The organism is Sphaerochaeta pleomorpha str. Grapes (assembly GCF_000236685.1).
GTDB lineage: Bacteria > Spirochaetota > Spirochaetia > Sphaerochaetales > Sphaerochaetaceae > Sphaerochaeta > Sphaerochaeta pleomorpha.
In genome coordinates, this window is sequence record NC_016633.1 from 1,380,663 (window position 1) to 1,491,655 (window position 110,993).

General features: G+C 46.8%; 116 protein-coding genes, 1 tRNA gene and 1 riboswitch (2 of these 118 cut by a window edge). Of the genes, 61 read left to right on the forward strand and 56 right to left on the reverse strand.

All coding sequences use genetic code 11. The features are described 5' to 3' along the window. The 6 genes from SPIGRAPES_RS06280 to SPIGRAPES_RS06300 form a co-directional block, all read left to right on the forward strand. Window positions 1-298 carry the end of a hypothetical protein gene (locus SPIGRAPES_RS06280; RefSeq protein ID WP_014269925.1) on the forward strand. 488 nt of this gene lie to the left of the window's left edge, so the window shows 298 of its 786 coding nt (coding positions 489-786); its start codon lies beyond the left edge, outside the window; its stop codon occupies window positions 296-298. Further along, window positions 288-674 carry a GntR family transcriptional regulator gene (locus SPIGRAPES_RS06285; RefSeq protein ID WP_014269926.1) on the forward strand — a complete coding sequence of 129 codons (387 nt, stop codon included), beginning with the start codon at window positions 288-290 and terminating at the stop codon, window positions 672-674. The genes SPIGRAPES_RS06280 and SPIGRAPES_RS06285 overlap by 11 nt, the downstream gene beginning before the upstream one ends. After that, window positions 658-828 (forward strand): hypothetical protein, encoded by a 171-nt coding sequence (locus tag SPIGRAPES_RS17130; protein ID WP_014269927.1) that lies wholly within the window; start codon window positions 658-660, stop codon window positions 826-828. Before SPIGRAPES_RS06285 ends, SPIGRAPES_RS17130 begins: the two co-directional genes overlap by 17 nt. A 409-nt stretch (window positions 829-1,237) precedes the next feature. Beyond that, window positions 1,238-2,401, forward strand: a complete 1,164-nt coding sequence (locus tag SPIGRAPES_RS06290) for a COG1470 family protein (RefSeq protein ID WP_014269928.1) — start codon at window positions 1,238-1,240, stop codon at window positions 2,399-2,401. Between the two features lie 14 nt (window positions 2,402-2,415). Further along, on the forward strand, window positions 2,416-3,369 hold the full coding sequence (locus SPIGRAPES_RS06295; RefSeq protein ID WP_014269929.1) for an ABC transporter ATP-binding protein: 954 nt from the start codon (window positions 2,416-2,418) through the stop codon (window positions 3,367-3,369). Next, window positions 3,356-4,294: an ABC transporter permease gene (locus SPIGRAPES_RS06300; RefSeq protein WP_014269930.1), complete on the forward strand. Its 939-nt coding sequence runs from the start codon at window positions 3,356-3,358 to the stop codon at window positions 4,292-4,294. The genes SPIGRAPES_RS06295 and SPIGRAPES_RS06300 overlap by 14 nt, the downstream gene beginning before the upstream one ends. Window positions 4,295-4,313: 19 nt before the next feature. Here the strand turns inward: SPIGRAPES_RS06300 and SPIGRAPES_RS06305 are convergent, their stop codons facing one another. From SPIGRAPES_RS06305 to SPIGRAPES_RS06345, 9 genes are all read right to left on the reverse strand, one after another. Continuing rightward, complete coding sequence (locus SPIGRAPES_RS06305) at window positions 4,314-5,024, reverse strand: sulfate/molybdate ABC transporter ATP-binding protein (RefSeq protein ID WP_014269931.1); 711 nt, start codon at window positions 5,022-5,024, stop codon at window positions 4,314-4,316. Beyond that, window positions 5,021-5,677, reverse strand: coding sequence for a molybdate ABC transporter permease subunit (modB, locus tag SPIGRAPES_RS06310; protein WP_014269932.1), 657 nt, complete (start codon window positions 5,675-5,677; stop codon window positions 5,021-5,023). The genes SPIGRAPES_RS06305 and modB overlap by 4 nt, the downstream gene beginning before the upstream one ends. Then, window positions 5,670-6,449, reverse strand: a complete 780-nt coding sequence (gene modA / locus SPIGRAPES_RS06315; protein WP_014269933.1) for a molybdate ABC transporter substrate-binding protein — start codon at window positions 6,447-6,449, stop codon at window positions 5,670-5,672. The genes modB and modA overlap by 8 nt, the downstream gene beginning before the upstream one ends. Before the next feature lie 40 nt (window positions 6,450-6,489). Continuing rightward, on the reverse strand, window positions 6,490-7,440 hold the full coding sequence (locus tag SPIGRAPES_RS17310) for a molybdenum cofactor synthesis domain-containing protein (protein ID WP_014269934.1): 951 nt from the start codon (window positions 7,438-7,440) through the stop codon (window positions 6,490-6,492). 3 nt (window positions 7,441-7,443) lie between these two features. Next, the gene (locus SPIGRAPES_RS06325; protein WP_014269935.1) at window positions 7,444-8,421 is read right to left on the reverse strand and encodes a GTP 3',8-cyclase MoaA; all 978 of its coding nucleotides are present in this window, start codon (window positions 8,419-8,421) and stop codon (window positions 7,444-7,446) included. After that, window positions 8,408-8,884, reverse strand: coding sequence for a cyclic pyranopterin monophosphate synthase MoaC (gene moaC / locus SPIGRAPES_RS06330; RefSeq protein WP_014269936.1), 477 nt, complete (start codon window positions 8,882-8,884; stop codon window positions 8,408-8,410). Before moaC ends, SPIGRAPES_RS06325 begins: the two co-directional genes overlap by 14 nt. Further along, window positions 8,884-9,912, reverse strand: a complete 1,029-nt coding sequence (locus SPIGRAPES_RS06335; RefSeq protein WP_014269937.1) for a molybdopterin-binding protein — start codon at window positions 9,910-9,912, stop codon at window positions 8,884-8,886. The genes moaC and SPIGRAPES_RS06335 overlap by 1 nt, the downstream gene beginning before the upstream one ends. Next, window positions 9,909-10,253 carry a winged helix-turn-helix domain-containing protein gene (locus tag SPIGRAPES_RS06340; RefSeq protein ID WP_014269938.1) on the reverse strand — a complete coding sequence of 115 codons (345 nt, stop codon included), beginning with the start codon at window positions 10,251-10,253 and terminating at the stop codon, window positions 9,909-9,911. Before SPIGRAPES_RS06340 ends, SPIGRAPES_RS06335 begins: the two co-directional genes overlap by 4 nt. A gap of 267 nt (window positions 10,254-10,520) precedes the next feature. Then, window positions 10,521-11,063 carry a hypothetical protein gene (locus SPIGRAPES_RS06345; protein WP_014269939.1) on the reverse strand — a complete coding sequence of 181 codons (543 nt, stop codon included), beginning with the start codon at window positions 11,061-11,063 and terminating at the stop codon, window positions 10,521-10,523. 291 nt (window positions 11,064-11,354) lie between these two features. Here SPIGRAPES_RS06345 and SPIGRAPES_RS06350 point away from each other — a divergent pair, with 291 nt between their 5' ends. The 4 genes from SPIGRAPES_RS06350 to SPIGRAPES_RS06365 all read left to right on the forward strand — a co-directional run bounded on the left by SPIGRAPES_RS06350 (window position 11,355) and on the right by SPIGRAPES_RS06365 (window position 15,589). Beyond that, window positions 11,355-13,028 carry a hypothetical protein gene (locus tag SPIGRAPES_RS06350; RefSeq protein ID WP_014269940.1) on the forward strand — a complete coding sequence of 558 codons (1,674 nt, stop codon included), beginning with the start codon at window positions 11,355-11,357 and terminating at the stop codon, window positions 13,026-13,028. A 171-nt stretch (window positions 13,029-13,199) separates the two neighbouring features. Further along, window positions 13,200-13,958, forward strand: a complete 759-nt coding sequence (locus SPIGRAPES_RS06355; RefSeq protein WP_014269941.1) for a hypothetical protein — start codon at window positions 13,200-13,202, stop codon at window positions 13,956-13,958. 97 nt (window positions 13,959-14,055) lie between these two features. Then, a complete protein-coding gene (locus tag SPIGRAPES_RS06360) occupies window positions 14,056-14,964 on the forward strand; it encodes an ROK family protein (RefSeq protein ID WP_014269942.1) in 909 nt (302 codons plus the stop codon). Then, window positions 14,957-15,589 (forward strand): D-sedoheptulose-7-phosphate isomerase, encoded by a 633-nt coding sequence (locus tag SPIGRAPES_RS06365; protein ID WP_014269943.1) that lies wholly within the window; start codon window positions 14,957-14,959, stop codon window positions 15,587-15,589. Before SPIGRAPES_RS06360 ends, SPIGRAPES_RS06365 begins: the two co-directional genes overlap by 8 nt. Here the strand turns inward: SPIGRAPES_RS06365 and SPIGRAPES_RS06370 are convergent. Further along, window positions 15,586-16,029, reverse strand: a complete 444-nt coding sequence (locus SPIGRAPES_RS06370) for a MarR family winged helix-turn-helix transcriptional regulator (protein WP_014269944.1) — start codon at window positions 16,027-16,029, stop codon at window positions 15,586-15,588. The two genes, SPIGRAPES_RS06365 and SPIGRAPES_RS06370, sit on opposite strands and share 4 nt — an antisense overlap. A 271-nt stretch (window positions 16,030-16,300) precedes the next feature. Here SPIGRAPES_RS06370 and SPIGRAPES_RS06375 point away from each other — a divergent pair, with 271 nt between their 5' ends. Genes SPIGRAPES_RS06375 through SPIGRAPES_RS06385 form a run of 3 tightly spaced genes read left to right on the forward strand, consistent with a single transcriptional unit; the run spans window position 16,301 to window position 19,291 of the window. After that, window positions 16,301-17,146, forward strand: coding sequence for a carbohydrate ABC transporter permease (locus SPIGRAPES_RS06375; protein WP_245535475.1), 846 nt, complete (start codon window positions 16,301-16,303; stop codon window positions 17,144-17,146). After that, window positions 17,143-17,949 carry a carbohydrate ABC transporter permease gene (locus SPIGRAPES_RS06380; RefSeq protein WP_014269946.1) on the forward strand — a complete coding sequence of 269 codons (807 nt, stop codon included), beginning with the start codon at window positions 17,143-17,145 and terminating at the stop codon, window positions 17,947-17,949. Before SPIGRAPES_RS06375 ends, SPIGRAPES_RS06380 begins: the two co-directional genes overlap by 4 nt. 1 nt (window position 17,950) lies before the next feature. Next, the gene (locus tag SPIGRAPES_RS06385; RefSeq protein WP_014269947.1) at window positions 17,951-19,291 is read left to right on the forward strand and encodes an ABC transporter substrate-binding protein; all 1,341 of its coding nucleotides are present in this window, start codon (window positions 17,951-17,953) and stop codon (window positions 19,289-19,291) included. A gap of 49 nt (window positions 19,292-19,340) precedes the next feature. Here SPIGRAPES_RS06385 and SPIGRAPES_RS06390 read toward each other — a convergent pair whose 3' ends face one another. Beyond that, entirely contained in the window at window positions 19,341-19,787 is a 447-nt protein-coding gene (locus SPIGRAPES_RS06390) for a MerR family transcriptional regulator (RefSeq protein ID WP_014269948.1), read from the reverse strand. A 97-nt stretch (window positions 19,788-19,884) separates the two neighbouring features. On the opposite strand from SPIGRAPES_RS06390, the gene radC reads away from it, so the two are divergent. After that, window positions 19,885-20,580: a RadC family protein gene (gene radC / locus SPIGRAPES_RS06395; protein WP_014269949.1), complete on the forward strand. Its 696-nt coding sequence runs from the start codon at window positions 19,885-19,887 to the stop codon at window positions 20,578-20,580. A gap of 509 nt (window positions 20,581-21,089) precedes the next feature. Here the strand turns inward: radC and SPIGRAPES_RS06400 are convergent. The 4 genes from SPIGRAPES_RS06400 to SPIGRAPES_RS06415 all read right to left on the reverse strand — a co-directional run bounded on the left by SPIGRAPES_RS06400 (window position 21,090) and on the right by SPIGRAPES_RS06415 (window position 23,541). Further along, entirely contained in the window at window positions 21,090-21,515 is a 426-nt protein-coding gene (locus tag SPIGRAPES_RS06400) for an SHOCT-like domain-containing protein (protein WP_014269950.1), read from the reverse strand. 18 nt (window positions 21,516-21,533) lie between these two features. Further along, on the reverse strand, window positions 21,534-21,809 hold the full coding sequence (locus tag SPIGRAPES_RS06405) for a hypothetical protein (protein ID WP_014269951.1): 276 nt from the start codon (window positions 21,807-21,809) through the stop codon (window positions 21,534-21,536). Then, the gene (locus SPIGRAPES_RS06410; RefSeq protein WP_014269952.1) at window positions 21,806-22,171 is read right to left on the reverse strand and encodes a DUF2089 domain-containing protein; all 366 of its coding nucleotides are present in this window, start codon (window positions 22,169-22,171) and stop codon (window positions 21,806-21,808) included. Before SPIGRAPES_RS06410 ends, SPIGRAPES_RS06405 begins: the two co-directional genes overlap by 4 nt. Window positions 22,172-22,551: 380 nt before the next feature. After that, complete coding sequence (locus tag SPIGRAPES_RS06415) at window positions 22,552-23,541, reverse strand: helix-turn-helix transcriptional regulator (RefSeq protein ID WP_342626414.1); 990 nt, start codon at window positions 23,539-23,541, stop codon at window positions 22,552-22,554. A 66-nt stretch (window positions 23,542-23,607) separates the two neighbouring features. Here SPIGRAPES_RS06415 and SPIGRAPES_RS06420 point away from each other — a divergent pair, with 66 nt between their 5' ends. Then, window positions 23,608-24,111 carry a cysteine hydrolase family protein gene (locus SPIGRAPES_RS06420; protein ID WP_014269955.1) on the forward strand — a complete coding sequence of 168 codons (504 nt, stop codon included), beginning with the start codon at window positions 23,608-23,610 and terminating at the stop codon, window positions 24,109-24,111. Between the two features lie 155 nt (window positions 24,112-24,266). Here the strand turns inward: SPIGRAPES_RS06420 and SPIGRAPES_RS06425 are convergent, their stop codons facing one another. After that, window positions 24,267-26,282, reverse strand: a complete 2,016-nt coding sequence (locus SPIGRAPES_RS06425; RefSeq protein ID WP_014269956.1) for an FAD-dependent oxidoreductase — start codon at window positions 26,280-26,282, stop codon at window positions 24,267-24,269. 261 nt (window positions 26,283-26,543) lie between these two features. On the opposite strand from SPIGRAPES_RS06425, the gene SPIGRAPES_RS06430 reads away from it, so the two are divergent. Continuing rightward, on the forward strand, window positions 26,544-26,984 hold the full coding sequence (locus SPIGRAPES_RS06430; protein WP_014269957.1) for a nuclear transport factor 2 family protein: 441 nt from the start codon (window positions 26,544-26,546) through the stop codon (window positions 26,982-26,984). Window positions 26,985-26,997: 13 nt separating this feature from the next. Further along, window positions 26,998-27,936, forward strand: coding sequence for an SDR family NAD(P)-dependent oxidoreductase (locus tag SPIGRAPES_RS06435; protein WP_014269958.1), 939 nt, complete (start codon window positions 26,998-27,000; stop codon window positions 27,934-27,936). Between the two features lie 157 nt (window positions 27,937-28,093). Here SPIGRAPES_RS06435 and hisIE read toward each other — a convergent pair whose 3' ends face one another. From hisIE to hisG, 8 genes are read right to left on the reverse strand one after another with little or no spacing between them, the layout of a single operon-like run. After that, window positions 28,094-28,702, reverse strand: coding sequence for a bifunctional phosphoribosyl-AMP cyclohydrolase/phosphoribosyl-ATP diphosphatase HisIE (gene hisIE, locus SPIGRAPES_RS06440; protein WP_014269959.1), 609 nt, complete (start codon window positions 28,700-28,702; stop codon window positions 28,094-28,096). A 12-nt stretch (window positions 28,703-28,714) separates the two neighbouring features. Further along, the gene (hisF, locus tag SPIGRAPES_RS06445) at window positions 28,715-29,497 is read right to left on the reverse strand and encodes an imidazole glycerol phosphate synthase subunit HisF (protein WP_014269960.1); all 783 of its coding nucleotides are present in this window, start codon (window positions 29,495-29,497) and stop codon (window positions 28,715-28,717) included. Beyond that, window positions 29,487-30,224: a 1-(5-phosphoribosyl)-5-[(5-phosphoribosylamino)methylideneamino]imidazole-4-carboxamide isomerase gene (gene hisA / locus SPIGRAPES_RS06450; protein WP_041384498.1), complete on the reverse strand. Its 738-nt coding sequence runs from the start codon at window positions 30,222-30,224 to the stop codon at window positions 29,487-29,489. Before hisA ends, hisF begins: the two co-directional genes overlap by 11 nt. After that, on the reverse strand, window positions 30,221-30,814 hold the full coding sequence (gene hisH / locus SPIGRAPES_RS06455; protein WP_014269962.1) for an imidazole glycerol phosphate synthase subunit HisH: 594 nt from the start codon (window positions 30,812-30,814) through the stop codon (window positions 30,221-30,223). Before hisH ends, hisA begins: the two co-directional genes overlap by 4 nt. Next, window positions 30,811-31,968, reverse strand: a complete 1,158-nt coding sequence (hisB, locus tag SPIGRAPES_RS06460) for a bifunctional histidinol-phosphatase/imidazoleglycerol-phosphate dehydratase HisB (RefSeq protein ID WP_014269963.1) — start codon at window positions 31,966-31,968, stop codon at window positions 30,811-30,813. Before hisB ends, hisH begins: the two co-directional genes overlap by 4 nt. Further along, window positions 31,958-33,040, reverse strand: a complete 1,083-nt coding sequence (gene hisC / locus SPIGRAPES_RS06465; protein ID WP_014269964.1) for a histidinol-phosphate transaminase — start codon at window positions 33,038-33,040, stop codon at window positions 31,958-31,960. Before hisC ends, hisB begins: the two co-directional genes overlap by 11 nt. Then, window positions 33,037-34,344 (reverse strand): histidinol dehydrogenase, encoded by a 1,308-nt coding sequence (gene hisD / locus SPIGRAPES_RS06470; RefSeq protein ID WP_014269965.1) that lies wholly within the window; start codon window positions 34,342-34,344, stop codon window positions 33,037-33,039. Before hisD ends, hisC begins: the two co-directional genes overlap by 4 nt. A gap of 12 nt (window positions 34,345-34,356) precedes the next feature. Continuing rightward, the gene (gene hisG, locus SPIGRAPES_RS06475; protein WP_014269966.1) at window positions 34,357-35,220 is read right to left on the reverse strand and encodes an ATP phosphoribosyltransferase; all 864 of its coding nucleotides are present in this window, start codon (window positions 35,218-35,220) and stop codon (window positions 34,357-34,359) included. A gap of 221 nt (window positions 35,221-35,441) precedes the next feature. On the opposite strand from hisG, the gene SPIGRAPES_RS06480 reads away from it, so the two are divergent. The 11 genes from SPIGRAPES_RS06480 (at window position 35,442) to SPIGRAPES_RS06530 (ending at window position 44,012) form a co-directional block, all read left to right on the forward strand. Continuing rightward, the gene (locus SPIGRAPES_RS06480) at window positions 35,442-35,726 is read left to right on the forward strand and encodes a type II toxin-antitoxin system RelB/DinJ family antitoxin (RefSeq protein ID WP_014269967.1); all 285 of its coding nucleotides are present in this window, start codon (window positions 35,442-35,444) and stop codon (window positions 35,724-35,726) included. Between the two features lie 93 nt (window positions 35,727-35,819). Beyond that, window positions 35,820-36,167 (forward strand): P-II family nitrogen regulator, encoded by a 348-nt coding sequence (locus SPIGRAPES_RS06485; protein WP_014269968.1) that lies wholly within the window; start codon window positions 35,820-35,822, stop codon window positions 36,165-36,167. A gap of 2 nt (window positions 36,168-36,169) precedes the next feature. After that, entirely contained in the window at window positions 36,170-36,628 is a 459-nt protein-coding gene (locus SPIGRAPES_RS16500; RefSeq protein WP_014269969.1) for a PTS sugar transporter subunit IIA, read from the forward strand. Beyond that, the gene (locus tag SPIGRAPES_RS06495; protein ID WP_014269970.1) at window positions 36,628-37,140 is read left to right on the forward strand and encodes a Na+/H+ antiporter subunit E; all 513 of its coding nucleotides are present in this window, start codon (window positions 36,628-36,630) and stop codon (window positions 37,138-37,140) included. The genes SPIGRAPES_RS16500 and SPIGRAPES_RS06495 overlap by 1 nt, the downstream gene beginning before the upstream one ends. Next, window positions 37,137-37,427: an MrpF/PhaF family protein gene (locus SPIGRAPES_RS06500; RefSeq protein ID WP_014269971.1), complete on the forward strand. Its 291-nt coding sequence runs from the start codon at window positions 37,137-37,139 to the stop codon at window positions 37,425-37,427. Before SPIGRAPES_RS06495 ends, SPIGRAPES_RS06500 begins: the two co-directional genes overlap by 4 nt. After that, window positions 37,424-37,762: a cation:proton antiporter gene (locus SPIGRAPES_RS06505; protein WP_014269972.1), complete on the forward strand. Its 339-nt coding sequence runs from the start codon at window positions 37,424-37,426 to the stop codon at window positions 37,760-37,762. The genes SPIGRAPES_RS06500 and SPIGRAPES_RS06505 overlap by 4 nt, the downstream gene beginning before the upstream one ends. Next, window positions 37,759-37,998, forward strand: coding sequence for a Na(+)/H(+) antiporter subunit B (locus SPIGRAPES_RS06510; protein WP_014269973.1), 240 nt, complete (start codon window positions 37,759-37,761; stop codon window positions 37,996-37,998). The genes SPIGRAPES_RS06505 and SPIGRAPES_RS06510 overlap by 4 nt, the downstream gene beginning before the upstream one ends. Further along, window positions 37,995-38,729 (forward strand): hydrogen gas-evolving membrane-bound hydrogenase subunit E, encoded by a 735-nt coding sequence (gene mbhE / locus SPIGRAPES_RS16505; RefSeq protein WP_014269974.1) that lies wholly within the window; start codon window positions 37,995-37,997, stop codon window positions 38,727-38,729. Before SPIGRAPES_RS06510 ends, mbhE begins: the two co-directional genes overlap by 4 nt. Then, window positions 38,722-39,063 carry a Na+/H+ antiporter subunit C gene (locus SPIGRAPES_RS06520; RefSeq protein ID WP_014269975.1) on the forward strand — a complete coding sequence of 114 codons (342 nt, stop codon included), beginning with the start codon at window positions 38,722-38,724 and terminating at the stop codon, window positions 39,061-39,063. The genes mbhE and SPIGRAPES_RS06520 overlap by 8 nt, the downstream gene beginning before the upstream one ends. Then, entirely contained in the window at window positions 39,053-40,777 is a 1,725-nt protein-coding gene (locus tag SPIGRAPES_RS06525; protein WP_014269976.1) for a complex I subunit 5 family protein, read from the forward strand. The genes SPIGRAPES_RS06520 and SPIGRAPES_RS06525 overlap by 11 nt, the downstream gene beginning before the upstream one ends. Before the next feature lie 265 nt (window positions 40,778-41,042). Beyond that, entirely contained in the window at window positions 41,043-44,012 is a 2,970-nt protein-coding gene (locus SPIGRAPES_RS06530; protein WP_014269977.1) for a zinc dependent phospholipase C family protein, read from the forward strand. A 63-nt stretch (window positions 44,013-44,075) separates the two neighbouring features. Here the strand turns inward: SPIGRAPES_RS06530 and SPIGRAPES_RS06535 are convergent, their stop codons facing one another. The 6 genes from SPIGRAPES_RS06535 to SPIGRAPES_RS06560 all read right to left on the reverse strand — a co-directional run bounded on the left by SPIGRAPES_RS06535 (window position 44,076) and on the right by SPIGRAPES_RS06560 (window position 49,575). Continuing rightward, window positions 44,076-44,645 (reverse strand): hypothetical protein, encoded by a 570-nt coding sequence (locus SPIGRAPES_RS06535; protein WP_155816671.1) that lies wholly within the window; start codon window positions 44,643-44,645, stop codon window positions 44,076-44,078. Between the two features lie 265 nt (window positions 44,646-44,910). After that, window positions 44,911-45,798 (reverse strand): dihydrodipicolinate synthase family protein, encoded by an 888-nt coding sequence (locus tag SPIGRAPES_RS06540; RefSeq protein ID WP_014269979.1) that lies wholly within the window; start codon window positions 45,796-45,798, stop codon window positions 44,911-44,913. Beyond that, window positions 45,792-46,622 (reverse strand): SDR family oxidoreductase, encoded by an 831-nt coding sequence (locus tag SPIGRAPES_RS06545; RefSeq protein WP_014269980.1) that lies wholly within the window; start codon window positions 46,620-46,622, stop codon window positions 45,792-45,794. The genes SPIGRAPES_RS06540 and SPIGRAPES_RS06545 overlap by 7 nt, the downstream gene beginning before the upstream one ends. Before the next feature lie 75 nt (window positions 46,623-46,697). Then, the gene (locus SPIGRAPES_RS06550) at window positions 46,698-47,969 is read right to left on the reverse strand and encodes a TRAP transporter large permease (RefSeq protein WP_014269981.1); all 1,272 of its coding nucleotides are present in this window, start codon (window positions 47,967-47,969) and stop codon (window positions 46,698-46,700) included. Further along, the gene (locus SPIGRAPES_RS06555; protein ID WP_014269982.1) at window positions 47,966-48,478 is read right to left on the reverse strand and encodes a TRAP transporter small permease; all 513 of its coding nucleotides are present in this window, start codon (window positions 48,476-48,478) and stop codon (window positions 47,966-47,968) included. Before SPIGRAPES_RS06555 ends, SPIGRAPES_RS06550 begins: the two co-directional genes overlap by 4 nt. A gap of 80 nt (window positions 48,479-48,558) precedes the next feature. After that, on the reverse strand, window positions 48,559-49,575 hold the full coding sequence (locus SPIGRAPES_RS06560; RefSeq protein WP_014269983.1) for a TRAP transporter substrate-binding protein: 1,017 nt from the start codon (window positions 49,573-49,575) through the stop codon (window positions 48,559-48,561). Window positions 49,576-49,732: 157 nt separating this feature from the next. Here SPIGRAPES_RS06560 and SPIGRAPES_RS06565 point away from each other — a divergent pair, with 157 nt between their 5' ends. Further along, complete coding sequence (locus SPIGRAPES_RS06565) at window positions 49,733-50,434, forward strand: FadR/GntR family transcriptional regulator (protein WP_014269984.1); 702 nt, start codon at window positions 49,733-49,735, stop codon at window positions 50,432-50,434. Between the two features lie 429 nt (window positions 50,435-50,863). Continuing rightward, the gene (locus tag SPIGRAPES_RS06570) at window positions 50,864-51,403 is read left to right on the forward strand and encodes a hypothetical protein (RefSeq protein ID WP_014269985.1); all 540 of its coding nucleotides are present in this window, start codon (window positions 50,864-50,866) and stop codon (window positions 51,401-51,403) included. Window positions 51,404-51,502: 99 nt separating this feature from the next. Here the strand turns inward: SPIGRAPES_RS06570 and pheT are convergent, their stop codons facing one another. The 4 genes from pheT to SPIGRAPES_RS06590 form a co-directional block, all read right to left on the reverse strand. Next, window positions 51,503-53,200: a phenylalanine--tRNA ligase subunit beta gene (gene pheT, locus SPIGRAPES_RS06575; protein ID WP_014269986.1), complete on the reverse strand. Its 1,698-nt coding sequence runs from the start codon at window positions 53,198-53,200 to the stop codon at window positions 51,503-51,505. Beyond that, window positions 53,200-54,738, reverse strand: coding sequence for a phenylalanine--tRNA ligase subunit alpha (gene pheS / locus SPIGRAPES_RS06580; RefSeq protein WP_014269987.1), 1,539 nt, complete (start codon window positions 54,736-54,738; stop codon window positions 53,200-53,202). Before pheS ends, pheT begins: the two co-directional genes overlap by 1 nt. Window positions 54,739-54,834: 96 nt before the next feature. Beyond that, the gene (locus SPIGRAPES_RS06585) at window positions 54,835-56,814 is read right to left on the reverse strand and encodes an alpha-ketoacid dehydrogenase subunit alpha/beta (protein ID WP_014269988.1); all 1,980 of its coding nucleotides are present in this window, start codon (window positions 56,812-56,814) and stop codon (window positions 54,835-54,837) included. A gap of 77 nt (window positions 56,815-56,891) precedes the next feature. Next, entirely contained in the window at window positions 56,892-57,407 is a 516-nt protein-coding gene (locus SPIGRAPES_RS06590; protein WP_014269989.1) for a flavin reductase, read from the reverse strand. Between the two features lie 199 nt (window positions 57,408-57,606). Between SPIGRAPES_RS06590 and hpt the strand changes: the two genes are divergently transcribed. The 3 genes from hpt to SPIGRAPES_RS06605 are packed head-to-tail and all read left to right on the forward strand — an operon-like array spanning window position 57,607 to window position 60,008. Continuing rightward, on the forward strand, window positions 57,607-58,164 hold the full coding sequence (gene hpt / locus SPIGRAPES_RS06595) for a hypoxanthine phosphoribosyltransferase (RefSeq protein ID WP_014269990.1): 558 nt from the start codon (window positions 57,607-57,609) through the stop codon (window positions 58,162-58,164). A gap of 15 nt (window positions 58,165-58,179) precedes the next feature. Continuing rightward, entirely contained in the window at window positions 58,180-58,740 is a 561-nt protein-coding gene (locus SPIGRAPES_RS06600; RefSeq protein ID WP_014269991.1) for a phosphoribosyltransferase, read from the forward strand. Beyond that, window positions 58,737-60,008, forward strand: coding sequence for an adenylosuccinate synthase (locus SPIGRAPES_RS06605; protein ID WP_014269992.1), 1,272 nt, complete (start codon window positions 58,737-58,739; stop codon window positions 60,006-60,008). Before SPIGRAPES_RS06600 ends, SPIGRAPES_RS06605 begins: the two co-directional genes overlap by 4 nt. Before the next feature lie 176 nt (window positions 60,009-60,184). Here the strand turns inward: SPIGRAPES_RS06605 and SPIGRAPES_RS06610 are convergent, their stop codons facing one another. The 4 genes from SPIGRAPES_RS06610 to SPIGRAPES_RS06625 form a co-directional block, all read right to left on the reverse strand. After that, window positions 60,185-60,922, reverse strand: coding sequence for an amino acid ABC transporter ATP-binding protein (locus SPIGRAPES_RS06610; protein ID WP_014269993.1), 738 nt, complete (start codon window positions 60,920-60,922; stop codon window positions 60,185-60,187). Next, complete coding sequence (locus tag SPIGRAPES_RS06615; protein ID WP_014269994.1) at window positions 60,922-61,722, reverse strand: amino acid ABC transporter permease; 801 nt, start codon at window positions 61,720-61,722, stop codon at window positions 60,922-60,924. The genes SPIGRAPES_RS06610 and SPIGRAPES_RS06615 overlap by 1 nt, the downstream gene beginning before the upstream one ends. Window positions 61,723-61,734: 12 nt before the next feature. Beyond that, window positions 61,735-62,580 carry a transporter substrate-binding domain-containing protein gene (locus SPIGRAPES_RS06620; RefSeq protein WP_014269995.1) on the reverse strand — a complete coding sequence of 282 codons (846 nt, stop codon included), beginning with the start codon at window positions 62,578-62,580 and terminating at the stop codon, window positions 61,735-61,737. Window positions 62,581-63,048: 468 nt separating this feature from the next. Next, complete coding sequence (locus tag SPIGRAPES_RS06625) at window positions 63,049-63,756, reverse strand: FadR/GntR family transcriptional regulator (RefSeq protein WP_014269996.1); 708 nt, start codon at window positions 63,754-63,756, stop codon at window positions 63,049-63,051. A gap of 239 nt (window positions 63,757-63,995) precedes the next feature. On the opposite strand from SPIGRAPES_RS06625, the gene SPIGRAPES_RS06630 reads away from it, so the two are divergent. The 5 genes from SPIGRAPES_RS06630 to SPIGRAPES_RS06650 are packed head-to-tail and all read left to right on the forward strand — an operon-like array spanning window position 63,996 to window position 69,255. After that, a complete protein-coding gene (locus SPIGRAPES_RS06630) occupies window positions 63,996-64,922 on the forward strand; it encodes a DUF5692 family protein (RefSeq protein ID WP_014269997.1) in 927 nt (308 codons plus the stop codon). A gap of 20 nt (window positions 64,923-64,942) precedes the next feature. Further along, complete coding sequence (hypB, locus tag SPIGRAPES_RS06635) at window positions 64,943-65,611, forward strand: hydrogenase nickel incorporation protein HypB (RefSeq protein WP_014269998.1); 669 nt, start codon at window positions 64,943-64,945, stop codon at window positions 65,609-65,611. A 10-nt stretch (window positions 65,612-65,621) separates the two neighbouring features. Beyond that, a complete protein-coding gene (locus SPIGRAPES_RS06640) occupies window positions 65,622-68,306 on the forward strand; it encodes an FAD-dependent oxidoreductase (RefSeq protein WP_014269999.1) in 2,685 nt (894 codons plus the stop codon). 11 nt (window positions 68,307-68,317) lie between these two features. Next, window positions 68,318-68,659, forward strand: a complete 342-nt coding sequence (locus tag SPIGRAPES_RS06645) for a hydrogenase maturation nickel metallochaperone HypA/HybF (protein ID WP_014270000.1) — start codon at window positions 68,318-68,320, stop codon at window positions 68,657-68,659. Beyond that, complete coding sequence (locus SPIGRAPES_RS06650; RefSeq protein WP_014270001.1) at window positions 68,653-69,255, forward strand: class I SAM-dependent methyltransferase; 603 nt, start codon at window positions 68,653-68,655, stop codon at window positions 69,253-69,255. The genes SPIGRAPES_RS06645 and SPIGRAPES_RS06650 overlap by 7 nt, the downstream gene beginning before the upstream one ends. 62 nt (window positions 69,256-69,317) lie before the next feature. Here SPIGRAPES_RS06650 and SPIGRAPES_RS06655 read toward each other — a convergent pair whose 3' ends face one another. After that, window positions 69,318-70,709 carry an MATE family efflux transporter gene (locus tag SPIGRAPES_RS06655; RefSeq protein WP_014270002.1) on the reverse strand — a complete coding sequence of 464 codons (1,392 nt, stop codon included), beginning with the start codon at window positions 70,707-70,709 and terminating at the stop codon, window positions 69,318-69,320. A gap of 311 nt (window positions 70,710-71,020) precedes the next feature. Here SPIGRAPES_RS06655 and SPIGRAPES_RS16990 point away from each other — a divergent pair, with 311 nt between their 5' ends. From SPIGRAPES_RS16990 to SPIGRAPES_RS06685, 7 genes are read left to right on the forward strand one after another with little or no spacing between them, the layout of a single operon-like run. Next, window positions 71,021-71,257, forward strand: a complete 237-nt coding sequence (locus SPIGRAPES_RS16990) for a DUF5320 domain-containing protein (protein WP_014270003.1) — start codon at window positions 71,021-71,023, stop codon at window positions 71,255-71,257. Window positions 71,258-71,291: 34 nt separating this feature from the next. Beyond that, window positions 71,292-71,666, forward strand: coding sequence for a DUF134 domain-containing protein (locus tag SPIGRAPES_RS06660; protein ID WP_014270004.1), 375 nt, complete (start codon window positions 71,292-71,294; stop codon window positions 71,664-71,666). A 25-nt stretch (window positions 71,667-71,691) separates the two neighbouring features. After that, complete coding sequence (locus SPIGRAPES_RS06665; protein ID WP_014270005.1) at window positions 71,692-72,054, forward strand: NifB/NifX family molybdenum-iron cluster-binding protein; 363 nt, start codon at window positions 71,692-71,694, stop codon at window positions 72,052-72,054. Beyond that, window positions 71,999-72,916 carry a 4Fe-4S binding protein gene (locus tag SPIGRAPES_RS06670; protein ID WP_245535476.1) on the forward strand — a complete coding sequence of 306 codons (918 nt, stop codon included), beginning with the start codon at window positions 71,999-72,001 and terminating at the stop codon, window positions 72,914-72,916. Before SPIGRAPES_RS06665 ends, SPIGRAPES_RS06670 begins: the two co-directional genes overlap by 56 nt. Next, window positions 72,888-73,760 carry an ATP-binding protein gene (locus SPIGRAPES_RS06675; protein WP_014270007.1) on the forward strand — a complete coding sequence of 291 codons (873 nt, stop codon included), beginning with the start codon at window positions 72,888-72,890 and terminating at the stop codon, window positions 73,758-73,760. Before SPIGRAPES_RS06670 ends, SPIGRAPES_RS06675 begins: the two co-directional genes overlap by 29 nt. After that, complete coding sequence (locus SPIGRAPES_RS06680; RefSeq protein ID WP_014270008.1) at window positions 73,757-74,602, forward strand: MBL fold metallo-hydrolase; 846 nt, start codon at window positions 73,757-73,759, stop codon at window positions 74,600-74,602. The genes SPIGRAPES_RS06675 and SPIGRAPES_RS06680 overlap by 4 nt, the downstream gene beginning before the upstream one ends. Further along, window positions 74,599-75,798, forward strand: a complete 1,200-nt coding sequence (locus SPIGRAPES_RS06685) for an iron-sulfur cluster carrier protein MrpORP (RefSeq protein WP_014270009.1) — start codon at window positions 74,599-74,601, stop codon at window positions 75,796-75,798. The genes SPIGRAPES_RS06680 and SPIGRAPES_RS06685 overlap by 4 nt, the downstream gene beginning before the upstream one ends. A 62-nt stretch (window positions 75,799-75,860) precedes the next feature. Here the strand turns inward: SPIGRAPES_RS06685 and SPIGRAPES_RS06690 are convergent, their stop codons facing one another. Both SPIGRAPES_RS06690 and SPIGRAPES_RS06695 read right to left on the reverse strand, forming a co-directional pair. Continuing rightward, the gene (locus tag SPIGRAPES_RS06690) at window positions 75,861-76,706 is read right to left on the reverse strand and encodes a histidinol-phosphatase (protein WP_014270010.1); all 846 of its coding nucleotides are present in this window, start codon (window positions 76,704-76,706) and stop codon (window positions 75,861-75,863) included. Then, window positions 76,703-77,638, reverse strand: a complete 936-nt coding sequence (locus SPIGRAPES_RS06695) for a tripartite tricarboxylate transporter substrate binding protein (protein ID WP_215904772.1) — start codon at window positions 77,636-77,638, stop codon at window positions 76,703-76,705. Before SPIGRAPES_RS06695 ends, SPIGRAPES_RS06690 begins: the two co-directional genes overlap by 4 nt. A 282-nt stretch (window positions 77,639-77,920) precedes the next feature. On the opposite strand from SPIGRAPES_RS06695, the gene SPIGRAPES_RS06700 reads away from it, so the two are divergent. The 4 genes from SPIGRAPES_RS06700 (at window position 77,921) to SPIGRAPES_RS06715 (ending at window position 82,885) form a co-directional block, all read left to right on the forward strand. Then, on the forward strand, window positions 77,921-78,937 hold the full coding sequence (locus SPIGRAPES_RS06700) for an ABC transporter substrate-binding protein (RefSeq protein WP_014270012.1): 1,017 nt from the start codon (window positions 77,921-77,923) through the stop codon (window positions 78,935-78,937). Window positions 78,938-79,001: 64 nt separating this feature from the next. Then, window positions 79,002-80,105, forward strand: a complete 1,104-nt coding sequence (locus tag SPIGRAPES_RS06705) for an ABC transporter ATP-binding protein (RefSeq protein ID WP_014270013.1) — start codon at window positions 79,002-79,004, stop codon at window positions 80,103-80,105. Further along, window positions 80,102-81,805 carry an ABC transporter permease gene (locus SPIGRAPES_RS06710; RefSeq protein ID WP_014270014.1) on the forward strand — a complete coding sequence of 568 codons (1,704 nt, stop codon included), beginning with the start codon at window positions 80,102-80,104 and terminating at the stop codon, window positions 81,803-81,805. The genes SPIGRAPES_RS06705 and SPIGRAPES_RS06710 overlap by 4 nt, the downstream gene beginning before the upstream one ends. A gap of 3 nt (window positions 81,806-81,808) precedes the next feature. Further along, complete coding sequence (locus tag SPIGRAPES_RS06715) at window positions 81,809-82,885, forward strand: ABC transporter ATP-binding protein (protein WP_014270015.1); 1,077 nt, start codon at window positions 81,809-81,811, stop codon at window positions 82,883-82,885. Between the two features lie 56 nt (window positions 82,886-82,941). Here SPIGRAPES_RS06715 and SPIGRAPES_RS06720 read toward each other — a convergent pair whose 3' ends face one another. Both SPIGRAPES_RS06720 and SPIGRAPES_RS06725 read right to left on the reverse strand, forming a co-directional pair. Next, window positions 82,942-83,961: an extracellular solute-binding protein gene (locus tag SPIGRAPES_RS06720; RefSeq protein ID WP_014270016.1), complete on the reverse strand. Its 1,020-nt coding sequence runs from the start codon at window positions 83,959-83,961 to the stop codon at window positions 82,942-82,944. Next, window positions 83,955-85,961, reverse strand: a complete 2,007-nt coding sequence (locus SPIGRAPES_RS06725; RefSeq protein ID WP_172635068.1) for a helix-turn-helix domain-containing protein — start codon at window positions 85,959-85,961, stop codon at window positions 83,955-83,957. Before SPIGRAPES_RS06725 ends, SPIGRAPES_RS06720 begins: the two co-directional genes overlap by 7 nt. 806 nt (window positions 85,962-86,767) lie before the next feature. Here SPIGRAPES_RS06725 and SPIGRAPES_RS06730 point away from each other — a divergent pair. The 3 genes from SPIGRAPES_RS06730 (at window position 86,768) to SPIGRAPES_RS06740 (ending at window position 90,194) form a co-directional block, all read left to right on the forward strand. After that, on the forward strand, window positions 86,768-87,853 hold the full coding sequence (locus tag SPIGRAPES_RS06730; protein ID WP_014270018.1) for an extracellular solute-binding protein: 1,086 nt from the start codon (window positions 86,768-86,770) through the stop codon (window positions 87,851-87,853). 22 nt (window positions 87,854-87,875) lie between these two features. Beyond that, on the forward strand, window positions 87,876-89,312 hold the full coding sequence (purB, locus tag SPIGRAPES_RS06735) for an adenylosuccinate lyase (protein ID WP_245535477.1): 1,437 nt from the start codon (window positions 87,876-87,878) through the stop codon (window positions 89,310-89,312). Between the two features lie 141 nt (window positions 89,313-89,453). Further along, window positions 89,454-90,194 (forward strand): SDR family oxidoreductase, encoded by a 741-nt coding sequence (locus tag SPIGRAPES_RS06740; protein ID WP_014270020.1) that lies wholly within the window; start codon window positions 89,454-89,456, stop codon window positions 90,192-90,194. A 13-nt stretch (window positions 90,195-90,207) separates the two neighbouring features. On the opposite strand, the gene SPIGRAPES_RS06745 is transcribed toward SPIGRAPES_RS06740, so the two are convergent. From SPIGRAPES_RS06745 to SPIGRAPES_RS06755, 3 genes are read right to left on the reverse strand one after another with little or no spacing between them, the layout of a single operon-like run. Next, complete coding sequence (locus SPIGRAPES_RS06745; RefSeq protein ID WP_014270021.1) at window positions 90,208-90,828, reverse strand: YqaA family protein; 621 nt, start codon at window positions 90,826-90,828, stop codon at window positions 90,208-90,210. After that, window positions 90,825-92,009: an alanyl-tRNA editing protein gene (locus tag SPIGRAPES_RS06750; protein WP_014270022.1), complete on the reverse strand. Its 1,185-nt coding sequence runs from the start codon at window positions 92,007-92,009 to the stop codon at window positions 90,825-90,827. Before SPIGRAPES_RS06750 ends, SPIGRAPES_RS06745 begins: the two co-directional genes overlap by 4 nt. Window positions 92,010-92,024: 15 nt before the next feature. Beyond that, window positions 92,025-92,717, reverse strand: coding sequence for a trimeric intracellular cation channel family protein (locus SPIGRAPES_RS06755; protein ID WP_245535478.1), 693 nt, complete (start codon window positions 92,715-92,717; stop codon window positions 92,025-92,027). Between the two features lie 46 nt (window positions 92,718-92,763). On the opposite strand from SPIGRAPES_RS06755, the gene SPIGRAPES_RS06760 reads away from it, so the two are divergent. Next, window positions 92,764-93,363 carry a DUF6657 family protein gene (locus tag SPIGRAPES_RS06760; RefSeq protein WP_014270024.1) on the forward strand — a complete coding sequence of 200 codons (600 nt, stop codon included), beginning with the start codon at window positions 92,764-92,766 and terminating at the stop codon, window positions 93,361-93,363. Window positions 93,364-93,480: 117 nt separating this feature from the next. Here SPIGRAPES_RS06760 and SPIGRAPES_RS06765 read toward each other — a convergent pair whose 3' ends face one another. From SPIGRAPES_RS06765 to SPIGRAPES_RS06780, 4 genes are all read right to left on the reverse strand, one after another. Beyond that, on the reverse strand, window positions 93,481-94,770 hold the full coding sequence (locus SPIGRAPES_RS06765; RefSeq protein WP_014270025.1) for a malic enzyme-like NAD(P)-binding protein: 1,290 nt from the start codon (window positions 94,768-94,770) through the stop codon (window positions 93,481-93,483). Between the two features lie 26 nt (window positions 94,771-94,796). Further along, the gene (locus SPIGRAPES_RS06770; RefSeq protein ID WP_014270026.1) at window positions 94,797-95,939 is read right to left on the reverse strand and encodes an Ldh family oxidoreductase; all 1,143 of its coding nucleotides are present in this window, start codon (window positions 95,937-95,939) and stop codon (window positions 94,797-94,799) included. A 9-nt stretch (window positions 95,940-95,948) separates the two neighbouring features. Further along, entirely contained in the window at window positions 95,949-96,734 is a 786-nt protein-coding gene (locus tag SPIGRAPES_RS06775) for a DeoR/GlpR family DNA-binding transcription regulator (RefSeq protein ID WP_014270027.1), read from the reverse strand. 142 nt (window positions 96,735-96,876) lie between these two features. Then, entirely contained in the window at window positions 96,877-97,509 is a 633-nt protein-coding gene (locus tag SPIGRAPES_RS06780; protein WP_014270028.1) for a hypothetical protein, read from the reverse strand. Window positions 97,510-97,606: 97 nt separating this feature from the next. Between SPIGRAPES_RS06780 and SPIGRAPES_RS06785 the strand changes: the two genes are divergently transcribed. Then, window positions 97,607-97,678, forward strand: a tRNA-Cys gene (locus SPIGRAPES_RS06785). Between the two features lie 440 nt (window positions 97,679-98,118). Beyond that, on the forward strand, window positions 98,119-98,700 hold the full coding sequence (locus tag SPIGRAPES_RS06795) for a hypothetical protein (protein WP_014270029.1): 582 nt from the start codon (window positions 98,119-98,121) through the stop codon (window positions 98,698-98,700). Window positions 98,701-98,888: 188 nt separating this feature from the next. Here SPIGRAPES_RS06795 and SPIGRAPES_RS06800 read toward each other — a convergent pair whose 3' ends face one another. The 5 genes from SPIGRAPES_RS06800 to SPIGRAPES_RS06820 form a co-directional block, all read right to left on the reverse strand. Next, window positions 98,889-99,602: an ABC transporter ATP-binding protein gene (locus SPIGRAPES_RS06800; protein WP_014270030.1), complete on the reverse strand. Its 714-nt coding sequence runs from the start codon at window positions 99,600-99,602 to the stop codon at window positions 98,889-98,891. After that, window positions 99,599-100,438 carry an ABC transporter ATP-binding protein gene (locus SPIGRAPES_RS06805; RefSeq protein WP_014270031.1) on the reverse strand — a complete coding sequence of 280 codons (840 nt, stop codon included), beginning with the start codon at window positions 100,436-100,438 and terminating at the stop codon, window positions 99,599-99,601. Before SPIGRAPES_RS06805 ends, SPIGRAPES_RS06800 begins: the two co-directional genes overlap by 4 nt. Continuing rightward, the gene (locus SPIGRAPES_RS06810) at window positions 100,435-101,568 is read right to left on the reverse strand and encodes a branched-chain amino acid ABC transporter permease (protein WP_014270032.1); all 1,134 of its coding nucleotides are present in this window, start codon (window positions 101,566-101,568) and stop codon (window positions 100,435-100,437) included. Before SPIGRAPES_RS06810 ends, SPIGRAPES_RS06805 begins: the two co-directional genes overlap by 4 nt. 2 nt (window positions 101,569-101,570) lie before the next feature. After that, window positions 101,571-102,452: a branched-chain amino acid ABC transporter permease gene (locus SPIGRAPES_RS06815; RefSeq protein ID WP_014270033.1), complete on the reverse strand. Its 882-nt coding sequence runs from the start codon at window positions 102,450-102,452 to the stop codon at window positions 101,571-101,573. Between the two features lie 105 nt (window positions 102,453-102,557). Then, a complete protein-coding gene (locus SPIGRAPES_RS06820; RefSeq protein WP_014270034.1) occupies window positions 102,558-103,721 on the reverse strand; it encodes an ABC transporter substrate-binding protein in 1,164 nt (387 codons plus the stop codon). Between the two features lie 587 nt (window positions 103,722-104,308). Between SPIGRAPES_RS06820 and SPIGRAPES_RS06825 the strand changes: the two genes are divergently transcribed. Then, window positions 104,309-104,845: a hypothetical protein gene (locus tag SPIGRAPES_RS06825; protein WP_014270035.1), complete on the forward strand. Its 537-nt coding sequence runs from the start codon at window positions 104,309-104,311 to the stop codon at window positions 104,843-104,845. Window positions 104,846-105,366: 521 nt separating this feature from the next. Here the strand turns inward: SPIGRAPES_RS06825 and SPIGRAPES_RS16995 are convergent. Beyond that, window positions 105,367-105,504 (reverse strand): hypothetical protein, encoded by a 138-nt coding sequence (locus SPIGRAPES_RS16995; protein ID WP_155816674.1) that lies wholly within the window; start codon window positions 105,502-105,504, stop codon window positions 105,367-105,369. 308 nt (window positions 105,505-105,812) lie between these two features. Here SPIGRAPES_RS16995 and SPIGRAPES_RS06830 point away from each other — a divergent pair, with 308 nt between their 5' ends. The 5 genes from SPIGRAPES_RS06830 to SPIGRAPES_RS06850 all read left to right on the forward strand — a co-directional run. Beyond that, the gene (locus SPIGRAPES_RS06830; protein ID WP_014270036.1) at window positions 105,813-106,355 is read left to right on the forward strand and encodes a hypothetical protein; all 543 of its coding nucleotides are present in this window, start codon (window positions 105,813-105,815) and stop codon (window positions 106,353-106,355) included. Window positions 106,356-107,115: 760 nt separating this feature from the next. Further along, a complete protein-coding gene (locus tag SPIGRAPES_RS06835; RefSeq protein WP_014270037.1) occupies window positions 107,116-107,646 on the forward strand; it encodes a hypothetical protein in 531 nt (176 codons plus the stop codon). Between the two features lie 374 nt (window positions 107,647-108,020). Further along, entirely contained in the window at window positions 108,021-108,557 is a 537-nt protein-coding gene (locus SPIGRAPES_RS06840) for a hypothetical protein (protein ID WP_014270038.1), read from the forward strand. 374 nt (window positions 108,558-108,931) lie between these two features. Beyond that, window positions 108,932-109,516 (forward strand): hypothetical protein, encoded by a 585-nt coding sequence (locus SPIGRAPES_RS06845; RefSeq protein ID WP_014270039.1) that lies wholly within the window; start codon window positions 108,932-108,934, stop codon window positions 109,514-109,516. Window positions 109,517-109,585: 69 nt separating this feature from the next. Further along, a riboswitch (cobalamin riboswitch) is annotated at window positions 109,586-109,765 on the forward strand. Window positions 109,766-109,857: 92 nt separating this feature from the next. Then, window positions 109,858-110,993: the 5' portion of a TonB-dependent receptor plug domain-containing protein gene (locus SPIGRAPES_RS06850; RefSeq protein WP_014270040.1), read on the forward strand. The gene runs 772 nt beyond the window's last position; the window shows 1,136 of its 1,908 coding nt (coding positions 1-1,136); the start codon lies at window positions 109,858-109,860; the stop codon falls past the right edge of the window.

A 110,993-nucleotide genomic window follows, 5' to 3' on the forward strand; every position in this document is an offset into this window, starting at 1 on the left:
CTTGTTCCATAAAGCCCATTTCATCAAGACAGTTCTAGCCTTGTTTGTTTTGGCCATTGTGATGGGGCTGCTGGGAATGCTGTTCGCACGGATCTTTTTCCCGCTTATCACCGGCATTTCCCCCTTCTCCAGAACTATCTCTTTTTCATTCTCTTCCGTCCAGCGAATTGAGGATGTAGCAGGTTTACGAGTATTCATTACCCTGGGAAAGATCATCTACTATGCAGTGCTCCCACTCTTCTGCTGGGTTACCGCCTACTTTAAGGTTGAGGAGGTCCAAGCAACCGATGCAGTTTAATACACGATTACCTATATATATCCAGATTGCCGGATATATCCACGACCTGATCCTCAATGGGACCTGGGCCGATGGCGAGAGAATCCCCTCGGTGAGAGACCTGGCAGTGGAACTTGAGGTTAATCCAAACACTGTCATTCGTACCTATGCGATTCTCCAGGATGAAGGAACCTTGGACAACCAGCGGGGAATCGGGTACTTTACCTCCCCCCATGCCCGGGAGCTTGTCCTTCAGAAGAAACGGGAACAGTTCATCAAGTCGGAACTGCCTTCGCTATTTACCTCCTTGGACGTACTGGATATTCCGTTCAAGGAACTGGAAACCTATTATGAGACTTTCAAAAAGGAACAATCAAACCATGAAATCAAAAAATAAAACCAAAAAGAGCACAAAAATGCTTATCGGTGCGGGAATTTTTCTCACTGTCTACCTTTTGGTCTCCATACTCTTCGGGTCTACGGTAGTGAAGAAATATGGCGTTGCCTCAGTCTCCTCAAATCATTTCAGCTATTCGTTCACAAACTTCTAGACAGCCGATCGGTGAAGTACAGAAGGCTCCTTTGCAAGAGGTGGCTCCCTTTGAGTCACCTCTTTTTTTGTTCCTCCAAAAAAACTGATGGTTCTGAATCTTTTCCATACTATTTCATAGTAGTCCTTCAAGGATGCAAGATTGCCACATGTTTTTTATTTTCAAGGCATTTAGATCTGTATCCATGTCATTATTTTGCCATATGTGACAATTCTGGGAATTTTCCATGGCAATCGTGTTGGTTTGAGTACGTTCTTGATAAAAATAACAAAAAACTAAGCATTTTCCCTTTTTTCAAAAATCAATTTTGTTTTAGATATAGCATTATCATAACATATGTCGTTTGACGGATTTCTCCCCTCTCGCTATCGTTTTTCCAGATTGTTATTTCAGGAGGAACGTATAGAAAATGAATAAGCATTTAAAAACCTGCTGGATAGTCTTGGCGGTTCTTCTGCTTGGACTTACCCCTCTTACCGCGGCTTATGAAGGTCTTTCGGTTGCAACCTCATATCCTTCGCTGAACGTCAGTGACACTGATATGATTGTCTTTGACTTGACGGTTAAAAACTATAACTTGACTCCCCAGAGAGTAGATCTTGCAGTTCAGGGCCTTCCCGCAGGCTGGGAATACCAGTTTGTTGGCGGTGGTGCTTTGATCAACGCCGTATTCGCAGAGCCGGACCATACCGCTTCCGTCCAACTCTGGGTAATACCTACCAAATCGAACACAGCCTCTTCCCATGACTTCACTGTAGTGGCAAACGGCGAAAGCAACGCAACCTTCTCGCTTCCCCTTACCGTTACCCTAGGCCAAAAACTCCCCCAACGCCTGGCTCTCGATACTGAATTACCTACAATCAGGGGAAATGCTGACACCGATTTCACCTTTGAGGTAACCTTGCATAACAATAGTGCCGCAGAAACCCTTATCGACCTTGATGCCAATCTGCCCGAAGGGTTCTCTGCCAAATTTGCTGAGCAGTATGCATCAAAGAGTGAGAATACTCTCTCGGTAGCGGCAGGCGCCACAAAAACACTTAAAGTTACGGTAACCCCACCCCAAGGACTTGCAGAAGGAACCTATCCTGTCACCATCCTTGCCAAGGCGGCAAGCGCCAGTGCCAGCACCTCTGTAAATCTTGATGTCCAAGGCCAGGCAAGAATGAGTCTTAGCGGAGAAGGGGGCCTACTCAGTGGCAATGCAGTTGCAGGAAAAGAAACAGTCGTAACGTTGGAGCTGAAAAACTCCGGTACAGCAGATGCAAAGGATATAAAACTGTCAGCTTACAGCCCAACGAATTGGAATGTTACCTTTTCCCCTGAGAAAGTAGACCTTGTACAGGCTGGAAAAACCCAGACAGTAAAAGCAATTATCAAACCATCGGCACAAGCAATTACGGGGGACTACAATCTGACCCTCAAGGCTAATTCCAGTGCCTCGGGGACTGTTTCCACCCAATATCGTGTAACGGTAAAAACCTCTTCCCTCTGGGGAATCGTATCCATTTTGATTATCGCCGCGGCTGCAGTAATCCTGCTCCTATCTATCAGGAAATTCGGAAGACGATAAAACAGGAGGTTGACATGAACAGCGAACAAGTGCTGAGCATCTCCCATTTGAGAAAGCAATATGGAAAGGGAATGCTTGCAGTCGATGATATTTCCCTGACCCTGAACAAAGGGGAAATATTTGGGCTGCTCGGCCCCAATGGGTCAGGAAAGACTACCACCATCCTTATGTTGCTGGGTTTGCTTGAACCAACATCAGGATCAGTAGACATTCTTGGTTTCGACCCGCTGAGAACACCTTTGGAAGTAAAAAGAAGAGTCGGCTACCTGAGCGATACCGTAGGTTTCTACGACACAATGACTGCCTATGAGAATCTTGACTATACAGCCCGATTCTTGGGACTAAGTGCAAAAGAGCGGAGAGAACGAATTCTAGGAGCTTTGCAGAGAATGCGATTGGAGAACCGCAAGAATGACAAAGTCCATACATTCTCCCACGGGATGAAACAGCGCCTCGGACTTGCTGAGGTACTGGTTAAAAACTGCGAGATTGCTATCCTGGACGAGCCTACCCAAGGGCTCGACCCCGAGAGCGTAGCTGAATTCCTTTCTTTGATAACCTCTCTCAGGGATACGGAGCATATGACCATTCTGCTTTCCAGCCATCAACTGGAGGAAGTCCAATCGGTCTGTGACCGGGTTGGGTTGTTTTACAGGGGAAAACTCCTCAAAAACGGAACGGTTGCAGAACTGAGCGAGCAGCAGTTCGGGGGAAGGCAGATTATCGAGCTGAGGGTAGACTCAGAAAAAAACCTTGCAGAAACCTTTGCCGGTATCAGTGAGGTTACCAAGGTACTTCCTGCAGGTAGACAAACATGGAATCTTGAGTGTATGGAGGACGTCAGACCGGCAGTGGCAAATGCTGTCTTCAAGGAGGGAATCGGCCTTATCTCGATAGAAATGCAGATGCATTCTCTCTATGACATCTATAAGGCAAGTTTCAAGGAGGTAGCGGATGAAACAGCGTGAAGGGTCCGCCTTGACCGGGTTATCCGTGGTTTTCTACAAGGAACTGCAGGATTTTACCGGTAGTGTGAGAATGGTGGTCTTGACCATTCTTATCCTGTTGACTGCCGGGGCCAGTATGTATGTAGCAACAGAGACACTTCGTTCTCTGGTAGGGGAAGACTCTTTTCTGCTTCTGGGCTTGTTTACCATCGCAAAAGACCCCATTCCCTCATTCCTTTCCTTTATGTCGTTTCTGGTTCCCCTGACAGGTATTGCCTTGGGATTCGACACGATCAACGGGGAGTTCCAGAACAGAACCCTAGGAAGAGTATTATCCCAACCTATTTACCGTGACGTCCTGCTGTTCGGAAAGGCCTTGGGAGCATTGGTTGCGATGGCAATTATTTTGCTTGCCCTTTGGCTTCTGGTTATCGGCTCGGCTATGCTCTTTTTGGGCGTTCCTCCCTCTGGGGAGCAGATTGCAAGGGCTCTGGTGTTCTATCTGATAACAGTGCTCTATGGAACTCTCTGGTTTGTCATTTCCATGTTCTGTTCCATCATATGCAGACAGAACGCCACCTCGGCTTTGGTGGCAATAGCCATCTGGCTCTTCTCCTTGGTTTTCTGGCCCATGCTTTCCCAGTTACTTTCCCAGGCAATAGGGGGAAACGGGAGTCTCTTGGCGGCAAAACTCAACATTGTGCTCTCCAGGCTCTCTCCCTACACGCTCTATTGTGAATCGTCGATCGCAATTCTCAACCCTACGACAAGATCACTCGGGGTTGTGCTCTTCTCCCAGATCCAAGGGGCGATGCTAGGTTCACCGCTTCCCTTTGGACAAAGTCTGTTGCTTATATGGCCTCAGATGACGTCTTTCTTCGCAAGTATCCTGTTATTTTTCACCGGTGGTTACGTACTCTTCCAAAGACGGGAAATCAGGATGTAAGATTTATCTCCCAGCTGAGCTACGGGGTACACCGTGGCTCAGCGTATGGGTTCCCCAAGGCACCTTCACCGATACATATTGTACGGGAACAATACCGTTTGACTTCTTCTTGGTTATGCGAAACAAAGACCACTGGGCAGTGTGCAGACAACAAGGCAGGTTTGAGATCGGCATCAATGGCATCTTTCAATTCATTGTCCAAAGAAGAGAAGGGTTCATCCAAAAGTATTGCCAAGGGCTGGGAGGCGAGCAGCCGTGCAATTGCCACCCGTTGCTGTTGGCCACCTGATACCCTCAAGGGGTTCTGAGGGGCAAAAGCATCCATTTTTACCATTGAAAGGTATTCCATGGCAATCTGGTGTGCCCGTTTTTTCCATTGCCCATACGACTCAGCTCTGTCTCTGGCAATTCCACTCATTACGTTCTGCAAGATTGTCATATGGGGAAAGAGTGCATACGATTGAAACAGATACCCTACCCTACGCTCTCTGGTGGGCACATTGCGATGGGTGGAAGAATCGTATAAAACATTCCCGTAAAGGATAATGGAGCCTCTTTCAGGTTCCATAATCCCTGCGATGCTCTTGAGCGTCATGCTTTTCCCACTCCCGGAAGGACCAAGCAAACCAACAATTTCCCCAGGGGAAACAGTCATTTCCACTGCAAGGGAAAAAGGAGGACACCCTTTTGCAGCCGGGGCCCCCACGGTCATTGCAACTTGCAAACTCATTGCCGCCCCCTTGTGAAATTTGCCAAAGCAATCAAGGAAAGACCAGAAAGGGCAACAATGACCAGTACCCAGACCCAAGCGGTTTTCATATCACCACCTGCGGTGGCAAAATAGATTGCCATTGGAATCGTCTGGGTTTTCCCCGGAATATTACCTGCGATCATGAGTGTTGCCCCAAATTCCCCCAGAGCCCTGGAAAAGCTCAAGACAAGGCCTGCAGCAATGCCCGGCCAGGCCTCAGGAATCATAATCCGAAGGAAAATCATTGGCTCTTTCATCCCCAAAGTCCGTGCCGCCCAGATTCTCTCCTTGTCTACCTGTTCAAAGGCACCCCGTGCAGAGCGATACATCAAGGGAAAGGAAACTACCATTGCAGACAAGACTGTCGCATACCAGGTAAAGATAACGCTTCCCCCGAAAGCTCCCAGTAACGACCCTAACGGGCCATTCTTCCCGAATAACACCAACAGGAAAAAACCTAAAACCGTTGGGGGAAGCACCAAAGGAAGTGTCAGTACAGTGTCTACAAACGTGGCGATAGCACCTTTGAGACCCATGCTCCAACGTGCAACGATATTCCCCAGAATAAATACCAGGGTAGTTGCAAGGATTGCTGCCCGCAGGGAGATGACCAAGGGAGAATAATCAAACATGGCTCTCGATTACCGTAAAACCATAGCTTGCGAAGATTTCCACAGCCTCTTCGGTAGAAAGAAAATCAACGAACGCTTTTGCCTGGGTCGGATGTTTGCTATCCTTGACCACTCCTACAGGATAGATTATGGGTGTATGGCTCCCCTGTGGGGCCGTCGCACAGATTACCACGGCAGAACTTATCTTCGCATCCGTTTCATAGACGATTCCTGCCTGTACATTCTCTGTCTCCACCCAGTAAAGCACTTCCCGTACATCCTTGGCATACACAAGTCTGGAGGCAATTGCATCGGTAAGATTGAGACTTTTGAATACTTGGGCGGCATATTGGCCAGCCGGAACCGACTTTGGTTCGCCAACCCCGATCTTGGTTATGAAATCTTCATCAAGGGCTTCAAAGTTTGCAAGTCTTTTCCCATCCTTGGCAACAATGAGTACAACCTTATTCTCAAGGAGGTCCTTGACCGTATCTGTATCCATAAGCCCTTTTGCCTTGAGTGCCTCCATCTGTTTGCTACCTGCAGAAAAAAAGATATCGGCAGGGGCGCCCTGTTCGATCTGCATCTGCAAAGAACCGGAGGAACCATAGTTGCAATTGACGGTTATTGTGGGATTGTCCTGCATAAAGCGGACACTCAGTTCGCCCATACAGTTCGTAAGACTGGCAGCTGCACTCACCAAAATCTCCGTCTTTTCCTCTTGTACCCCCTGGGCCCCAACAGTAGCAATACACATACCTAAAACCAACAGAGCCAATAGTGTCTTTTTCATAAAACGCTCCAACTTCATATATTTTTCGAAAAGAAATACCTTATGCCTGGTGACTTTCTTCTGTTCGCAACGTTGCACACTCAGAGGATCTTCCACTGAGCATTAGCAATCCATGTTCCAAAGGGCTGAGTATAGCACTGAGGTTTTCCACAGCAGCCTTGGGACTTCCCGGAAGATTTACAATGAGCGTTCTCTCGCGGGTAGCACAGACACTCCGGCTCAACGAAGAACGGTCGGTAATCGGTAAACAGGAGGACCGCATCAACTCTGCTAGCCCGGGAACCTGTCGATGGGCAATGTCGAGAGTAGCTTCCGGGGTGATATCCCTGAGAGAAAGGCCGGTCCCTCCGGTGGTCAAAAGCAGGTCGGCCTGATACCTGTCACAGACCTCTGCCATTTTTTCTGACAGGAGCGTCCGATCGTCAGGAAGCAGGCAAGTCCCCACAATCTCATATCCAGACTCCTCGGCTAGGCGGCAAACCGCAGGGGTGCTTTCATCGACTCGCAAACTTGCATATCCCTTGTCACTGGCACACAGGACAAAGGCCCTCATCTTCACATAAGCTTTGAGAACCATTCCCGGTTGCAAGGTCCCTCCGTGCAGGACCCTGGTAAACACCCCCTGGGATGGCATAATACACTTTCCCATTTTCTTGAAGATATCGCACCCCGAATGGCATTCCTTTCCGATCTGGGTTAATTCCAAGACGACATCCCCTGCTACAAATACAGTACCAAGGGGCAACGTCGCAAAGTCAATTCCAGAAACGAGTAGGTTTTCACCGAAATCACCATCGGCGATCTCGGCCCCTTGGTTACGGAAGGCTTCTACTTTGTCATACGAAAGCAGACTTACCTGACGGTGCCATTTTCCACAGTGGGCATCACCGTCCAAACCCCATTGGGTCTTGGCGATGGCCATTTCTCTGGGTTCCTTGGCTGTTCCTTTCCCTGAACTGGTACAGACAGAGCGTATTGTTCCTTCAATCATGTTTCATCCTCCAAAAGAAGCAAGGGAACAGGAAGACATCCCCTGCAGTGCAAAATCGTGGTGTAATGGTTTCTTCGTTACAAACTGACGTATAGCCAGTTCAATTTGGGCGTCAGTCGCGTTTGCCTTAAGTAGGGGGAGTAGCTCAAGCGAATCGTCGTGATAGAGACAAGAACGGAGCAATCCGTTGCTGGTCAGTCTCAAACGATTGCAGGCCGAACAAAAACAAGCGGACAACGCTTCGATTGTACCAACAGCTACGTTGCCATAGTAGCTGTATCGGGCAGGGCCACTGCCTCCTACCCCTGCAGCTTCGAGTGGTTCGGGGTTTCCATAGTTCGAACGCAAAAAAGAACGTACGAGGGTAAAAGGAACTCCCTGGCAAAGACAGCCATTGCCAATCGGCATCAATTCAATGAACCGGACAGGAACACCAAGGCTGCGGGCAAGTTCCATAACCTGGGGAATCTGTTTTTGGTACGTATCGAGCAAGGGTACACAATTGAGTTTTACCTGCAACCCTGCCTCGAGGGCTTTTTCGATGCCCAGCAGAACCGGCTCAACCGAATACCCCCCACTGAGGGAAGCAAATAAGGATGGTTCTGTCGCATCAAGGCTGATATTCACCCCATTCAGGCCAGCGTGTGCCAAAGGAAGGGCATTTTCAGAGAGAAGGGAACCATTGGTAGTCATACCAATTCTAGAAAACCCTAGGCTTGCTATCGAAGCGACCAGAGAGGGCAGGTCTTTTCTCACCAAAGGTTCCCCTCCGGTGATACGGATGGTGTCGATACCGAGGTTCTTGAAAATCCTGCACAGTTGCATGATCTGGGAATCGTCAAATATCCCATGGGTTTGCTGGGGTCCGCAATAGAGGCATCGGTAATTGCAGGCATCGGTAACCGAAACCCGCAGGTAGGTCAAAACCCTTCCCTGTGCATCTACAAGCGGATCGGAGCGGCTTGGATTATCGCTTATCATAGGTCCCGCTTTTTCCACCTTGCTTGAACAACAGGCGGATATCGCTGATCTGCATGCCACGGTCGAGGGCCTTACAAAAATCATAGATGGTGAGCAAGGCAACTGACACGCCGGTAAGCGCTTCCATTTCAACCCCGGTCTTACCCTCTGTCTCTACCGTGCAGGTCGCTTCCAGGCCTACTTCATCATCGAGGAAACGGAAGTCTACCTTTGCGGAGGTCAACAGCAAGGAATGACAAAGCGGAATGAGATTCGGGGTCTGCTTGGTAGCCATGATACCTGCAATCCTTGCAGCGGCCAGCACATCGCCTTTCAGGACTGTCCCTCCACCAATGGCTTCAAAGGCTTTCCTGTTCATCAAGATCCGGCCTGAGGCGATTGCAGTCCGCATCGTATCGTGCTTGCTTGAAACATCGACCATGAGGGCTTTTCCCTCGGAGTCGAGATGGGTCAAGGTTTCCATCAGATACCTCCCATACCGAAATTGCAGTTCGGGAAATGGCAAACAGGGCACTGGAGGCAGAGCCCACCATTTCCCCATTTCGCAATATCGTCCCCAGACAGGGGAATCCTGGCGACAATGCGTGGGAGAGCCAAGTCAAAAACAGTTCGTTTTGCATACATGACACACCCAGGCAGGCCGAGAACCGGTACATCACCAAGATACGAGATCAAAAACATGGCGCCGGGAAGAACCGGAGCACCATAAGTCACTATGTTCGCCCCCGATTCCTTGATTGCACCAGGGGTACGGTCATCAGGGTCAACGCTCATTCCACCGGTACAGATAACCATCGAAGATCCTCCGGCTACTGCCTTTTTGATAGAAGTTGCAATGAACGCCTGATCATCACCGGTATAGATTTTTTCGGTGACCACAACGCCCAGTTCCTTGAGTTTTTGTTCGACTACAGGCGAAAACGTATCGGTTATCAAATTCTTGCTGACTTCACTGCCGGTTACCAACAGGGTGCAATCCTTGATCAAAAAAGGATGAATCGAGAGTAAAGGATTGGACGCATCGGCTATTGCCGATACTTTTTTCATCTGGCCGGCGTCAATCACCAGCGGGATTACCCGCATCCCAGCAAGTTTGTCATTGAGGCGTACGACAGAATGGTTTGCCCGTGTGGCAATCATGACATTGCCAAGGCTGTTTATGGCAAGCAACCTTTTGGTATCTACTTCCAAGACCCCTTCCTGGGTAGCCTTCAGTTCAATTTTCCCTTCCTTGACCGGCCCTTGCTCCATGGAGGAATTCATACAGGCCTGACAGAGGATTTCTGCTCCTTCGTTCTCATGGAGCATCCCCTCTTCAAATTCCCACACATAGAGATTTTCCTTTCCCATGGAAAGGAGAACAGGAATATCCTCCTCTCTCACGACATGTCCTTTGCGAAAGCGAGCGTCCTTGCTCACTCCTACGATAATCTGGGTAAGGTCGTGGCAGAGAACCTGACCGACTGCATCCACTGTTCTAACTAACTTCATTTCTTTGCCTCTGGAAAATATGTATTGAATTTGGCCTCAACTTCCTCGCTTGCATCAACCAGGAAGGAATCATAGCGCTCCATGAAGGAACGCCCTTCTTCTGTCAAAACAGACCCACCGCCTTCCACCCCTCCGATCGATTTCGAAGTCAAGGGATACCCAATCCTTTTTTCAGCCTCATTGAGTATCTTCCAGGCTTTGGAATAGGACATATGCATCGAGGCTGCGGCAGCAAAAAGAGATTTCTTATAATCGATTTGATGCAACAACTCGTTGACCCCAGGGCCAAAGAATGGCTCTTCTTGCAAGAGCCGTATTGTCAGGGAACAGGTAAAAGACATGGTAACACCACCGTTATATTTTCAAAAATATAATGCAGTATAGGAGCCACCATTATGTTTGTCAACATATATTGGAAATCAAAAACCTTCGCCCTTGCCAGCAGAGATACAGGCCCAAAGTAAATGTAATAGAATCTACACATCGAGATAAAAAGAGGGAGTTTCCAGTAGAAACTCCCCTAGCCAGGTATGTCATTGTTCTTTTTCAAAGAAACACACTCCACCGAGGGTATTTCTGCCCCCTTTCATGCAAAAAGACCCTAGGCTTTAGAACTTTGCCTTCACGGTAATGCCCACGTACAGGTTTTCCTCGATATATGCATAGTCGAATGCAACATCGTTATCAAGCAAATCTGTCAAGCTTGGTGCAACGAGAATTCCTTCAGCCCCAAGACTGAACATCCTGCCAAATTTGATATCGATCCCTGCGCGTGCCTGCACCCCATAGGTATCGGGAACGGAAGGAGTCTCGGGCAATACCAGCGAATACATTGGTCCTATTGCCACGAACGGTTCAAAGAAACCAATCGGAGCCCTCAGTACCATTTCCGCAGCCATTACCACACGATTCACATCATCCATACCTTCTACGAAGTCATACATGGCCCCCAAGGACACTCCAAACCAGGGCCTGATGTTTATCTGTACCCTAGCCCCAGGGACATACGACTGGTAGTTTATAGCCTTTGCATCATCCAGACGATAGGAATGGGACATGCTAATGTCAAATACACTTGCCTTTCGAGCTGCAAGTGAACCCGTGACCAGAACCAGAATAACGAGAACAACAATCAAGGTTTTCTTGTACATTAAACCTTCCTCCTATTTCTTTTATACGATATACACTTAGTGTATACCCACCCATTCATTTAGACAAACATTTTTGTATATTATTTTGTATACATTATTAAAACAAAGGGTTCACCCTTTTCGACTGACTTGCAAACAAGCTTGTTTTTCTCTTTTCCTAGAGGCTTTCTAATGCTTGCTTTCCTTCCTAGCCCTCGCACATAAGAAAGATAATTATGTCATATGGCTATAACAACAGCCTTTTGTAGGGTAGACTGTATTGTAGAATGCATTGGAGGATTTCTATCACGTATGAGAAGACATCCAGTTTTTTTTATTCAAAACCTTATTACTGTATCTCTATTACTGTTACTTACCTTTCCTGTATTTGCTTCCTTCTCGCCAAAAAGAATTTCCCTTTCCTCCCCTCTCTACGATCAAGTCGATGCACTATACCGTTTAGAAGGTTTGGCACGTCCCTCCGATGCACGACCATGGAGCAATGAAGAAGCTGCGCAGATTATCAAAAAGCTCCCTGACTCCCTAAAAACCCGGCACTTCAAAGAAAAGACCCTAAGTCTTCTGGAAAAGACGCTCAAATCTACTGCAGGGGATGACTTTTCCTACCGTATTTCTACAACGGTAGCTCTGGAAGCCTATGCACATACCAACATGGATGATTTCATCATCCTTGAAGACTGGATCTTCGGGGGAGACGAGCGTAAACCGCTTCTCAATTTCCGTATGGAAGCCCAGTTCGGAACTATTTTCTATTTTGGAACCAGTATCGAGGCTGGTATCGGGTTATATACCAGAAGCGATATAACAGAAGATATTGCAGATGAAAACATAGGAATTATTCTCCCTGCCTCTACTTCTGTAATCGGGCATGTCACTTGGTCGGAGCTTTACCACAGGCTTTTCTCCACCAATGCCATTACCGCCGATACCCAGTTCTATGCAAATTGGCCGAACAATTCCCAGATAACGCTCGGAAGCAATTGGTGGAATGTCTCAATGGCAAGGGGTGCAATACGATGGGGGAACGGTAAAAGCGGGGACTTGGTAATCGGTGGGCATATCAACTTACAGAATACCTTGCGCTTCGATTTTTTCAGCAATGGTTTCAAGATGGAGCTGCTCTATCTGTTTCTCGAAGACCACGAGGACGAAGTGAACCAGAGAATCTTTATGGGACGTCGCTTTGAGTTCGAGCCTTTTACACGGCTCAGGGCAACCATCACCGAGAATGTGATGTACAGAGGCCCTTCGCTTGAAATGAAATACCTCAATCCTACTTCTATATACCATAATTATTATAATTCGGAAAAATTCAACTCGATTGCGAGTCTGGAAATAAACTTCGCTCCCTGCAAGGGATTTTCACTCTATGGGCAGTTTGCACTCGACCAGTATCAAATGTCAAATGAGACCGATTCAGTGGCAAATGCCATGGGAAGACTCATCGGAGCCGAATATTCTTGGTTATCCAAGGAAGGGATTTTTTCCACCAGTATGGAATATGTATTGACCGACCCTTCGCTCTATAGGAGGGACAAAATAAACTTTCTGCTTTACCGGGGCCTAAAAAACAACGGTGACCCGTATGTCTTCGATTATCTGGGCTACCAATATGGTTCAGACAGCCAGGTCCTTCGCTTTGACCTCTCTTACCTTCGTGCGTGCACTTTCAAGACAAATTTTACTGCCACGGTTCTGCAACAGGGAGAAGTTGGTATGTACTACGCTATCGGAGATACGGATACTACCTATGCAAATATCCTTTCAAGCGCCCCAAGCGGCGATACTATACGTCAAAAACTGATTTTGGGTTTACAAGGAACCTGGTGGCCGGCCTTTGCCCCAGCAGCCCTGTACGGCCAGATAAACTGGATAGGAAAGCGAACCTTTACGCGTAGTACCGAACAAATAAGCGACCGGGAAAAAGACCTGCAATTAATACTGGGAGTTTCATTCACGTTCTGAAAATGATAATCAACAGTATTTCCCTAGGAATATAAGTATTTAAATTACCAATAGTTATATCAAAAAACCATGGGTCATGATATTTCTTCCATCAGCTAAGCATGCTATACATTACTATATACTTGAATTTGTTCTCCTTCGTTCGAAAGACCAACCTATCGGAGGCCCTCGATGAAAAAGAATATTCACCTTACCTATGCAGTGTGTCTGTTTATTGTCATGGCAGCCTTTTTGTTCGTGGGATGCCCCTTGGAATCGGAACAACATATACTAGAGAAAACACCGGATAATCTCTTGTTCGTTGAAGAAAGCACCCGTAACAATTATGGGTCGAGTGTAACTATGTGGTTTACTACCCCTGAGGAAATCGGGGCTACAAGCTATACTTTGCAATATTCAACAGATAATACAATATGGAATAATTTCCAGTCTTATGCTTCTGACTTGGTGACGACTCGTCTTGACCAGGACAACTTCAGTATCGATATTAATTACGATTGTTACCTGAGGATCCTTATCAGCGGGGGAACCTACGACGGGCAAACCTCCAACGAAACCTACTGCACGAGATGTACCACAGTTGGCTATTTCAGCAACAATGGACTTGGGGAAGAGGTGACAAACACCGGGGTAATTGCCCCAAACGTCGGGTATGGCTTACTTGCAAGTTTCCGTGTAGAGGATCCCACGGACAGTACGGAAATTGAGGATTGCCTCAACTACCAATGGTATCGCCTCGATCCGGAAGATTACGAAAACCAGATCCTCATACCTGGGGCAACCTCCCTTGCCTATACCACTACACAAGAGGATAGAGGATACCGCATGCTTATTAGGGCCACCGGCAAAGCATTAGATGTATCAGCTTCAGAGTATGATGGCAGATTCAATGGTTTTAAGCAGCTTAAGGCCATCTTTATTGTAAAATAAGGGAAAAACCAAGACGTTTATCCCTTGCTTCAGTTTCCAAACAAGCCCCTTTACAAGGTGTCCATACCATTGGATACTGAGAAAAAGGGGCTTACCTGTGGGAAAAGAACTGTTTCTGGGGATCGATATCGGGGGAACCAAGACCAGTGTCTCGCTTGGGTCTTCCGATGGGGTGATTTTGGCAAAGAATATGTTTGCCACTTCGAATGACCCACAAGAAGTCATTGAAGAAATCTGTATTGCCAGTATACAGGTCATGAAGGCCAACAAGGTAAGTGCCGGGGGAATTTCTTGCGGGGGTCCCCTTGATGCCGAGCAAGGTCTTATCCTATCCCCACCGAACCTCCCTTCCTGGGACAAAATCCCAATCTGCTCGATTCTCTCTTCCCGTCTTGGTATACCCTTCTTTTTGGAAAATGATGCTAATGCCTGTGCTCTTGCCGAATGGTATTGGGGAAACGGGAGAGGTACCCAGAACATGGTCTTTTTGACCTTCGGTACAGGGTTTGGTGCCGGTTTGATTCTTAATGGACGACTATATCGGGGGACTAACGGGCAAGCCGGGGAAATCGGGCATATCAGGTCAGATGAATCAGGACCCTTTTGCTATGGAAAAAACGGTTCCTTTGAAAGCTTTTGCAGTGGAACAGGAATCAGCCTGCTCTTTGAGCAAAACTTCAGGACAGCAAAGACAGCCAAGGAAATCTGCGCCCTTGCCGACAGCGGCGACGTCTTTGCCCTGACGGTAGTCCGGGAAAGCGCCTCGCATCTGGGACTGGCCCTCTCCTTGCTCATAGACCTGTTGAACCCTGAGAAAATTATCATCGGAAGCATTTACCAACGCAATGAGAAACTATTCAATTCAATAGCAAACACTATAATCGATAACGAAGCCTTGGAATTGAATAGGCAATGCTGCAAGATAGTCCCTTCCGCACTTGCAGAACAACTGGGAGACTTGGCTGCCCTTGGTATTGCCAAAGATCATTGGAGAACCCATGCATAAGGAAATTGAAGCATTAATTGAACGATATCCACAACTGAAGCCAATGGCACAGGATATAGAAAAGGCCTCCTCGATCCTAATCAAAAGCATCAAAGAAGGTGGCAAGGTGCTGGTCTGTGGGAATGGGGGAAGCAGTAGCGACGCCGATCATATTGTCGGGGAATTGATGAAGTCATTTGCCATCGAAAGACCCTTGGACAAGTCATTCAAGGAACAATTGGTCAAAGCTGACCTGAGCATGGGTTCAGTGCTGGCAAAGCACCTGCAGGGAGCTATCCCGGCGATCAATCTGGGATGCCATACGGCTCTCAGCTCGGCCTTCAACAATGATGTCGACCCTGCCTTGGTCTTCGCCCAGCAGGTCCATGGATATGGAAAAAGCGGGGACGTACTTCTGGGCCTGTCTACAAGCGGAAATGCAAAGAACGTTAACTATGCGGCAGTCACTGCTTTGGCCAAGGGTATGCACGTAATCGGCATGACCGGGGAAACCGGGGGTGCACTTGCGGGCCATTGCACGATCTGCCTCAAAGTACCCCAAAGGGAAACCTATAAGGTACAGGAGCTTCACCTGCCCCTATACCATACGCTTTGCCTTTTACTTGAGAATGAATTTTTTCTCTAGTCTTCAACCAAGACAGAGGAAACGATATGCAGTTCCTTGAGTAAATCCTTCATTTCTTCTTCTCCAAACCGATTGTCAGAGGTAATGGCACACCCCATTGCTTTTGGAATGGAAAGGGCACTCTCTTGGGTACGCTTTCCTTTTGCTGTCAAGGTTATGGTTACGCTACGCTCGTCGTCTTTGTTTCTGTTTCTCTCTACAAACCCGGAGGCTTCCAGTTTTTTGAGAACCGGGGTTAACGTCCCGGAGTCAAGGAAAAGCCTTTCCCCGAGTTCCTTGACGGTCAAACCATCCTTCTCCCAAAGCACAAGCATGGTAATATATCCTGTATAGGTGAGGCCAAACGGCTCAAGCAAAGGCTTATATTTCTTTATGATCTCCTTGGAACAGACATACAATGCAAAGCAAAGCTGGTTGTCAAGTTTTTGTATTTCTTCCATAGCGGGTACTCCTATTGATTGCGTACAATGATATTGTGCAATTTTATTTAAAAAGAATCAAGAGAATCGAGAAAGCCAGGGTAAAAGGAAAAACCTTCCCTTGAAATATCTACGTCAGATTTCATATACCGAAAACCTGACGCAGATTTTTCTACGTAAGCTATTTATATAGTAAAAAAGCAATTAATCTAATTTTGTCCTTGCAGGCAACCCAAAAAACGAAGTATTATCGCCACTGAAAAGGAAACCTATGCATACTCGTCTTCCCCATTTGGCAAAACCTTATCTCATGATTATCCCAGCCTTGGTGTTGGCTTATCTGTTCAGTTACCGACCCTTTCTGTTGACGGTGGCCAACAGCCTATTTTCAATTTCCCAAGCGGGGAAAAGAATTTCCTTTGTGGGCCTGGAGAATTACTTCAGACTGTTCTCAAGCGAATCGTTCCAAGACAGCCTTTCCAACACACTTCGTTTTACGCTCTATTTTGTTCCTATCAATATTGCTGTCACCCTTGGGGGAGCCTTTGCCTGCAACCGTAAGGGGAAACTGGCTCAGATTAATGGGATTCTGCTTTTTCTCCCCCTTGCCGTAGCAATGAGCAGTGCCATGATGATTTTTAAAATGTTGTTCAATCCGTCGATCGGCATAGTGAATTCCCTGCTCGGTTTAGATATCCAATGGTTTAATGATAGCAAGGCGGCCATGGCTTTATTGGTAATGGCTGGGGTTTGGCTCGATATCGGCTTTGATTTTCTACTCCTATCCTCGGCTTTGAAAAATGTCCCTCCTGCCCTGCAAGAGGCAATGCTGATCGATGGGGCCTCAAAAAGAACTATTTTCATGCATCTGCAGATTCCCTTCATTGCCCCGACCTTGCTCTTTGTCCTATGCAATAACATCAAGGATGCAATGCTCATCTGTTCCCCGGTTATCATCCTGACCGAGGGAGGCCCTTTTAGGTCTACCCAGACTTTGGTCTACCAGATGTACCTTGAAGGGTTCAAAAGCGGAAACTATTCCTTAGGTTCTGCACTTGCCACTGTAGTATTTACCTTGACGTTCGCCATTCTGCTTCTGCTGCTCAGTCTTGAGAAACGGAGGGTGTACTACCAATGAAAAAAGCCCTGCTTCCCTTGGCCACGCTTTTCTCGCTTGTCGTGGTGTTTCCCATTTTTTACACATTGAGCGGTTCCTTTTTCGCTCCTTCCGATTTCACGGATGTCCCCACCAGGCTCTTTCCTTCGGTTCTGAACCTGGGCAACTATGCAAAGGCCTTTGCTGGGTCACATCTTACCCGGTTTCTGGCAAATTCTTTGGCAAGTGCAACGTTTGGGACCTTGTTCAGGATGGTGATCAGCATCTTGGCAGCCTATGCCTTCTCTTTTTTCACCTTCAAGGGGAGAGATGCCCTGTTTGTCCTGGTTATTGCTACCATGTTACTACCTGGCGATGCCCTCTTGATCGAAAACTTCAAGACAATACGGCATCTCGGCTTGCTTGATACTTACCTTGGGATCATCAGCACTTCTTTGTTAGCCCCGGTACATATCTTCATGCTCAGACAGTATTTCAAAACCATAAGCAAGGAATACCAGGAAGCGGCCATCCTTGAAGGTTGCACGGATTTCCGGTTCATTGTCTCGCTTCTGCTCCCGTTGAGCAAAAGTGTCTTGATAATCTTGACCCTCCAATCGTTTACAGGGATCTTCAACGATTATCTCTGGCCCCTGCTTGTTACCAACAAGGAATCGATGAGAACGGTACAGGTAGGGATCACCATGCTTGGTTTTTCCGAAACCTTGGAATTTGGTCCTCAGTTTGCAGCCATTTCGGTCCTGACTAGCCCGATAGTCCTAGCGTTTATCATGTTAAGGAAAAAAATACAGGAAAGTGTAAACACTCGTTTTACAGGGAGATAAAATGAAAAAGAATCTATTGCTACTAGCTCTTGTTGCCATTTTGGCCTCATGTTCGCTTTTCGCTCAGGGACAGAAAGAACCAGTTCAGTCCATAAAAACCATTACCTGGTGGCACTCCAACAGTGGGTTGCTCCAGACAGCTGCAGAAAAGATGGTGCAAGAATTCAACACAACCGTGGGAAAAGAGAAAGGAATTGTCGTTGAGGCAGTCTATCAAGGCAAGTCGAATGATGTCCTGACCAAGACCAAGGCCCTGTTGCAAAAAGACAGCCATGGCAGTCTGCCGGACCTTGTCCAGCTCGATGCCTCGGGGGTCCTTGATGTACGCGACAGCGAGTATCTTATCGATATGGAAGATCTTGCCAAGGCAGATTCCTATGACTTGAACCAGATTCTTTCAGCCTGCAGGCTTTCGGTTACCTATAAGGGAAAGATGATTGCAATGCCCTTTAACAGTTCAACGATTCTCCTGTATTACAACAAGACCGCTTTTGATGAAGCAGGGATTTCCAGTGCACCAAAAACCCTTGATGAACTGGCAGTAGTTGCACAAAAACTAGTGGTACATGATGCCAAAGGAAAAGTCACTCGCTACGGCATTGCAAATGTCCCGACTACCTACGAATTGTGCGTATGGTTGGGCCAGCAGAACGGGCTGAGCTATATCACCGACGAACAAAACGGTCATACAGGGACTCCTTCCAAGGTCGTGTTCGATGAAAACGGTACAATGGAAACCTTTTTGAAGAAATGGAAGGCTCTGTATCAGACGGGAGCCTTGGAAAACCTCACCAGCGATGTCAACTCGGAATTTGCCAGTGGAAAAGTGGCGATGATGGCAGCCTCTACCAGCAAACTCACAACTGTCATGCAAATGGTAGGAGACAGGTTTGAACTGGGAGTGGCAAGCCTTCCCATGGTTAATGAACAGGCAACCGGGGGAGTAAATGTCGGAGGAGGGGCAATCTATGCCTTTGACAATGGAGCGGGCAACAGCGAAGCTGCCTGGGAATTCGTAAAGTTTGCAACCTCGGGCGAACAACAGCTTGCCTGGCATATTGCCACCGGATATTTCCCCGTCAATGCAAAGACCTATAGTGAAGAGGCTTTCCTCACTTACAACAAGGAAAACCCTTTGTTTGGAGTTGCGATCAAGCAGCTGCAGGACAGCAACCCTCTTGTTCAGGGAGTCTGGGTCCCTAGTGCCTACCAGATCTATTATGCGTTCCAGAGCGGAATATTGAAGATGCTCACAGAAGACAAGGGAGAGAGGGAAACCACTGAAGCCATCGCGAAAGAAATCAACGGATATCTAAGCGACTATGCAAGGGCGAACCCGTAATAGGTGAGAAACAAAGAACCCGTCCTTTTCATTGAAGGACGGGTTTTTTCTATTGTTCCTTGAACCGGCACCGGTCTTGGAAGGAGCAAGTGTGGCACCCAAGTCCCGGGCACTGCTGGAAGTCATCGTTGGTCTCCAACTGCCTGATGTGCCAGGACAGGTCGTCAACGCGTCTTTCCAACTTGGATTTGCGTTCCAGCGATTCACTTAGTTTGCCCCGATATTGCCTTAGCAGTTCATTGCGCCGCTTTTCACCGGTGGAATCAGTTTCACCCATCAAGACGATTGCCTTTATCTCAGTTAAGGTGAAATCCAATTCTTTCAGTTCCGTGATACGTTTCAGATAGACGGCATCGGCATCGGAATAATATCGCTGCCCTCCGTCAGAACGACTGCGTGTCTTGAGTAAACCCAATGACTCATAATACCGTATGGCCCTCACCGTTACGTTACATTTGCGAGCCAGATCCCCAATTCGATACTTTTCTTCCTGCATATCCACCTTTGTACCACAAACTCAAGCGAAAGGACAACTTCCTATCCTTAGGTGATACGAATTACCCGCAAGAGCCATGCAAAAGGAAGAGATGTAGATGAAATATTTTCAGAACACGATGTCATCGAAGAGAATCAAGGATATGAATGTCTGCGACCGTCCCCGCGAGCGCATGCAGGAAAAAGGAGCCGATGCCCTCAGCGATGAGGAGCTACTGGCAATCCTCATAGGTTCGGGAAGCAAGGAAAACCCGGTGGGCAATGTTGCCCATGACCTGCTCTCCCTCATCGACCAGAAACCAAACCTTGAATATGAGGACCTGAAGAGTATCAAGGGACTGGGACCTGCCAAGGGATCTTTGATTTTTGCAGCTTTGGAATTTGGCCGGCGCAGGCTTCCGCTCAAACGAAGGCAGATAAGCCAACCCGGCGATATCTACCCACTTATCCGACACTATGCAGACCGGCAGCAGGAACACTTCATTGTAACCTCCCTGAACGGGGCCCATGAGATTATCTCCATCTATGTAGCATCGGTAGGAACGATTAACCGAACGCTTGTCCACCCCCGTGAGGTCTTTGCCCCTGCCATCGAACAGAGGGCGGTGGCAATCCTGGTTGCCCATAACCATCCTTCGAACATGAACGGGGGTGAGATTACCCCGAGCTCGGAGGATATCGATGTAACCAGACGTTTGAAACAAGTAGGGGGAATTCTGGGGATTACCGTCATAGACCATATGATCATAGGGGGAGAAAGTTATTACAGCATGCTCGAGCATGAGGTTCTATAGGGATTCTCCTGCTTGGAATTGCATTAGGGCTCAGAAGTGGCCGAACCGGATGGCAAAATCCACACTGACAGGGAGGACTCGTAGCCATCCAAGTGGATTACGACGCCACCAGGGAGGAAGGCGTCGGCTGCTTTGCGCCCAACACCAGAGACAATCATTCGAACAGCTTTGAGATTACAATAAAATATCAGCCTCAAAGGGATGCAACCTCTAGAGCGTGCGTTGGATGTAGGCTGTGGATGAACCTTGACCGGCAGGTTCCTAGCTATACATCCTGCATCTACTCTTTTCCCCCATTATGCTGCAATGATTTCTCAAACGCTTTCCTGGCTTTTTGGACCAGAACTGAAGAATAACAAGAAAAACTGCAAAGGAATCATCCAAATGCAGTTTTCAGTAAAAATGACTGAATAGACTTGTCCTATGTAAACAATGCTTCTAATCAACATCCTACCCATGTCCAGCGGTCAGACAGAGCCTAGTCTTGGGGGCTCTTGTTCTCTCCATCTCTATCTGCAAAACACCTTCACTGTTGATTCATCGGTGTCCACATCGATGCTCATTTGTTCAAGCGCTTCAATGATCTCATCAAAGTTCTGTGCATCAATATCACTCAGCTTGAAAGGTATCCCGCTTTCCTGCATGGATGACTGGATTTTGTCCTGGGCTTCGACAGGAATCAATTTGGAAATGTTCAAACCTGCTTTTACCAAAGCGAGGGGGACTTTGACTGAGACCCGTTCGGAGGATTTTCCCTCCTTGGGTTCCACCTGCACATATAAGTACTTCCCTTTGACATCCATCGACTGTTTCCAAGGGTTGGTTTCAGATACTTTCGGCACACCCTCTAACGCCTGTAGCAGTTTCTCAGTCTCCTCGGCAGTGATTTTTCCCTCTGCAAGCATATGCAATACTCTCATTCTCTCTTCACTCATCTGGCAACTCCTTAAACTCTATGTGATGCGTACCACGACATCTGTTGTATCCGACTGGATGACTACTTCGGTTCCCACACTGGCGCTCAGCAAGGATGGCAAAGCCCAAGCCAGGTCAAGGTATTCCTGTGCCTGCCTGGTTGTCTGGGGAATGGCAAGGAGAATCAAGAAGGCAATCGCTCCCAAAACAAGGATAGGCAGAAACAAGATATAGACGAGAAGCATCGGCAGGCAGAACCCGAATGACCTTGCTTCGTCCCTCACTCTTACCCGTATCAACATCGGCAACATCATTTGATCTCCTCAATAGCTTGTGCAACGGACATAGCTCCTTGTTCCAGACGGTCGAGAATACTGGAGACCGGGTTGGAAACCTGTACGGAAACATCGAAGAGCTCCAGTCGGCTTGCAATCTGGTTGAGACGGTTCTTCACTGTTGGGTAGCTGATATTGAATATCGATTCCATCTGCTTGATCGACCCGTGTGTCTTGACAAATGCTGCAATGAAGAGCTGGTCTTCCATGCTGAGTTCTGCAAAAGCTGGCACTTGGAAGGAACCCTCAATTGAGATGTCATCTTCAGGTATGTATATTTTAGTAATGATGAACTTCTTTCCACCTGTCAATGCCATTAAACGTTGCCACCCGTGTTCCATGTAAACTCCTCTTGTATATACAATGCAGCTATTATATTAATTTTGTCAATATTTTTTTTAATTTTTATTGATTTTATTAATTTTATAATCCTTTTTAATAAATATTTGTATTTTTAGAAAGCATCTAACCCTAGAACTCGTTTGTTACAATTGAATGCAATCAAATACAACAAAAGAGCGAATTCGGCAAACGTTACCCAGCCATCATCCGCATAGGCAAGATCAAATTCGAAATCAAGCTCTGTGGCAAGCCATGGACAAGAGAGGAAAGACCTTTGCAGAAGGGATTCGCCTGATCAAGCCATACCATGGCAAGAATTGACAAGGCCTCCTCTTCGGGGGGCAAAAAACCTGGAAATTCAGGATATTGGCAGAGACCCCTAGCCCTGGTTTTCGTATAGGCTAGCTATAGCATGTATTCGGCGCTTCATTTCCGTGCGGATATGCAGCGGCCCCAAACACTCACAGGCATTCCCAAAACCGAACAGGATATTGTAGTAGAAATCATTTTCTATAAAAGGAAAATCAACAAGGTAATGCTCATCACCATCAGGAGAAAAGTGTTCAAACGAACAATAATCAAGCACCCTGTCCATGACAGACGTATGAATACGTATTTTGATTTGTGTTTGTAGGGTTTCCAAAATATCGGAAACATCCAACTGAGGTTTTGGATACTCTCGTGGGGTAAAAGATTCCTTCAGCATTTGCAGGTTTGCTATACGAGTCAGTTTAAACAAGCGAAAATCATTTCTTTTTTGGCAATACCCTTGCAAATACCAATGACTGCTTTTCAGTACAAGCTGGTAAGGCTCAACAGTCCGTGTGGTTCTAATTCCAGATTGGTTTGTATAGGCAAAAGCAAGAAGCTTGCTTTCCTGTAAAGCTGTTTTAATTATTTCCAAATAGGGTTGTATGTTCCTGTTGCCCATCCATGGACGTAAATCGATGTATATTTGATTGGCTTTTACGGTAATGTCTTTGGCTCTGTCAGCAGGGATAAAACTCTTTACTTTCGCAAGGGCGTTCACCAGTTCATCACCTCGTATCATATCGGAAAGGCTGGAAAGCCCCATCAAGATAGCGGAAAGGTCGGCAGTCGAAAAAACCTTTCTATCAATCTTGTATCCCGGCATGATTTCAAAGCCGCCGCCCACTCCCGATATTGACCGAACAGGAATACCTGCCCTGTTGATAGCGTCTAGGTCGCGGTAGATTGTGCGGTTTGAAACTTCGAACATATCTGCCAACTCCTGGGAACCTATACGCTTTTTATCAAGGAGTATCATAATAATGCTCACAAGCCTGTCAATTTTCATCCGACACCTGTCTTTGGGTAATTTTTCGCTCGTATGGTATATTGCTGCCATACTGTTGTCAACAATTACAAACTATACTGAAAAAGGAACCAAAGCAATCTATTAGGAGGAAGCACTATGCAGGAAAAAGCCTTAGTAGTAATCGATATTCAAAATGACATAACAAAACATTACAAGGATGTCATTGGCAATATCAATGCAGCCATTGACTGGGCAGTACAAACTGACACTCATGTTGTTTATATACGGCATGAAAATGTATCTGCAGGAACGAGGACTTTCAAACCCGGAACAAGGGGGGCTGAATTAGCTCCAGACTTGAACATAGTATCGGAGAATGTGTTTACGAAATACAAAGGAAACGCATTAAGCTGTGAAGAATTTGCTGACTTTATCAGTACACATGGAATAAAGGATTTCTACATAGCAGGGGCAGATGCTGTCGCTTGTGTTAAATCAACCTGTTACAACTTATGCAAAGCACACTATGGCGTTACGGTCCTAGCAGATTGCATTACCAGTTATGATAAAAGGAAAATTGATGAAATGCTACGTTACTATGAAAGTAAAGGCAGTACCATTATTTGCTTGCATGACTTGTTAGCTGAACACAGTCGGTGAAACCGGACGTTTGAAACAAGTGGGAGGGGAATACGGAAAATTGCCATCATCGACCATACCAAAAAATTACCGGCCCTTCTTTAAAAGGGTACCGGTAATTTCAGTAGATACTGGCAATGCTCTTTACAAGAGACATAGATACTTCTGCAGTTCTTCTATTGCCTTGCCATCATATTGTGTAGGCCACCACCGTTTTCAACATTGGTGAAACCCAATTGCTTGAGGATACGCATCCCATAACTTGAGCGGGCCCCTGAAGCACAATAGACGATAATCGCATGGTCTTTGTCTTCAAATTCCTGTGCCCACTGCTGTAGGTTGTCTAAATCTACATTGATGGCCCCCGGGTAGGCACCCATGGAAAATTCCATCGGGGTACGTACATCGATGATAATTGGACCATTAGATACAACACCGCTGGTCTCGTCTTCTGTTTCGGCAGTTGCAGTATCTGCATCTGCTTTCCCTAGCTTTTCGACAGACTTGCGTACAACAGGGAAGAGTCCGACACTCAGGTGTGTATACCCGACTGCGCGTGCAAAACGCTCCAGGCTGATATAGCCACCACTCAGGTTGAATACCTTGTCAAAACCATAGCCCTTGAGCATTCTGAGCGCCACATGCCCTTTCTGGCCATCATCACTGATTAGAAGAAGGGGATGATCCTGAGGGATCTGGTCCACATTTTCCCTGATTACATTCTGACTCAAATTGTTTGATCCTCTCAGGCTAGCCTTTGCAAAACTGATCGGGTCACGCAAGTCTATAGCAATAGGTTGGTTCTCCAATATGAATTGCTCCACATCCTGAGCCAGCACAGAGGGGCTGAAAGCGCTGAGGTGGTTTTCTGCGGTAAAGGCAGCCATATTGACAGGACCATTAGGCGAGTTGAAAGGCGGTGCATAGGCAAGGTCGAGCTCGGCAAGGTCATGTATGGTCAACCCTCCGGCTATGGCTGTTGCCATTACATCGATGCGTTTATCGACACCCACGCGCCCCCCAGCCTGTGCTCCGAGAATTTTTTCGCTTTTGCGGTCAAAGATCAACATAAGGCTTACTTTCTCGGAACCTGGGTAATAAGCGGTATGGCTGGCCTTGTGAACCACTACAGCATCGGCATCAAAACCGGCTTCTTTTGCTGCTTTCAGACTCATACCAGTCGACCCAGCCACAGAGCCAAAGATTTTCACGATTGAAGTTCCCGAGACACCTTTATAGGTGCGGGAACCGCCGAGAGCATTCTCCCCTACGATTCTTCCCTGTCGGTTGGCAGGTCCTGCAAGCGGCATGCGCACTGTTTTCCCCAGTACGTTATGTGCAATTTCGACCATATCGCCTGCGGCAAAGATGTTAGGGTCGCTGGTGCGCAGAGACTCGTCGACCTGTAGGCCGCCTGAAGCTCCAATAGTAAGGGCGGCATCTTTTGCCAACTGCAACGTGGGGCGAACACCGACGGAAAGCAAAACAAAATCGGTATCGATCGTAGTTCCGTCATTAAGCAGAACCCGTGTATCTTCTATTGCCTGCAAGGCCTTGCCCAGTTTGAGCTGCACCCCGTAGTCCAAAAGTTCTTTGGTAATGAGACCGGCAAACTCACCCTCAAGATTGGGCATAACCTGTGGTGCCATTTCCACCAATGTGACAGATATGCCTCGCTTGGTCAGAGCTTCGACCATCTCCAGGCCGATGAACCCTCCCCCTACGACGACTGCTTTCTTAGGCTCTTTGTCAGTGATAAAACGGTCAATCTTATCCATGTCAGAAAGTGTCCACAATTGGAAGACATGGTCTTTCTCAACACCGGGAAGCGGAGGGACAATCGGTTTTCCACCTTGGGCAAGGATAAGGGAATCATAGGAAAACGATTCTTCCTTTCCTGTCTTCGTGTTGCGTGCCTTCACTTTCTTTTGTGTCCGGTCGAGCTCGATTGCTTCGGTATGGGTATGAACTTTGACCTTATATTGCTCATCAAACGTCTCTTCACTCGCCAAGATCAACGATGAACGGTATTCAATGTCCCCGCCTATATAATAAGGAAGCCCACAATTGGCAAAGGAGACATCTGCTCCAGCCTCCAGCAATGTAATGTTTACTGTATTGTCAAGTCTACGAGCCCTAGCGGCTGCAGTTGCTCCTGCGGCAACGCCACCTATAATTAAAAGATCTTTCATCCAATTCTCCTCTCTGGTAACGAACTGAATATAATAATATTATTTGCTAGTGACAAGTATTTTTCAAGAAGTTCTTTCGCCTGTTTCCAGATAGGTTTTCAATCAGCTGACAAGCAGGCTTTCAGACATTTTTTATCAACCCAGAGTAGAAAACGCAACAGAGTAAGAGCCCTCTTGCCAGACCAATTGCTGCCAAAAATTGTATTGATAGTATGAAACCATGCTATAATTCCAAAATTATAAGGAGTACGGTACGGTAGCATGGAGCCATACATACATGACAAAGACCACCTGAAAGACCTCTGGACTAACATCTATAATACCGAGGGGAAACCCGACTGGTCCCATATCTTGCCCTACTATGACGATGACATATATTTTAGCGACAGTGTCCAGAAAATCCATGGTATCAGCGAATTCAAAGCCATGACCGAACGTCTGATCGCACGGTCCAACAATTTGAAGATGGATGTGAAAAACACTGCCCAGAACGGCAACATCATATTCCTTGAATGGGAAATGAGCCTAAGCTTCAAAAAATATCCCAACTCATCGGTATATGGATCAAGCAGGGTGACCTTGAATGAAAGCGGGAAAATAATCGAACAACGCGATTACTACGATTTATGGGGTGATATATTCGACAACATTCCCCGATTTGGCAAAGCGTATCGGAAATTCATGCATAAAAAATTCGGTTGAGGTGATGCGTACAATGAATCCTTATTTAAAGAAATACAAGTGGTCGAATATCGGAGCCATGCTTAAAAATAACAAAGCTGCCCCAAAGGAAGAATATAAAGATTTCCACGGGCAATTGGTCGTCATTACTGGCGCCACTTCCGGCATTGGCTATGAAACTGCCAAGCTCTACGCTTCTCATGGTGCCGAACTACTCCTGGTCAACAGGAACAAGGAAAAATCAGAACGCCTGAAGCAAGAAATCCAACGCGAATTCAACGTCCCATGTACCTTTTTTTTGGCTGATTTCGCACATCTTGACCAAATCAAGGCAACTGCAGACATGCTGGCCGGCCTCCAGCAAGATATTGCCGTACTCATTCATAATGCAGGCGTCTACAATACGAAAAGACGATTTACTGGTGACAATATCGAAGAAGTCTTTCAAATCAACTACCTGGCATCGTTTATCATAAACCATCGCTTGCAAGAAAAGCTGAGACAGCAGAAACATGCCCGGATTATATTTGTGAACTCTGAAGGCCACCGGTTTGCAATCGCCGGGCTAAAAACAGATGACCTGCGCTGGCAGAAACAGCACTACACCGGCTTGAAAGGATATGGTTCAGCCAAAACCGCACAGTTACTATCCATGTTTCAGTTCTCCCAGTATTTTCAAAATAGCGGGATAACCATAAATGCCATGCATCCAGGCGATGTAAAGACAAATATGGGTGAAAACAACGGCCGTGTGTATAAGCTTTTCAAACACCTGCTGATAAACCCGAAAGCCAGGACACCCGTAATCTCGGCCCAGGCCCTCTATTACCTTGGGGTCTCAACAGAAGTCGAGGGAGTAAGTGGGAAATTCTTCAACTTAACCACTGAAGAAATCCCGGCTCCCCATGCCCTTGATCCTATCGTGGCAGAAAAACTCTGGCAGATAAGCCTTGAAATGGGAGGACTGCAATAGGCGAAAAACACTACAAGCTTATAATCGCAGGGGCACAGTCATCTGGAAATCCAGGCACTATCGATTGGGAACTTGGTTTAAAAATTACGTATCCCCTTACAAAAAGCTATCGCCCGCTCTTGTGTATAAGCAGGCGATATGGTTGGAAGTGTTTGTCCTAGCGGCTATGACGCCCTTTGAGTACCTCGACTACTTCGCTGAATTTAACGTTCTTTTCGGCAAGCAGGACCAGGAAATGATACATCAGATCCGCTGCCTCCCCAAGGAAAAGCGGCTTATTGTCATCCTTGCTCTCAATTACCAGCTCTACGGCTTCTTCACCGACCTTCTGGGCAATCTTGTTCAGCCCGCGGCTGAACAGGTGGTTCGTATAGGAACCTTCCTGGGGATACTCTCTCCTGTCATTGATTACCTGCTCCAGATAGAACAAAAATTCACTGGAGGTAACCTCGGCAGGGTCATTCACTTCATTGAAGCAGGTATCACTGCCGGTGTGACATACAGGACCGGTAGGGATTGCTTTGATCAACAAGGTATCTTCGTCACAATCCTCGATAATTTCACGAACCTGCAGATAATTTCCGCTGGTTTCACCCTTTGTCCAAAGCTTCTGCCTGCTGCGAGACCAAAAGGTTACCAACCCGCGGTCTCGGGTAATCTGAAGCGATTCCTCGTTCATATAGCCTAGCATCAAAACCCTACGGGTAACTGCATCCTGGATAATAGCGGGGATCAACCCATCCTGTTTTGTAAAATCAAGTCCCATTTCTAAATCTCCTTACTGCAGGTTACGCATAGTTATACCATGTTGGGAAAGAAAAATCTTCAATTCCGGTATGTCTATTTCATGAAAATGGAAAATAGAGGCAGCAAGGGCTGCATCAGCCTTTCCGGTGGTAAACACATCGATGAAATCTTCCATCACCCCTGCCCCGCCACTGGCAATGACAGGGATACCGACACTTTGGGAAACCCTGCTTGTCAGATCGAGGGCAAAACCGCCCTTGGTGCCGTCATGTTCCATGGAAGTCAGAAGGATTTCCCCACACCCACGGCTATACACCTCCTGGGCCCAGGAAACCACTTCCCTCCCGGTCGGTATTCTCCCCCCATGTACATACACTTCCCAGCCTTCCTTTCCATCCTTATCGAATGCTGGGTTGCGTCTGGCATCGATGGCACAGACCACACATTGGGAACCATACTGGAGGGCCAAGCTATCGATTACCGAGGGTTTTGCAACTGCCTGGCTATTGATGGAAATCTTGTCGGCCCCACTGTCCAGAAGGATGCCTACATCTTCGATGGTACGAATGCCCCCACCAACGGTGAAAGGGATGCCGATATGGTCAGAGATTCGTCTGACCAGGGAACTGAAGGTTCCCCGGTTCTCTACCGTTGCGGTAATATCGAGAAAGGTCAACTCATCTGCCCCTGAGCGGCTATAGGCCTCGGCCAGCTCGACAGCATCGCCTGCATCCCTGAGGTTTACAAAGTTGACTCCTTTCACGGTCCGTCCGTCCCTGATATCGAGACACGGGATAATACGTTTAGCTAGCATCGCTTTCCTCCTTGAATGCACTCAACTGTCCAAGGGAAATATGACCCTCATAGAGAGCTTTTCCGATAATGGCCCCGTCGAGACCTATGGTTTTGAGAAGGCGTAAATCCTCGATCGAGGAGATCCCCCCAGAGGCTATGAGCCGAAGGTTCTCCCTGGTTTCCAACAAATTCCTGTACAAAGCAAAAGAAGGGCCACCAAGCATACCGTCACAGGCTATGTCAGTACAGATTACCCGTTCAAAGCCCTTTTGCAAAAACATATCGATAAACGGCCCGATCTTCCATTTTGAAGACTCGGTCCAACCGGTGGTGGCTATATTCCCATCTTTTGCATCGGCTCCGAGTATGAGCTTGTCTTTGCCAAATGTTTCCAACCACTGGAAAACCAACTCAGATTCCTTTGCTGCAATCGATCCACAGGTAACCATGGAGGCCCCGCTTTCGAATGCCATTTTCAGAGATTCTGTCGTTTTGATACCACCGCCAAAGTCAATAACCAGCTTGGTATGGTTGGCAATCCGCTCCAAGGTCTTGATATTGATGATTTCACCACCTTTGGCCCCTTCAAGGTCAACAAGGTGCAACCGATGCAAACCAAAGTCCTCAAACCGCTTGGCCATTTCCAAAGGGTCGGCGCCATACTCTTTCTTTGAGGCATAGTCGCCTTGGCTGAGTCTGACACAGGCACCCTTGATAATATCAATGGCAGGGATAAGATCCATCATAGGGCCTCCAGAAAATTCTTGAGAATCTGCTCGCCTACGCTACCGCTTTTTTCGGGGTGGAACTGGCACCCCCAGAAATTATCCCGGTGAAGGCTTGCAGAAAAGCATACCGATGCATATTCAGTGGAGGCAATCGTTTCCTCACAGAGCGGGACATAGTAGCTATGGACAAAATAGCACCAACGATTTTCACTTAATCCAGAAAACAGCGGATCATCCTTGGTCTCAATCGTATTCCAACCCATATGAGGGATTTTCTCCCCGGTATCTGGGGGAAATTTCAAAACAGGGACATCGAACATGCCCAAGCAGGTCGTATCATTTTCCTCACTGTGCGAGCACATGAGCTGCATGCCTAGACAGATTCCCAGAAAAGGTTGTTTCAGGGCAACAAGAACCTCATCCAGGTGAGTCTTCTTAAGGTATTCCATTGCGGTGGAAGCCTCTCCGACCCCGGGAAAAACAACCCGGTCTGCAGCGCAAAGCACTGCAGGGTCATCGCTTACAGTGGCTTCATACCCAAGCCGGTGAAGGGCACAGAGCACCGAACGAGTATTTCCTGCATTGTATTTTACGATTGTAATGTTCACAGGACCCCCTTTGTTGAAGGAAGACTGTCTGACCAGGGATACCGGTGCACTGCCTTCTTCATCGCCCGGGCGAAAGCCTTGAACAACGCCTCCACCTGATGATGGGTGTTCCCCTCAGATACCTTCATATTGAGGTTGCACTTACTCTCGTCACAAAACGATTTGAAAAAATGCTCGACCATCTCGGTCGGGAAGGTCCCCACATATTCACGCTTGAAAGAAACGTCCCAGACAAAATAGGGACGGCCTGAGAAATCGAGGGCGACCTGGGAAAGCACCTCATCCATGGGAAGTATTTCAAACCCATACCGGGAGATTCCCCGCTTGTCAGCCAACGCTTCCCTGACTGCCTGTCCCAAGGCCAGGCCAACATCCTCGACGGTGTGGTGTTCATCGACGATCAGGTCTCCATGGGCATGCAAGTGGATATCAAAACCGGTATGACGGACAATCTGGTCAAGCATATGGTCGAAGAACGCAATCCCTGTGGAAACCTGGCCCCTTCCTGTTCCATCGAGGTTTACCGAAAGCTCAATCGCTGTTTCTTTTGTCTTTCGCACAACCGTAGCAGTCCTGCTCATGAGTTTCTTATCCCCAAGCAAAAAACCTGCAACCGTTGGCCAGTCATCACTTATCAAAATGCAGCTTTCGCGAAGGTTCAGTTCCTTTGCCCTTCCTTCGTCCAATTCGGTCTCCCTCTCAGGATTTGCAAACCAGACTGCCTTGCAGCCAAGGTTATGGGCCAGTTCAACATCGGTTAGGCGATCACCGATCATCACCGAATGTTCTAGGTCATACTCTCCGCTCAGATACTCGCCCAACATTCCTATCTTGGGTTTTCTGCCCGGGCAGTTGTCTGAGGGAAGGGAGAGGTCGACATGGACGGCATCGAAGTCAATGCCCTCCCCCTGCAGGGTTTCCATGATACGCGCATGGGGAATGGAAAAAGCCTCTTGGGGAAAGGAGGGAGTCCCTACCCCGTCCTGGTTGCTTACCATTGCAAAATAAAAATCGGATTCTTTTCTCAAACGGGCAAGGGCATTGAAAACCCCAGGGATAAAAATGACCTTTTCCAAGCTATCAATCTGGTCTTCGATTACGATAATCCCATCCCGGTCAAGGAACAGGACAGGCTTATATTGCTTATTTTCCATTGGACACCCCTTTGAATTCTCTCATACAAGTAAGCAATGCATTGTTTTCTGCTTCGTTCCCTACTGTGATACGCAGGCAATTGGCACAATATTTCTCCTTGCTTCTGTTCCGTACAATGATACCGTTTTCGGCAAGATACCGGTAGAGAGCTGTGGCATCGCTTACCCTGACCAAGAGAAAATTCGAATCACTGGGAAAGATTTTCTCCACACAGGGAATTTGAAGCAACTCTTTTTCCATCATTTTTCGGGCAGCGAGAATAGAGGTCAACCCAGCTTTGACCGGAGATGCTTCTTTGAGGACCTCAAGGGCGATTTCCTGGGAAGGACCTGGGACATTGTACGGGTATTTCATACTTGCCATTACCGCACAGAGTTCTTCGCTTGCAATGCAAATGCCGACACGGGCATTAGCCAAGGCCCAACACTTGGAAAGCGTTCGCAGAACCACCAGATTGGGGAATTTCTCCTGCAACGTGAGGGCACTTGCATAGGGAGAGAAATCAAAATACGCTTCATCGACAATCGTAATACCATCGAAAAGTGAACAGACACGCTCAATCTGGTCAAGGGGAAAGGCATTGCCGCTGGGGTTGTTCGGGCTGCAGATAAAGAGCATTTTGCAACGGGAATCTGCCGTCCGCTCCAATTTTTCCTGCTTGAGATATTGTATAAGCGCATCAAAATCCAAAGCAAAGTCTTCAGTCAGGGAGATTTCCCTGACGGCAACATCATTGATATCGGCAAACACCCGGTAGGCCCCATAGGTGGGAGGCATGATGATTACCGAATCCTTACCAGGCCTGCAGAACATCCTGAAAAGGTTGTCGATTATCTCATCGCTTCCGTTCCCCACTACCGTATGGGAGAAAGGAAGACCAAGGACCTCGTCCAATGCAGTACGTAAAACCGTGCATAAAGGGTCGGGGTACCGGTTGCGGTTTTTGTCCCCGACATAGTCACGCCAGTTTTCATTTGCATCGAGATAGACGTCTGCCTTACCCTTGAAATCGTTTCTGGCACAACTGTAGGGTATGAGATTCGCAATATTATCACGCAGCAGTTCCTTCATGCTTTCCTCCGCAATCGTAGTGTAACGGCATTTTTATGCGCCGAAAGTAGTTCAGCCTCGGCCATGGTCTCTATGGTAGGCCCTAGGTTTTCCAAACCTTTTCTGGACAGGGTCTGAATGGTTAATTTCTTGATAAAGGAATCTACGCTCACCCCGCTGTAGCTATGTGCCCAGCCATTGGTGGGAAGCGTGTGATTCGTCCCGCTGGCGTAGTCCCCGGCGCTTTCGCACGACCAAGGGCCAAGAAACAGGGAACCTGCGTTGGTTACCAACTCTTCCAGTTCCTTTGGGTTCGTGGTGTTAATAATCAGGTGTTCCGGTGCATACCGGTTGACTACAGAGGCTACCGTTTCGAGTCTTTGGCAAACGATAGCATGGGAATGGGAAAGGGAGGGCAACAGGTATTCGTGCCTGTCCAAGGTAGCAAGTTGCGCAGACAAAGCTTCTTCGACCCGATCCAAAAAAGCATAGCCTTCTTCCTGATCAGCTTGGACTACCAACATCGCCTGGCTGTCTTTCCCGTGTTCCGCCTGGCTGAGCAGGTCACTTGCAACAAACGAAGGATCTGCATCGACGGTGGCAACCACCATTACCTCGCTTGGTCCGGCTGGCATGTCGATGGAACAACATTCGCTATTGACCTGAATCTTGGCTGCAGTGACAAACCGGTTCCCAGGGCCAAAGATTTTATCTACCTTGGGAATTGTTTCTGTTCCGTAAGCCATTGCTGCAATGGCCTGGGCACCCCCGACCTTAAACACGCTGTCTACGCCGCTCAACTTTGCAGCATAGAGGATTGCCGGGTGAATCGTCCCGTCTTTGCGCGGTGGAGTACACAGACTGATGTGCTTGCAACCGGCAACCTTGGCAGGGATTGCAAGCATCAGGACGGTAGAAAAAAGCGGGGCGGTCCCCCCCGGGATATAAAGGCCGACACTGTCGATCGGGACGATTTTACGTGAGAGAGAGACCCCTTCCATGACTTCAACCGTTTCGCCTACAGGCATCTGCAGCTGATGAAAGATATGGATATTTCTTTTTGCAACACCCAAAGCTTTTTGCAAAGACGGGGAAACAAGGGTTTGTGCATAGGCAAACTCTTCCTCAGAAACAGAAAGAGAGGCCAAATCAACCTTGTCAAAGGCTTTCTCTAAGGAAAAGAGTGCAGAATCGCCTTCTCGCTTTACCGAAGCAAGCACCTCGGAGACGATAGTCTCCACTTCCTTGTTGTCAGAACTATTGCGCATTAGCAGGGATGCGAGAATTCCCTCCGCTGGTTCAAAGTCTCGGCTCAAGTATGCCATGCTCTTCTTCTCCTATTCGGTCATTTTCTCGATCGGAGTAACCAGAATACCTTGTGCACCAAGGTCTTTCAACTGTTCAAAGACATCCCAGAACGTGTCTTCTGCAACGACGGTCTGTACCGATACCCACCCTTTTTCCATCAAACGGGTTACCGTTGGGCTTTTCATCCCACCGACAATCCTGGCAACCTGGTCAAGGTGTTCCTCGGGAAGGTTGAAGATTACATATTTATAGTTGTTGGCCCGCATCACTGCATCGATGCGAAGCATGAGCCGTTTCAAGATGGAACTCTTTTGGTCATCCCCCATTTCGTTACGCCCGATCATGACGGCTGTCGAGGTGTAGATGGTCTCCACTTCCCTCAGTCCATTCATGGCAAGGGTTGCCCCGGTGCTTACCAAATCACAGATTGCATCGGAAATACCGACAGCCGGGGTAACCTCAACTGAACCGGAAACCTGTACAAAGGAGGCAGTCACCTTGTTTTCTTTGAGAACTCCTGCAAGGATATGCGGATAACTGGTTGCTATGCGTTTTCCTTGCAGGCAGGAAAGGCCGGTGTAGGTAAAATCGTTGGGAACTGCGATGCTCAGACGGCATTTTGCAAACCCAAGGTCACGGATAATTGCGAGGTCGATGGCCTGTTCGTCGTATTCGTTTCTGCCGACTATGCCGATATCGGCAACCCCGTCACGTACATAGGTTGGGATATCATCGTCACGTACATAAAGAAACTCTATGGGAAAGTTTGAGGCCTGTTCTTTGAGAACCCGAGAGTCCGAACCAAACTTAATCCCACAGTTTTTGATAATCTCGAGGGATTTCTCGCTGAGTCTTCCACTTTTCTGGACGGCGATCCGCAACATTTTTTCCATGACGTTCTCCTTTAAATACGAAAAAACCCCCGCGACATGCGGAGGTCTGTATATATATGTTACAGTCCACACCTGTCTACGGTTGGTTATACAATACGTGATGGTGGAGGCTGTAATGGTTCTTGTTCATATGCTGACCTTACTATTTGAGAGAAAGTTATGTCAATACCAAATGGAAATACTATTTACAGAAACTTGCTATAAATTTACTATTGCACCATATGGAAACAAATACCAAGGCTACGATAACGTTGGAAGTCGATATAAACACCCTTAGGAAGGCCGAGAAAATTCTCGCCAGTCTTCCCTGTTCACTGGACTATGCCTGCAATTTGTTTCTGCAGCAGGTTGTAAAAGAGGGAATGCTTCCCTTTGCCCAGGAATCGGAAGAAACCAAGAAAAGCCAAAAGGAAGAAATCCTCAATCTTGTCTATGGGGAAGTGAGTTACCTGGATACTACCGAGGACCAGGGCTTGTTCGACCTAGGTCCCGAAACCTCTTTCTGAAACAGTTTGACCTCTCTTTAGAGCGCATGGTACTATTTGGCATACAGTTTTCTGATTCTTTGAAAGCATAATTGCTTAAGGTAACACCCGCTGATGAAATTATTTGTTTTCATACTGAACAACGAAGAATACCTCGAAGAAGTGATGGAGGCCTATATTGAGGCCGGAATCGATGGGGCCACCATCCTTGATTCCGAAGGCATGGGCCGGTTCCTTACCTATGAAGTGCCTTTGTTTGCGAGCTTCAAGGATTTCATGAAAGGAAACAAACCCTATAACAAGACAATTATCTCTGTGGTTCGCAATGAAGAATCCATAGCCAAAGTAAAAACCTTGATCGAAGGTATCGTGGGTTCGCTGGAAAAGGCTGGGACAGGCATCATGTTTACCGTACCGGTAGACTGGGCTACTGGGTTGATCGGGGAAAAGGAAGAGGAGTAGACATGGCCGGGATTTGTGATTTATTGGACAAACAATGCATCCTTCTTGATATGGATTGCCAGGATCTTCAGCAAATACTGAAATCTTTGCTCACCACCATCTCCGAGGCACATCCGCAGCAGGCCCCTGCCCCTATGATGGAAAAAGTCCTTACAAACCCAGGTTTCTCGACGGTTTGCATGGGATTTGGCTGTGCTATTTCCCATGCCAGGTGTACTGAAATGAAAAAGACCTTCATCGCCGTAGCAAGGCTTTCCCCTCCCCTTGACCTTGGTGCCGACGACAAACTTCCCGTAGCCCTCTTCTTCTTGCTCGTAGGGCCACAGTCGAGTCCCCTGTTCCACATCAAGATTCTTTCCCGTATTGCAAGGCTCCTCCATGCATCCGAATTCAGAAAAGGCCTCTTACAGGCAAAGACAAGCGAGGACTTTCACCAACTGATTTGTAATAAGGAGCAGTAATGAAGGCAGAACGAAAATGGGTTCTCTTGCGGTTATGCTTCACCACCCTCTTCCTGTTTGCAGTCTGGCTTCTCTTTACCGCCGGAATCGGCTGGTTCTCCCTTGTCTCGGGGTTCTTGGGCTCTTTGATGATAGCAGCCCTTACCTATGGCATTTTCATCCCCTATCATCAGGCAAACATCCATTTCTTTCTCCCCAATCCCTTTGCCCTGGTTGCCTATTTGTTTGTATTGGTATTTCTGATATACCAATCGAGTTTCAAGATGCTCATCGCTGTCATTACAGGGAAAACCAACCCAAGAATCGTTCATTTCAGGACCCATCTCCGTAGCGATCTCTCGAGAATGACTCTGGCAAATTCAATAACCCTTACCCCGGGGACCATCACCCTCGACCTCAATGATGACCATCTTACGATTCACTGGTTGTTCAGTACAACAACCCATGCAAAGGCAGCGGGAGAGTCAGTAAAAGGCAGGATTGAGCGAATTATCGCCAAGGTATGGTTATGAAGTACCTTATGCTGGAAATCATGCAGTACTTGCTTGTAGTATGTGCAGCCCTCTGCATTCTCAAGCTCCTCCTTGGTCCAACGACAGCCCACCGCCTCGTTGCCTTGAACATACTGTCTGCCGTTGCCTTGGCTTTCCTCGTGATCCGGGCGGTGGAAAAAGGAAGGGTTCTCTACCTCGATGTAGCCCTGGTCTATGATATCTTCGGATTCCTTGGTTTTCTCGCTATCACCAGGTTTCTGAAAAACAAGGAAAGGGAAGAAGAGCCGAAAGGGGGTCCACAGTGAACTGGCAGGAAATTGTCGCTCTGGTTTTCTTTTCCCTTGCTGCAATCTTTGCCGTTGGCGGCTTGATAGGTTTGTTTCGCTTTAGCGACCCGTTTTCGGCAATGCAGGCTAGTTCCCTGCTTGGAACCACTACCGTTTTTTCCCTATTCATAGGTTGCTTGTTTTTGGTCGACTCCTTTGCCATGGCCGCACGTATTGTCATTATCATAGCCTTCTTTTTGATCTCAGGACCAACGGGGAGCTCCATCGTAGCCCGTTTCATCTGGGATTATTTCCAGCCGGAAGCAAAAAAGAGTCTAAAATCCAGAACAGGGGAGAAGGAAGAAAGCCTATGACCTCCATACTCCTGCTCTTGATCCTTGCCCTTGCCATTTTCTCCATTTCGTCACGAGACCTGCTCCATGGGGTGTTTGCCCTATCTGCAATCAGCATTGTCTCAGCCCTGTTGTTCATCCTTGCCAAAGCCCCTGATGTAGCCATTACCGAAGCGGCAGTAGGAGCCGGGGTTTCCACCGTAATATTCGTCTGGGCTCTCCGCAATACCCAGCGAAAGGACAAGGGTGATACATGAAAGCAACTAGATTCTGGAGAAACCTACAACTGGGATTCACCTTGCTCACTGTTTCTTTCTTGCTCTACCCTGTCATAGCCTTTGCCTTCCCACCCCAGAGTCTCGCAAGGGATTACCTGCAATCCAATGCAGTGGAAGAAACTGGGGCTAAGAACCTGGTAAGTTCCATTTACCTCGGCTATAGGGCTTTCGACACCTTGGGGGAAACCATCGTTTTGTTGGTTTCCGTAATAGGAACGCTCACCCTCCTTTCCCAAGGGATGAAGAGAGGGGAAGAGAGGGAGTCGAAGGACGAGCAGGTTTCGTTTGCCCTCGCTTTGGAAAAAAGGAAAACCCATGCTTTGCGTACCAATCTGATGGAAGCGGTTTCAGGCAAACTCGGCCCAATTGTTCTGCTTTTCGGGTTCTATGTCATGCTCTATGGCCACATATCACCAGGAGGAGGATTCCAAGGTGGGGTGATCATCGCTTCAGCCATGATCTTCCTGGCTTTGGGAAACCAGACGGAACATCAGATGAAACTCAATGACCCTGCAGTTTTGGTCAGGATTGAAGCAGCTTCCTTTCTTATTCTTGTATCTGTTTCTGCGGGAAGCCTTTTCATAGGACCCCTTCCAGGGGAAACAATGAAAGCATCCATCATTTTTCTGAATATACTCATTGGACTGAAAGTCGGAACAAGTATCGCAATGATGTGCATTGCGATGATGGGGATAAACCACCATGATTGACCTACTGCTTATAATCTTGCTCTTTCTTGTTGGTTTCTGGGCGATAGTCGCCAAGAAACACATCATCAAAAAAATATTTGGCCTCTCGCTGGTCAGCAGTGCGGTCGTTCTGCTTTTTGTCTTGGAAGGGAGCCGTATCGGAGAGGAAGTTCCCATCCTCGAGGACGGCATCGCTTTGGTAGTCGACCCCATCCCCCAAGCCTTGATGCTTACCGCAATCGTAATCGGGGTCTGTATGACAGCCCTTGCACTTGCCTTGGCATTCAAACTCTACCAGGCCACCGGGACCTTCGCAGTCGACGAGATACGAGAGAGGCTCTACCATGAATCTTGAGCAATGGGCGTTTGCCCCGGTAGGCCTTCCGTTGCTGGGAGCAGCTTTTGCGCTCTGTGGGAAAGCATTTTTCAAAGGGAGAAAAGCCACTGCCGCACAGTATCTTGGCTCAGCTATAGGGTTATTCCTTCCCCTACTAGCCTTGGCTGTCCTTTGGGATCCTGTTTTCCAAGGAACGGCAATAGAGGGTACGGTAGGTTCCTGGAAGGCAGGGATCGCAATCAGATACCGCTTTGACAGTTTATCCTGGCTGCTGGATTTGCTAAGTTTTACAGTAGGGATCGCTGCCTGGGTCTACCAAAGGGGTGCAGATTCAAAAAATGGTTCCTTTACCACGATTCTGCTCATCCAGCTAGCCTCGCTTGCGGCAACGATGATGACCTATGATATATTCAATCTGTTTGTGTGCCTTGAGATTCTGGGAGTTACTTCCTATGTCCTGATTGCCAGTTCCCCAAAAGATGGTGCAGCCTTCGCCTCTTTCTCCTATCTGATGGTAAGTGCGACAGCTATGGTTTTCTTCCTTTTGGGCACCTTCGGTCTATATCGGCTTAGCGGAAACCTTTCCTATGAGGGAATAGCTCAAAATCTTGGGGTTTTAAGCCCAAGTGGGGAGCTAACCTATCTGGTTTCGTTAATATGCATCATACTTGCCATTGCTATCAGAGTAGCCATCATGCCACTCTCCCTGTGGCTGGCCGATGCCCATTCCATGGCCCCCCATGCGGTATCGGCAATGCTCTCGGGAGTATTGCTCAAAGTACCCCTCTTTGCACTCACCCGCATATTGATTCTCTTCCCCAAAGGGGGGGACGCTGCATTGCTGCTTGCCTATGCGGGGTCCATCTCGGCTCTTTTAGGTGTTATCGCCGCCCTCTCACAAAAAGACGCCAAGCGTCTGCTCGCCTATCATTCGATCAGCCAGATAGGCTATGTGGTCAGTGCCTGGGGCATGGCCATCTCGGTTGGATTGGAAAAACCGGAGGGGAAAGTCCTCATGGCAGGAGCCCTTATGTATGCACTCTACCATGGCATATTCAAGGCACTGCTCTTTTTGAGTGTAGGCACAACCATCGACTATGCGAAGGAGAGAAACGTCTACAAGATCCGCAATGCAAGCAGGATACTACAGGCAAGCGGAGAAAAATTTCCTTTGACGATGCTTTGTTTCTTTGTAGGGGTTTTCTCGATTACAGCCATTGTGCCATTCAATGGGTATTATAGCAAAACCCTTGTAACCTATTCTTTGAAAGGAAGCTTTTCCTATTATCTGTTGACCGCTGCCGGGGTAGGGACTGTTGCCTCTTTTATCAAGCTCTCCAGGATTTTCTGGCCAGTCAGGAAAAAGGATGCTGTCCTTGCACAGAAGAAAATCCAGCAAGGGGATATCAAATTTCCCAAAACCCTGCAACTCTCCCTTCTGTTTTTAGCTCTGCTATGCATTGCAGGGGGCCTCTTTGCCCCCTCGATCTATGGTTTTTTGCTCCAACTGCTGAAAGCAAAACCAAAAGCCTTCGCTTTCTATACAGAGGCAAATCTACTGAAAATGCTCTCTACTAGTATCGGGGGGCTTTTGCTGTTTTTGCTTATATCCACAAAGGCAGGTTCCAATCTTTTGTCTGGAATTCGCAACCTACCCCATACTTTCACGGACCATTTCTTTGCTTTTGCTGTTGCAGCTGCAACCCTTGGCTCGTGGCTATATTTTGTATGACGGAAAACCAAACGAAATGACAACTTACCATCCCTTAGGTTTTCTGGTCTCTTCAGCTATTGCAGTTTCAATTAGTCCCCTGTTTTACGTTAGACTGAAGCCTGTTTTCAGTATGCCGTGCTGGGCAGTCCAAGAAAAAAGGCAAAGCATCTGAGTATTGATAACTTATGACAAGATATCCTTTTATTGACATACTATAAACTTAGCCCCATGATAGGTGTAATAGTCTTCCCCCTTACGATTCACTTGTGAAGGAGCTTAGAAAATGCGATACAAAAAGCTAGGACGAAAGCACGCAAATCTGTTCCTGATACTGGCATTATGCCTGGTTATTCCTGAATCTCTCTATGCCTTCAAGGCTGGAGCCCATGCGGTTATGTCAAATGAGACTGCCTACGCACTCCCCCCCCAGAGTGTTATACGGGGTGCCCTGTTGCAGTATCCAGAGATTGCGGCATGGGGATCAACCGGCCCTGACCTTCCGGCCAATTCTCAAGGCATACTGATTGATGATGCACCATGGTTCGAAGCGTACCACTATGAGAAAGTCGGGACGTTCACAGCTGAACTTCTACGGCTCGCTTTGCGATCAAATGACCCAAAGAACATTGCCTGGGCGGCAGGATGGGTCACCCATGTGGTCGGAGACCTCTACTGCCATGGAGTCTTTGTAAACCCGGACCCTGAAGTAGATGGGGTGTACCTTGCAAATCCCGATACCAAGGAAATGCATGGACTCCTTGAGGCTTGGGCAGACAAATTGCTGTTTTCAGACAAAAGCAATCCAAAGCGCTCTTATACAGCCCAGAATATGCAAGCCACTTTCAGGTCATTCGAAAGCCTGGATGTACGAAATCTGATGGCAAACGCCACCCAGAATGTCTATGGGAAAAGTCCTTCGCCTGACGAGTACAAGGAATGGATGGATTTCTTTAAAAATGTCTATATTGATACAGGGGTGGCAGGCGGAACCAACTGGGTGTATGACAATACCTATGGGGAAGTTACGGAACAACTGAGAGAGGGAGTCCTTCGCTACGGACCCTTTGCCGGAATGACCAGGGCAGAGAGACTTGATCTTGCCTATCAACAGGCAAAACAGTTGTGCGTTACTCTTCTAAGCGATGCCGAAAGGAATGTTTTCCAGGGTTTTTCCGATGCCTGGAACCTGGATGCTTACCATCTTGACCATCGTTCGATAGGAACGCTTACCGTAAGCATCAGGACTGCCGATGTCTTTCAGGCAGGAACCGATGATGATGTGTTTTTTGGATTGATCAGGGACGATGGAGAGGAGTGGAAATCACCTGTTCTCGATAAAGGTAGCGGCCTTTTAGGGCTCGGAAGTGCAATTTGCAACGATTTCGAGAGAGGAAGCAACGAAACCTATTATCTTTTTGTTGACCGAGGTGATTTTCCTCCTAGTAGGATTTCCCAGGTTTTTCTGGAAAAATCTGACGACTTTCTGGGAGGTGGATGGAAAATAGGTAGCCTTACAGTGACCATCAACGGAATTCCCTATTTTGACGGTACTGTTAATACCTGGCTGCAAGATGATCATCTGAAGTGGACCGGCGCAGTGCAATCTGTACCACCTCAACATATCCCGGTCAATCTTAGGGTGAACGCTGATGCAGTCCAGGACCGAGTCGAAATCCAGGCAGTGAACCTTTCGGCAAAAACCCCTTATACAGGACCTGCTACAATACATTTGCAGCATAGCGATGGACAGGTTGAGAATTATCCCATCACCATTGGAATTAATGGAACATACAGCAGATCCCTCACGCTCAGACCCGATGACCTTATCCAAGTAAATGTCTATCAACCTTTAGATAACAACCCCCAGATTATATATAGGGGAAACACTTCCCTGAAGAATCCTTCTGTTTCCTATGAAGCCATTGATTTCAACGCCGATGTATTCAATGATCTGGTCAGCGGCACAATAGGTGGGGATTATTCTGGCCCTGTCAGGATAACCGTAACAGATGACGAAGGTGCCATGGACGATAGGGAATTTAGTATTACTGCAACCAGAGGATACTTTTCACAGATGATTCCTCTGATTGGGACAAACAGGGTATCGGTAAAAGTGCAATTCGAGGGAGTTGCACTTCCCCGGGGAGGATTATTCAAGATTCCAAATCTTGATGCCTTAGAACTCGAATGTGAAACGACAGGTCCCTCAGCTTTGAAGGGAACAGTTTCCAATAGAGCAAAGGGAGCTACAATCCCCTATACCGGAGATGTGATGCTTGAACCCTTGCACGGGAATAATCTGGCAGCGTTGACCCAGGCAGTTGCATACTCCAACCGTAGCCAGCTACCCAAAAAATCGAAACGAGAGGTTGGCAACGATACCAATATCGGGAGATTCGAATTCTCAAATATCTCCCTTGTCCTGAGCCTAGGCTACAAAATCGGCATTGAACACGATGGTGTCGTAAAATACCTCTGTTTCGACCCTCTCGAAGAAATGACAGAGACTGCACAAAGACCGGTACAGAGTGATTTTGTCTCGGCTGTGAATTCAAAAATAGACAAAGTGGTGAATCCTGTCCAAGGTGCAGTATTGACTCAGGCAAATTCCATGAACACTTCTATGGGTGAGGCAAGTACTGCCAATGTGGCTTTTATACAGATGCTACCGGCTACCACGCAAGTTGATACAGTTTGGAACGGTGTATGGGAAACCAATCTAGGGAGTATGATACTTTCGCAATCAAATAACAGGGTCACTGGGTTTTTCGGAGACGAGGAATATCAACTGAACGGCCAAGTTTCAGCGGATAGTCTGGAAGGTGTGTTTACATTGGATGGACTCCTCGGAGAATTCAAGTTCACTCTTTATGACGGAGGTTGCGCCTTCGATGGGGTTTCACGCTTCAAAGGAGAAGACAGCTGGGAACAATGGAATGGAAGGCTGGTAGCCCCCTTGGATAATGACGAGATTGCTCCTGGCGAAAATACTCTCGAAGGGGTATGGTTCAGCGAATATGGGGCAATTGTCCTGGATGCTACAGATTTGGGATATACCGGTGTATACGGAGAGGGCGAAAACACACTGGAGGGGATTTACTCCAAAGGAATGTTTAAAGGCAGCTTACAGGAACAAGGCAGGTCTGGTGATTTTCAGTTCACCGTATCATCTGATGAAAAACTTTTCAAAGGTAAATTCAGATATACAGGAGAGGAAGAATGGCAAACCTGGGACGGATGGAAGAAAAAATAAAGCAAATCAGGAATTGATAACAAACCAGAAATCAGAGGGGGGCAACCCCTCTGATTATGTTCCCTAGAAGCGGAATGTAACGTTGACGCCAACATCCAGGTGATCCAGCAAAAGATCCCCGGTAAAATTCTTGATGAAGTCGACCGGATCAGAAGTCCAAACATTTCCCTCTGCACCTACCGATAGCCACTTGAGGATTTTAAAATTGATACCAGAGCGTACATTCAAACGGAAGGCAGGAGCCATTGAGGTGATTGTCCCTGCATCCAGGATGATGCCATAGGAGGTACCGATTCCCAGATACGGTTCTACCGGCCCAAGGATGGCACGGACCACAGGGGAGAGGGTGGCTATCAAACGGAAGTACTGGGTATCGAAATCGAACGACCGGGCTTGGATATCAGTTACCAGCCCAAACCAAGGGCGAATGTTGAACTGCATCCTGACTCCAGGCATATAATTAGAAAATTCGCCCGACGAGATATCCCTATAGGGAACCATAGTGACAATCCCGAGGTCAAAGATACTTGATTCATTCCTTGAAGGTTGCATACCATAGGTCAAGGTATCTGTGGCCATTATCAGGGAAGTACCGGCGAGCAATAAAACCAGAACCAGGACAATACGTTTCATGTACATATAGGTTCTCCTTTTTTCTTACAGGATTGCATCAGATCATTCATACCAAATCCTGCACCTACATATAATAGATGAGCTTTCCGCCGAATGCAACAGAGAAGGTGTTCCTGCAAAGGATACTGATAAAACCAAGGGCATCGCAAAGAGTTCCCCCAGTCAAAGGACTACGGGGAATTCCAAAAAAAATACAGGAGCCGGCCTTAAACCGATTCCTGTATTTTTTTCATACGACAGCAGAACCTTCGTTCTGTTGCTAGTTTCAGAGATATTTGTGCATCTTGGCCAAGGCTTGCTCTACGTGGCCTTTTTCAACTCCGCTGAGCAAATCAAAAGGCTTTCTGCATGGACCAACGTCGATTCCCTGCAATGTCATGCAATACTTTGCCGAGGGGAAAATCCCGGTACGGACCAACGATTCGATAAAAGCGTTAAGGTCATGCTGGATTGCCTGGGCTTCTGCCATGTCACCCTTAAGGAAAGCCTCCCGGATAAGGCCAAACACTTTCGGGCAGATATTGACTGTAGTACCGATGGTTGCCGTGGCACCTGCGGCCATGCTGTACAACCAGATTTCATCAAATCCGTTGAAAATTGTCTTTTCTGGGAATGCCTGCGAAATGCGTTCCAGCTCATAGAGATTCATGGAGGTATGTTTGATTCCCACAATCTTCTCATTGGCCAGCAAGGTATTGTCCTTTGAAAATGAAATACCGGTAAACTGCGGAATGTTGTAGACGATGACCCCTAGGTCGATTGCGTTGACTACGTCCTCATAATACCCGGCCACTTCCTTCTGGCTGTAGTGATAATAAATGGGGGGAATCAACGAGACCGCGGCTGCCCCACACTTCTGGGCATGCTGGGAGAGGGCAATTGCCTCTTTCGTACCCAATGATCCTGTATGGACGATCAAGGGAACAGTGCCCCCGATTTCGCTTGCAACGGTTTCCACGATTGCCACGCGCTCACTCTGGTCGAGCAGCAGGCCCTCGCCTGAGGAACCACAACAATAAAACCCTTCCACACCCTGATTCATTTCAAATCGAACCAGCTGCTTCAATTTCAAAAGGTCGAGTTCCCCTTTGTCGGTAAAGGGGGTGAACAGGGCGGAATACACCCCGTTCTCCCTAAAGGGTTTTTCTACCATGCTGTCCATCCCCCGTCCACAACAAGGTTTGATCCTGTCATGTACTTTGAGGCATCTGAAGCAAGGAAAATCATGGAACCATTGTACTCATCGGCCTGGGCCATGCGCCCAATGGGCATTCTTGCACAGTAATTCTTCTGGAAGGTCTCGTCCTGGGTTTCACGCCATACGCCGGATGGGGTGAAGGTGTTGACCCTGATACCGGCCTTGCCCCAGTAGGTGGCACAGTAACGGGTAAGGTTGTAGATTCCCGATTTTGCCGCACAGTAGGCAACCGGCTTGATAAAGGCTACGCCGGTCTGTTCTTTCTTGTAGGCATAGATGTCCTGCACAGGGCTCACCATTCCGTAGATTGAACCGATATTGATGATAGAACCACCCTTGTTGGCCTCTACCATCATGGCACCCACACTCTGGGTCATCAAAAAGGTTCCGATAAGGTTGGTATCTACGACTTCACGGAATACTTCCTCGGGAAAAAGCTCAAAGGGACCGGAAACTTCCGGGGGTGCACTCGGCTGCGTGTCGATCCCGGCATTATTTATAAGTACATCTGGCGCACCCCAGAGTTTCGCGATTGATTGCAAGGCTTCATTGATAGAAGCCTTCTTGGTAATATTGACAGAGAAAAGGGCAATGGTATCACTCGATACCAATTCCTTGCCCAAGGCCTTTTCGGCTTTTTCCTGGGTGGCAGACCTGGAAAGGACCGCGACTTTCGAGCCCCTGCTATGGAACTCCTTTACAAACTCAGCCCCTATCTGGCCCAAGCCTCCGGTGATGACAACTACCTTGCCAGAAACATCAAATAACGTATCTTTCATGAGTAACCCCTTGCAACTAGTATTTATAGAGAACAGGAACGAAACTTACCGTACTCGAGTCCTTACGTAAACAAATCAAGCACCCAACAGTTTACCAGGCAACCAGGTTACCAGCGATGGGATGAACGTACACATCATAAGAACGACCAACAAAGGGCCAATGAACGGGAGAATGGATTTGTACATACGGTTCAATTCAATTTTGGCAACATCGGAAATGATAAAGAGACAGACCCCAAACGGAGGGGTAACCTGGCCGATCATCAGGTTGAGGACCATAACCACACCGAACTGGACAAGATCAATTCCAAGGCTATGTACGATGGGAAGTAAAACAGGAATCATGAGGGTAAGGATTGCACCCGGTTCCATGAACATTCCCAAGATCAGCAGGATGATGTTGATCACCAGCAGGATGAGATTCGGGTTATCGCTTATCCCCAGGATGAAATTGGCAATTTCTGTTGAAATGCCTTCTTTCACCATTACATAGGAGAACAGCAGGGAGGTGCCGATGATGAACAAGGTGTTAGCCGATGTAAGTGCAGACTCCAGCAAGCATTTCTTGAAGGTTTTCCAATCCATGGTGTGGTAAACCGCAATGGCAATCAGCAAGGCGTACGCAACGGCAACGCTGGAGGCTTCTGTAGGGGTAAACCAGCCAGCGGTGAATCCGCTGAGGATAATCAAAGGGGTAATGATTGAGAGAATCGATGCAATGAACTGTTTCCCCAGCTCCTTGAGGCTGAACGGAAACCTGGGATACCCTCGCTTGATAGCAAAGAAAAAGACCATGACCATCAGGGCCACACTCATTAGCAACCCAGGTATAACTCCACCGATAAACAGTTCGGAAACGCTCACACTGGCAACCGACCCATAAATAATGAGCGGGATACTGGGAGGAAAGATTGGACCGATGACCGAGGAGGCTGCGGTAACGGCAGCAGAAAAATCTTCATCATAGCCGTTGGTGGTCATAGCTTCCATCTCAATGGTACCCAATCCGCCGGCATCGGCTGCGGCACTGCCGCTCATGCCTGCAAAGATCAAGCTGGCAACGACATTGGCATGACCAAGGCCTCCGGGAATCCATCCGACCAACCGTTTGGCAAAATCGAATATTTTTTCTGTTATTTTACCCGCATTCATCAAATTCCCGGCAAGGATGAATAAGGGAATGGCGATAAGGAGAAAAGAGTCGATACCGGAAACCATTTTCTGTCCGATAACCATCAAAGGATACCCCAAGCGGATACAGCCGAGGATGGCACTGGCCCCGATAGAAATGCTGATAGGCACGCCTACCAACAGCATGACGACAAAGGCTACAAAAAATAAAATCATTTGGCCACCTCAAGTACAGGTTGTTCGGGATTTCTGAGGGTACGAATCTTTTCGATAATTTCATACACAGATTTGATACAGAGGAATCCTCCGGCTATTGCCAGTGGCAGATATTGCCATACTTTGGCAAAATGAGGCATGGAGGAAAAGTACTCGGTGCTCACATATGGATAGAGCCCTACAAAGGAGGCTACCATGATTACCCCGAGACACAAGGCAATGACCTTGTGGAGAAACCAGAAAATGGTCGTCACCGGTTCTTTGGTCCGGACATAGATCATATCCAGCGAAATCAACCGATTCTGGTCATACAATACGATTATGCCGAGAAAGGCCATCCACAGGAACATAAAGCCTGCAAGCTCGGTCATGCCACGAAATGACTTGTCCAGGAAATTCCTGAGAAACAATTCGTTTAGCATTAACAAAACAATGCCCGCAACGAGGCACATCAGCGAGACTGATACGGCTTTGACAAAACCGTCCAGTATTTTTTTTACGACTTTCATGTGAATGGTCCTTTTCAATGGATTGAAAAAAAAGAAAAACCCTAGGGAGGCGGAGTGATTGCTCACCCCGCCCTTTCGGATTATTTTGCAAGAATAGCATCAATGATTGACTGATTATACCAGCTTTCCTGAGCATATTGCTTATAGTAGGCACTTCCACCCAATTTGTCTTTGAAACTCTGGATATCGACATTAGCGTCAAACTGTACTCCAGCTGCCTTCAAGGTTGCTTCAGCAGTCTCGTTATCAGTCTGAATGGTATCGAAGGAGTATTTGGCAGCAGCAATTGCCTGATCCTTAAGGATTTTCTGCTGGTCGGCAGTCAAACCCTTCCAGGATTTTGCATTCATGGCCATCGTACAACCCATCCACATATAGTTTGTATAGCTGTAGTATTTGATGTCGTCATACGTAGCGTTTGCTACGAGGTGATAAGTTGCATTGTCCTGGGCTTCTGCAGTGCCATTGGAAAGGGCAATAGCCAATTCGTTCAAGGCAAGGGCGACAGGGGTGGCACCAAGAGCACTCCAGACATCGAGGTACATCTTGCTGGTTGGGACACGGATCTTCAAGCCTTTGACGTCAGCAACAGAATGGACGGGCTTTTTGGTGGTTGCAATATGACGCATACCATTGTCGCCTTCCGAGAGATACACAAGACCTACAGATGCCATGTCAGCAAAAATCTGTTCGCCGATTTCGCTATTGACAATTTCATAAGCCTGGTTTGCATTCTTGAACAAGAACGGCAAATCAAGGATCTTTGCCTTGTCATAGAAACTGGTAAAACCTGAAGTACCTGCAAAGATTACGTCGATGGTTCCCATACGGGTCGACTGCAAAGCCTCTGCATCGTTCCCAAGTTCGCCAGAATGGTGAGCTTCAAGGAGAATCTGTCCATTGGAAGCTTTTTCGACCAATTCTTTGTACTTGAGGATTGTCTTGGTAGGAACTGAGTTCGCGTTACCAGGAGAATATACTGTCAATGTTATTGGTTTTACACTTTCTGCTACAGATGCTGTTTCTGTTTTACCCTGTGCAAATACCATGGTTGTGCAAACAACAAGCACAGCCAATACCGATAGAATCTTTTTCATGACTAACCTCCATAATTGTATGATGCCAGATTGTCTGACAACCTAGATCAATATAGTTGAGAATATCATAGATTTTTCTCTTGTCAACCGAATTCTTTGGTAAAATTCGAGTTTGACGCTAAGAAGTATTCGTGTTAGTCTGTCATCGGACAAAAATATGAAAGAAATAAAAAGAGTATCGGTAACAACACAAGTCGTTGATTCAATCAGGGAATCGATTATCAATGGACAATTCAAAATCCATGAAAAACTTCCCTCTGAACTGAAACTCTGTGAACTGCTCAATGTTAGTCGCTCGACCGTTCGGGAAGCAATGAGATCCCTGCAAGCCGAAGGATATATCGAACAGATTGCAGGCAGGGGTTCTTTTGTCAGGGACAACCAGAAACACGATTATAACACCATCCGTAACTGGTTCATCGAATCCGCCCCGAACCTCAGGGACTCCACGGAAGTCCGCGAGGCCTTCGAGCCCTTACAGGCAAGAATGGCAATCCAGCGGGGCACTGTGGAAGAACTGGAAGAACTCAAACGTATCCATCGTGAATTCATACGGGCAAACAAAGAGAACAATGTCTCCGCACTTGCCTCCTTGGACGAACAATTCCATACACAGATCTGCATCATGGCACACAACGCCCTGTTAGAGAAAATAAACATGCTCTCCATAATGGAACTGAGAAAATACAGGCTCCTGTCCATCTCGGTAAAAAAGAGCTCGGAGAATACCATTATCGAGCATGGCCTTATCCTCAAGGCGATAGAGGAAAAAGATACCAACCGGGTGACAACCGCTATGCTTGCCCATCTGGGGAGTTCCATGGCCGACATCAATAAGGTGCTGATCGGACAGAGCTGAGGGTTCAAAAAGTCATTGTGGCCTGTTTGACGTTTTAAGTACAAAGAGCTAGAGAGCCTTTTCCCATACGGATAAGGCCTTTTTTAAAATAACCGAAATTGCTCGGAGTAAACGAAAACGCAAACTATTATTCTTATCCTATCTGGCATTGCCTGCCTTGAAGATATCTGGCAGCAGTGCGGTGCCCTCAGTCTCCCACTAACAGATAGGGGCAACGGTAGGTGATAGCCTATTGTTACAACAAGAAAAACCTCCAAAATTACTTCTCCTTACTGTTTTGCCTGACTACAAGGTGATTTTTACATTTCTAACACCTGCAAATAGTACTATTATTTTTTATTTTTCATAGCAAGTTGATTAGACTTCTGTACTGATAGGTTCTATCCTTATCTGGTTATTTTCTATATCTACATAAGGAGAAGGTTTGGTATGAAAAAGAAAATCGCACTCGTTATGATCGTGGTGATGATGGTATTATTCTTCACAGGATGTGAACAGCAGATACCTATAACGGAAATACTCTCTACCGTCAAAGGGTATAGCGAAGAAATCCTCGCAATGGTTGCAAGCGAAGTAGAAACTTCCCTACCCGACTCATTCACTGATGATACCTTGATTGCCATTGATACGGGTATTTCCTGCAGAGTGTCCAACACGTACACTAATGAGCTTATTTTGGATATTACCCTGAATAATTGGGTCGCCAGCGACGGGACGGTAATAAGTGGATCCATCGAAATGGATTTGGTATATGACGCTGATAGTACTTATATATATAGTATCCAGTCCATAGTACTTATGAACTACGACCTTACCTCAGTGTATTTTGGCGAAGAAGTTTTTGACAACACCCCTGAAACTGCAGCATTTACCTTTGATAATGCCACCTTCCAATGCCTAGCTCTCTCAGTCGATGGAAAACCCCTTATCTCAAATCAATTGTGGCTTTCACTCCTTACCAGGAAATAAGTTCCATTCATTTTTCCATTATATACAAAAGCTGCGGTTTCCCGCAGCTTTTGTTATAGGTACGATACTTGCTTCGAAACGATCAGAAACCAAAGTTCTCTACTCGCCGAGAATCACATCAATGTCTATCTCACAGGCAACGGTAGGCATACTGCAACCCCAGCTTTCCAAAACCGCTGGATGGATTTCCCCGAAAACACCGACCTTTTTCCCATCGACCAGGATAACGGCACAGCGTCCTTCGATGAAACGGGTATCACCTTCCAAGACAGCAAGGGTGTACTCTTTATTGATAAAGTACATGATGGTGTTCACATAGGAGGCAACTTCATTGAATCCCATGACGCTGTTCGAGGCAAGGAAACCAAGGTAATTGCGTGTAGTCGTTCCGCTGTTTTCTTCCGGGCACAGGAAAGCGACTTTCCCGATCTCGAAGATATTATGCGGGAACGGGGCATGACCGCTTACACTCTCGCTTTCAAGCAGGGAGGGGATGACTGAAGGGCGTACAACCTCAAAGTTCTCACTCATGGGGTTGGAAATATAAATATAGTCCTTCCCATCCACATGCATGTTCTCAACATATTCCTTTCTTGACCCAAGATAGTTATATACCATCTCCTGATACCCGAGGCCTACCATGATGTCCTTGAGCTTGCGGCTGAATTCCTCGACTGCGGAAATACGACCAAGGGTAAAATCGTTAGGCATCTCAGGCTTGAAGTTGCCCAAGCCATAACCGATCATCACATCCTCGACCAAGTCTGCGGGATGCAAGAAATCATTGCGGTACTCAGGGACGTTGGCATATAGCACATCATCACTGCAGATGGCATAGATGCCCATCTTCTTTAAGGAAGCAACTGCCTGCTCACCGGTCATATGATCCCCCAGTGTCTTGTGCACCTGCGCAAGGGCACAGGAAACAGGTTCTTGGAAATAGTAGGGAACCGTAAGCTCGGTGCCGAATTCAGTCTCTTCAGGGAAGATTACTTTCACCGGCAAAATCTCAAACCCGAGGTCTGCCATATCGCAAGCCATTATCGAGGAGGCAAGCAGAAGATCCTTGAGATTAGGTCCGGAGAACTCTACAAAGAGCCCTTCGTCACCGACTTGCACAGAACCGATACGGTTGCTGTTGATAACCGGTGGGAAGGAAAGGGCATCGCCGTTGTCATCATGCAGGTAGGGGAACACTTTCTTATCAGACACAATGTACCCATAGTCCTTCCCCTTCGGGTGATCGCTGCACATCTGCCTGAGTGTCATGTTCTCTGTCATCCCAAGCGGTACAAAACTCGTTGTATCGGGATCTGCACCTTCATAATGCACAGGGTATTTGATGAGGTCTGAGCGATAGATTCCCATGGCAATCGTCTTTCGCTTACGACCGAAATTCTGACAGAGTTTCTCCTGGCTCTGGATAAGGGCAACCAAGTCCTCATCACTCACCACATGGCCCTTGACAGCAAACCCGATCGAATACGGACGAACCTCTGCAACGGATGTATCCACGATAAGGCAACGTCCCTCATTGTCGAAGGTCTCGTCCTTAGTGGAGAAAAAGTCATAGACAGTATCTTCAGCTCCCCAATAGGACCTCAGTTGTCGGGCGATACCCGCTGCAGACCAGAGGTCAGGCCTATTGGTGTCATTCAGTTCAATCTTGATGATATCACCTTCGTGGCCATCCAGCTCAGCTTTGGCAACGGGGAAAATATCTTCCATCTCGCTATCGGTAAGCGTTCTTCCCAGCAAACTGTAAAACAGTTTACCTGAGGTTTCAATCTTTGGCATTAGTTTCCCCTCCTTGTGCGAACCGACTCAATATTGGGAGTAAACAATTCACGCAGATCATTGAGCCCGAGATGCATCAAAGCCATCCTGTCAATCCCCAGTCCCCAGGCCAGAACCGGCACATCGATGCCGAGGGGCTTGGTGACCTCAGGCCGGAAAATACCGGCTCCGCCAAGTTCAAACCAACCTAGCACAGGGTGCTTGATATGGACTTCGATAGAAGGCTCGGTGAAGGTGAAATAGCCAGGAACGTACTTTACTTCCTCGGCTCCCGCAATCTCCTCGGCAAACATCTTCAAAAGGCCAAGCAAGGTTTTCAAATTGACATCATTGCCCAATACGATACCTTCGGTCTGGTAGAAGTCGGCACCATGGGTGGCATCTACCTGGTCATACCGGAAACACCGGGCAACGCCGAAATATTTTCCGGGAATCTTTGCCTTGGTCATCTGGTGTGCAGACAAAACCGTCCCCTGGCTCCGAAGGACCTGGCGGCGTGTAAATTCATGGTCAAAGGAATATCCCCAGCCACGGCTACCGGTTTTCCAACCATTCTCGTGGGTCTGGGCAACCTGGCTGAGCCAAGGTTCCTCGATCTCTTTGCAATGTACGGGGTCTTTTACGTAATAGACATCGTGGATATCCCTTGCACTATGAAACTGGGGCATGAAAAGGGCATCGCCATTCCAGAATTCATTTTCTACAAGCGGTCCGTCAAACTCTTCGAACCCAAGGGCTGCAAGTTTGTCTTTGACCCACTGTAGATAATTCCCGTAGGGATTGTGCCTGCCAGGAATAAGGCGGGAAGTGGGGGCATTCAACCCGTAAGGCCGGAAAGTCCCTGTTTTCCAACTTCCGCTTGCAAGCATCTCAGAAGTCACGGAGCCGAATTCGTCTCCGGTAATGTTTGCAGCGATCACTGCCTTTTTGGCAGCATCGCCAGACTCTGTCAGTGCATACACAAGGTCTTCGCGCTCGATAACCTTGAAGGGAGACCCAGCGGCCCCACGCTTTTTGGCAATCTTGGACATAACCGTCTTTTCCAGCGGAGAAAGGGTGCTCTCTTCGATTTCACCGTCAAGGCCCTTCTGTAAAAGGGTCGCAACACAAAGCACTTCCTCGGGCAACTCGTCTTTCTTGGTCTCTGCCTTGTTTTCGCTATTCAAAGCAGTCACCCCAGATTTGGAAAGCTGGCCAAAGGCCGAACCAACTTCGCTTTTCTCAAGGGAAAGGGCCTCTGCAAGCTCAGGAAGGGTGTGAGCCCCGTTGCTTTGGAGGAATGTAAATATGCGCTGGGCAGGGGTTCCCTTCTGCTGCTGCTCTCTTCCGAGATCTGTCAGTTCATAGAGAACACGGTTTGTGCGGCTCTTTTCGACCAGGTATCCCTTTGCGCACAACCAACTAAAGGCTTGGTTGCACTGCCCCACTTTATAGTCCAACTCCCCGATGATGCACTCGGCGGTAATACTTTCCCCGATAGCGACATGCCTGAGCAGACGGACTTCCAGCGGATGCAAGTTCTTTACATCGATATCCATTCTGTTTTACTCCTGTAAGTCAGCGCCGCGGAATTACCGCGGCGCAGGTGGTGTCTATTCTATAGGTTACGCTTAAAAAAGGAAAGTCTCTTTCCTTTAGAAAAGCCTTCTCACAGCTGAGACTATCTCTTCTTTTGTAGGAATAACCTGTTTTTCAAGCTCCGGGGAGAAGGGAATCGGGGATTCTTTCCCGCAAATCCTTACCACAGGAGCCTCAAGGCTGGTAAAACAGACCGGGTCGGAACCAATAATGGCTGCAACTTCCGCCCCATATCCCCCGAATTCGGGACTATCGTGGACAATGACAACCCGTCCGGTTTTTTTCACCGAGGTGAGTATGGCATCCTTGTCCATAGGCTTGAGCGTGGCAAGGTCAAGGACCTCTGCCTCAATCTCATCCTGTGCAGAAAGGATTGCCGCAGCCTCCAGGCAAGTCATGACCGCATGGCTGTAACAGACCAGCGTTACATCATTCCCTTTCTTTTTGGTAATGGCTTTTCCCAAAGGCAACACATAGTTGCTGTCACCTACCGGACCAAGATTATCGTAGAGCATCTTGTGCTCGAAAAAAAGAACCGGGTTGTTATCCCTGATGGCACTCTTCAACAAAGCCTTGGCATCGCCGGGACAGGAAGGGGAAACGACGATCAAGCCAGGAATATTGGCAAACATCGACTCAAGGCTCTGGGTATGCTGGGCCCCGTGCCCGGTCCCACTTCCCATAGGGGTACGGACTACCATCGGACAGGAAAGTTGCCCTCCGCTCATAAACCTGAGTTTGGCAGCATGGTTTACCATTGGGTCGCTTACCAGAGTCGAAAAATCGCCATACATTATCTCAACGACTGGCCGGATGCCAAGCATTGAGGCCCCGACGGCAAGTCCGGTAAAGGCTTCTTCACTTACCGGGGTCTCAAGCACCTGGGCAGGGAAAGTCTCGCTTAAGTTGCCGGTGACCTTGAAACACCCGCCATATAGGCCTATATCCTCGCCTATCAATACTACAGACGGGTCGAGATCCATCTCCTCAGCCAAGGCCTCGCGTACGGCCTCTCGGTAGCTGATCCTGCTGTTTTTCATACACAGGCCAAAGGTTGTATCATCAAGATTGGGAGAAAAAAGATACCCCATAGCTTCTTCAAGTGTAATATGTTCGCTTTTGACCGTCTCTGCATCCAATGCAGCCTGGTCAACCTGACGCTTTGCTTCCAAAATAATCGACTGTACCTCGGAGTCTGTAAAAAGACCGCTTAAAACCATGTTGCGGGAAAAAGACTCGATAGGATCCTTATCTTTCCAACCCAGTTCTTCCTCTCGGGTACGGTAGACGCAGCTATCGCTCTTGGAATGTCCACAGGACCGGTAGGTCTTCACTTCAAGGAAATAGGGTTTCGAATTCTCACGTATATAGGCAACTGCTGCCAGGGCAGCCGCATATACAGCCTGCACGTCATTACCGTCGGCTACGGCATATTCTATGCCATACCCCTTGGAACGGGATGCGATAGAATCGGTGGATACAACCGATTGGGTGGGAGCACTCATCCCATAGCCATTGTTCTCACAGAAAAACAAGACCGGGAGGTCCCACACGGAGGCTAGGTTCATGCTTTCGTGGATGCTTCCCCGGCTTGAAGCTCCATCCCCAAAGATGGCAACACCGATATTTTCTGTCCCTTTACGCTTGAGTGCAAATCCCAGGCCAATGGCGAGGGGAACCCCACTGCCGACAACAGCCGAGGCTCCTGCATTCCAGTGCTCGGTATCGGTCATATGCATAGAGCCGCCTAGCCCTTTGCAAATACCATCGGAGGAACCGAACATCTCGCTAAACATCTTGCGTTCGGAAGTTCCCCTTGCAAGGGTATGGCCGTGACAACGGTGGGTGGGGACTATCCAATCCCCATCCTTGAGAGCCAAGGCCAAGCCAGCCTGGGTCGCTTCCTGCCCAATGGAAAGATGGGTAGTACCATGCATCTGTTTGTGTTTAAAAAATTCATCGACCCGTTCTTCGAAATACCGTGACCGTACCATGATAGAAAGGGCTTGTATCGCCTGTTCTTTTGAAAAATTCATTGTTGCTCCCAAAAGGAGATATGCAGTCTCCTTGCTTAAAGCCAAAACAGATAAGTGTTTTGTTTGTGTCTGTCAGACTACTGGTTCATAAGGATAGTGTCAATAAAACCGATATATACCGTATGATAATCGCCACCGCGATAATGATTCTGTATTTCAGGCAATACAAACTGTTTTTTCTCGATTTCCATAACCGAGGCCTTCGTACAGGAAAATACCATTTTTGCCTGTTTGAAGGTAATGCGGTCAACACCATCAGGGGAGGGAATCGGCACCGGCTTCAGCCCAGAATCGAACACTTTGTCACTCTCTCTTCCGCTGTGCTGCCCACACCATAGGAGGGCTTCTTTCATTTCCGGCCCGAAAAATGAGCAGGTAAAGCCTTTTACCTTATCCAGGAACTGGTGGGTATAGCGGCTTTTTCGAACATAGGCTACAATAACGTTCCTTCCCCACAGAACACCCATCGTCCCCCAGGATGCCGTCATGGTGTTATAATTGTCCGTAGTTCCTGCTGTAAGGAGAAACCCATCGTTTCCTATTGCCGAGAAAGGATTGAATTCGAGAACGTCTGCCGATACTTCTGCAAACATATTGGCCTCCTAATATTGGCTTATAGTGTAACTATCGCAAAAAGTGTGGTCAAGTAGTCAATTTCATTCAGTACCATTGTACAGGTAATCCTTGGTTCTGCAACATTTGACGACATTGACACAGCCCTGTTTTTCTAGTATTCCTAAACAATACAGACATCATCGCCAACAGCCGGAAAGGCTGCGTTGAGGAGGACCAATGAAAGATTCCCTCGCGATCCCTGCTTTGACAGAGGATCTCGTACGTGTTCTGATTGATGCAGACACGATTAACCGGAGGGTCGACGAGCTTGCCCGCCAGATTAGCGCAGATTATGCTACAAGTGGAGGCAACCTCTTAGTCGTTGGAGTACTGAAAGGCTCCTTCATTTTCACTGCCGACCTGACCAGAAGGCTTTCGGTCGACCATGTTGTCGACTTTATCGCCCTGTCTTCCTATAAAGGGGACACGAGCGGAAATGTAAGGCTCCTTATGGACACCAGGGAAAATATGGAGGGCAGGAATGTCTTGATCATCGAGGATATACTCGATAGCGGCAACACGCTTGATTACCTCATCAGGAATTTCAAAACCCGCAACCCCGCCTCCGTAAAGACAGCAGTATTGCTCGACAAACCTGACAGACATGTGGTCCCTGTTGAAATCGATTATATCGGTTTCACCATTCCTGATGTCTGGGTTGTCGGATATGGCCTCGATTATGCTGAGAAACACAGGACACTACCTTATATAGCAGAAATGTATCCACAAGCCTAAGAGGGAGCAAAACACATGGACAACGATAAACTGTACGTAAGTTACAATTCGGTGCACAAACTGGTAAAGAACCTCAGCGAGCAGCTAACTGCTTCTGGCTATGACCCGGATGTAATCGTTGCTATCGGAAGTGGCGGGTTCATTCCAGCCAGAATCATCAAGACGTTTATCAATCGGCCCATCTACGCTGTTGGTATTTCCTATTATGGTGTCGACAAGACCCATAAGGACCACCCTACAAAAATCCAATGGATTGACGAAGTACAGTCCCAGCTCAGGGGTAAGAAGGTATTGCTAATCGACGAAGTCGATGATACCAGGGCTACCCTAGCCTATTGTGTGGGAGAATTGTTGAAGTACGAACCTTCTGAAATTGCAGTTCTGGTGCTCCATAACAAGCTCAAGGAAAAGGATGTAGAATTCCCTGTCGAAATCAAACGATATTTTGCAGGTTTGGAAATCGGAGATATCTGGATTAAATATCCCTGGGATGCCATCGATATCGAAGAGCATACCGAATTGGAAAAAGAAATGCTCGAAGAAATGAAAAAGCAAGGCAAGGAGCTGTATAAATGAACAACGTAACATCAATTGTAGGCGCTCAGTGGGGAGATGAAGGCAAGGGACGCATTGTTGACTATCTTGCAGTCAATTCCGATATGGTTATCCGCTACCAAGGCGGCGACAATGCCGGGCATACAGTCATCAATGACAAGGGCAAGTTCGCCCTCCATATCATCCCTTCAGGTATCTTCAATCCCGATACCATCAATATCGTCGGGGCTGGAACCGTGGTCAATTTCGAGACCATGGCCAGCGAACTCGATTCCATTGCCGCAAAGGGTGTACAAGTGCAGAACCTGTTTATTGACAAACGGGCCCATATCATCATGCCCTACCACTGCATGCTTGACGGTGCAGAGGAAAACTCAAAAAGCAAAAACTGGCAGATCGGAACAACCAAACGTGGTATCGGTCCATGCTATAGCGACAAGGCAGCACGTTCGGGAATCAGGGCTGTCGACCTGCTCGACCCTGAACGCCTTGAAAAAAGACTGCTCATGGCCCTTCCCAGGAAAAACCGTGAGCTTGCCTACTACGGGCTTCCCGAAGTAACCGTCGAAGAGATGCTTGCTCTCTGTGGCAAATGGACAGAACGTTTCGGTGACAAAATCATCGACACCGTCCCTGTCGTTCGCCAGGCCTATGAAGATGGAAAGAAAATTCTACTTGAAGGCCAGCTGGGAATCATGAGAGACCTCGACTGGGGCATTTACCCCTATACAACCAGCAGCAGCCCGACCTCAGGCGGTGCTACCGTCGGCGCTGGCCTTGCCCCGAGCAGGATCAGCGAAGTAATCGGCGTAGCCAAGGTCTATTCGACAAGCGTTGGCGGCGGTCCGTACATGACAGAGCTGTTCGACGAGACCGGAGAGAAACTGAGAGCAATCGGGAACGAATTCGGTGCAACAACAGGAAGGCCCAGAAGAACAGGATGGTTTGACGGCGTTGCAGCCGACTACTCCTGCTGGATCAATGGGTTTACCGGTGTTGCCCTTACAAAACTCGACATTCTCGACTCGTTCGAGAAGCTCAAAGTCTGCGTAGCCTACAGGGTCAATGGTGAGATTATCAAATACTTGCCCGAGACAGCCCTGCAGGAAATTGCAGAACCCATCTACGAAGAATATGATGGCTGGATGTCCGACACGAGCAAGGCTCGCAAATGGGAAGACCTTCCCGAGAACGCCCAGGTGTACTGCAAGCGACTCGCCGAGTTGATCGGGGCTCCGATCAAATACATTTCCGTAGGACCGGAACGTGACCAGATCATCATTATGTAGTTGAGGCGAAAAGCCTAATCAAGGTATTGAAAAAAGCTGTCGCACTGTCTTGAAAAAGACAAAGACGACAGCTTTTTTCTTGTTTCCATGTTTGCTTCTTTTCTTGTTTCCCTGCCTCTGCGTTCATCTTTCATGCAAAAAGAACGGGGAGAAGCCCTTTCAGAGCACTCTGGTTTTTATTTGCCGGTAAAACGGGTAAGGAATTCCTTGGTCCGGGGATTCTTCGGATGACCGAAGATTTGCTCTGGGGGCCCTTCCTCTGCAATCTTACCTTCATCCATAAAGACAACATGGGTGGAGATATCACGGGCAAACGACATCTCATGGGTTACCACAAGCATCGTCATCCCTTCCTCGGCCAAGGCCTTCATGACATCGAGAACTTCCCCTACCATCTCCGGGTCAAGGGCTGAGGTAGGCTCGTCAAAAAGCAAAATCTCCGGCTCCATCGCCAAGGCCCTGGCTATGGCGACCCGTTGCTTCTGTCCGCCGGAAAGTTGCTGGGGTTTTGCATTGATAAAAGTATCCATCCCCACTTTATGCAGGTAAAACAAGGCTGCTTTCTCAGCCTCGTCTGCCTTCTTTTTCAGAACCTTCATCTGACCAAGCATACAATTACTTAAAACCGTATGATTGTTGAACAAATTGAATGACTGGAAAACCATTCCTACTTTGGAACGATATTCGGCTTCATCGACAGTACCGTCAACCACATCCTTAGCATGGAAGAGTATTTTCCCGGAGGTAGGGTCTTCCAGAAGGTTGATGCATCTCAACAAAGTGGATTTGCCGGAACCGGAAGCTCCGATAATCGAGGTAACATCCTTCGGCTTCACCGAAAAATCGATATCCCTGAGCACGACGTTGGTTCCAAAGGTTTTCGATAGATGCTGAATCTGTAATATCTCTGCCATTATAGGTTGCCTCTCGTTCTTGGGATGTAGGAATTCATGCCACTGGTAAAGGCCAGGGTGTCAGCCGTCGCAAGGTCATAGGTCGCGGGACCATCCATCTTGTTTTCCAGATGGCGCAAAATCCTGGAGCAAGAGAAAGTCAGGATGAAATAGATAATCAAGGTGACCGTGGCTGCCTCAAAATAAGTATATAAAGCCCCTGAGATACTCTTGAAGGTGAAAAAGAGTTCTACAGTCCCGATAATGGAAAGTACGCAGGTATCTTTGATATTGATAATAAGGTTATTGCCTATCTGTGGCATGATATTACGCAAGGCCTGCGGAAGAATCACATGTAGCATTGTCTGGAAATGGTTCATGCCAATAGCCTTTGCACCCTCACTCTGTCCGATATCGACAGAAAGGATGCCACCCCTCACGGTTTCGGCCATGTAGGCACCGGTATTGATGGAGACAATAAGGATTGCCGCCTGCCACATACCCATATTTATATTGAAAAGCTGGCTGGCACCATAAAAGATAAAAGCAGCCTGCAACATCATGGGTGTTCCCCGGAAGAACTCAACATAGATGGCAAGGAGGATCTTCACGAATTTCAAGAGCCCCTTTTTTACGGGGCTGCTTTTTTTACGTGGGGTGATAGTCTGGACAATTCCAACCGCAAAACCGATAAGGCAGCCTAGGGCTGTACATATCAGGGCGATGGCCATAGTAGTAGCAGCCCCCTTTATCAGGGAGCCACTATATTTTTCCACTATAAATACCATACGCTCGAAAAAATTCATTTCAGATATGGACATACAGTTTCCTTATTAGTTATTCGACAAAGGCTGTACTGAGATAGCTTCATCCATCATTGCGTTGAAATCGGCAACGGTCAGTGTTGCGAGAACCCCATTGATAGCTTTGGTAAGTTCAGGGGTTTTCTTGGAAACCGACACACCGATGTTGATTTCTTCCTGGCTTACCTGGAAATCATCGTCCGTGGAGGAAAAATCGAGGATTCTCATATTCGGATAGGCAACAATTGCAGCCTGGGCAGTTGGCATATCGGTACAGATATAATCGACTCTCTTACTGTTGAGGGCAACCAGCATTGCTGGGGCAGATTCCTGTGCAGGAAGAATCTTTGCATCCTTGATCTGGGGAAGGCAAGTATCATACCAGATGGTTCCCAGCTGGCTGGTACAGGTTCCTCCGCTCAGATCAGAAAGACCCTTGGCCGAGGCATATTTGCTATCTTTGGTAGTCAGGCTAACAATGGAAGCATAGTAGTAGGGGGTCGTGAAGTCTACCATCTCAAGACGCGGGGTAGTGATGGACTGTCCTGCAATGACACAATCGACAGAACCGGACTGAACGGCAGGAACCAAGGAATCCCAGTCCAATTTGACAATCTGCAGTTCATACCCCAGTTTCTCTGCAATGAGTTTTGCCATCATGACATCATACCCATAGGCATAATCCTTAGAGCCGACAATGGGAACGGCTCCGTTGGAATCATCAGTCTGAGTCCAGTTATAGGGGGCATACCCACACTCCATTGCTACGCGCAAGGTCTTTGCAGAAGTAGTGGCAGTTTTTTCACTGTTTCCCTGTGCAAAGGAAACCCCGGCAACCAAAACGATCATCAATGCTAAAGCAACAATTCTTCTCATTTGTTTTCCTTCCTTACAATGTTTCTCAAAACCTTTAAAACCAATGCATCAAGATGGCATCTTGCCTCAAGACCCTTCAAATACCAAGAAAACCCTTGGGCCCCTCGATACTTTTATACGGGACTTGTCCTGTGATTAACTACCAGGCAGAGTCGGATGGCCAAAGGTAAGGTACCTTGCTTCAAGAGTTTTACTTCCCATTAGCATACATGCATGTTATTTTTTTTTCAAGTTGTTAGTAAAATAAATATAATGTTATTATAATAACACCTTTTCGTAGTGTTTTCATTATTGCTACTTTGCTCCCTTGCCAGAGCCAAATCCTTCATTGCCTGTTGTGCAAAAGAAATTCCCCGGACCCTCTGAACCCATCAGGGGATTTATACAGAGGTTAACGGGGAATACTAAGTAAGCTTGGCTGACAAACATAAAAAGGACAGGGCATTGTAATGGGGAAAAAGATGAAAGCTACTCGCTATAAATTTGTCTTGAACCGTTGATAATGGCCTGGAAGTACTGCTCGACCCAGGCCTTTGCCTCATGTGCCTTCCTCTCCTTCACCAGGGTGTAGGTTTTCAAGGTACTTTTATAGACATTTTCACAGCCATAGAGCCTGCAATACCGTTCCCAAAGAGCGGTAATAGGAATGGAAAAAGAAGAATAGATTAGAGGCAGCAGGGTATTCTCGGTAATAATGCTAAATTCATGATGAAAGTCGAAAAGAGCCTTCGCACAGGCGGAGGGGTTTTCCGCCTCCTTCAGCTTTTCCAGATACGGCAGGACAGATTCGATATCATCATCACTGGCCTTTTCAATGATGGTATCTATTGAAAGCAGGTCAAATGCCTTTCTAATTTCCAGAATCGAACGTATCTCAGCTCGTCTGAGCGACCCGCCGTTGTAATTCATGATGGAGAGGATGGCCCCGGCTTTTCCCTGCCGCCTGAAATCATTGACAAAGACACCTATCCTCGGGCGAATTTCCAGAAAGCCTTTGCCTGCCATTTCCGCTATGCCGGAATGCACGATGGTCCTGCTGACATTCATCTGTTCCGCAAGATCCCTCTCGGGCGGCAGTTGTGTCCCGATCTCGAGTTTTCCCGAGAGGATCATATCCTCCACCTGCCTGACAAACAAGTCTTTCAAGGATGGTGCATATATTTTTGAGAATTCCATTGTTTGCTCCCTATTTCATATATTGGTCTCTGGTATTACCAGAAAAAGTATACTACATATTTTTAGATATTTCAGTAAAATAATCTCTAGAATGATAAATTTTAGGTTTTTATAGATATTTTTTTATTGGTATATGAAAGATTCTATGTTAGGATTGCTGTGGTATTACCAATAAACACAAAACGCCACCCTCTAGGCACATTTGCAAAGGGTGGCGTGAAACGGAAGGAGGGAAAGAAATGTTTCTTTTCCAAGCACAACCCTGGTACAACTATCTCATGTTACTGGCAATCTTCGGTCTTCTGATTCTTTTGAATGAAATCAGTCGTCGTTCCCAGAAGGGAGGATTCATCCTTTTCATTATCCTTCCTCTTGTCCTTTCCCTGTTTGTCTGGCCAAAGACTGCCAAGGGGACGAGCGTTGATGATTGGTTCCACTTTGCCAAAGTCTATTCTTCCCTTGCAGGTTGCATAGGGTTCTGGGCGATCAGGAATTTCAAGAACCTGAACAAAAACAAATGGGCCCTCTGCTTTCCTCCCTTGATCCTCGCGGTCAACATATTGGAAGCAGTTGTCAGAGACTTCCAAATCGGTGGCCTTGGCTTGGTGAACCAAGTGTTCGACGGCATGGCAACTACCAGTGGAGTCTGGAACTACATGAACGGCATCGCCGGTATTCTCAACATCATCACCATTACCGGCTGGGTGGGCATCTGCATCAGCAGCGGAAAGAGCAAGGACATGCTCTGGCCCGATATGTGCTGGTTCTGGATTGTTGCCTATGATATCTGGAACTTCGCCTATACCTACAACTGCCTTGCCGACCATGCCTGGTATTGCGGGATAGCCTTGTTGCTTGCCCCTACCTTTGTAGCCTTCACCCTGAAAAAAGGCGCCTGGCTTCAGCACCGTGCCCATACGCTGGCACTCTGGTGCATGTTCGCAATGACAGTCCCCTCCTTCATCGACGGTTCAAAATTCGCTGTCAAGTCGAGCCAGAATCCAAAAGCTCTCTTTCTGGTCAGTTTCCTTGCCCTTGCAGCAAATGTGGCAGTAGCAGTCTATATGGTCTACAAGATTGCCAGAACCCATAGAAATCCCTATACATCAGAGCTCTACTCAGATTTAGCTTGCTATAAAACCGTAAAGGCAGAAGCTGCCAGGTAACTTTCAAGGAGGTTTTTTCCGTGAATACATTCAAAATATTGGAAATCAAGAAAAGCGTTTTCGAGAACAACGACGAACAGGCTGAATTATTGCGCAAGGATCTGAAGGAAAAACAACGGTTCCTTCTCAATCTCATGTCTTCTCCAGGTTCGGGGAAAACCACAACCTTGAAAAGAACCATCTCAGCCTTGGAAGAGGAAATGCACATCGGCGTCATGGAAGCTGATATTGATTCCGATGTAGATGCAATAGCCATTTCTGAGACCGGGGCAAAGGTAATCCAGTTGCATACCGGAGGAATGTGCCACTTGGATGCAGAGATGACAAGCCAAGGTCTTGCAGGCCTCGAGACAGAGGGACTGGACCTTATTATCCTGGAAAACGTCGGAAACCTTGTATGTCCTGCCGAATTCGATACGGGGGCGGTAAAGAACGCCATGATCCTCAGCATTCCCGAAGGCGATGACAAACCTTTGAAATATCCCTTGATGTTTTCAATCTGTGATGTGCTTCTGATCAACAAGATCGATGCCTTGGATTATTTCGACTTTGATATCGAAGCGTGCACCCAGCGGGCCAAGGCTTTGAACCCAACTATCAAGGTAATCCCCATTTCTGCGAGGACAGGCGAAGGGATGGCGGACTGGATACAGTGGTTGCGCGAACAAGTAGCGGCTTGGAAAGTCTGAGGAGCATAGGATGGAAGAGATAAACTATAAAGTCTTGGAATTTGCGAACAAGGTCAGCAGAAAGAAAAAAGGTGCCAAGGATGAACTCGATGCCCAGGGACCGGAATACAGGATCCTATCATCGGTGGTAACCGAGGAAATGGCAGAGGTCGCCCTCGCCTTGGAATTCAGGAAACCCCAGAGTGTCAGACAAGTGTCTGCTATCTGCAACAAAAGCGAAGAGAAAACCCGCGAACTGCTGGAGCAACTGGCCACCGATGGCGTCTGCTTTGTGAACAACAAACAAGGCGTTGATACCTACTGGTATGACACCTGGGTCCCCGGCATCATGGAGATGATGGCAAACAATCTCGAAAACGTGCACAAGCATCCCGAGATTGCACAGGCTTTCAACGATTATGGCATAGTGCGCGGTTCCAAGTCTTCCGGGATGTTTCCCGTCGGCGTAGGCTTGATGCGCGTCATCCCCATCGAAACCGCAATCTCGGGAGAAACCAGAAAAGCTTCCTATGAGGAAATATCCAAGTATCTCAATGAAAGTACTATCTTCTCTGTCTCCGATTGTGCCTGCCGGACTGTTCGGGAAGCCATGGGAGAGGGTTGCGGGCATCTCAAGGAAGATATGTGCATCCAACTGGGACATGCGGCAGAATATTATATCAGGACAAAGCGCGGCCGCGCGATCACCCGCGAAGAAGCGTTTGCAATCATCAAAAGGGCTGAGGAGAATGGGCTCATGCACCAGATCCCCAACCTGGACGGAAGTGGCAAGACCCATGCCATCTGCAACTGCTGTGGTTGTTCCTGCCTTTCGCTCCGTACGGCCGAGATGTTTCTCAATGCCGATATGGTGCGTTCCAATTACGTATCGGTAGTCGACAAGGACAAGTGTGTGGCTTGTGGAGAGTGTGTAACGAACTGCCCGACAAATGCCCTCCACTTGGGACAGAAACTGTGCTCAACCAAGCCTATCGTAGACAAAATCGAACGAAAATATACACCCCGCAACAAGGAATGGGGCCCGGCCGACTGGAATGTTGACTATCGCACGAACCGTGAGAATGTGGTAGAAAGCGGCACCAGCCCCTGTAAGACAACCTGTCCGGCCCATATCGCCGTCCAAGGCTATATCAAGCTTGCCTCCCAGCAACGTTATACCGAAGCCTTGGAATTGATCAGAAAGGAAAACCCGTTCCCAGCTGTCTGTGGCCGTATCTGTCCCAAAAAGTGTGAGGATGCGTGTACCCGCGGGGATATCGACGATCCCCTTGCAATCGATGATATCAAGAAGTTCATTGCAGAGCAGGACCTGGATGTAAACCGTCGTTTCATCCCGGCAAAGCGCCATGACTATGGCAAGAAAATTGCAATCGTCGGGGCCGGGCCTTCCGGGTTGTCCTGCGCCTACTATCTGGCGATCGATGGCTATAACGTGACTGTTTTCGAAAAGCAACCGGTACTTGGGGGCATGCTGACAATGGGAATTCCCTCTTTCAGGTTGGAAAAGAACGTTGTCAATGCTGAAATTGATATTCTTCGGGAACTTGGGGTCGAATTCAAGACCGGTATTGAAGTCGGCAAAGAAATATCCCTCAACCAATTGAGAGAACAAGGGTACAAAGCCTTTTACCTTGCCATCGGAGCACAACAGGGAAGGAAAATCGGCATTGAGGGAGAAGACGCCGAGGGTGTTGTCTCCGGCATCGAATTCTTACGCAAGGTCAACCTTGCCTCTTTTGATACACTCGAAGGGAATGTCGTAGTGATCGGAGGCGGCAATGTTGCCATAGATGTTGCCCGCACGGCATCTCGTGTCGGAGGCGAAAAGGTCTCCATGTATTGCCTGGAAAATCGTAGCGAGATGCCAGCCCTTGGTGAAGAGATTGCGGAAGCCGAAGGCGAAGCGATTGTAATCAACAATTCCTGGGGCCCGAAGCGTATTCTCACTGAGGGAGGCAAGGTTACCTCTGTAGAGTTCAAGAAATGCCTGTCTGTCTTTGACGCTGACAAAAAGTTTCATCCGGTTTATGACGAGGAACAAACGATTATCGTTCCTGCCGATACAGTATTGCTTTCTGTCGGACAATCGATCGAATGGGGTTCTTTGCTCGAAGGCAGCAAAGTTCAGGTAAGGCCAAACAAAGCAGCGATTGCCGATTCCTTTACCCTCCAGACAGACGAAAGCGATATATTTGTCGGGGGAGATGCCTTGACCGGACCAAAATTCGCCATCGATGCCATTGCCTTGGGAAAGGAAGCCAGTATTTCAATCCATCGGTTCGTACAACCAGGGCAGAGCCTGGTCATCGGACGAGACAGGAAAAAATATACGGCCCTCGACAAGGAAAGCGTAATTGTTTCCGATTATGACACTACGCCAAGGCAACGGGCAATGCAGGATCATTCTGCCACACTTTCTTTTGCTGATGAACGCGGAACCTTTACCGAGGAACAGGTCAAAAAAGAAACGGACAGGTGCCTTGGTTGCGGGGCGACGATCGTCGATGAGTTTCTATGCGTCGGTTGCGGGCAATGTACGACAAAATGCAAGTTCGAGGCCATCTCATTGAAGAGAAAGTATAATGGTGAGGGTGTGTCCTACGAGCATGTAAAACCTGCGGTTATGAAAACCGTTATCAAGCGCAAAGTCAGGATTACTGCACAAAAAGTGCAGGATGCGTTTACAGGAAAATAGGAGGAGTACCGATGCACGAACTGGGAGTGGTCATGGAAGTGATCAAAGTGGTTGAGAAGGCCATGAAAGACAACGACTTGCAGCAGGTGGAAAAAATTGTCCTGCAGATAGGAGAAATCTCTTCCATGATTCCCCGGTATATATTGCAATGTTTCCCTGCAGCTGTAGAGGGGACTTGTCTTGAGGACACTGAACTTGCGATTGAGATTCTCCCTGCAAATGCGCTCTGCAAAGATTGTAGAAAAGTATATCCCGCGGTTCCGACAAAGGGGGTTTGCCCTCACTGCGGAAGTGAAAACAAGGAACTGCTGGGAGGCAGGGAGTTCAATATCAAGGAGATAGTCGCATGCTAGCTACTGCACTCGACCAGTTGCAAGTAATCTCCTTTTTCGATTCCCAAGCCCCGAACTGGGATGCCTGTAACAAGGCTAAACCGGAAAAGCTGGAGACAATCCTGGATTTTGCACACATTCTGCCAGGTGACAAAGTCCTTGATGTCGCCTGCGGGACAGGAATACTGTTTCCCTACTACCTTAAAAAGGAGGTAGCGAAGGTTGTCGGGGTCGATATTTCGGAAAAGATGATTGCAAGGGCACAGGAAAACTACACGGACCGTAGAATAGAACTCCACAACCTCGATATAGAAAAGGCAGTTTTTACATGCCAGTTCAACCAGGTAGTGGTGTTCAATGCCTTGCCTCATTTCAACTCGCCAAGCCATTTGATACCAGCGCTTGCCCGTTTTACCGAGCCGGGGGGAAGATTGACCATAGCCCATGACATGGGTAGGGCTCACCTCAACACCGTCCATTGCAGGAAGGCAATGGCTGTTTCGCTTGGGCTTATCAGTGAGACTGAGCTCTCTTCCCTGTTTTTGCCTTTCTTTACCGTCGATTGCATGATTTCAAATGAGGATTACTATGTCGTCTCGGGCTTGAAAAACCGCTAGGACCCAAGCCCCAACCGGGGCAAGGGAGAAATCTAGCTATCCGATGAAACAGGGAGACCTTCCTAAATGAGGGGATGAGAGGAAAACGAGTCCCCCTTCTCTTTTTGTAGTTCATACTGTTTTTGCAGATTCTCCAGTTTCCGGTAGCTCGAAAAGAAGGCAGGTATCAGAAAACAGTCGGCAAGGAGCCAAGCTGCGGGGGAAGCAAAGCAAACGGCAGAAAAACCCCACAGCGGAACTGCAATGAGGGCAACACTCATCCTTGCAACCATTTCAAGCATGCCTGAAAGCACTGCGAAGCGACTGAACCCCATCCCCTGGATCATAAACCGCACAATATTGACCAGTGCCAAGGGAAAATAGAAGGCACTGGTGATTATCAGGAATCGATGGGCGTTGGCAATAATCTGCGTTGCCTCAGGACTCAGGAAGAGCAAGCTGAGGCGAGTCCCGAAGAAATACATAATCACCCACGCAATAAGCGAATAGATCAGGCCTAAAAGGGCACTGGCTCGTACCCCTGTCTTCAACCGTTCAAAGTTCCCTGCACCGGTGTTCTGTCCGCCAAAGGTTGCCATCGTGGTTCCCAGGGCATCGAAAGGTGTACAGAAAAACATACCTATCCTCGACGCGGCAGTAACTGCGGCAACGACTCCAGACCCCAAAGAATTCACGGAAGCCTGCAAGATTACGCTTCCAATCGCAGTAATGGAATACTGCAGCCCCATGGGAATGCCCACATTACAGAGCGTTTTGAAATGTTGCCCCTTGATTTTTTTATCTTCTTCTGTGAACCGGAGAATTTCAAACTTCTTTCCCATGTATATGAGACAGGCAAGCCCTGCTATCCCCTGGGAGATTATCGTAGCAAGGGCTGCCCCTGCAACATCCAATCTGAACACCAAAATGAAGAGCAAATCCAGGCCGATATTCAAAAGGGAAGAAAGAACAAGAAAATAAACCGGGGTTTTGCTATCACCAAGGGCACGGATAATGCTGGAGACCATATTATAGAGAATAATAAGGGGAATCCCGCAGAAAATGATTCTGATATAGGAAACAGCACGGTCGATAATGTCAGCAGGGGTTTGCATCGCCACTAATATAGGACGGCAGAATACGACAGTGAGAATGGTCAGGACAATCGAAAAAAGGATGCACAGTATCCCGGCGTTGAAGGCATACTGACGCATGAGGCGAAAATCCTTTGCCCCGAATTTCTGGGCAAGGGGAATTGCAAAACCACTGCAAAGCCCCATACAGAAACCAATGATAAGAAAATTTACCGATCCGGTGGAACCGACGGCAGCAAGTGCTTCTACGCCAAGGATTTTGCTGACGATTACCGTATCAACGACGTTATAGAACTGTTGGAACACATAGCCCAGCAAAACGGGAATTGAGAACCCCAAAATGAGTGATAGGGGCTTCCCCTCGGTCAAATCTTTTGTCATATTTCCTTCTCGGGAGCTCACACTGCCCAGCGCGTATGGATTCACGCATCCGTTGCCGACACTGTTTCACAAACACGAGAAGACTGCAATACTAGTATCTAGCAATTCTTGCTGATACTCACAAGCAATAAAAGTAGTACATCCTGAGTATTGCCTGCTAGCGAAAAGTTTCTCCTCTTGGTGCTTCATAACCATTACTTTTTAAAATTTTCAACAGAAATAGCTACTTAGTTATTGACATATGCCATTTATAAACGTACTGTATGAGTGTAACCGACATATGTCAATAACTAATACCAGGGAGGATACACATGCCAGCAAGAGATGGAACGGGCCCAATGGGTCTTGGACCGTATTCTGGAAAGGGATTTGGAACCTGCCCAAGGCTGTCAGGAAGAGGATTTGGACGTGGCTATGGCAGAGGCCAAGGCTATGGGTATAGAAATACCTATGGTACCGTTGCTACGAAAGAAACCCTCGAAGAACAAAGGGAAAATGTAGAACGTCAATTGAGAGATGTTCAAAACAGGATACAGAGCCTGAAATAAGTCTGCAAGGACCGTAAAGCCAAAAGGAGCCTTTGTGCCAAGACCAAGAAAATGGAGAAATGTCTGTTGTTTGCCACTTAACAATCGCTTTGGGCCGATTGGGTCTCCACTCGACCAGGACCATGCAATCTATATGACAGTCGACGAATACGAAACCATTCGATTGATCGACCTGGAAGGATTCACCCAGGAACAGTGTGCAAACCAGATGCATGTTGCCAGGACCACTGTCCAGGGAATCTATGACATTGCCCGCCAGAAACTGGCCCAGTCTTTGGTAAATGGGAAAGTCCTGTTTATTGAAGGGGGAGAATACCACCTCTGCGACGGGCAAGGCCCCGGTTGCACTTCCGGATATTGCCACAGACACCGGTGCAACCGCAATGTTGCAGAAACCGAAACAGAATAACTGAAAACCAATGGAGGATTTTAGTATGCTAATTGCAATTCCCTCAGACGGGGAAAGCCTCGACACATCCGTCTGCGTATCATTTGGACGGGCACCTTTCTATTGCCTGTACAATACAGAAACCAAAGAAAGCCGATTTCTGGCAAATAGTGCGGCCGATGCAAGCGGAGGCGCTGGTATCAAGGCAGCCCAGATCCTGGTAGACAATGCGATTGGAACGCTCATTACCATCAGGTGCGGGGAAAATGCCGCAAAGGTGTTACAAAATGCCAATGTAGGGCTCTACAAGGCCATCGATTTGAGTGTTGCCGACAATATCGATGCGTTCCAGAATGGAAAACTTCCTGTCCTGGACAAAATCCATCCAGGTTTCCACCATGGCCACTAGGGAGGCAACCCTTGCCATTCTCAGTGGCAAGGGAGGTACAGGAAAAACCCTGCTTGCGGTAAACCTGGCTAGTGTAGCGCAAAAGTCTACCTATATCGACTGCGATGTAGAGGAGCCTAACGGGAATCTCTATTTCAAACCCAAAAACAGTGAGACCCTCCAGGTCACTGTCAAGAAACCGGTAGTCGATGAAAATCTTTGCAACGGATGCCATGCGTGCGTTGATTTCTGTGCTTTCAACGCGCTTGCCCTGATCGGAAAACGTTTGATGATCTTCGAAGAAATCTGTCACTCCTGCGGTGGCTGTATGCTGGTTTGCCCACAGAAAGCCCTCAGTGAGGCCAACAAAGAAGTGGGAACCATCAAGATCGGCAACTCCGGTCCTGTCAAAACCCTGGGGGGAACGATGAACATAGGGGAAAGCTCTGGGGTCCCTATCATCAGACAGTTGCTAGGCAGTGAGACAAAAGGGACCACGTTTATCGATTGTCCCCCGGGAAGCAGTTGTCTGGTAATGGAAAGCATCAAGGATGCAGACTTCTGCCTTTTGGTCGCCGAGCCAACCACCTTTGGCGTGCACAACCTTGCCATGGTATATGAGCTGGTTACCCTTCTGGGAAAAAAGCATGCGGTTGTCCTGAATAAGTGCATGGAAGGCGAAAACCCTGCGGAGACTTTTTGCCAGGAGAAGGGAATCTTGATTGCAGGGAGAATACCCTTTGACAAGAAATTGGGGATCCTACACTCGCAAGCGATGATAGCGGCAAGAGAGGATGGCAACTTCAAGAGGCTTTTCTCATCGATTCTCGAGACTATTGGGGGAGAACTAGGAAATGAAACAGTTGCTATTGCTCAGCGGTAAGGGAGGGACGGGAAAAACAACCCTTGCAAGCGCCTTCATTTCCCTGTTGGACGCCAAAGCCTACGCCGACTGCGATGTCGATGCCCCAAACCTGCATCTGGTGAACAACCATTTCACTGATTTGAAAACCACTGACTACTTTAGTCTACCCAAAGCAGTTATCAACCCAGCAGCTTGCATACAGTGCGGGGAATGCATAAAACATTGCCGCTTCGACGCCATTACGCTCGATAGTACCTATACCATCGATGAATATGCATGTGAAGGTTGCAGGGTATGTTTTCTTGTATGCCCTGCCAAGGCTATCAGTATGCAGGAATCGAAAGCCGGGGACTTGCGCCTGTTCACGAACGAGCGTTCTGTCTTTTCCACTGCTACCTTGAAGATGGGAAGCGGGACAACAGGGAAGCTGGTGACCAAGGTGAAGGAGCAACTGAAAACGAATGCGCCAAAAACCGAGGTAGCCATCATTGACGGGTCGCCAGGGATTGGGTGTCCGGTAATTGCCTCGCTTTCCGGTGTCGATCTGGTTCTTATTGTCGCAGAACCTTCAGTATCAGGGCTTTCTGATATGCTGAGGATTCTCCAGACTGCAGGGCAGTTCCAGGTGAAGGTAGCGGTTTGCATCAATAAATTCGATACAAACCCCCAGCAAAGCGCTCAGATTGAGGCTTTTTGTTGGAAACAGGGAATTGCCTATGTGGGAAAGATTCCCTTTGACAAGAAAGCGATAGAGGCGATTAACAGCGGGAAATCAATTGTAGACATTCCTTGTGAAAGCGGTTGGGCCGCAAAGTCCGTGTTCGAGCGAACCATGGAATTACTACTAAGGAGTCAATCATGATTATCAAGGCACTGGTTGAAAACTCATCCTGCAACCCATCTCTGGGCGAGGAACATGGATTGAGCCTCTTCATTGAGACAAACAGCAAGAAAATTCTCTTTGACACAGGGGCTTCTGCATTATTCAATGAAAATGCACAAAAGCTCGGAGTCGACTTGAAGCGTGTCGATCTTGCAGTAATTTCCCATGGCCATTATGACCACGGAGGGGGGCTGAAGACGTTTCTTGCCCTCAACCCGACAGCCTTGGTCTACGTCAGGGAAAATGCCTTCGGTCCCTTCTATTCTGAGCGGGCTGGAAACTCATATGAATATATCGGACTGGATAGCAGCCTTGCAAAAGAAACGCAGATTATTCCGACTAAGGAACAATTGCAACTTACCGAGGGGATATCCCTGTTTTCTGCTGTCTGGGGAACTCAATACTTTCCTTCAGGGAACTGTAGCCTGTTTAAAAAAGAAGGGAGGGACTATGTCCCTGACGATTTCTCCCATGAGCAGAACCTGGTAATCGAAGAGGATGGAATATGCCTGCTGGTTGCCGGCTGTGCCCACCGGGGCATTGTCAACATCCTTGAGCATTTTTACCGGGAACGAGGCAACTACCCTACCCATGTAATCGGAGGATTCCACTTGTTCAACCACAGAACAGGAAAACCCGAAAGCAAGGAGACCCTTTCGGGTATTGCACACTATTTATTGAATACCGGGGCAAGGTTTTATACCTGCCACTGTACAGGGGAAGAGAGCTTCGGCTTTTTACGTTCAAAGCTGGGCGACCATATCGAATATCTGCCAGGGGGCAAGATCTTGACCATACGGAAGAAGGAGTCAAAGAAATGAGTGAAGGATGCAACGAACAATGCAGTTTTTGCAGTGAAGACTGTACAGACAGGAAAGAAGAAGAATACGATTTCCGCTCAAAGGAAAACAGCCAAAGTAACATCAAGCATGTTATCGCGGTCGTGAGCGGGAAAGGTGGCGTAGGGAAATCGATGGTAACCTCCCTGCTTGCAGTCGCTATGAACAAAAAAGGGTACAAAACCGCCATTCTTGATGCCGATGTGACAGGGCCTTCCATTCCAAAAGCCTTTGGGATCAAAGAGAAAGCCAGCGGGACCGAGGATGGGATTTATCCGAATGAAAGCTCCCAGGGGATCAAGATCATGTCGATCAACCTTCTGCTTGAAGATGAAACGGCACCGGTGGTGTGGCGCGGTCCCATGATTGCAAATACGGTCAAACAGTTCTGGACCGATGTCATCTGGGGTGATATCGACTATATGTTCATCGATATGCCACCGGGGACCGGCGATGTGCCCCTTACGGTTTTCCAGTCCCTGCCAGTTGAAGGAATTGTCATGGTAACGTCTCCCCAGGAGCTGGTGTCCATGATTGTCTCAAAAGCGGTGAGAATGGCCGAGATGATGAACATCCCCATAGTAGGACTAGTGGAGAATATGGCCTATTTCCTTTGTCCTGATAACAATAAAGAGTACAGGATATTCGGGGAAAGCCATATCGAAGAGATTGCACAGGCCCACACAATTCCTGTTTTGGCAAAGCTACCCATCGATCCTGAAATCTCAATGGCCTGTGATACGGGGACTATTGAACAGTATGAGAGTATCTGGTTTGAGGATATCGCAAAAAAACTACATAAAATGGAGAAACAGACTATGATGAAAATTGCAGTTGCAAGTGACAACGGGAATGTATCGGGGCATTTTGGCCATTGTGAGAGCTTTATGCTTTTTGACTGTGAGAATGGGTCTGTCGTAAAGACGGAAACCGTCGCAAACCCTGGGCACAAGCCTGGATTCCTTCCTGTCTTTCTACATGAAAAGGGAGCCAAGGTCGTTATCTCCGGAGGAATGGGCGGTGGAGCCGTCGATATATTCAATGAAAAAGGCATTGAAGTCGTCGTGGGGGCTACCGGTCCAGCAAAAGATGCTGTACAAGCCTACCTTGGGGGAAAACTTGAATCGACCGGTTCGGTTTGCCATGAACACCAGCATCATGATGAGTGCGGTGAGTAAGTAAGACCCAACTCAACAAATTCTCTGCAGGGAAGGACGCAGGAAGCTGTGTCCTTCCCTGTTTACACAACCGATAGGTTGTATCCCCCGGTTGCTTTTCGTGCAATCTGGAAGGATGCAAAGGTTATATTGCAGCTATCTGCAAACTCCTTGCACTCTGCATACTTGTCATTCACATATTCAGGCTTGTGGGCATCGCTGTTACAGATGATTTTCACCTGTGACTTGGCTGCAAGGTCCCAGAAATTGAAAATTGGATAAGCATACCGATTGCCACTCTCAGTTTCGATTTTCTTTTTCCTCATTCCGTTTGCATTGATCTCAAGGGCTACGTTACAACTTACCGCACATTCGATGATAGCTTTGGAGCAGGCCTCCGCTTCTTTGTCCCAAGTACGGTAATTGTAGGCAAATACATCGGGATGGGCACCAAAGACGAATAATCCTGACTGCATGGCCTGCAGATACTGGTCGGTATAGGTAAAAAGGTCTTTTTTCCCCAGCTTGTTCCAGAACATCGAATATTCTTCGTCCTTGTCCAGGGAAAGGTCATGCACCCCGAAAAGCAGGTAATCACAATCCATTTCACCTAGGATATAGTCAGTAAAATAGGAATGGTATTGCTTGAGGTAATCGCATTCGAATCCTCGAAGCACCACAAGCTTCCCTTCATATTTGTCCCGGACTGCAAGGCAGTCCTCACTGTAGGGAGAGAGGGAAGCGTTTGGCATCCTTGTACGGGCCCAGCGGTCGTCAGGTACCGGGCAATGTTCACTGAAGCCAAGAACCTGGAGTTTTTGCTCCAAGGCTTGCTGGGCATATTCTTCGACTTCACCGAATCCGTGACCGCAGTAATAACTATGGGTATGGAGGTTTACAACCTCTTGGGTAAATATTTGTGTATTCATAATGGTAAGGTTGGGACAGTATCGGAAATATAGCGTCTTTGTTCAACAATGTAGCCTGATAATTCTTCAGGACCCATATAAAGCAGAGGAAGATCAAGGCGATTACTTTCTTCTACATTCTCAAGATCAAACATTGCAGCTTTAAAAGCTTCGAGAAGTGTAGCTATTATCGAAGGTGGAGTACCTTTGGGAGCAACCAAAGCCCGTGCAGAACCAAAAGTAAACGCAATGCCCTTCTCTTTCAAAGTTGGAACCTGAGGAAAGGAAGGTATCCTTTCTTCAGTAAAAGAAGCAAGGATACGATATTTATTGTCTCTGGTGCCCTGGGCAACTTCTGAAATCTTTGCTACTACAGACTGGACATACCCTTCGTTAAGTGCTTTCAACATATCTGAGGATCCACCAAAGGGCACATGCGTTACTTGAATATTAGTCTCCTTGCAAAAATGGGCAGCAGCGATATGATTGCTTGCACCATATCCATTATTTCCAATTGTTACTGAAAACGGATTATCCCGAGCGTTCTCAATAAAATCCTCCAAAGTTACACAGGAATTCTCATAGGGTACAACGAGAACGGCAGAATCGAAAACATGATTCATTATCGGTTCAATCGAATCAATCGAGTAAAGGGTCTCTCTATCAAGCGGGAGTGAGACAAAAGTAGGTAAATTAATAAACCCAATTGTGTAACCATCAGGTTTGGAATTACTGAGTTGGGCATATCCCAGCTCCCCATCCCCCCCGCTGATATTGTTAATCACCAGATTCACGTCAAGGTACTTTTCGGCAACTGAACAAAGAACCCTTGCGCCTATGTCGGTTCCACCACCAGCTTTGTAGGCAATAATGACGGAGATATCATGACTTGGGAATCCAGACTCACTCTGCTCATTTTTCATAGGAAGGCCCAACGCTGTTTCTTTAGCCACCTGCTGCCTAGGAGAGCAGGAAACACATAGCAAAAGGCCTAGGCAAATTGAAATCATTTTTAACGAACGCATTGCAGTTAACCTCTGTAGTTGTAGAACAACTGTAGCAGAGAGGACCTCTATCGTCAAAAAAAATCAGCTTTAAAACAATCGGAAAATACCAAATGTTTAAAAAACTGACTAATGTATAAATTTCTAACTATATTATACATAAAGATTTATTTGACAGTTTAAAAAACAACCCCTAGGATGATACTCACAAATTACAAGGGAGGAACCAAAATGAAAAAGGTTCTTATTGCTTTAATGGTTCTCGTGTTGACTGTTCCAATGCTCTTTGCAAACGGAAGCAAGGAGACTTCTCCAAAAGGAGAAGAGAAACTTGAACTGATGGTATATACATCAATGAAAGAAAACCTCATTGGTGGGATTCGTGACGCTTTTCTCCAAAAATACCCTAACATCAGTTTCGATTACTACAGTGCCGGGGCAGGTAAACTGATGGCAAAAATTGCCACAGAACGACAAGCCGGATCGGTAGCCTGCGATGTTCTATGGACAAGTGAAGTCCCTGATTTCATTGGATTGAAAAATGAGGGCGTTCTGTTGTCGTACAAGAGTCCTGAATCAAAAGAAGTTGTTTCTACCATTGATGATCCTGACGGGTATTTCACTGCAGCCCGCCTGGGAACCCTTGGTATTGCATATAACACCAACTTAATCAAAACCCCACCAAAAACCTGGGATGATCTTCTAAAATCAGAATATAAGGACAATTTTGCAATTGCAAACCCTGCTCTTTCAGGGACTTCCATGGTTTCGGTCGGAATGATTGTTGAAAACCTGGGTTGGGATTTCATCCAAAAGCTTGCTGACAACGGAACCCGAATGGGCCAAGGGTCTGGACAAGTTGTTGATGATACCGCGGCAGGCGATGTAGCAGCCTGTATCGGAGTCGATTACATTACCATCGACAAAATCGTCAAGGGAGCGACTCTTGGTTTTGCCTATACGGACAAGATGCTGGTTGTTCCAAGTCCTGTTGCTATTATGGCAAACACCAAAAACGACAATGCCGCAAAGTTGTTCGTAGATTTCCTATTATCTCCTGAAGGTCAAAAAATTATTGCCAGCTCCTATACCCTTCCTGTTCGTGAAGATGTAGCAGTACGGACCGACCTTGGTCTTATCGATCCAGCAGCAGCAAAAGCAAGGGCAATGAGCCTTGATTATGCTGCTCTCGGGACCAACAAAGCTGCCTATATCGACAAGTTTACGGCAATTATCCAGAACAAATAAGAAATTTAGACAACTTTCAGGAATCTGGAATCCTTCCAGATTCCTGATGTGTAATGAGGAAACAATGGCAGACATCATATTCAAAAATGTATCAAAAGCTTTTGAAGGCAAGCAAGTACTTAGTAATTTGAGCTTTACCATTAAAAGCGGGGAATGTTTTACCATTCTTGGACCTTCCGGATGTGGAAAAACGGTTATCCTTAGATTAATTGCCGGTTTTGAAATACCTGATTCCGGCCAAATAATTATTGGTGATGAAATAGTTGCTAATCCTGCAAAAGGTCTCTGTAAAGCCCCTGAGGAAAGGCATCTTGGGGTTGTGTTCCAAGACTATGCGGTTTGGCCCCACAAGACAGTAAAACAAAATGTACTCTACCCGCTTGAGATGCATAATGTAGACAAAGAAAAACGAAATGCAATGGTGAAAAATGCAATCGATATGGTCAACCTTACCGGTTATGAAGACCGTTTGCCTTATCAACTTTCAGGGGGTCAACAGCAGCGTGTTGCTCTGGCCCGAGCCTTGGTTGACAACACTGATATTCTCTTGCTTGATGAACCCCTTACCAATCTTGATGCCAATCTTCGCGAAGAGATGCGTTTTGAAATCAAGGAAATCCAACGAAAGACAGGAAGCACTGTCCTGTATGTCACCCATGACCAGGAAGTAGCCCTTGCAATAAGTGATCAGATAGCACTTATGACTCCCGATGGCGATTTTGCACAGATTGCAGGTCCAGAGACCGTCTATGAAAAACCTAATACGTTGTTTGGTTTCAAATTCCTTGGAATTGCCAACTGCCTCCAATGCATCCAAAAAGAGGGTATAACATTGTTGAAAAAAGGGGAAAAACCTTTTGTTCCCTTGGACGATGAACATAAAGACCTTGCAAAGGAATCAAGTTTCATCGCAGGATTTCGGCCTATGGATGTAAGACTGGCACGAGAAGGGGAAGGTTTTGATGTAAAAATAACTCGTTGTACATTGCTCGGAAATATTGTCGATTATCATATAGACATTGGACAAGTATCTTTCCGTGTTGAAGCCCAGACAGAGGAAGCTATTCGCAACAACCTTATTTTCAACCCCGGGGATGACTGCAAGGCAGTCTTTGAGGAAATTCACTGGTTTAAGGAAGATTCTTCAATCTTGGAGGCCCAAAAATGAACAAAACAATCAAAATTAAGAAAAAATTTGGGATCGCAGAGGCTGTTCTGCTCTTTTCAATACTGGTCCTCGTAATTATTGTTGCCGTACCTGTATTGATGATTTTCCTCACGGCTTTCATCAAGCAGGGGCACTTCAACCTCTCAGGTGTCATAGAAGTACTTTCCCAAAAAGATACCTATGAAGCTTTGCGAAACTCTCTGGTTATAGCAACTGGGGTTACCCTGCTTTCAACGATAATCGGAGTGTTTTTTGCATGGCTAATAGCAAGGACAGATATACCAGGGAAAAAGGGACTGAAGGCAATGTTCCTTGTCCCATTTATGCTTCCTTCATTCATCTGCGCGATGGCTTGGAAAGTTTTGTTATCGCCCCGTTCAGGCTATGTCAATAAAATACTCATGATTATTTTTGGACTTGATAAAGCACCGATAAATATCATGACGCTCGGAGGCATTATAGCAATCGAGACAATGTACTTGTTCCCGTTTGTGTTCCTGCAAGTATCAGGGGCATTGGAGAGAATGGACCCAACCCTTGAGGAAAGTGCCCGTATCAGCGGGGCATCCCTTGGTACAATAACCCGAAAAATAACATTACCTTTGGTTTTACCTTCAATCGTTGCTGGTGCACTCTTGGTATTCTTGTATTCCCTCGCGCATTTTGGCGTACCGGCAATCTTAGGCACGGAGCGGGGAATTTACAATATACCTACCAAGATTTATGAAAGGATCTATGCTTCAGGTGGATCCTATGAAGCTATCAGGACAGGAACCATTCTTTCCACCGTGTTGGTTATTACTGCGACGCTTATCCTAAAAGCTCAGAATATAGTATTGAAGAAAGGTCGCTTTCAAATCATTGCAGGGAAAAGCATGCGCCCAACGGTCATGAAACTGCGTGGAGCCCGATGGCCTTTGTTTGCTTTCTGTGTGCTTTACCTTTTGATAACCGTAGTGCTCCCCACAGTCACAATCTTCCTGATCGGAGGACTGAAAACCTATGGATTGCCATTCGTTCCCAAAAATATGACTTTCCTGAATTATGAAGAAATCTTTAAACTGAGAATGACTAGGAGTGCTATTTGGAACTCCCTGTATCTTTCCACCTTAACCGCATTCGTTACGATGCTTGCAGGTGTAATGATAAGCTATGTTATTGTTAAAATGAAAGTGAAGGGTAAGTTCATTCTGGAATTCCTAGGGGTTCTTCCCTATTCCCTTCCTGGAACTGTCATTGCCCTTGGATGTATCCTGACATGGTCTGGCAAATTCGGTATCAATCTCTATAATACCGCCGGAATTATCTTTGTTGCCTACATTGCACGTTACATGGCTTTTTCAATCAAATCAAACTCAGCTGCATTGGAGCAGGTTTCTGACTCTCTTGAGGAAGCATCCAGAAGTTGTGGGGCAACTCACTGGCAGACATTGACAAATATTGTAATCCCATTAATCCGACCAGGCATGATCAATGCATTTTTCTTGATTTTCCTTCCTGCTTTGAGAGAGTTGACTACTTCAGTCCTACTCTATGGGCCAAACACGAGAACAATTGGTGTAGCCATCTATGCATTGAATGAAGACGGAGAAACAGTTAGGGCTGCCGCATTGGCAGGTATCGCACTGATTATCATTTTCTTTGGCGAAACAGTCATCAAAGGGGTACTCGCCCGCTTTGACAAAACAGCAAGGAGCTAGGACATGCCAGCATTAAACCTTATAAATGTTACGAAGTTATTTGGCTCGGTCAAAGCTGTCAATAAACTCAATCTGGAAATCGAACAAGGGGAATGCTTCTCATTCCTCGGACCCTCAGGTTGCGGGAAAACAACCACATTGAGAATGATTGCCGGATTTGAAAACCTCGATGAGGGGGAATTGTACTGCGATGGGAAACTATTTTCCTCAAGTTATAAACATTTCTACCTTGCTCCGGAAAAACGTAATTTCGGTATGGTGTTCCAAGCGTTTGCTGTATGGCCCCATATGACAGTCTATGATAATGTTGCGTTTCCACTCCAGATTAAAAAATTATCAAGAAGCGAGATTCAGTCCAGAACAGAGTTGGCTTTAAAAGCTACCAGTCTCACCAAGGAAGCCCAGCTTTTCCCAGGAAAACTTTCCGGCGGGCAACAGCAACGAATAGCCTTGGCTAGGGCTGTAGCTATAAACCCTAAGGTCATGCTGCTCGATGAACCCTTGTCCAACCTTGACCCTCACTTACGTGAGGAGATGCGATTTGAAATCAAAGAACTGCAAACGAAATTCGGCTTTACCGTAATTTATGTAACCCATGACCAAAGCGAAGCCATGGCCTTAAGTGACCGCATGCTTGTTATGAAAGAAGGGGTGGTACAACAAATTGACAACCCCCTTGAAATCTACAACAATCCTGCCAATAAATTTGTTTTTAGTTTCATAGGACTTTCAGATTTCATTCCTGTAATGGTAAAAGATCGAAAAGTGTTTATCGAAGGAGCTATGGAGAATGGTGCGTTACAGGTTGAACTTCCAAATACTTTAAATCCTGCACTTACCTACGATATAGCATGCCGACCAGGGGAAATTGACTTTGCCTCGACCGGTATAACAGCTTTTGTACTCAGAAGAACCTATCTTGGAGATGTTGTCGATTACCTGTTAAAAATTGGTAATACCGAGATTAGGGTCCAGAAGACCAGACGAGAAGCCATTGCAAAGGCTGGGGAAACATGTCATATAAAATTCAATCGAATTTTATGGTACGATCACAGTGAAGAGACGACATCTAAAACCTAACAGCAATAAAATGGTCTCCAGGGAACCCTGGAGGCCAATTTTTGGTTGTGCATCATCTACTTTGTTAGGAAAATATTGTCGAAATGTATCATAAACTCATTCTTGGATATTTCGGATTCTTTTGTAACAGTCTCTTGCAGGGGTATCTTGGGGGCAAGGGGACCTCTGATGGGAGAAACACCTGCAGAGTAAAGGATTCTTTGTCCTTCATCACTTAGCATGAAATCTATAAATATTTTCGCTTCCTTCTTGTGATTTCCTTTGGCAAGAAGTGCTATTGGACTTGCCCAGGCAATAGTCGTGTCCTGTGGATATACAAAGTCAATGCTTTGCCCGAGTTGTTTGGCCATCAAAGCTACATTATCGGGTATAACCGCTAACAAAGCCTTGCCCTCACCCACCTGGTAAGCTGTTGCCCCACTTCCACTACAAAGTTGAGTTCCCCCTTGTTTCAGTTTCTCCAGATAAGACCATCCAAATTCCGGGTTCTCTACAAGCATTTTCAATGAAGTCAGGCTTGAACCAGAACTAACAGGATCGCTGAGTATCAGACCCTTAAACCCTGGAAGCTCTGCCCACGATTGGGGAATGGCGCTTTTCTCAAGCAAATGTGTATTATAGGCAAAAACCATGACAAGCAATCGAGTTGGAGTAAGCAAATACTGCATATCCTTAAATTGTAGGGGAATATCCTCGCAATAAATACTCTTATAGGGTTCAATCATATGTTCTTCAATCAGCCTATCATAGGAAAGCGGGTCAGCAATCCAAAGCAAATCAGCTTCAAGGCTGTCACTCTGCATCTCTGCCGAGATTTTTGTAAAGATTTTACCTGACCCTGCATGGAAATAGCTCAGCTCAATATCGGGGAAAGTGTCTTCAAATTCCCTCTTGATCAAATCAAGCTGATTCTCTTGCATTGAGGTATAGAGAACAACTTTTCGCTTTTCACTCCCAGCTGAAACTGGAAGATTCTTTGTACCCAATAAAAACCAAATCAGAAAAATTGAGATCGAGAGAATAAGAAGAAACGAAAACGACAAAGCAATGATAATCCTATATTTTCGTTTTAACATATAACATCCTTAGCATGGTCTTTCTTCCATTGGCTTGGAGTCATGTTGGTAGCCTTCCTAAATAAGGTAAAAAAATATTTACTATTTGGGAAACCTGAACAAAAAGATATCTCCTTTATAGTCAAGCTATTATCCGCCAATAAAAGCTGTTTTGCCTTTTCCAAACGGATATCATTGATTTTATCAGCAATCGATCCCCCTGTTTGTTGCCGAAACAATTTCCCTAGGTAGACCGGGGAAAATGACAATTCATCTGCAATTTTCTGTACGCCTAGGTCCAAATCCTGATAATCCCGCTCAATAATCTGGTTTATATGCTGTATAATGTTACCCAACCTTCCTTCCTTTGATTGCAGTATATACTCGGCATGAATAGCAAAAGACTCTCTGAAAATTTCATCGATTATTGAAAAATCACGATAAGTCCAGACCGCTTGATCAAATTCTTCAAAGACTGAATTATCTAATTGTCTGGAAGGAGCCAAGGTAGCAAGATAAAGCCGTTTGAGGGAAAAACGAATATACGTCAATCTGCACATAATCAATTCTTGCCTGAATTGGAGATAAAAAGTATAGGCCTGGACAGCTCTGGATTGTGAAAGGCAAGTAAGTATCTGCGTTTCATAATTCTGTTGCCTAGGCAATTGGAGCACTTTTTCATCCAGCATCTTTTCATGATAGACCAACTGGCGACATTCCTCAAACATCGAGTAAGACATACACTCAAGTACTCGCTCATAACTGTTTCTGATATCAGAATCCCAAGATAGGGGATTACCTACCGAACTACAACACTGATACTGTTCGCATAGATTTTGTATTTTGGATTCATCAAGGACTCCTTGGATAAAACAGACCAAGCAGTCCTTATGGTGAACCGCAATAGCCGTAAAGGCTATAGAAGAAGCATCCTCAAACAAAGCTTCCCCGTCCTTTGAAAAAAGGACTAAAGCAAAAGGAACGTCCAGGGCGAAGGGCACGGAATAGGTTAGGAATTCTACCTGCAGGATTTCCAGGTCATTGCAATTTCTAGTAAGCAAATCTCTCAGATATTCGGCTCTCAAATGCCGCTCATATCCTTTTTCAACAATTTTTGCTGAATTTGAAGAAATAACTAACTTGTCAACATAATCTTCGACCGAAAGAGTTTCCTGTGACAAATGGCTTTTCCGTAATGCTCTATCGACACGTTGTAAAGGATGGAAAAACCTGAGGGCAGTAAAAAGACCTAACAAGGAAACAAGCAACAACGCTGTAAATATTGCCATATAGGTATTTGCTTCCATCTCATTGAGTTCACGGAGTAATTCATTTCGTGAAAGATGCCGCACAAAACACCAATCGGTATCACCAAAAGTACTGTAAAGATAGAGTTCAGTCTGGTTACCATTTTTTACGTCAAATCGACCGGAATCACTACTCCTCATACGAATCAAAGACTCAATTTCCTGTTGGGATTGAGCATCTATGGCATAGGTTTTTCCAATTACTCTATCTTGGTCATTGAGCAAGAGAACTTCCATCTTACCAAGAAAACTTGTAAGGACAGTATCAAGCCAATCGGCATGGACATTGATTATCATTGCATTGTCATAGGAGTCATTCAGGTCTTCTTCGAAAAGAATATAGGTATATACCGGTTCCAATCCTCGAGCATAGGGTTTCGGAATGAAACGAAATACAGGTTTCATCCGATTTTTCGGATTTATTTGTTCCAGAAGGGAGACAGCCCCCTGATCGAAAAAATCTATGGATGCACCTTCAGGCATATTGCTTGTAGTATAAAAATATTCTGATTTTGCATTATAGATATACACGGAATAGACAGAAGAGCTATATCCTCCATAGGAATCCAGATTCCGTACGCCTTCAATTTTTTCACTGTTTGAAAGCTTTGTGGAGGTTCGCAATACAGAAACCTTTTCATCATAGAATGTCTGCATCGCACTGATATATACTACATCATTGATATAGTTGACAATTGAATCGCTTTGGGACAAAACATCTTTATTGGTCCGTTCTAGTATATTAAGAGAAATTCGTTCAAATTGTTGATAAAGGACGAACAACAACAGCAAGCTTAAAAGAATAATAGGGATGGCAAAGCCAACCCATGTAAACCTTATCGACTGATCAGATTTTTTAACAAACACGTGCCATCCCCCACCCCAAAAAAGCATTTCATGATACACCTTTTTTAGCCTCAATGCGTATATTTTTCTTATATCCATCGAAGGGTGTTTTCTTTTGATGGTTGTCTGAATTATTGCTCGCTTTTTAGAGGATTCAACAAAATGTGCTCTCAAGGCAAAAATCCCTCTATTATTTGAAGGCTTAACATTGTCGAACTGATAGAAAAATAGGGAACTATAGCTTGCAACAGAACTTGAATCCCCCCTAGCAGGGCCTTTGGGCGGCAGGCACAACCGGGCTCCCTTGGCTCCTCCTGGATAGCTGATATATTTTCTATCAGAATGAAAATTAATCAGGGAAAAATAAATATATATTTATTTACTTTATATATATTTAAACACAGTTATTCAAATTAATAAATTTTTTTTATCTTTTTTGCCGCCAAGTTATTGACTCGGGGGGTGAAATACCCAATTATGGGGCTACCAAATTTCTATCCACAAGGAGAAACGCTATGTCCAACAAATTGTCTGAATCGTATATTCTCCTTTCCATCCCAGCCTGATAACCCACGTTTCAACCTTGGTTCCAAGGTTCATTTCTATCCACCGATCCAGGGTATGGCGTATGTTGACCTGGACGGGCAGAAATCACAGGACTAGGAGGTTTTGCTATGGGCAAACCTACCAGAAAACTTCATTTCGTTGCTATCGTGGCGGCTACCTTGGCCGTGCTCTTCCTCTTCGGTTGCAGTAAGGATTCCGCTTCCCAAAGCGGTAAAAGTGCCAACGGAAGCCGCAAGTTGTATATCTACAACTGGTCGTACTACACCCCTGATTCCGTAATCGAAGCGTTCGAGAAGGAATATGATGTCGATGTAGTACTCGATTATTTTGCATCCAATGAGGAAATGTTTGCCAAACTCATGGCAAGCGGTGAAGCCGGCTATGACATCATTTTCCCCTCAGGCGACTACGTTTCCATTATGATGAACCTTGGCATGCTTGAGAAAATGGACAGAAGCAAGATGCCGAATCTCCAGTACATCTCACCAATGGCTCTCGAGAAAGCAACCTATGACCATGCCATGGATTACTCGGTCCCCTATTTCATGGGTGCTGCCGGTGTTGCCGTGAACAAGACAATGGTCAAGGACTATGAACGCACCTGGAACATCTTCGGCGACACAAAGCTTGCAGGGCGCATGGTCATGATGGATGATATGCGCGAAGTAATGGGTGACGCCCTCAAGTACCTTGGCTACTCGGTCAACACTACTGATCAGGCACAGCTTGAAGAGGCCCGGAGACTGGTCACTGACAAATGGAAGCCCAATCTCGTAAAGTTTGACGCCGAAGGTTTTGCCAAATCCTTTGCATCCGGTGAATACTGGGTTGCCCAAGGCTACGCAGAAGGGATTTTCGAGGAACTGCCTGAGGACAAGTGGTCCAATGTCGATTTCTTCCTCCCCGAGAACGGAGGACCCATGTATATCGACTCCATGTGTATTCCCAAGGGAGCACGTAACTACGATCTAGCCCTGGAATTCATAAACTTCATTCACAAACCGGAAAACTATGCACAGTTCCTTGATCGTTTCCACTTCCCTTCCTCTGTCAATACCGAAGCTGAGAAGTTTACCACCACGACACCGTTCTACACGGTCGATATGTTGAAGAACTACGAGCTGAAAAATGACCTTGGGGCCAATCTGGAAACCTATAACAAGATTTGGGAGACCATCCGTTACGTTGACTAGATTGCATTGACCCTTTCCCGCATTGCAAGGTAAAGTCTGGGTAAGCGAGGCATTTATGACCGGTTATACCCACGACACGTACATCTCTACGTTTACCTGGCGGTATGGAAGCGATGCAATGCGTTCCATCTATAGCGAAGAACACAAGCGAAAATTGCTCAGACAGGTCTGGATTGCGCTGGCTACGGCACAGCGTGATGCAGACCTTGTCACAGAAGAGCAACTTCGTGAATTAATCGCACATAAAGATGACATCGACATCGACCGCGCGAGTGAAATCGAAGCAGAAATCCACCATGACCTCATGGCTGAGATCAAGACCTATGCGGAGCAGTGCCCAAAAGGGGGAAGTATTATCCACCTGGGGGCGACAAGCATGGATATCCTGGATAACATGGATGCCATGAGGCTCAAAGAAGCTATGGCCCTTACCCTCAAGAATGTAAAAATTCTGTTGGAAGCCTTCATTGAAAAGATGGATAGCTACGCCGAGAAAGCCTGCATGGCCTTTACCCACATCCAACCAGCTGAACCGACAACCGTCGGCTATCGGTTTGCCCAGACAACCCAGGATCTTGTAGAAGATCTGAAAGCCTTACAGGATGTATATGGGTCTATCAGGGGAAAAGGAATGAAAGGGGCAGTAGGAACCTCTGCCAGCTATTGTGAGCTGTTGAAAGGAACCGGTATCACTCCCTTTGAGATGGAAGCAAAGGTAATGGACCAGCTCGGGCTTAAGGCCTTTACCGCAGCAACCCAGGTGTATCCCCGCAAGCAGGACTGGCGTATCGTAAGCGCTCTCAGCGGCCTTTGCTGTACTCTCTACAAGTTTTTTATCGATTTCAGGATATTGCAGAGCCCCCCTATCGGCGAATGGAGCGAACCGTTCGGGTCCAAACAGGTGGGATCCTCAGCAATGCCATTCAAGCGCAATCCCATCAACAGTGAGAAAATCGACAGCCTATGCAGGTTTGTAAGTTCCCAGAGCGAAGTCCTCTGGCAGAATGCCGCCTCCACTTTGTTGGAAAGAACCCTCGATGACAGCGCAAACCGGCGATTTGTGCTTCCAGAGTGCTTCCTTGCAACCGATGAGATTCTCATGACTGCTACAAAAGTAATTCGCGGAATGCAGATCCATGAAACAGGAATCAAGAGAAACCTCGATACCTATGGGCTATTTGCAGCAAGCGAGCGGCTCATGATGGAGTTGGGAAGAAAGGGTGCAAACCGGCAGGAGATGCATGAATTAATTCGCAATCACAGCCTCAAGGCTTGGAGTGAGGTGCAAGAAGGACGACCCAACCCCCTTGCCGCTTCTTTGAAGACTGACCCGGTGGTTCTCAGTTTCATGACAGAAGACGAAGTGCTTGCTTCGTTGGATGCAGAAGGGTATGTCGGGGATGCGCCCAAAAGAACACGCCTGGTCATTGATGAAGCCAAGGCAGCCATCGGCAAATAACGTGTGCAAAAGGGAAAGCGAGCCATCACCAAGCCAATAATGGTGGCCCGCATTCCCTGGTTGTTTCTTTTCTAGGTAGGTTGCACCGGGTACTTTGAGGCGCATACGGTCAAAGGAGGAACGAACATCAAACCAGTTGCATTGATAACGGGAGTCAGCAGAGAAATCGGGATAGGGGCGTCGATTGCAAGGACCTTGGCCAAAGCCGGCTGGGATATTGCACTGACGTACTGGAAACCTTATGACGCCACCATGAGTTGGGGAAGCAACAGCAAGGATATCGAGAACCTCATACAGGAACTTACTGAACTGGGGGCACACACTTTTTCCCTTGAGGTTGACCTTTCAGATGACAAGGCCGCCTCTTTACTACTACAAAAGACCATTGAGGCTTTGGGATCTGTCACCGCGCTGGTCCTTTCCCACTGTCACTCAGTTGACAGTGATATCCAATCGACAACCCTGGAAAGTTTTGACATGCATTTCAAAGTGAACGCCAGAGCTACCTGGCTGTTGATACGGGATTTCTGCAACCAATTCTCCGCAGAATTCGGAACAGGGAGAATTATAGCCATTACAAGCGACCATGTTGCAGGCAATCTTCCCTATGGGGCAAGCAAGGGTGCAATGGACCGTATTGTATTGGCTGCAGCCGAAGAAAACAGAAAAAAGGGAATCACAGCCAACGTAATCAACCCGGGCGCAACTGATACTGGCTGGATGCAAGACGATCTCAAAGCCTTTATCCGGGATGCAACATTTCTCAACAGAATAGGAAGACCTGAAGACTGTGCAAATCTCGTTGCATTTCTTTGCAGTGAAAAAGGTGGGTGGATAAATGGCCAGCTCATCTACAGTAATGGAGGGTTCAAGCCCCAATAACCGGTAGCGTTATCTACCTGAGAATCGAGGCATAGATCAAAAAGTAGATTGACATTCTCAAAAATCGAATCTGGCAGGCTAGCAGAACCGGGATCGGTTTCAATTTGACGATACCTGCAATGCAGCAAATCGTCGAGAAGGGAAGCGGGGTCATCCCTGAGATGACAATTGCCCACATTCCGTATTTTTTGAGGATTTTCTCTGAATCACCCCCTGCCAACCGGAGTGTCAAATGCTTGATAAAGGGAATCAAACCTATCAAACGGCCAAGCAAATAGGCTGAATAGGCACCTGCCATAGAACTTGCACCCATCACAAAAATGGCAGTAAGGGGATTCCACTTGAGCACAAAAGGCCACATCATATCAGGGGAAAGCGGCAGGATGAGCATATCTACCAGATAGACAAAGAGCGCAACGCCTTTCATGCCAAAATCCGAAATAAACTTCTGTATTGGAGCTGACTCATTGAAGGCTTGTAGGTTGGTCACTTGGATAATAAAGAAAATAATCGATAAGAACAGGACCGTTAGTACAATCGTTTTAAAAAGCAACTGCTTGAAATCGAGGGTACCATCCTCAAGCATGAGGCTTTCTTTGGAAAACATTTTTTTCAATCGCTTGAAAACATTCATTCTAAAAGTCTCCTAAAGGAATCAAGAAAGTCTGCAGCCTCCCCCATTCCCATTCCTTGCCATAAGGGAGGGCGTCCTCCCCCTTTCCCCTGGAAGGAAGTAAGCAACGCTGCACGTTCTTTGGGGAAATCGAAAAGGGAAGAAGCTTTTCCACTGAGACCTACGAGCCAAAGCAGTCTCCCTTCTTCTTCTTTTGCTGCACAGAGAGCCAAATCTGGATAAAGGGCAAACACCTGTGCTATCTGTTTGAAATCAAGATCATCGATTACTTTCCAGAGAACCACAGGAATACCTTCTATTTTCTCTGCCTTTGTTACCAAGGCCTCAAGCATTACCTCTGCAAGTCGTTGCCCTTTTCTCTGCAACAGCGATTTATCCAGAACAGCCTGACGTAAAGCAACTTCTGCCACTGCAGCCAGGTTCTCTTTTGGAGCCGAGAAAAGCGCACTGAGTTTCATCACCACTGAGCGATTTTCCCTTATGTCTTCAAGGGCTTTTTGTCCAACGGAAAACACCAGACGTACATGCCCCCTGATTTTTTCCTGTGCAGTGTACTGGAACAACCCTACTTCCCGGGTATTTTCCGTATGGAGTCCCCCGCAGGCGATGGTGTCGATCCCTTCGATAACCACCAGCCGGATCCCGTCGCCTTTCACTTTTATTGTGCGGCGCAAAGGCAAGGCCTCAGCCTCTTTTTGGGTATGCACTTCATAGGAAACAGGATGAGCCTCAACAACAGCCTTGTTCACGGCATCCTCAAGCTGGTAACAGAGTGTCTCATCGATATTCGCGGTGTCGGTTTCGATTGTCAGGGCTTTTTCACCTTGGTGTACACTTACCGTTCCGATCCCAAAGCGGGAAAACAGTATCCCGCTCGCAATATGCTGTGCGGTATGCATTTGCATATAATGGTAGCGATGTTCCCAGTCAAGGTCAATGGAAACAGTATCACCAACCGAAAAGGTAGGCTCCTGGACTTTGTGGAAAATGTGTTTCTGTTCGTCCTTGATAGTATCGAGAAGCGGACATCCCCCAATACTTCCCCTATCCCCGCTCTGTCCCCCACCTTCGGGATAACAGATGGTTCGATCCAGCACCACACCTTCTTCGGTGATGGCAAGCACTTTTGCCTCGAGGCTTTTCAGATAGGGTTGTGCATAATAGGTAGCGATGGTGTTCATGGGAAAATCCTTTTCTTAGGGGCGATGCATGGTAAGGTAATCGTCGACCGGCAGGGCAGTCTCTGCCACAGGCAGATGGAACTTGAATTTGATGGCGATAAGCCTGATAGCCAGCACCAAAAACGTACAGGCCAGAAACTTGCCTAACAATCCGAGAGAGGTTCGTTCCAGTAGCAGATAGATAACACCCCCGATAAGGGAGGCTGTTGCATAGAAGTCGCTGGTGAGGACCGAGGGCACCGACCTGCTCATAATATCCCGTATGACCCCACCTCCGACCGCTGAGAACACTCCACAAAGAAGCTGTCCGACTGGTCCGATGCCATACATGGCGCCTTTGGCAACACCAAGTGCGGTAAAGACCCCCAGTCCAAGGGCATCGCAGAAGAGGATGGTCCTCCACCTTCCTACGAAGGTAGGGGCGAGAAAGAATACCGCCAAACCAACCAGGACACATACAATGATGTAGGAACTATTGGTCAATGCGGCAACGGGTGTTGCCCCGATGAGAACGTCGCGGAGCATGCCTCCCCCACATCCTACGGTGCAGGCAAACACAACTACCCCGAGGATATCCAATTTGCACCGCACCCCTTTGACCGCACCGGTTATTGCGAAGATGAGTGTCCCGAAAATATCGAATGCATAGATGATTGTCTGTTCCATTTCCATATACAGAAGCGTATCATCAAAACCAGACTTGTCCAAGAAGGCTAATGTGGGTATCTTAAGGTAAAGTTGCAAGGAGAACGTGATGGCATTCATAAAATCAGCATGGGAACTCGCTTTGGAAAAGACAGAAACGCTGCAGGTAGACCCAGAGAAAATCAAGCATGATTTGAAAGTAAAGGAAGGTCGCCAGCTAGCTGCCGCATTCCTCATGGATATCGATATCACCAAAGAAGAGACGTTGGAGAAATTCTCAGCCTACCCGGCAGAGGAACAGAAAGCAGTAACGGAAGGCATGGCCCTGACTTTGCTTGCAAATCTCACGTTGCCAAGAACTGAAAAGTTTCAGGAGAGTTTTGCAAAAATTACAGAACTCGGAAACATTATAGCCCCTGAAAACGAAGACCTAACCAGCCTCATGGGGCAGCTTGAGGCTTTCTTTTCCCAGTATTTCAAAAACCAGGAAGATATGATCGAGCGAATGAAACAGCAGTTTGCACCTCAGCTTGAACAAAAGCAGGCACAATTGCGCCAGCAATATGGTCCGAATTTCATGCTCCGTCCAGAACAAGACCCTGAATTCATGAAGCTTTTGGATAAAAACCTTTCCCAGCTCGATACCCAGTACAACAACATCCTCATGCAGGCCAAAAACCAGATCAAGGGAATCCTCAATATCGAATAGTAATGGAAAAAACTATTTCCCATTGGAGTCCTTGCTTTTCCAGTAATAGGATTGAAAGCCGCCACGATGTACATCGCAGCGGCTTTTTTCAAGTCAAAACTACTGGTTATCCCCAGGTTACTTCCAATACTTTTCCATTCTCTTTACCAAGGATGCGCGATAGGCTTCCCAGTCGGTGATTGGATGGAGGGCAACGCCTTCCTCGCATGCTGCCTTCGCAACTGCGACTGCTTCATATTCGATTACGCGTGGGTCGAACGGTTTTGGCACAATGTAATTGCGTCCAAAACTGAACTTTGTTCCACCGTAGGCTTTCTCAACTGAAGCGGGGACACTTTCCTTTGCCAGTTTTGCAAGGGCCAAAGCTGCAGCCATCTTCATCCCCTCGGTAATCCTAGATGCACGTACATCCAAGGCTCCGCGGAAAATAAAGGGGAAGCCCAACACATTGTTGATCTGGTTGGGATAATCACTTCTCCCCGTTGCCATGATAAGGTCACTGCGGGTTGAAACAGCCAGTTCATAGTCAATCTCGGGATTGGGGTTGGACATGGCAAAAACAACAGGGTCCTTGGCCATGGAGAGCAACATTTCAGCTGTTACACAATCGGCAACAGAAAGACCCATGAAGAAATCTGCATCGACCATGGCTTCTGCGAGAGTTCGCACTTCCCTTTCGGTGGCAAATTCTTCTTTCTCAGGGGTCATCCCCTTCGCCCTACCCTTGTAGATGACACCTTTGCTGTCGCACATGACAATATGCTCACGCTTGACTCCGGCGGCAACGAACATCTTTGCACAGGAAATACCTGCTGCTCCTGCACCATTGACAACGACTCTGATATCGGCAAGGGTCTTCCCTACGATTTCACAGGCATTCATCATCCCAGCAGTCGCAATGATGGCAGTGCCATGCTGGTCGTCATGGAAGATTGGGATCGGGCAGATCTTGATCAATTCCTGCTCAACCTTGAAGCATTCAGGTCCTTTGATATCCTCAAGGTTGACACCACCGAAGGTGGGGCTCAAGGCTTTGACAATTTCAATCAGCTTGTCAGGGTCTTTTTCATCAACTTCAATATCAAAAACATCAATATCGGCAAATCTCTTGAACAGAACACCTTTTCCTTCCATAACAGGTTTGCTGGCCAAAGCCCCACGGTCTCCAAGACCGAGGATTGCAGTCCCGTTGGAAATGACGGCCACGAGGTTCCCCTTGGAGGTATATTTATAGGCATCCTCAGGGTTCTCTTCGATTGCCAAAACAGGCTTTGCAACACCTGGGGTATAGGCAAGTCCGAGGTCACTTGCAGTCTGACAGGGCTTCGTAGGCACTACGCTTACTTTCCCGGGAACTCCATCCAGGCAATGGTAGGCCAATGCCCTCTCTTTCAAATCGTCATTCATATTGGTTGGCTCCTTAGCTTCTTATGTTATTTCTTCTCGAAATCCCAGTGATAATCCATCTTGTAGCGATCACGCAGGGTAACCATTACTTTCTGGAGGGAGGGAGGAACAGGACATCCGTGTTCATTCCTGAATTTCCAGGCAAGATATTCCTTTTCCCCTGCAGTGAAGATGTAATCCTCGCCTGGTGCCTTTTCACTGGCACGCAGCTGACGGCAAATGGTACCTGCAATGCGTTTGAAGGTTTCCAATCCCATGAAATGCTCAGGATCGATCGCAATAAAGAAATGCCCGAGAGGATAAGGAATCGGCTTGTGGTTTTCGTCAAACCCGTTGAGGGCCTTCATCCAGGAACCATCCTGCAAGGCGGCACAGAGGATTTCGACGATTGTAGCATACCCATAGCCTTTATAGCCCCCGGTCATGTCTCCGATTCCCCCAAGCGGGGTAAGGGCGGCTTTACCGGTAGTCAAATCCTCGAGCACTTGCTTCGTATCGGTTCTGGTCTTCCCTTCATGGTCGATGACCCATCCTGGAGGAAGGTCTTTTCCGGCTCTCCCATAGACTTCGATCTTTCCTCTCTGGCTCACAGAAGTGGCACAGTCGAGTACAAACGGGAATTCCTCATCGGTGGGAAGGCCAAAGGTGAGGGGGTTCGTTCCAAGCATATTCTCTACACCAAAGGTAGGGGCGATTGAAGGACGGGCATTGGTTCCGGTAATACCGATCATCCCCGCTTCGGTAGCCATGGTGGCAAAGTAACCGGCTATTCCATAATGGTTTGAATTACGGACAGCAACCATACCCATACCATATTTCTTGGCTTTCTCAATTGCCATTTCCATTGCTTTATGACCTACGACATGGCCCATGCCATTATGCCCGTCAAGCACTGCAGTTGCATCCTGGTCTTTGACAACCTCGATTTCTGTGACAGGATTCATGATACCGATGTCGATGCGATCAATGTAGATTGGCTTGAGACGTCCGATGCCATGGCTATCGATGCCTCTCTTGTCACTTTCGATCAACACATCACCGATAATCTTGGCATCAGCTGCAGGTACACCGGCATGAATCAAAGCTTCTTCCATAAACTTTTCCAGTTCCGGAAAATGAATCCAAGCACAATCTGCATAATGTTCGGCGTATTCGTCCAGAAATTTCATATGAGCCTCCTAGTTTTTTTCATCAGCAATCAATATCTGTAATCCCTCACGGGTTTCCATTTGTTCTATGATGTGACCACCGTTTTTATCGGTCACCAATACATCGACCCTGTCTATCGAGACAGTCTTGAAATTCGAGACAACACCTACCTTGTTTCCGCAGGCCACTACGATGACTTTGCCCACGGTATGTTCGATCATGGCCCTGGTAGTTTCGGCTTCCTCCAAAACGGGTGTTGAAAGCCCTGCCGTCAAGGAAAATCCATCCACCCCTATAATTGCTTTATTGGCATATACTTCCGATACTATCAAGGAAGAAAGAGAACCGGATACAGAATGGGAACGGGGACGGTAGACCCCGCCGGCCAAGATAAGCCTGATCTGTTCCTGTTCCTTGCAAAGCCAGATAGCATCGATGTTGTTTGTGACAATGGTAACTTTTTTGCCTAGATCTACAATGGCCCTGATCGCCTCAAAGGTAGTGGAACCACTGTTGATATAGAGGGTATCCCCCTCGTCTATCAAGGTTGCGACCAAACGGCCGATAGCTTCTTTCTCACTTGGGAATTCTGAAGCTTTCTGCAGGTAATCAGGTTCAATGGGGAGATTGCGTCTTGCAGCGGCACCACCGTGTGTTCGCTCGACAAGGCCGTTTTTGGCAAGCTGGTCCAAGTCCCGGCGGATGGTGAGTTCACTGACTTCAAGCTCTGTGGCCAGATCAGCTACGTTTACCGTACCGTTTTTACTGATAAGGGAGAGTATATATTGGTGTCTTCCGGCAGGGATTGTTGACATACAAGCTCCTTGAATGTTTTTGAACTTTTAAATACCGTTAAAATCATATTACAATCATAAACGTTCATATGTCAATCAAAAGACACTTTTTTTACAGGATGAAAAAAAACCTGCATCCGATTGGGAAGCAGGCTGGATAGATTTAGAAATAAAGCACCGGGCTATACACCGAATACCGTGGGTAATATCGGGTATACCTCCAATTGAAGGCAGAACCGAACGAAAAACCGATATAGGGTAAAATACTTCCGGACAGCCCCGAGACCCTGGTTTCGTCAACTATGTGCAGAAAGGCGAGATCTGCGAAGGTCCCAAGGATAAGGGCAAAGTCCCATATCTCATTGCCTGCAAACCGAAACCTGGCCCCCAGGTCTACGGCAGCTCCCAGCTGCTGCTCCAAGATACTGGTAGCTGTATCTGTACCGGTGAGTGCATAAAATGGCCCTACAGATAAAAACCCTGTCACGCCACCTGCCAGAACAGAAGTGAACGTCGGACCGGTAAAGAGAAACAACCGCAGAAAGGCTGGATTTGCATCAAGCGAAAAGCTCATGGCAAACTTGGTTTCCAACCCGATATCTGAGTTACGAGGAAATGCAAACCAGGAAAAATCATACCCGATGGCATCTTCCTGTCCGCTTGAAAGAGTTAGCCCGGATTTATAGGGGATATCATAGACGAAAGACGAATTAACCCAGCTTTCCGGGGTGGTTGCAAAGAGTCCGATTGAAATAAAGACCAAAAGAAGCGTTACAGTAACTGTTTTTCTACTCATAGTATACCTCTGAAACGGAAAGAACTCTCTTATATCAATCCCATTTCCTCTTGATTATCATTTAATTATCTGCTATGGTCAACTGTACGAAAAACATGGTGCCATACCCAAGCGGTAAGGGAAAGGTCTGCAAAACCTTGATGCATCGGTTCGAATCCGATTGGCACCTTTTGACAAATGAAAGCAACTCCTTCTCGAGGGAGTTGTTTTTTTTTGCTTTTTCTAAGTTCCTCACCACCCTGGCACACTCCCCCATCCAGATCATTTCACCGGGGAAAAACCGTTACGACTACCGGCAAACAGGACCTATCCTAGCTTTCAAATGCCAAAATGCAATCCAAACACACTACACAATAAGCGACATTTCATCACTTTATAAGGATTTGTCATTCGCTCCCGAGGATATTTTTTTTGAAAAAAAAGCTCTCAGAATAAGTTATTTCAAGAAATATAACCATTAATTCTTTTACTTATAAACATATAAACAATTCTTGAAGCATCGAATAAATAGCGAAAAGTTTTGTATTGACAGATGTATTAATCGGTGTATATTATATTGTATACGTTAAGGTATTTAACGTAAATCCAATCTCGAAAGGAAGAAAGAAAATGAAAAAAGCAACTGTCGCTCTGTTAATGGTTCTGCTTATCGCCTCATTCGGCCTTTTTGCAGACGACTTGGTCGATGAAACTTTTCATCCAGGACCCCCAACGATTCTAACTGACTGCTTGGCAGTGAAAACACTTATCCCAAGCATCAGCTGGATGTGGATTGCTCCTTGCTTCGCCCAAGGACAAGGACCAACATTGGAAAACAACTGGGACTGCGGACCTCATTGCACACAGTACTACGTAACAGGTCCTGGTGAGCAGAATGTAGGCAAGTGCCTGTATGTCCTGTCGAACAACCGTGGTGGATATAGAGTAAACATGAAAGCCAAGGCTTTGAAGTGTGATTGGCTGGGATTCAATACCTATATCAACTATAGGGCAACCTGCGGCGACGCATCTGTAGAAACAAACAATGATCCGTTTGTTGATGCAGCCGATCCTGTCGAGATTTTCGCCAACCTGCATATGCTGCAGATGACCTGTAACCCAATTGGTATCAATGTAAATCCATGGGAATACATGTTGGCAGCATCTGGCTTCTATACCGGCGTAATCTTCTTCACATTCATCGCTTGCTAAGATCGATTCTGCACTCCTAGCTTGAATCTGTCCAAAAAGGACTGCCACAACACACTTTGTGACAGTCCTTTTCTTTAGGCAAATCAAAATACCCTGTTTAGGGTACTTTGTTGTTTCTATTGCCATGTGCAAAAAAATACCCTTAGACCATGTTGGCCAAGGGCATTTTTCATATCAGGAGAAATTCTCTACCTGGTTTTACCTAGGTACGCGAACTTGATAGCTTCGTCTTCCAGCAGTTCTCTTCCTGGCCCTGTCATGGAAACCGTACCCGTTTCCATAACATACCCCCGGTCAGCGGTTTTGAGGGCGACGTTTGCATTCTGTTCAATGAGCAGGACGGTAACGCCGGCGTCGTTAATCTTCTTGATAATGGAAAAAATATCTTTCACCACCAAAGGAGCAAGCCCCAGTGAAGGTTCGTCCATCATGATAACCCTCGGGTTGGCCATCAAGGCACGTCCGACGGCAAGCATCTGCTGTTCTCCTCCGCTAAGCGTTCCGGCTTGCTGCCAGTGTCGCTCTTCAAGGCGGGGAAACAATTCATAGACCTTCTTGAGGTTTGGTTCTACGGTTTTGTCATCCTGCAGGTATGCCCCGATTTTCAGGTTCTCCAGCGTGGTGAGATTCGGGAAAACCCGGCGGCCCTCGGGAACCAGCACGATTCCTTTCTGCACGATCTTCTGGGTATCGAGGCCGTTGATTACTTCCCCGTCATAGGTAATGGTCCCCCCAGACAAGGGGACAAGGCCCATGATGGAACGCAAGGTGGTAGATTTCCCCGCCCCGTTTGCCCCGATGAGCGTTACGATTTCGTGCTCGTTGACATCGAAAGAGATTCCGTCGAGGGCGACAATTCCACCGTAACAGACTTTTAAATCACGTATTTCTAGCAGGCTCATACTTCTTCCACTCCCAAATAGGCTCTGATTACAGCCGGGTCGTTCTGGATTTCTTTTGGATTCCCAACGGCGATGGTCTTGCCGTAATCAAGGACATAGATCTTGTCAGAGATATCCATGACCAGATTCATGTGATGCTCGATTAAAAAGATGGTAAGATCGAACGATTGCTTGATCTCCTGGATGAACAAGGCGAGCTCTTCTGTTTCCTTGGGGTTCATACCTGCTGCCGGTTCATCGAGCAGCAAAAGCTTGGGGCCTGTCGCCAGAGCCCTGGCGATTTCGAGGCGTCTCTGCTTTCCATAGGGCAAGGAAGAAGCTTTCTCGTTCCGGTGTTCAATCAGTCCAACGGTCTCAAGTAACTTCTCCGACTCCTCATGCATGGTTCTCTCTTCCGTTTTGTTCAGTTTGAAGGTAGAACGAAGCATCCCTGCCTTGATATGGCAATGCTTGGCGATCAAGACATTCTCGAAGACCGTCAGCTCCTTGAACAACCTGATGTTCTGGAAGGTGCGTGCCATTCCCAGATAGGTTATCTTGTCTGGGGTATTGATCACTTGCTTTTCAAAAAAGGTCTTGTACGTCCCGTTATAGAGTTTCTTCATCTTCGAACGGGGGTGGTTTTCCCCGATAATCCTCTTATCGAAGGATACAGCCCCGTTGGTGGGAGAATATACGCCTGTAATGACATTGAAGGCCGTAGTCTTACCAGCCCCGTTGGGTCCGATAAGGGCGACGATTTTTCCGGTAGGAATTTCAATGTTGAGGTCATCGACGGCGACGACACCGCCGAACTGCATGGTCAGATGGTCTGTTTTCAATAGGATGTCGCTCATTTGGCACCCCCTTGTTTCTTTCCTCTCCTCTTAAAGAAGGCCAGTATGCGGTCCCAGCTGAATTCATTGCTGCCCATAAGGCCCCTCCGGTAGACAAGTACTACTACCATCAAAAGAATCGAGAAAATAATCATTCTGAACCCAGTCCTGAACAAGGGCACCTGCCAACCGAAAAGATTAAGCGGCTGGTCGAAGAACCTGAGCCACCATTCTTTGGAAGCGGTAACCAAAAAGGCACTGAGGATGCTTCCGGTAACACTCCCGATTCCTCCGATTACCACGATCAAGAGGATGTCGTAGGTAAGGGGGATGGAGAAGGTCTTCGCTTCGATGGAACGCATGTACATGGCAAGCAAGCCACCGGCCAAGGCTGAGAAGAAGGAACTTACGACAAAGCTCATTTCTTCATGTTTGAAAATGTTGATTCCCATGGCTTCGGCTGCGATCTCGTCTTCCCTGATCGCCTTGAAGGCTCTTCCGTAGGAGCTTTTTATCAAGAGCATCATAAAGGCTATGCAGATTGTCACCAGGACAAAAGGAGTTACCATGGAAGGAATCAAGCCACCGAACATCGCAGGAAAAGCTGGAATCTTGTTCAACCCGTAGGAACCATTGGTTACCTGGTCGAGCTGGGGGGAAGAAAATATTGCCCGTACGATCTCGGACAAACCCAACGTTGCAATGGCAAGGTAATCGCTTTTCAACCTCAATACGGCCATGCCAACCAAGGCGGCCAGGAAGGCTGCAAAAAGAGCACCGATGAGCAAGGCGATGTAGGGGAAAATTTCCTGGAACCAAACCGGTGATTCCGCTATGAAAATTTTCAGCCCCCTGATAGCTGGATGTACCCCATTCATATAGTAGACACCGTCAAGGTTCTTGACGGGAATCAACAGGATTGCGGTCGTATAGGCACCGATAGACATAAAGCCTGCCTGGCCCAGGCTGAACAACCCAGTAAAACCATTGAGCAGGTTCATGGAAACGGCTACCAGAGCCAGAATGGCACTCTTTTGCAAAATGGAGATCAACATGCCATTGCCGGCCTTATGGTAATTCAGCCAGTAGAGAAGACCAACCAAGAGCAAAACTGAAATTATGGTGAGCAGAGAGTTTCGTTTTATCCGCATAATTATACTTTCTCCACTGTTTTTTCGCCGAACAGTCCGGTCGGTCGCACGAGAAGCATTACGATCAACAAGAGGAAGGTAAAAGCATCGGAGAATGTTGAATACCCTAAAGCGACCAGCAACGTTTCGACTATCCCAATGAAAAAGCCCCCGATGACTGCGCCTGGGATGTTCCCGATACCACCAAAGACGGCGGCTACAAAGCATTTAAGCCCGGGCAGGGTTCCAGAAAAGGGGGTTACCGACATACGGTCGGTGAAATAGAGGATGGACCCGACGGCAGCCAGGAAGGAACCGATGGCGAAGGTTATGGAAATAACGCCATTGATGTTTATTCCCATGAGTTTCGCTGTCTCAAAGTCCTTGCTTACTGCTCGCATTGCCATACCGGTCTTGGTTTTGTTTACCAGGATCATAAGAACGATTACCAGGACTATGGTAATAATGGGGGTGAGCAAGGTGACAAACGAGGCGCTCAGATCCCCGATATGATAAATCTTCTTGAGAAACGGGATTTCAGGATAACCGCGGGGAATTGCGGTGAACAGGTAGGTTGCCAGGTTCTGCAACAGGTAGGAGACGCTGATGGCACTGATCATGATCGACATGCGGGGGGCACTGCGAAGCGGTTTATAAGCTATTCGTTCTATGCCTACGCCCATGAGCGTGGTTACCACCAAGGTGACTATGATGGCAATCGGCCAAGGCATACTTGCCAAGGAGAAAATCATGAAATAACCGGCCATCATGAAGATATCGCCATGGGCGAAATTGATCAAACGGAGAATGCCATAGACTAAGGTGTAGCCAATAGCAATCAGAGCGTAGGCTCCGCCAAGTGAAATGCCTGTCAGACAATGCTGCAGGATTGTTGTCATACTCATCCGGAAGTCTCCATACCCGCAATTGGTGTTTTGCAGTTCACAAACCTAAAAATACAAAATACCCGGGGCGGAAATTCGCCCCGGTTAGAAAGGAAATTCTTTCAGTTATTTTACGCTGACCGTCTTGAGGAACTTGAACTGTCCATTCTCGACGACTTTGATAAAGGCCATGTTCTTGGCAGCATCACCATTGGCATCGAATACGATATCTCCGGTCACACCTTCAACCTTCACACCGGTAAGGGCGTCGCGGATTGCTTTGCCTTCGGTGGAATTTGCTTTCTCGATTGCTTTGAGGGCGACGATGTAGGCATCATAGCCAAGAGCCGAAACAGCAGGAATGATCTCGGGCTGCTTGTTCTCTACGAGGTAGGGAACAAAACCCTTGATGAAGGAAGCTGCCTCTGCGGTTGCTGGGTCTGCACCATCAAAGAAGGTTGAGAGCACGACGCCTTCTGCGCTGGCTCCGGCATTTTCGATAATGGAGGAATTTTCCCAGGTGTCACCAGCCATGATTTTGGCGGTAATTCCAAGTTCGCGGGCCTGCTTGATGATAAGCGGGGCTGTTGCGATGGAGGACGGTGCAAAGATTACTTCAGGATCTGCAGCCTTGATGTTGGTCAAGATTGACTTGAAGTCGGTGGTGTTGGTCTGGAAGCGCTGTTCACTGACAACCTGACCGCCGAGAGCTGTATAGGCTTTGCTAAAGAAGTTTCCAAGCCCTGAGGAGTAGTCATCACCAAGCTGGGTGATAATTGCTGCTTTTTTAGCACCTTCCTGCCATGCATAGTTTGCCATGACGGTTCCCTGGAACGGATCAAGGAAGCATACGCGGAAATAATAGTCATTTCCCTGGGTTACCTGGGGGTTTGTGCAGGATGCACCGATGGCTGGTACCATGTTGTCAGCGAAGATGTCGCCGGCTGCAATGGATACGCCAGAACCGTAGGAACCTAGAATCACAGAAGCCCCGCTGCTGATCAAGCTCTGGGCTGCGGTTACAGCTTCGGTCTTGTCTGACTTGTTGTCAGCCTCGACGAGCCTTACCTTATAGGTTTCGCCATTGATGGTCACGGTGGGGTACACTTTGTTTGCATACCTCATGCCCAACACTTCCTGGTATCCACCACCACCGTTTTCACCGGTCTGTGGTTCAAATACCCCAATCACGACTTCTTTTTCTTTGGTCTGTTTCTCTTCGCTTCCGCCAGCAAAGAGAGCTGAGCAGGAAAGAAGCACGATCAACAAGCAAACAGTAAGTTTCTTCATACAAACCTCTCCACACACGTAAGATGCTGTCATTATTGCCGAGTCTACTCGTTTTGCGCAACAAAAAACTGGATAGACCAGCAAAAAACTTTACAAAATATCAGCTCTTTTCTAAAAACAGTTGCATTATCACGTTACTAATTCTGAGCTGGTTGCAATTTCTCTATACATATAGATGAAACAACAGCAGAAAGTACTTCATTAGAGAGAGCGTATAAACCAATGCCCTACAGTACACTCACTCCACCTAGACGGGCACTGCTTATTTACAACTTATCACGTATCTTGGCTCAAAGAACATATGATTCACCAAGCAAAAAACAGCAAAAATCGCTCATAACACTAACTTATACCCCAAACATGATACCTGTTGTCATATGTTCGACACTATGCCATTTTACTTATATTTATATAATATATATATTTACATATTTTTTAAAAATATTTCTTGATTTTTTTAACTTTTTTTTATTTTGTATTGACATAAGTCTTCTTTCACCTTACTATCAAAGTGTGCTCAGGGAAAGAGCATCTTAATGAAATGAACTTGCACAGGAGCCTGGAGCTCCCTAAAAAGGAAGAAAGAAATGAAAAAGACAATTGCTATCTTATTGGTTATGACAATGGCTTTGGTTGGAGTATTTGCGGCAGCGGAAACGACTACTGATAAAACTTTAAAGATCACCACCGCAGTCAGTGCAGCGTCAGGTTTTAAGGTTACTTCAAATGCTATCGGGGAAAACAATTTTGGTTATTTCAACAATAGCTTGACTACAATTGCATCACTTCCAGTAACCATTGAGAACGGGATTGGGGCAGATGCCTACCTTTCAGTCGCCAACAATAGCACTACCGCAAGCTTGCTTGTTTATATGAAAGCTGCTAACATGATAGCATCCGGCGTTGATACAACGATTGGGTATAAAGTAACTTGCAATGAAGTAGTATATGATACATTAAACGATACTGAGAACAAATTAGTCACCACAGTTTTAGGATCCTCTTCAACTGGTATAGCTATGGAAAGCGACCAAATTTCAGTAGTTCTTAATAGTGATTCATATTACGATGCAGCTCCCGGAAACTACGAAGGTATTATAACCTTTACAATTTCAGCTTCATGATTGCTTTGTAGATTCAAAGGAAAGCTACCCGATGGGTAGCTTTTTTTTATGCTTGCTTTTGGGTTCATGGGAATTATCTGCGGGAATGAAGAATCAGTCAAAACAGGAATCTGACCTAACATTATAGAAAATGGGCAACTCGTCTGTCAGTATTGAGTTAACCAAAAACCAAACCAACAAGGACGGACGCCCATGCAAGAGTAGCAATCAGGTACCAGGTACAACTTCCACACTTCCCCCAGAAACGATTGAAATAGAGCATTCCTGACAGGATTTGCAGAAATCAGGAACCAGGTAGGAAATCTACAGAATCCCCAGTCCCAGGTTTTAGATATGTTTTGGATTGAAGCGCACCCAAAACATTAGCACCTGGCATCCCCCTGCTGCAGCATTTTCTCTCTTTTCAGGCCCAGAGCCTAATAGCGAGTATGCAACTCAGTTTTATCTGATTGGTCACCCCGTTTTCTCCCCTTTCCCTCAATCGCCTTAAGCATCCACTTTATAAAGCTCTACCAATCGAGTTATAGTCCTCCACTTCCGATGCTATTCCTTGCATCAAGAGACTGCCCGGAACCATGCCTTCTTCCTACAACCTTCAAAGGATCCTTGGCCCTGATTCTCTTGGCTTTGTTGCAAGCATTCAATCTATTCTGTTCCATACATCTGTCTTATCTCCTAATAATGTAGAATCTCTCGTCATATTTTCGGTTTTACTTTCAGAAATTTTTCTATACTTATGTAAGTTTTTCAAACCTAGTGTCATATGTATTTTAAATTCTAAAATTTATATTTATTTATTTTATATATATTTAGTTTTACTATTAGTACCAGTTACTAATAGTACTTATTTTTGCACCCTTTCTATTGACATAAGTATTCTACATTATTATCATAAAGCCATGCTTAGGAAAAAAGCATACAAGACCTATTACTTGCATAGTGGCTTTAGCCCAAAAGGAAATTTTATATGAAAAAGAACTTTATAGCTTTAGTACTCGTAGCCCTTGTTGCTTCCTTCGGTTTGTTTGCAGCAGCCCTACCACAACCTGCAGAACTTAATCTTTCAACAACTATTTCAGGCATCAACCTGATGAAGCTAACCACTGACCAATTCAACCCGGCAACCCCGAGTCTCACTTTGTTCAACAATGCCCCAGATAATGAGACAACCGAAGTTGTATCAAGCGCAGCGGACACCGGGACCATTGCCTACTTGAGCATACTCACAAACAAGAGAACCGGTTTCACCGTAACTATGACAGCAGAGGCTCTTGATTCCGCAACCGTTGGCAACGACTTTCTGATTAACTATGTAGTAACCGCAGGGACTGCAACCTATGACACTTCCAATGGATCAGGAACCAACACCATTACAGTAAACTCAGGCATCGCAGGCCTTACCGCCTTCAGTTATCCTGTATCCGTAGATCTCAACGATACTGAATATGACGCAGCACTTGAGGACACCTACACAGGAACCGTAACGTTCACCTACACAACTAACGCTTAAGACAAATCTCCATCTTTTTGCATGACAATCTCCAATAAGGCTACCCTTTACCGGGTAGCCTTATCTTCAACCTTCGTAGAAATCCTTCTTGTTGCCCTTGTAAACCTCAGTCAGATTATTTGCTATGGCAGGCGCAAACCTCAACCTCTCCACCACCATTTCAAATAGCAACTACAAAAAACTTTCTCAGTTGGCTTTAGCCCCTTCGATAGCCAGCCTGCAGATAACAGTGCTACGTCAAATGCTACAACCGAGACGGTCAGTAACACAGAGCCCTCTGGTACAATTGCCTGGTTGCGCATTCCTGGCCAACAGAGAACCGGTTTCACATCTGGCATCAAGTAGCTTTCTTCGCTCCCCCAAACTGCACAGGAAACCTCCGCTCCAAATCCTTAATTTTTGATCTTCTCTTTTGCATACCAGCATTTTCAAGTCACTCGGAATAGATAACTAGTGTCAAACCATTTACATTTTCTTGCACTTTTTCAATTAATCCAATGCAATTTTTTACATATACAAGCACATTTCCTATTACTTTAATGCATTCTTGTCATAAGTTGAAAACTTTAAGAAATTTTCATTTTGTTTTATAGTATAGTTTTACATATTTTTTTATTATTTTTAATGCTTTAAGTATTTTTTTTTAAAGTTTCTGTTGACATAAGACTCTGTTTTTTATAATATACACATGTGCTCAGGGAAAGAGCACTTCTCGAAAATCTTGCACAGGGGCCTGAAAAGCCCTTAAAGGAATTTTAAAATGAAAAAGAATATCGTAGCTCTTGTTGTTGTTGCCCTTGTAGCTTCATTCAGTTTGTTTGCTGTTGCAGATGCAAACCTTAACCTTTCAACTCATATTTCAGGCATCAACTACATGGCCTTAACTGCAACGGAACTCACGACTTCCACTGTAGATGCATACGATACCGCTGCTGGGACAATCGTGGGGTCCAAGGAAATCACAAGCGCAACCGCTACTGGAACCATTGCATATCTGAGCATCCTCTCCAACAACAGAAAAGGCTTCGAAGTAGCAATATCTGCCACTCCACTTGCCTCTTCCACTGATGGCAACTCGTACAAAATCAACTACGTGGTGCATGCAGGAACAGCTTCCTTTGATACTTCTGCCAATGCCACTAATACCTCCAACAAACTTACCGGTGGAGTCATTGCAGGCCTCAAGGCTTACAGCTTCCCAGTTTCAGTGGCCGTCAACGGTACCGAATATGCAGCAGCCCTTGAAGACACCTACAGAGCAACAGTCACCTTCGCCTACACTGCAAAATAATCCCGGATTCATTCCAAGCTTGTCTGTCCAAAAAGCTACCCCTGCACCGGGTAGCTTTTTTATTGATGAATGCTAAAGGTTCATTACCATATTTGCAAAACAATTGGTTCTTTCACATCACAGGGCAATACCTCTTTCCCTAGCTGTAGCAACTGATCAGGGTCTCTCTTGCATTTTATTGCCTAGGTGTCATATAGTATGGCAATTAGTGACTATGTATCTTGATTTGTTGTTTATAGTTAATTTAGTATTATACGTTTAGCTATAGCTGTTAATAGAAGACCTTTTTCTCTTTAATGATACAACCGTGCTCAGGGAAAGTGCACTGTTCTAAAATCTTGCACAGGAGCCTACACTCCTAAAGGAATACTACCATGAAAAAACCCTTCATAGTTCTTATCCTGATTGCTTTAGTAACTACGGTAAGCTTGTTTGCTGGTTCTGAGACAACTGCAGATGCGAGCCTTACCCTATCTGCCGAAATCTTGGGTATCAACATGATGAAACTGACTGCGTCTCCATTCACCCCCGAAACTCCTAGTATCGACCTATTCAATGGAGCTGCCGACAACGAAAATCTGGAAGAAATCAGCAGCGCAGAAGAAGTCGCGGACATCGCTTGGTTGAGCATCCTTACCAACAGGAGAACGGGTTTTTCAATCTATGTTTCAGCTACCCCTTTGGTAAATGCTGACAAAAACTATGAAATCGATTACAAGATTTCAATGAATGAAACCTTCACGTACGCATCAAAACCGACAAGTCTCCCCTTCGTAGAAATAAAGCCAGGAATAACAGGCCTTTCCGCTTTCAGTTATCCGATCTCAATCGATATCAATGATGATCAATATGCAGCTGCCTTGGAAGGAACCTACACCGGAACTGTTACCTTCACCTACAAAGCAAATTAACCAGGGTAACCATTTTTACCCAGAAAGCTTCTCTTGAAAAGAGGAGCTTTTCTTCTTCTTTCCTTATCAGAAGTTCATGAAAAGTAAGAACTCCGTGCAGAAATCAGGATTAATCGAAAAACCAGCAGTATTTTCAAGTTATTTACAAGAATATTAATCCATTATGCTATTTTTTTCTGAAGTTATGTAACATGTTTGTCATAACAATTTTTTTTCACTTCTTTTCACTATATAACTTTATACTTTCCTACATATTTTTTTTCTGTTTTATTCACTATTAATATATCTTTCTATTGACATATGTTTCCAACGGTTACATTCTATATACGTATTCAAAGATAATTCGCTTGAAGCGATTACATACGGAGAAAAAAATGAAAAGGCTTTTTGCAATCATAGTATCGATAGCTATTCTCTGTTCACTCTCACTATTTGCCGCTGATGGAACAGCAACTACTTCTAGCGCTAAGTTAACCATTTCTGCAACAATACAAGAAGAAAGCAATATCAAGATAACCGACGCAACCCATTCAAGCATAGACAGGAAGGATTTCGATTCTGTCACGCCTTTTACCAAATATGTAATTCTGGGATCGGGGAAAACCGGAGTAATCGCATATGTCCATGTCAAAACCAACAAACATTCAAACTTCACCATCACAATGACCGCCACCCCATTAACCTCAGAAAACAACTCGGCAAAAATTGATTATACAGTCTACTTGGATGAAGGTACTAACGATGTCACCTTCACTACAAATGCATCATCCAACACGAACAATGTCCTTACCGATGGGTATGGAAATGGCCATGGAAACGACAATGGAAACGGTAATGGATGGGGCCATCTGAAAGTTTTTTCCTATCCCCTAGCAATTGACTTAGAAGATACATCCTATGAGGCAGCACTTGAGGATACCTATTCGGGAACGGTCACCTTCAACTACGCATCTATTTAAAAAAATAGTTCCTACACTGTCTTATAAACGGCTACCCTCTTTTTGGTAGCCGTTTCTTATCTGTTGACCAAGGAAGGAACTTGCACTAGCATGGGGTTGCTGGTTCTGGAAAAACGGAACGGGGTGTGATTCCCCGACGGTCCCGCCACTGTAATCGATGATGAAAACAGAGTTTACCATTGTCCCAAGGATGAGAAGGTCTGCTAGTAAGAAGAATCGTAAGTCAGGAGACGTTTCCAGATTGAAATTCTTCGTGGAAAAAGAGACAGCATCCCAGGACTATTCCTGTTTTCGCACTATACCTCCACGAAGAAAGCATATATTTTTTCTGGAGGCCCTTCATGAAGAAGCGCGGAATCTTCTCCCTGGTCTTGCTGCTTGCAGTTTTTACAACGCTTGCCGCACAAGATTACACTGACATCGGAACTGCCTACGAACTCGTCATCTCTGACGAAGCCCTCGCAGAAGCAGAAACAAACAGCTCCTCAAGCGTCACTACTATCACTAGCGAGGAGATCAAAGCATACAATGCTGAGACTACCGCAGAACTGGTAAACAAGGCGATAGGAACAACCTTTTCCTCCTATGGGGCTTTAGGTGCCGCACAGAACGTCCAGATTCGGGGAGCTAGCTCAGACAAAACAGCAGTATATCTCGATGGGGTCCCCCTTACTTCGGCGCACCAGGGAACCTATGACCTTTCCTCCATTCCCCTCAATATGATCGATCACATCGAAATCATCAAAAGCGGTGCAGGAAACCTTGCAAGGACCAATGCCATCGGCGGCATGGTAAACCTAATTACCAAAAAGGGGACTGTAACGGAGAAGCCGTATACCCTCTCGTTTGAGAACGGGTCATTCCTTCCTCTTTCGTATGGTTCATCTGATGTGAGGAATTGGGCCTCACTGACAGACAGCCAGAAACTCGACCTCTCTTACTCCAACAACCTCAACGGCCTTGGTGTTTCTGCAAACCTCGGTGGTATCGTGGCACAGAATGCCTATACCTATGATACCTCTACTGACAGGGCCCTCAGGGAAAATGCAGGGGTAAAGAATATGCATGGGAGTGTGAACCTCGATGGGAATGTAGGTGAGAATATTGCATTCAAGTCGAACAATATGGCTTTTTACCAGAACCTTGGAGTACCGGGATCAACATCCTGGCCTTCTGCGGATACCTATCAAAATGATTTCCAGGCAACCACAAACAATGACTTTACGTTCTCTAATTTGGGATTTGACCCAGTCGAGAGTGTAAAAGCTGTTGTCAGCTATACCTTTGCAAGAACGTTTTTCCATGATGCGATCAATGGGGACAGTACCCATAACAAGCATAAAGCCTACACCCAGGTGGAACAGAACTGGGACCTTGGAGAAAACTACTCCCTTACCTCAGGGATTGACGGCACCTTGGACTATGTTGACAGCACCAAGATCGGGAAGGAAGGACGGTTCATTCCATCGATCTATGC

What these genes read in the sequence shown, in the direction of transcription:
- SPIGRAPES_RS06285 (WP_014269926.1), top strand. Translation starts at nt 288, where the DNA reads ATGCAGTTTAATACACGATTACCTATATATATCCAGATTGCCGGATAT.
- SPIGRAPES_RS17130 (WP_014269927.1), top strand. Translation starts at nt 658, where the DNA reads ATGAAATCAAAAAATAAAACCAAAAAGAGCACAAAAATGCTTATCGGT.
- SPIGRAPES_RS06290 (WP_014269928.1), top strand. Translation starts at nt 1,238, where the DNA reads ATGAATAAGCATTTAAAAACCTGCTGGATAGTCTTGGCGGTTCTTCTG.
- SPIGRAPES_RS06295 (WP_014269929.1), top strand. Translation starts at nt 2,416, where the DNA reads ATGAACAGCGAACAAGTGCTGAGCATCTCCCATTTGAGAAAGCAATAT.
- SPIGRAPES_RS06300 (WP_014269930.1), top strand. Translation starts at nt 3,356, where the DNA reads ATGAAACAGCGTGAAGGGTCCGCCTTGACCGGGTTATCCGTGGTTTTC.
- SPIGRAPES_RS06305 (WP_014269931.1), bottom strand. Translation starts at nt 5,024, where the DNA reads ATGAGTTTGCAAGTTGCAATGACCGTGGGGGCCCCGGCTGCAAAAGGG.
- modB (WP_014269932.1), bottom strand. Translation starts at nt 5,677, where the DNA reads ATGTTTGATTATTCTCCCTTGGTCATCTCCCTGCGGGCAGCAATCCTT.
- modA (WP_014269933.1), bottom strand. Translation starts at nt 6,449, where the DNA reads ATGAAAAAGACACTATTGGCTCTGTTGGTTTTAGGTATGTGTATTGCT.
- SPIGRAPES_RS17310 (WP_014269934.1), bottom strand. Translation starts at nt 7,440, where the DNA reads ATGATTGAAGGAACAATACGCTCTGTCTGTACCAGTTCAGGGAAAGGA.
- SPIGRAPES_RS06325 (WP_014269935.1), bottom strand. Translation starts at nt 8,421, where the DNA reads ATGATAAGCGATAATCCAAGCCGCTCCGATCCGCTTGTAGATGCACAG.
- moaC (WP_014269936.1), bottom strand. Translation starts at nt 8,884, where the DNA reads ATGGAAACCTTGACCCATCTCGACTCCGAGGGAAAAGCCCTCATGGTC.
- SPIGRAPES_RS06335 (WP_014269937.1), bottom strand. Translation starts at nt 9,912, where the DNA reads ATGAAGTTAGTTAGAACAGTGGATGCAGTCGGTCAGGTTCTCTGCCAC.
- SPIGRAPES_RS06340 (WP_014269938.1), bottom strand. Translation starts at nt 10,253, where the DNA reads ATGTCTTTTACCTGTTCCCTGACAATACGGCTCTTGCAAGAAGAGCCA.
- SPIGRAPES_RS06345 (WP_014269939.1), bottom strand. Translation starts at nt 11,063, where the DNA reads ATGTACAAGAAAACCTTGATTGTTGTTCTCGTTATTCTGGTTCTGGTC.
- SPIGRAPES_RS06350 (WP_014269940.1), top strand. Translation starts at nt 11,355, where the DNA reads ATGAGAAGACATCCAGTTTTTTTTATTCAAAACCTTATTACTGTATCT.
- SPIGRAPES_RS06355 (WP_014269941.1), top strand. Translation starts at nt 13,200, where the DNA reads ATGAAAAAGAATATTCACCTTACCTATGCAGTGTGTCTGTTTATTGTC.
- SPIGRAPES_RS06365 (WP_014269943.1), top strand. Translation starts at nt 14,957, where the DNA reads ATGCATAAGGAAATTGAAGCATTAATTGAACGATATCCACAACTGAAG.
- SPIGRAPES_RS06370 (WP_014269944.1), bottom strand. Translation starts at nt 16,029, where the DNA reads ATGGAAGAAATACAAAAACTTGACAACCAGCTTTGCTTTGCATTGTAT.
- SPIGRAPES_RS06380 (WP_014269946.1), top strand. Translation starts at nt 17,143, where the DNA reads ATGAAAAAAGCCCTGCTTCCCTTGGCCACGCTTTTCTCGCTTGTCGTG.
- SPIGRAPES_RS06385 (WP_014269947.1), top strand. Translation starts at nt 17,951, where the DNA reads ATGAAAAAGAATCTATTGCTACTAGCTCTTGTTGCCATTTTGGCCTCA.
- SPIGRAPES_RS06390 (WP_014269948.1), bottom strand. Translation starts at nt 19,787, where the DNA reads ATGCAGGAAGAAAAGTATCGAATTGGGGATCTGGCTCGCAAATGTAAC.
- radC (WP_014269949.1), top strand. Translation starts at nt 19,885, where the DNA reads ATGAAATATTTTCAGAACACGATGTCATCGAAGAGAATCAAGGATATG.
- SPIGRAPES_RS06400 (WP_014269950.1), bottom strand. Translation starts at nt 21,515, where the DNA reads ATGAGTGAAGAGAGAATGAGAGTATTGCATATGCTTGCAGAGGGAAAA.
- SPIGRAPES_RS06405 (WP_014269951.1), bottom strand. Translation starts at nt 21,809, where the DNA reads ATGATGTTGCCGATGTTGATACGGGTAAGAGTGAGGGACGAAGCAAGG.
- SPIGRAPES_RS06410 (WP_014269952.1), bottom strand. Translation starts at nt 22,171, where the DNA reads ATGGAACACGGGTGGCAACGTTTAATGGCATTGACAGGTGGAAAGAAG.
- SPIGRAPES_RS06415 (WP_342626414.1), bottom strand. Translation starts at nt 23,541, where the DNA reads ATGGCAGCAATATACCATACGAGCGAAAAATTACCCAAAGACAGGTGT.
- SPIGRAPES_RS06420 (WP_014269955.1), top strand. Translation starts at nt 23,608, where the DNA reads ATGCAGGAAAAAGCCTTAGTAGTAATCGATATTCAAAATGACATAACA.
- SPIGRAPES_RS06425 (WP_014269956.1), bottom strand. Translation starts at nt 26,282, where the DNA reads ATGAAAGATCTTTTAATTATAGGTGGCGTTGCCGCAGGAGCAACTGCA.
- SPIGRAPES_RS06430 (WP_014269957.1), top strand. Translation starts at nt 26,544, where the DNA reads ATGGAGCCATACATACATGACAAAGACCACCTGAAAGACCTCTGGACT.
- SPIGRAPES_RS06435 (WP_014269958.1), top strand. Translation starts at nt 26,998, where the DNA reads ATGAATCCTTATTTAAAGAAATACAAGTGGTCGAATATCGGAGCCATG.
- hisIE (WP_014269959.1), bottom strand. Translation starts at nt 28,702, where the DNA reads ATGGGACTTGATTTTACAAAACAGGATGGGTTGATCCCCGCTATTATC.
- hisF (WP_014269960.1), bottom strand. Translation starts at nt 29,497, where the DNA reads ATGCTAGCTAAACGTATTATCCCGTGTCTCGATATCAGGGACGGACGG.
- hisA (WP_041384498.1), bottom strand. Translation starts at nt 30,224, where the DNA reads ATGATGGATCTTATCCCTGCCATTGATATTATCAAGGGTGCCTGTGTC.
- hisB (WP_014269963.1), bottom strand. Translation starts at nt 31,968, where the DNA reads ATGGAAAATAAGCAATATAAGCCTGTCCTGTTCCTTGACCGGGATGGG.
- hisC (WP_014269964.1), bottom strand. Translation starts at nt 33,040, where the DNA reads ATGAAGGAACTGCTGCGTGATAATATTGCGAATCTCATACCCTACAGT.
- hisD (WP_014269965.1), bottom strand. Translation starts at nt 34,344, where the DNA reads ATGGCATACTTGAGCCGAGACTTTGAACCAGCGGAGGGAATTCTCGCA.
- hisG (WP_014269966.1), bottom strand. Translation starts at nt 35,220, where the DNA reads ATGGAAAAAATGTTGCGGATCGCCGTCCAGAAAAGTGGAAGACTCAGC.
- SPIGRAPES_RS06480 (WP_014269967.1), top strand. Translation starts at nt 35,442, where the DNA reads ATGGAAACAAATACCAAGGCTACGATAACGTTGGAAGTCGATATAAAC.
- SPIGRAPES_RS06485 (WP_014269968.1), top strand. Translation starts at nt 35,820, where the DNA reads ATGAAATTATTTGTTTTCATACTGAACAACGAAGAATACCTCGAAGAA.
- SPIGRAPES_RS16500 (WP_014269969.1), top strand. Translation starts at nt 36,170, where the DNA reads ATGGCCGGGATTTGTGATTTATTGGACAAACAATGCATCCTTCTTGAT.
- SPIGRAPES_RS06495 (WP_014269970.1), top strand. Translation starts at nt 36,628, where the DNA reads ATGAAGGCAGAACGAAAATGGGTTCTCTTGCGGTTATGCTTCACCACC.
- SPIGRAPES_RS06500 (WP_014269971.1), top strand. Translation starts at nt 37,137, where the DNA reads ATGAAGTACCTTATGCTGGAAATCATGCAGTACTTGCTTGTAGTATGT.
- SPIGRAPES_RS06510 (WP_014269973.1), top strand. Translation starts at nt 37,759, where the DNA reads ATGACCTCCATACTCCTGCTCTTGATCCTTGCCCTTGCCATTTTCTCC.
- mbhE (WP_014269974.1), top strand. Translation starts at nt 37,995, where the DNA reads ATGAAAGCAACTAGATTCTGGAGAAACCTACAACTGGGATTCACCTTG.
- SPIGRAPES_RS06520 (WP_014269975.1), top strand. Translation starts at nt 38,722, where the DNA reads ATGATTGACCTACTGCTTATAATCTTGCTCTTTCTTGTTGGTTTCTGG.
- SPIGRAPES_RS06525 (WP_014269976.1), top strand. Translation starts at nt 39,053, where the DNA reads ATGAATCTTGAGCAATGGGCGTTTGCCCCGGTAGGCCTTCCGTTGCTG.
- SPIGRAPES_RS06530 (WP_014269977.1), top strand. Translation starts at nt 41,043, where the DNA reads ATGCGATACAAAAAGCTAGGACGAAAGCACGCAAATCTGTTCCTGATA.
- SPIGRAPES_RS06535 (WP_155816671.1), bottom strand. Translation starts at nt 44,645, where the DNA reads ATGAAACGTATTGTCCTGGTTCTGGTTTTATTGCTCGCCGGTACTTCC.
- SPIGRAPES_RS06540 (WP_014269979.1), bottom strand. Translation starts at nt 45,798, where the DNA reads ATGGTAGAAAAACCCTTTAGGGAGAACGGGGTGTATTCCGCCCTGTTC.
- SPIGRAPES_RS06545 (WP_014269980.1), bottom strand. Translation starts at nt 46,622, where the DNA reads ATGAAAGATACGTTATTTGATGTTTCTGGCAAGGTAGTTGTCATCACC.
- SPIGRAPES_RS06550 (WP_014269981.1), bottom strand. Translation starts at nt 47,969, where the DNA reads ATGATTTTATTTTTTGTAGCCTTTGTCGTCATGCTGTTGGTAGGCGTG.
- SPIGRAPES_RS06555 (WP_014269982.1), bottom strand. Translation starts at nt 48,478, where the DNA reads ATGAAAGTCGTAAAAAAAATACTGGACGGTTTTGTCAAAGCCGTATCA.
- SPIGRAPES_RS06560 (WP_014269983.1), bottom strand. Translation starts at nt 49,575, where the DNA reads ATGAAAAAGATTCTATCGGTATTGGCTGTGCTTGTTGTTTGCACAACC.
- SPIGRAPES_RS06565 (WP_014269984.1), top strand. Translation starts at nt 49,733, where the DNA reads ATGAAAGAAATAAAAAGAGTATCGGTAACAACACAAGTCGTTGATTCA.
- SPIGRAPES_RS06570 (WP_014269985.1), top strand. Translation starts at nt 50,864, where the DNA reads ATGAAAAAGAAAATCGCACTCGTTATGATCGTGGTGATGATGGTATTA.
- pheT (WP_014269986.1), bottom strand. Translation starts at nt 53,200, where the DNA reads ATGCCAAAGATTGAAACCTCAGGTAAACTGTTTTACAGTTTGCTGGGA.
- pheS (WP_014269987.1), bottom strand. Translation starts at nt 54,738, where the DNA reads ATGGATATCGATGTAAAGAACTTGCATCCGCTGGAAGTCCGTCTGCTC.
- SPIGRAPES_RS06585 (WP_014269988.1), bottom strand. Translation starts at nt 56,814, where the DNA reads ATGAATTTTTCAAAAGAACAGGCGATACAAGCCCTTTCTATCATGGTA.
- SPIGRAPES_RS06590 (WP_014269989.1), bottom strand. Translation starts at nt 57,407, where the DNA reads ATGTTTGCAGAAGTATCGGCAGACGTTCTCGAATTCAATCCTTTCTCG.
- hpt (WP_014269990.1), top strand. Translation starts at nt 57,607, where the DNA reads ATGAAAGATTCCCTCGCGATCCCTGCTTTGACAGAGGATCTCGTACGT.
- SPIGRAPES_RS06600 (WP_014269991.1), top strand. Translation starts at nt 58,180, where the DNA reads ATGGACAACGATAAACTGTACGTAAGTTACAATTCGGTGCACAAACTG.
- SPIGRAPES_RS06605 (WP_014269992.1), top strand. Translation starts at nt 58,737, where the DNA reads ATGAACAACGTAACATCAATTGTAGGCGCTCAGTGGGGAGATGAAGGC.
- SPIGRAPES_RS06610 (WP_014269993.1), bottom strand. Translation starts at nt 60,922, where the DNA reads ATGGCAGAGATATTACAGATTCAGCATCTATCGAAAACCTTTGGAACC.
- SPIGRAPES_RS06615 (WP_014269994.1), bottom strand. Translation starts at nt 61,722, where the DNA reads ATGTCCATATCTGAAATGAATTTTTTCGAGCGTATGGTATTTATAGTG.
- SPIGRAPES_RS06620 (WP_014269995.1), bottom strand. Translation starts at nt 62,580, where the DNA reads ATGAGAAGAATTGTTGCTTTAGCATTGATGATCGTTTTGGTTGCCGGG.
- SPIGRAPES_RS06625 (WP_014269996.1), bottom strand. Translation starts at nt 63,756, where the DNA reads ATGGAATTCTCAAAAATATATGCACCATCCTTGAAAGACTTGTTTGTC.
- SPIGRAPES_RS06630 (WP_014269997.1), top strand. Translation starts at nt 63,996, where the DNA reads ATGTTTCTTTTCCAAGCACAACCCTGGTACAACTATCTCATGTTACTG.
- SPIGRAPES_RS06640 (WP_014269999.1), top strand. Translation starts at nt 65,622, where the DNA reads ATGGAAGAGATAAACTATAAAGTCTTGGAATTTGCGAACAAGGTCAGC.
- SPIGRAPES_RS06645 (WP_014270000.1), top strand. Translation starts at nt 68,318, where the DNA reads ATGCACGAACTGGGAGTGGTCATGGAAGTGATCAAAGTGGTTGAGAAG.
- SPIGRAPES_RS06650 (WP_014270001.1), top strand. Translation starts at nt 68,653, where the DNA reads ATGCTAGCTACTGCACTCGACCAGTTGCAAGTAATCTCCTTTTTCGAT.
- SPIGRAPES_RS06655 (WP_014270002.1), bottom strand. Translation starts at nt 70,709, where the DNA reads ATGACAAAAGATTTGACCGAGGGGAAGCCCCTATCACTCATTTTGGGG.
- SPIGRAPES_RS16990 (WP_014270003.1), top strand. Translation starts at nt 71,021, where the DNA reads ATGCCAGCAAGAGATGGAACGGGCCCAATGGGTCTTGGACCGTATTCT.
- SPIGRAPES_RS06665 (WP_014270005.1), top strand. Translation starts at nt 71,692, where the DNA reads ATGCTAATTGCAATTCCCTCAGACGGGGAAAGCCTCGACACATCCGTC.
- SPIGRAPES_RS06670 (WP_245535476.1), top strand. Translation starts at nt 71,999, where the DNA reads ATGGAAAACTTCCTGTCCTGGACAAAATCCATCCAGGTTTCCACCATG.
- SPIGRAPES_RS06675 (WP_014270007.1), top strand. Translation starts at nt 72,888, where the DNA reads ATGAAACAGTTGCTATTGCTCAGCGGTAAGGGAGGGACGGGAAAAACA.
- SPIGRAPES_RS06680 (WP_014270008.1), top strand. Translation starts at nt 73,757, where the DNA reads ATGATTATCAAGGCACTGGTTGAAAACTCATCCTGCAACCCATCTCTG.
- SPIGRAPES_RS06685 (WP_014270009.1), top strand. Translation starts at nt 74,599, where the DNA reads ATGAGTGAAGGATGCAACGAACAATGCAGTTTTTGCAGTGAAGACTGT.
- SPIGRAPES_RS06690 (WP_014270010.1), bottom strand. Translation starts at nt 76,706, where the DNA reads ATGAATACACAAATATTTACCCAAGAGGTTGTAAACCTCCATACCCAT.
- SPIGRAPES_RS06700 (WP_014270012.1), top strand. Translation starts at nt 77,921, where the DNA reads ATGAAAAAGGTTCTTATTGCTTTAATGGTTCTCGTGTTGACTGTTCCA.
- SPIGRAPES_RS06705 (WP_014270013.1), top strand. Translation starts at nt 79,002, where the DNA reads ATGGCAGACATCATATTCAAAAATGTATCAAAAGCTTTTGAAGGCAAG.
- SPIGRAPES_RS06710 (WP_014270014.1), top strand. Translation starts at nt 80,102, where the DNA reads ATGAACAAAACAATCAAAATTAAGAAAAAATTTGGGATCGCAGAGGCT.
- SPIGRAPES_RS06715 (WP_014270015.1), top strand. Translation starts at nt 81,809, where the DNA reads ATGCCAGCATTAAACCTTATAAATGTTACGAAGTTATTTGGCTCGGTC.
- SPIGRAPES_RS06720 (WP_014270016.1), bottom strand. Translation starts at nt 83,961, where the DNA reads ATGTTAAAACGAAAATATAGGATTATCATTGCTTTGTCGTTTTCGTTT.
- SPIGRAPES_RS06730 (WP_014270018.1), top strand. Translation starts at nt 86,768, where the DNA reads ATGGGCAAACCTACCAGAAAACTTCATTTCGTTGCTATCGTGGCGGCT.
- SPIGRAPES_RS06745 (WP_014270021.1), bottom strand. Translation starts at nt 90,828, where the DNA reads ATGAATGTTTTCAAGCGATTGAAAAAAATGTTTTCCAAAGAAAGCCTC.
- SPIGRAPES_RS06750 (WP_014270022.1), bottom strand. Translation starts at nt 92,009, where the DNA reads ATGAACACCATCGCTACCTATTATGCACAACCCTATCTGAAAAGCCTC.
- SPIGRAPES_RS06760 (WP_014270024.1), top strand. Translation starts at nt 92,764, where the DNA reads ATGGCATTCATAAAATCAGCATGGGAACTCGCTTTGGAAAAGACAGAA.
- SPIGRAPES_RS06765 (WP_014270025.1), bottom strand. Translation starts at nt 94,770, where the DNA reads ATGAATGACGATTTGAAAGAGAGGGCATTGGCCTACCATTGCCTGGAT.
- SPIGRAPES_RS06770 (WP_014270026.1), bottom strand. Translation starts at nt 95,939, where the DNA reads ATGAAATTTCTGGACGAATACGCCGAACATTATGCAGATTGTGCTTGG.
- SPIGRAPES_RS06775 (WP_014270027.1), bottom strand. Translation starts at nt 96,734, where the DNA reads ATGTCAACAATCCCTGCCGGAAGACACCAATATATACTCTCCCTTATC.
- SPIGRAPES_RS06780 (WP_014270028.1), bottom strand. Translation starts at nt 97,509, where the DNA reads ATGAGTAGAAAAACAGTTACTGTAACGCTTCTTTTGGTCTTTATTTCA.
- SPIGRAPES_RS06795 (WP_014270029.1), top strand. Translation starts at nt 98,119, where the DNA reads ATGAAAAAAGCAACTGTCGCTCTGTTAATGGTTCTGCTTATCGCCTCA.
- SPIGRAPES_RS06800 (WP_014270030.1), bottom strand. Translation starts at nt 99,602, where the DNA reads ATGAGCCTGCTAGAAATACGTGATTTAAAAGTCTGTTACGGTGGAATT.
- SPIGRAPES_RS06805 (WP_014270031.1), bottom strand. Translation starts at nt 100,438, where the DNA reads ATGAGCGACATCCTATTGAAAACAGACCATCTGACCATGCAGTTCGGC.
- SPIGRAPES_RS06810 (WP_014270032.1), bottom strand. Translation starts at nt 101,568, where the DNA reads ATGCGGATAAAACGAAACTCTCTGCTCACCATAATTTCAGTTTTGCTC.
- SPIGRAPES_RS06815 (WP_014270033.1), bottom strand. Translation starts at nt 102,452, where the DNA reads ATGAGTATGACAACAATCCTGCAGCATTGTCTGACAGGCATTTCACTT.
- SPIGRAPES_RS06820 (WP_014270034.1), bottom strand. Translation starts at nt 103,721, where the DNA reads ATGAAGAAACTTACTGTTTGCTTGTTGATCGTGCTTCTTTCCTGCTCA.
- SPIGRAPES_RS06825 (WP_014270035.1), top strand. Translation starts at nt 104,309, where the DNA reads ATGAAAAAGACAATTGCTATCTTATTGGTTATGACAATGGCTTTGGTT.
- SPIGRAPES_RS16995 (WP_155816674.1), bottom strand. Translation starts at nt 105,504, where the DNA reads ATGGAACAGAATAGATTGAATGCTTGCAACAAAGCCAAGAGAATCAGG.
- SPIGRAPES_RS06830 (WP_014270036.1), top strand. Translation starts at nt 105,813, where the DNA reads ATGAAAAAGAACTTTATAGCTTTAGTACTCGTAGCCCTTGTTGCTTCC.
- SPIGRAPES_RS06835 (WP_014270037.1), top strand. Translation starts at nt 107,116, where the DNA reads ATGAAAAAGAATATCGTAGCTCTTGTTGTTGTTGCCCTTGTAGCTTCA.
- SPIGRAPES_RS06840 (WP_014270038.1), top strand. Translation starts at nt 108,021, where the DNA reads ATGAAAAAACCCTTCATAGTTCTTATCCTGATTGCTTTAGTAACTACG.
- SPIGRAPES_RS06845 (WP_014270039.1), top strand. Translation starts at nt 108,932, where the DNA reads ATGAAAAGGCTTTTTGCAATCATAGTATCGATAGCTATTCTCTGTTCA.